General features: G+C 34.8%; 100 protein-coding genes and 1 pseudogene (2 of these 101 cut by a window edge). 61 read left to right on the top strand and 40 right to left on the bottom strand.

Translation table 11 applies throughout. The annotated features are described in order from the left end of the window. Both CXF59_RS08690 and CXF59_RS08685 read right to left on the bottom strand, forming a co-directional pair. On the bottom strand, window positions 1-1,315 hold part of the coding region annotated (locus CXF59_RS08690) for a hypothetical protein (protein ID WP_198554659.1) (this coding region is incomplete at its 3' end). The annotated region extends 65 nt beyond the left edge of the window; 1,315 of 1,380 annotated nt are visible. Window positions 1,316-1,733: 418 nt separating this feature from the next. Beyond that, window positions 1,734-2,777, bottom strand: a complete 1,044-nt coding sequence (locus CXF59_RS08685) for a sensor histidine kinase KdpD (RefSeq protein WP_101137421.1) — start codon at window positions 2,775-2,777, stop codon at window positions 1,734-1,736. A gap of 218 nt (window positions 2,778-2,995) precedes the next feature. Between CXF59_RS08685 and CXF59_RS08680 the strand changes: the two genes are divergently transcribed. From CXF59_RS08680 to CXF59_RS08670, 4 genes are all read left to right on the top strand, one after another. After that, window positions 2,996-3,628: an SGNH/GDSL hydrolase family protein gene (locus tag CXF59_RS08680; RefSeq protein WP_101137420.1), complete on the top strand. Its 633-nt coding sequence runs from the start codon at window positions 2,996-2,998 to the stop codon at window positions 3,626-3,628. Window positions 3,629-3,943: 315 nt separating this feature from the next. After that, window positions 3,944-4,081 carry a hypothetical protein gene (locus CXF59_RS14955; RefSeq protein WP_157824551.1) on the top strand — a complete coding sequence of 46 codons (138 nt, stop codon included), beginning with the start codon at window positions 3,944-3,946 and terminating at the stop codon, window positions 4,079-4,081. Window positions 4,082-4,781: 700 nt separating this feature from the next. Continuing rightward, window positions 4,782-6,380: a malate synthase A gene (gene aceB, locus CXF59_RS08675; protein ID WP_101137419.1), complete on the top strand. Its 1,599-nt coding sequence runs from the start codon at window positions 4,782-4,784 to the stop codon at window positions 6,378-6,380. Between the two features lie 84 nt (window positions 6,381-6,464). Further along, a complete protein-coding gene (locus CXF59_RS08670; RefSeq protein ID WP_101137418.1) occupies window positions 6,465-8,090 on the top strand; it encodes an isocitrate lyase in 1,626 nt (541 codons plus the stop codon). A 682-nt stretch (window positions 8,091-8,772) separates the two neighbouring features. On the opposite strand, the gene CXF59_RS08665 is transcribed toward CXF59_RS08670, so the two are convergent. After that, window positions 8,773-10,620 carry a CocE/NonD family hydrolase gene (locus CXF59_RS08665; RefSeq protein WP_101137417.1) on the bottom strand — a complete coding sequence of 616 codons (1,848 nt, stop codon included), beginning with the start codon at window positions 10,618-10,620 and terminating at the stop codon, window positions 8,773-8,775. 252 nt (window positions 10,621-10,872) lie between these two features. On the opposite strand from CXF59_RS08665, the gene CXF59_RS08660 reads away from it, so the two are divergent. The 8 genes from CXF59_RS08660 to CXF59_RS08625 all read left to right on the top strand — a co-directional run bounded on the left by CXF59_RS08660 (window position 10,873) and on the right by CXF59_RS08625 (window position 18,201). Next, window positions 10,873-12,402, top strand: a complete 1,530-nt coding sequence (locus tag CXF59_RS08660) for a carboxypeptidase-like regulatory domain-containing protein (protein ID WP_101137416.1) — start codon at window positions 10,873-10,875, stop codon at window positions 12,400-12,402. A gap of 158 nt (window positions 12,403-12,560) precedes the next feature. After that, the gene (locus tag CXF59_RS08655) at window positions 12,561-13,880 is read left to right on the top strand and encodes a mechanosensitive ion channel family protein (RefSeq protein ID WP_101137415.1); all 1,320 of its coding nucleotides are present in this window, start codon (window positions 12,561-12,563) and stop codon (window positions 13,878-13,880) included. A gap of 230 nt (window positions 13,881-14,110) precedes the next feature. Then, on the top strand, window positions 14,111-14,560 hold the full coding sequence (locus CXF59_RS08650) for a hypothetical protein (RefSeq protein ID WP_101137414.1): 450 nt from the start codon (window positions 14,111-14,113) through the stop codon (window positions 14,558-14,560). A gap of 106 nt (window positions 14,561-14,666) precedes the next feature. Then, a complete protein-coding gene (locus tag CXF59_RS08645) occupies window positions 14,667-14,927 on the top strand; it encodes a MepB family protein (protein ID WP_157824550.1) in 261 nt (86 codons plus the stop codon). A gap of 24 nt (window positions 14,928-14,951) precedes the next feature. After that, complete coding sequence (locus CXF59_RS15745; protein WP_369828550.1) at window positions 14,952-15,071, top strand: MepB family protein; 120 nt, start codon at window positions 14,952-14,954, stop codon at window positions 15,069-15,071. A gap of 317 nt (window positions 15,072-15,388) precedes the next feature. After that, window positions 15,389-16,801, top strand: coding sequence for a 23S rRNA (uracil(1939)-C(5))-methyltransferase RlmD (rlmD, locus tag CXF59_RS08635; protein WP_101137411.1), 1,413 nt, complete (start codon window positions 15,389-15,391; stop codon window positions 16,799-16,801). A 70-nt stretch (window positions 16,802-16,871) separates the two neighbouring features. Continuing rightward, window positions 16,872-17,393, top strand: coding sequence for a DUF6452 family protein (locus CXF59_RS08630; RefSeq protein WP_101137410.1), 522 nt, complete (start codon window positions 16,872-16,874; stop codon window positions 17,391-17,393). Then, window positions 17,365-18,201: a DUF6048 family protein gene (locus tag CXF59_RS08625; RefSeq protein ID WP_198554658.1), complete on the top strand. Its 837-nt coding sequence runs from the start codon at window positions 17,365-17,367 to the stop codon at window positions 18,199-18,201. Before CXF59_RS08630 ends, CXF59_RS08625 begins: the two co-directional genes overlap by 29 nt. Before the next feature lie 448 nt (window positions 18,202-18,649). Here the strand turns inward: CXF59_RS08625 and CXF59_RS08620 are convergent, their stop codons facing one another. Both CXF59_RS08620 and CXF59_RS08615 read right to left on the bottom strand, forming a co-directional pair. Beyond that, window positions 18,650-18,886 (bottom strand): hypothetical protein, encoded by a 237-nt coding sequence (locus CXF59_RS08620; RefSeq protein WP_101137409.1) that lies wholly within the window; start codon window positions 18,884-18,886, stop codon window positions 18,650-18,652. Between the two features lie 54 nt (window positions 18,887-18,940). Beyond that, on the bottom strand, window positions 18,941-20,164 hold the full coding sequence (locus CXF59_RS08615; RefSeq protein ID WP_101137408.1) for a class I SAM-dependent RNA methyltransferase: 1,224 nt from the start codon (window positions 20,162-20,164) through the stop codon (window positions 18,941-18,943). A 162-nt stretch (window positions 20,165-20,326) separates the two neighbouring features. On the opposite strand from CXF59_RS08615, the gene CXF59_RS08610 reads away from it, so the two are divergent. The 7 genes from CXF59_RS08610 (at window position 20,327) to CXF59_RS08580 (ending at window position 25,006) form a co-directional block, all read left to right on the top strand. After that, window positions 20,327-21,091, top strand: coding sequence for a bifunctional 2-polyprenyl-6-hydroxyphenol methylase/3-demethylubiquinol 3-O-methyltransferase UbiG (locus CXF59_RS08610; protein ID WP_101137407.1), 765 nt, complete (start codon window positions 20,327-20,329; stop codon window positions 21,089-21,091). 88 nt (window positions 21,092-21,179) lie between these two features. Then, window positions 21,180-21,848, top strand: a complete 669-nt coding sequence (locus CXF59_RS08605; RefSeq protein WP_101137406.1) for a ZIP family metal transporter — start codon at window positions 21,180-21,182, stop codon at window positions 21,846-21,848. Between the two features lie 136 nt (window positions 21,849-21,984). Then, complete coding sequence (gene murQ / locus CXF59_RS08600) at window positions 21,985-22,800, top strand: N-acetylmuramic acid 6-phosphate etherase (RefSeq protein ID WP_101137405.1); 816 nt, start codon at window positions 21,985-21,987, stop codon at window positions 22,798-22,800. 63 nt (window positions 22,801-22,863) lie between these two features. Further along, window positions 22,864-23,085, top strand: coding sequence for a DUF6095 family protein (locus CXF59_RS08595; RefSeq protein WP_101137404.1), 222 nt, complete (start codon window positions 22,864-22,866; stop codon window positions 23,083-23,085). Further along, a complete protein-coding gene (locus CXF59_RS08590) occupies window positions 23,085-23,657 on the top strand; it encodes a pentapeptide repeat-containing protein (RefSeq protein ID WP_101137403.1) in 573 nt (190 codons plus the stop codon). The genes CXF59_RS08595 and CXF59_RS08590 overlap by 1 nt, the downstream gene beginning before the upstream one ends. Window positions 23,658-23,810: 153 nt before the next feature. Further along, window positions 23,811-24,185 carry a DNA topoisomerase IV gene (locus CXF59_RS08585; protein WP_101137402.1) on the top strand — a complete coding sequence of 125 codons (375 nt, stop codon included), beginning with the start codon at window positions 23,811-23,813 and terminating at the stop codon, window positions 24,183-24,185. Between the two features lie 47 nt (window positions 24,186-24,232). Beyond that, window positions 24,233-25,006: a TerC family protein gene (locus tag CXF59_RS08580; RefSeq protein ID WP_101137401.1), complete on the top strand. Its 774-nt coding sequence runs from the start codon at window positions 24,233-24,235 to the stop codon at window positions 25,004-25,006. A 61-nt stretch (window positions 25,007-25,067) separates the two neighbouring features. Here CXF59_RS08580 and CXF59_RS08575 read toward each other — a convergent pair whose 3' ends face one another. The 4 genes from CXF59_RS08575 to ychF all read right to left on the bottom strand — a co-directional run bounded on the left by CXF59_RS08575 (window position 25,068) and on the right by ychF (window position 31,927). Continuing rightward, window positions 25,068-27,755, bottom strand: a complete 2,688-nt coding sequence (locus CXF59_RS08575) for a DNA gyrase/topoisomerase IV subunit A (RefSeq protein WP_101137400.1) — start codon at window positions 27,753-27,755, stop codon at window positions 25,068-25,070. 255 nt (window positions 27,756-28,010) lie between these two features. Continuing rightward, entirely contained in the window at window positions 28,011-29,873 is a 1,863-nt protein-coding gene (locus CXF59_RS08565) for a DNA topoisomerase IV subunit B (protein WP_101137398.1), read from the bottom strand. Window positions 29,874-30,015: 142 nt separating this feature from the next. Next, the gene (locus tag CXF59_RS08560) at window positions 30,016-30,537 is read right to left on the bottom strand and encodes an NADPH-dependent FMN reductase (RefSeq protein ID WP_101137397.1); all 522 of its coding nucleotides are present in this window, start codon (window positions 30,535-30,537) and stop codon (window positions 30,016-30,018) included. Between the two features lie 295 nt (window positions 30,538-30,832). Next, window positions 30,833-31,927, bottom strand: coding sequence for a redox-regulated ATPase YchF (gene ychF, locus CXF59_RS08555; RefSeq protein WP_101137432.1), 1,095 nt, complete (start codon window positions 31,925-31,927; stop codon window positions 30,833-30,835). A 222-nt stretch (window positions 31,928-32,149) separates the two neighbouring features. On the opposite strand from ychF, the gene CXF59_RS08550 reads away from it, so the two are divergent. From CXF59_RS08550 to CXF59_RS08540, 4 genes are all read left to right on the top strand, one after another. After that, window positions 32,150-34,933, top strand: a complete 2,784-nt coding sequence (locus tag CXF59_RS08550; protein WP_101137396.1) for a TonB-dependent receptor — start codon at window positions 32,150-32,152, stop codon at window positions 34,931-34,933. Window positions 34,934-35,091: 158 nt separating this feature from the next. Beyond that, window positions 35,092-35,397: a class I SAM-dependent methyltransferase gene (locus CXF59_RS15380; RefSeq protein ID WP_232758791.1), complete on the top strand. Its 306-nt coding sequence runs from the start codon at window positions 35,092-35,094 to the stop codon at window positions 35,395-35,397. Beyond that, entirely contained in the window at window positions 35,358-35,843 is a 486-nt protein-coding gene (locus CXF59_RS15375) for a hypothetical protein (protein ID WP_232758790.1), read from the top strand. Before CXF59_RS15380 ends, CXF59_RS15375 begins: the two co-directional genes overlap by 40 nt. A 119-nt stretch (window positions 35,844-35,962) precedes the next feature. Continuing rightward, a complete protein-coding gene (locus tag CXF59_RS08540; protein WP_101137395.1) occupies window positions 35,963-36,499 on the top strand; it encodes a hypothetical protein in 537 nt (178 codons plus the stop codon). 91 nt (window positions 36,500-36,590) lie between these two features. Here CXF59_RS08540 and CXF59_RS08535 read toward each other — a convergent pair whose 3' ends face one another. Next, complete coding sequence (locus CXF59_RS08535) at window positions 36,591-36,941, bottom strand: 4Fe-4S dicluster domain-containing protein (RefSeq protein WP_101137394.1); 351 nt, start codon at window positions 36,939-36,941, stop codon at window positions 36,591-36,593. Between the two features lie 135 nt (window positions 36,942-37,076). On the opposite strand from CXF59_RS08535, the gene CXF59_RS08530 reads away from it, so the two are divergent. The 5 genes from CXF59_RS08530 to CXF59_RS08510 all read left to right on the top strand — a co-directional run bounded on the left by CXF59_RS08530 (window position 37,077) and on the right by CXF59_RS08510 (window position 41,299). Beyond that, window positions 37,077-38,135 (top strand): acyl-CoA reductase, encoded by a 1,059-nt coding sequence (locus CXF59_RS08530; protein WP_101137393.1) that lies wholly within the window; start codon window positions 37,077-37,079, stop codon window positions 38,133-38,135. A gap of 93 nt (window positions 38,136-38,228) precedes the next feature. Beyond that, window positions 38,229-39,299, top strand: coding sequence for a 3-phosphoserine/phosphohydroxythreonine transaminase (gene serC, locus CXF59_RS08525; protein WP_101137431.1), 1,071 nt, complete (start codon window positions 38,229-38,231; stop codon window positions 39,297-39,299). Window positions 39,300-39,461: 162 nt separating this feature from the next. Further along, window positions 39,462-40,412 (top strand): D-2-hydroxyacid dehydrogenase, encoded by a 951-nt coding sequence (locus tag CXF59_RS08520; protein WP_101137392.1) that lies wholly within the window; start codon window positions 39,462-39,464, stop codon window positions 40,410-40,412. Window positions 40,413-40,529: 117 nt separating this feature from the next. Next, window positions 40,530-40,964, top strand: coding sequence for a DUF6146 family protein (locus tag CXF59_RS08515; RefSeq protein WP_101137391.1), 435 nt, complete (start codon window positions 40,530-40,532; stop codon window positions 40,962-40,964). A gap of 32 nt (window positions 40,965-40,996) precedes the next feature. Beyond that, complete coding sequence (locus CXF59_RS08510; protein ID WP_101137390.1) at window positions 40,997-41,299, top strand: DUF6787 family protein; 303 nt, start codon at window positions 40,997-40,999, stop codon at window positions 41,297-41,299. A gap of 6 nt (window positions 41,300-41,305) precedes the next feature. Here the strand turns inward: CXF59_RS08510 and CXF59_RS08505 are convergent, their stop codons facing one another. Both CXF59_RS08505 and msrA read right to left on the bottom strand, forming a co-directional pair. Continuing rightward, window positions 41,306-41,605, bottom strand: a complete 300-nt coding sequence (locus tag CXF59_RS08505) for a hypothetical protein (RefSeq protein ID WP_101137389.1) — start codon at window positions 41,603-41,605, stop codon at window positions 41,306-41,308. Next, the gene (msrA, locus tag CXF59_RS08500) at window positions 41,605-42,165 is read right to left on the bottom strand and encodes a peptide-methionine (S)-S-oxide reductase MsrA (protein WP_101137388.1); all 561 of its coding nucleotides are present in this window, start codon (window positions 42,163-42,165) and stop codon (window positions 41,605-41,607) included. The genes CXF59_RS08505 and msrA overlap by 1 nt, the downstream gene beginning before the upstream one ends. A gap of 249 nt (window positions 42,166-42,414) precedes the next feature. On the opposite strand from msrA, the gene CXF59_RS08495 reads away from it, so the two are divergent. The 8 genes from CXF59_RS08495 (at window position 42,415) to CXF59_RS08460 (ending at window position 52,449) form a co-directional block, all read left to right on the top strand. Beyond that, window positions 42,415-43,077 (top strand): ABC transporter ATP-binding protein, encoded by a 663-nt coding sequence (locus tag CXF59_RS08495; RefSeq protein WP_101137387.1) that lies wholly within the window; start codon window positions 42,415-42,417, stop codon window positions 43,075-43,077. A 159-nt stretch (window positions 43,078-43,236) separates the two neighbouring features. After that, on the top strand, window positions 43,237-44,001 hold the full coding sequence (locus CXF59_RS08490) for a TIGR02757 family protein (RefSeq protein WP_101137386.1): 765 nt from the start codon (window positions 43,237-43,239) through the stop codon (window positions 43,999-44,001). Between the two features lie 373 nt (window positions 44,002-44,374). After that, window positions 44,375-44,734 (top strand): response regulator transcription factor, encoded by a 360-nt coding sequence (locus CXF59_RS08485; RefSeq protein WP_101137385.1) that lies wholly within the window; start codon window positions 44,375-44,377, stop codon window positions 44,732-44,734. 5 nt (window positions 44,735-44,739) lie between these two features. After that, window positions 44,740-45,846, top strand: a complete 1,107-nt coding sequence (locus tag CXF59_RS08480; protein WP_101137384.1) for a hypothetical protein — start codon at window positions 44,740-44,742, stop codon at window positions 45,844-45,846. Window positions 45,847-45,966: 120 nt separating this feature from the next. After that, window positions 45,967-47,280, top strand: coding sequence for a glycosyltransferase family 2 protein (locus CXF59_RS08475; protein ID WP_101137383.1), 1,314 nt, complete (start codon window positions 45,967-45,969; stop codon window positions 47,278-47,280). A gap of 9 nt (window positions 47,281-47,289) precedes the next feature. Next, window positions 47,290-49,719, top strand: a complete 2,430-nt coding sequence (locus tag CXF59_RS08470) for an alkaline phosphatase family protein (protein WP_101137382.1) — start codon at window positions 47,290-47,292, stop codon at window positions 49,717-49,719. After that, window positions 49,716-50,981, top strand: a complete 1,266-nt coding sequence (locus tag CXF59_RS08465) for a YaiO family outer membrane beta-barrel protein (RefSeq protein WP_101137381.1) — start codon at window positions 49,716-49,718, stop codon at window positions 50,979-50,981. The genes CXF59_RS08470 and CXF59_RS08465 overlap by 4 nt, the downstream gene beginning before the upstream one ends. 115 nt (window positions 50,982-51,096) lie before the next feature. Continuing rightward, window positions 51,097-52,449 carry a DEAD/DEAH box helicase gene (locus CXF59_RS08460; protein WP_101137380.1) on the top strand — a complete coding sequence of 451 codons (1,353 nt, stop codon included), beginning with the start codon at window positions 51,097-51,099 and terminating at the stop codon, window positions 52,447-52,449. A 132-nt stretch (window positions 52,450-52,581) separates the two neighbouring features. Here CXF59_RS08460 and CXF59_RS08455 read toward each other — a convergent pair whose 3' ends face one another. Continuing rightward, window positions 52,582-53,697, bottom strand: coding sequence for a lactonase family protein (locus CXF59_RS08455; protein ID WP_101137379.1), 1,116 nt, complete (start codon window positions 53,695-53,697; stop codon window positions 52,582-52,584). 220 nt (window positions 53,698-53,917) lie between these two features. On the opposite strand from CXF59_RS08455, the gene CXF59_RS08450 reads away from it, so the two are divergent. Genes CXF59_RS08450 through CXF59_RS08435 form a run of 4 tightly spaced genes read left to right on the top strand, consistent with a single transcriptional unit; the run spans window position 53,918 to window position 58,128 of the window. Next, window positions 53,918-55,846, top strand: coding sequence for a BatA domain-containing protein (locus tag CXF59_RS08450; protein WP_101137378.1), 1,929 nt, complete (start codon window positions 53,918-53,920; stop codon window positions 55,844-55,846). 46 nt (window positions 55,847-55,892) lie between these two features. Continuing rightward, the gene (locus CXF59_RS08445) at window positions 55,893-57,146 is read left to right on the top strand and encodes a dihydroorotase family protein (RefSeq protein WP_101137377.1); all 1,254 of its coding nucleotides are present in this window, start codon (window positions 55,893-55,895) and stop codon (window positions 57,144-57,146) included. 9 nt (window positions 57,147-57,155) lie between these two features. After that, a complete protein-coding gene (locus tag CXF59_RS08440; RefSeq protein WP_101137376.1) occupies window positions 57,156-57,482 on the top strand; it encodes a hypothetical protein in 327 nt (108 codons plus the stop codon). Window positions 57,483-57,486: 4 nt separating this feature from the next. After that, window positions 57,487-58,128, top strand: a complete 642-nt coding sequence (locus CXF59_RS08435) for an alpha/beta hydrolase (protein ID WP_101137375.1) — start codon at window positions 57,487-57,489, stop codon at window positions 58,126-58,128. Window positions 58,129-58,169: 41 nt separating this feature from the next. On the opposite strand, the gene CXF59_RS08430 is transcribed toward CXF59_RS08435, so the two are convergent. Continuing rightward, entirely contained in the window at window positions 58,170-58,670 is a 501-nt protein-coding gene (locus CXF59_RS08430; protein ID WP_101137374.1) for a hypothetical protein, read from the bottom strand. Between the two features lie 13 nt (window positions 58,671-58,683). Beyond that, the gene (locus CXF59_RS08425) at window positions 58,684-59,448 is read right to left on the bottom strand and encodes an MBL fold metallo-hydrolase (protein WP_101137373.1); all 765 of its coding nucleotides are present in this window, start codon (window positions 59,446-59,448) and stop codon (window positions 58,684-58,686) included. Window positions 59,449-59,544: 96 nt separating this feature from the next. Between CXF59_RS08425 and CXF59_RS08420 the strand changes: the two genes are divergently transcribed. Continuing rightward, window positions 59,545-61,020 carry a TonB-dependent receptor gene (locus CXF59_RS08420; RefSeq protein WP_101137372.1) on the top strand — a complete coding sequence of 492 codons (1,476 nt, stop codon included), beginning with the start codon at window positions 59,545-59,547 and terminating at the stop codon, window positions 61,018-61,020. A gap of 96 nt (window positions 61,021-61,116) precedes the next feature. Here the strand turns inward: CXF59_RS08420 and bcp are convergent, their stop codons facing one another. Beyond that, window positions 61,117-61,575, bottom strand: coding sequence for a thioredoxin-dependent thiol peroxidase (gene bcp / locus CXF59_RS08415; RefSeq protein ID WP_101137371.1), 459 nt, complete (start codon window positions 61,573-61,575; stop codon window positions 61,117-61,119). 211 nt (window positions 61,576-61,786) lie between these two features. Here bcp and nth point away from each other — a divergent pair, with 211 nt between their 5' ends. Further along, a complete protein-coding gene (nth, locus tag CXF59_RS08410; RefSeq protein WP_101137370.1) occupies window positions 61,787-62,437 on the top strand; it encodes an endonuclease III in 651 nt (216 codons plus the stop codon). A gap of 92 nt (window positions 62,438-62,529) precedes the next feature. Here the strand turns inward: nth and CXF59_RS15100 are convergent, their stop codons facing one another. From CXF59_RS15100 to CXF59_RS08365, 10 genes are all read right to left on the bottom strand, one after another. Beyond that, complete coding sequence (locus CXF59_RS15100) at window positions 62,530-62,673, bottom strand: hypothetical protein (RefSeq protein ID WP_198554657.1); 144 nt, start codon at window positions 62,671-62,673, stop codon at window positions 62,530-62,532. Window positions 62,674-62,723: 50 nt separating this feature from the next. Beyond that, a complete protein-coding gene (locus CXF59_RS08405) occupies window positions 62,724-63,308 on the bottom strand; it encodes an RNA polymerase sigma factor (RefSeq protein WP_101137369.1) in 585 nt (194 codons plus the stop codon). Window positions 63,309-63,680: 372 nt separating this feature from the next. Beyond that, window positions 63,681-64,436: a family 16 glycosylhydrolase gene (locus CXF59_RS08400; RefSeq protein ID WP_101137368.1), complete on the bottom strand. Its 756-nt coding sequence runs from the start codon at window positions 64,434-64,436 to the stop codon at window positions 63,681-63,683. A 6-nt stretch (window positions 64,437-64,442) separates the two neighbouring features. Continuing rightward, window positions 64,443-66,743, bottom strand: a complete 2,301-nt coding sequence (bglX, locus tag CXF59_RS08395; protein ID WP_101137367.1) for a beta-glucosidase BglX — start codon at window positions 66,741-66,743, stop codon at window positions 64,443-64,445. Window positions 66,744-66,817: 74 nt separating this feature from the next. Beyond that, the gene (locus CXF59_RS08390; RefSeq protein WP_101137366.1) at window positions 66,818-67,891 is read right to left on the bottom strand and encodes a glycoside hydrolase family 16 protein; all 1,074 of its coding nucleotides are present in this window, start codon (window positions 67,889-67,891) and stop codon (window positions 66,818-66,820) included. A gap of 94 nt (window positions 67,892-67,985) precedes the next feature. After that, on the bottom strand, window positions 67,986-68,873 hold the full coding sequence (locus CXF59_RS08385) for a glucan endo-1,3-beta-D-glucosidase (RefSeq protein WP_101137365.1): 888 nt from the start codon (window positions 68,871-68,873) through the stop codon (window positions 67,986-67,988). Between the two features lie 9 nt (window positions 68,874-68,882). Beyond that, window positions 68,883-70,502, bottom strand: a complete 1,620-nt coding sequence (locus CXF59_RS08380) for a hypothetical protein (RefSeq protein ID WP_101137364.1) — start codon at window positions 70,500-70,502, stop codon at window positions 68,883-68,885. 12 nt (window positions 70,503-70,514) lie between these two features. Continuing rightward, the gene (locus CXF59_RS08375) at window positions 70,515-72,029 is read right to left on the bottom strand and encodes a RagB/SusD family nutrient uptake outer membrane protein (protein ID WP_101137363.1); all 1,515 of its coding nucleotides are present in this window, start codon (window positions 72,027-72,029) and stop codon (window positions 70,515-70,517) included. Between the two features lie 10 nt (window positions 72,030-72,039). After that, a complete protein-coding gene (locus tag CXF59_RS08370) occupies window positions 72,040-75,090 on the bottom strand; it encodes a TonB-dependent receptor (protein WP_101137362.1) in 3,051 nt (1,016 codons plus the stop codon). 239 nt (window positions 75,091-75,329) lie between these two features. Continuing rightward, entirely contained in the window at window positions 75,330-78,131 is a 2,802-nt protein-coding gene (locus CXF59_RS08365; protein WP_101137361.1) for a triple tyrosine motif-containing protein, read from the bottom strand. Window positions 78,132-78,338: 207 nt separating this feature from the next. Here CXF59_RS08365 and uvrA point away from each other — a divergent pair, with 207 nt between their 5' ends. Further along, a complete protein-coding gene (gene uvrA, locus CXF59_RS08360; RefSeq protein WP_101137360.1) occupies window positions 78,339-81,125 on the top strand; it encodes an excinuclease ABC subunit UvrA in 2,787 nt (928 codons plus the stop codon). A gap of 69 nt (window positions 81,126-81,194) precedes the next feature. Here the strand turns inward: uvrA and CXF59_RS08355 are convergent, their stop codons facing one another. The 5 genes from CXF59_RS08355 to CXF59_RS08335 all read right to left on the bottom strand — a co-directional run bounded on the left by CXF59_RS08355 (window position 81,195) and on the right by CXF59_RS08335 (window position 87,613). Further along, window positions 81,195-81,491, bottom strand: coding sequence for a hypothetical protein (locus CXF59_RS08355; protein WP_101137430.1), 297 nt, complete (start codon window positions 81,489-81,491; stop codon window positions 81,195-81,197). Window positions 81,492-81,969: 478 nt separating this feature from the next. Next, window positions 81,970-83,439, bottom strand: coding sequence for an oligosaccharide flippase family protein (locus CXF59_RS08350; protein WP_101137359.1), 1,470 nt, complete (start codon window positions 83,437-83,439; stop codon window positions 81,970-81,972). Window positions 83,440-83,475: 36 nt separating this feature from the next. After that, on the bottom strand, window positions 83,476-84,759 hold the full coding sequence (locus CXF59_RS08345) for a glycosyltransferase family 4 protein (RefSeq protein ID WP_101137358.1): 1,284 nt from the start codon (window positions 84,757-84,759) through the stop codon (window positions 83,476-83,478). A gap of 84 nt (window positions 84,760-84,843) precedes the next feature. After that, entirely contained in the window at window positions 84,844-87,276 is a 2,433-nt protein-coding gene (locus CXF59_RS08340) for a YfhO family protein (RefSeq protein WP_101137357.1), read from the bottom strand. Between the two features lie 55 nt (window positions 87,277-87,331). Further along, on the bottom strand, window positions 87,332-87,613 hold the full coding sequence (locus CXF59_RS08335) for a DUF4834 family protein (protein ID WP_101137356.1): 282 nt from the start codon (window positions 87,611-87,613) through the stop codon (window positions 87,332-87,334). A gap of 132 nt (window positions 87,614-87,745) precedes the next feature. On the opposite strand from CXF59_RS08335, the gene CXF59_RS08330 reads away from it, so the two are divergent. Both CXF59_RS08330 and CXF59_RS08325 read left to right on the top strand, forming a co-directional pair. Beyond that, complete coding sequence (locus tag CXF59_RS08330) at window positions 87,746-88,711, top strand: transporter (RefSeq protein WP_198554656.1); 966 nt, start codon at window positions 87,746-87,748, stop codon at window positions 88,709-88,711. Between the two features lie 9 nt (window positions 88,712-88,720). Further along, a complete protein-coding gene (locus tag CXF59_RS08325; RefSeq protein ID WP_101137355.1) occupies window positions 88,721-89,839 on the top strand; it encodes a GTP cyclohydrolase in 1,119 nt (372 codons plus the stop codon). Window positions 89,840-90,034: 195 nt separating this feature from the next. Here CXF59_RS08325 and CXF59_RS08320 read toward each other — a convergent pair whose 3' ends face one another. Continuing rightward, window positions 90,035-91,297, bottom strand: coding sequence for an aminotransferase class I/II-fold pyridoxal phosphate-dependent enzyme (locus CXF59_RS08320; RefSeq protein ID WP_101137354.1), 1,263 nt, complete (start codon window positions 91,295-91,297; stop codon window positions 90,035-90,037). Window positions 91,298-91,512: 215 nt separating this feature from the next. Between CXF59_RS08320 and CXF59_RS08315 the strand changes: the two genes are divergently transcribed. After that, window positions 91,513-92,316 carry an NYN domain-containing protein gene (locus CXF59_RS08315; protein WP_101137353.1) on the top strand — a complete coding sequence of 268 codons (804 nt, stop codon included), beginning with the start codon at window positions 91,513-91,515 and terminating at the stop codon, window positions 92,314-92,316. Here CXF59_RS08315 and CXF59_RS08310 read toward each other — a convergent pair. Then, window positions 92,313-94,688, bottom strand: coding sequence for a hybrid sensor histidine kinase/response regulator (locus tag CXF59_RS08310; RefSeq protein WP_101137352.1), 2,376 nt, complete (start codon window positions 94,686-94,688; stop codon window positions 92,313-92,315). The genes CXF59_RS08315 and CXF59_RS08310 overlap by 4 nt on opposite strands. 284 nt (window positions 94,689-94,972) lie before the next feature. Between CXF59_RS08310 and CXF59_RS15370 the strand changes: the two genes are divergently transcribed. The 9 genes from CXF59_RS15370 (at window position 94,973) to CXF59_RS08280 (ending at window position 100,614) form a co-directional block, all read left to right on the top strand. Then, window positions 94,973-95,203, top strand: a complete 231-nt coding sequence (locus tag CXF59_RS15370) for a hypothetical protein (protein ID WP_101137351.1) — start codon at window positions 94,973-94,975, stop codon at window positions 95,201-95,203. 140 nt (window positions 95,204-95,343) lie between these two features. Then, window positions 95,344-95,550 carry a hypothetical protein gene (locus CXF59_RS15365; protein ID WP_101137350.1) on the top strand — a complete coding sequence of 69 codons (207 nt, stop codon included), beginning with the start codon at window positions 95,344-95,346 and terminating at the stop codon, window positions 95,548-95,550. Between the two features lie 2 nt (window positions 95,551-95,552). Beyond that, on the top strand, window positions 95,553-95,771 hold the full coding sequence (locus CXF59_RS15360; protein WP_232758786.1) for a glutamate synthase-related protein: 219 nt from the start codon (window positions 95,553-95,555) through the stop codon (window positions 95,769-95,771). After that, complete coding sequence (locus CXF59_RS15355; protein WP_232758784.1) at window positions 95,749-96,063, top strand: glutamate synthase-related protein; 315 nt, start codon at window positions 95,749-95,751, stop codon at window positions 96,061-96,063. The genes CXF59_RS15360 and CXF59_RS15355 overlap by 23 nt, the downstream gene beginning before the upstream one ends. Continuing rightward, the gene (locus CXF59_RS15350; protein WP_369828549.1) at window positions 95,966-96,184 is read left to right on the top strand and encodes a glutamate synthase-related protein; all 219 of its coding nucleotides are present in this window, start codon (window positions 95,966-95,968) and stop codon (window positions 96,182-96,184) included. The genes CXF59_RS15355 and CXF59_RS15350 overlap by 98 nt, the downstream gene beginning before the upstream one ends. Beyond that, window positions 96,168-96,365, top strand: a complete 198-nt coding sequence (locus CXF59_RS15345) for a hypothetical protein (protein ID WP_232758782.1) — start codon at window positions 96,168-96,170, stop codon at window positions 96,363-96,365. The genes CXF59_RS15350 and CXF59_RS15345 overlap by 17 nt, the downstream gene beginning before the upstream one ends. Window positions 96,366-97,087: 722 nt before the next feature. Beyond that, window positions 97,088-97,666, top strand: coding sequence for a non-canonical purine NTP diphosphatase (locus CXF59_RS08290; protein ID WP_101137349.1), 579 nt, complete (start codon window positions 97,088-97,090; stop codon window positions 97,664-97,666). A 202-nt stretch (window positions 97,667-97,868) separates the two neighbouring features. Continuing rightward, on the top strand, window positions 97,869-99,758 hold the full coding sequence (locus CXF59_RS08285; protein WP_101137348.1) for a DEAD/DEAH box helicase: 1,890 nt from the start codon (window positions 97,869-97,871) through the stop codon (window positions 99,756-99,758). A gap of 88 nt (window positions 99,759-99,846) precedes the next feature. Beyond that, a complete protein-coding gene (locus CXF59_RS08280) occupies window positions 99,847-100,614 on the top strand; it encodes a carboxypeptidase-like regulatory domain-containing protein (RefSeq protein ID WP_101137347.1) in 768 nt (255 codons plus the stop codon). A 505-nt stretch (window positions 100,615-101,119) separates the two neighbouring features. On the opposite strand, the gene CXF59_RS08270 is transcribed toward CXF59_RS08280, so the two are convergent. Next, window positions 101,120-102,583, bottom strand: a complete 1,464-nt coding sequence (locus CXF59_RS08270; RefSeq protein ID WP_101137346.1) for an aminoacyl-histidine dipeptidase — start codon at window positions 102,581-102,583, stop codon at window positions 101,120-101,122. A gap of 347 nt (window positions 102,584-102,930) precedes the next feature. Between CXF59_RS08270 and CXF59_RS08265 the strand changes: the two genes are divergently transcribed. The 3 genes from CXF59_RS08265 (at window position 102,931) to CXF59_RS08255 (ending at window position 105,900) form a co-directional block, all read left to right on the top strand. Beyond that, a complete protein-coding gene (locus tag CXF59_RS08265; protein ID WP_101137345.1) occupies window positions 102,931-103,431 on the top strand; it encodes a hypothetical protein in 501 nt (166 codons plus the stop codon). 222 nt (window positions 103,432-103,653) lie between these two features. Continuing rightward, window positions 103,654-104,283, top strand: coding sequence for an NmrA family NAD(P)-binding protein (locus tag CXF59_RS08260; protein ID WP_198554655.1), 630 nt, complete (start codon window positions 103,654-103,656; stop codon window positions 104,281-104,283). A gap of 549 nt (window positions 104,284-104,832) precedes the next feature. Beyond that, the gene (locus CXF59_RS08255) at window positions 104,833-105,900 is read left to right on the top strand and encodes a DUF3810 domain-containing protein (protein WP_101137344.1); all 1,068 of its coding nucleotides are present in this window, start codon (window positions 104,833-104,835) and stop codon (window positions 105,898-105,900) included. 116 nt (window positions 105,901-106,016) lie between these two features. Here the strand turns inward: CXF59_RS08255 and CXF59_RS08250 are convergent, their stop codons facing one another. After that, window positions 106,017-107,237: a 3-oxoacyl-[acyl-carrier-protein] synthase III C-terminal domain-containing protein gene (locus tag CXF59_RS08250; RefSeq protein ID WP_101137343.1), complete on the bottom strand. Its 1,221-nt coding sequence runs from the start codon at window positions 107,235-107,237 to the stop codon at window positions 106,017-106,019. A gap of 310 nt (window positions 107,238-107,547) precedes the next feature. Then, window positions 107,548-108,831, bottom strand: a pseudogene (locus CXF59_RS08245) (NAD(P)/FAD-dependent oxidoreductase). Between the two features lie 521 nt (window positions 108,832-109,352). Between CXF59_RS08245 and CXF59_RS08240 the strand changes: the two are divergent. Together CXF59_RS08240 and CXF59_RS08235 are read left to right on the top strand one after the other, a co-directional pair. Further along, complete coding sequence (locus CXF59_RS08240) at window positions 109,353-109,847, top strand: RNA polymerase sigma factor (RefSeq protein ID WP_101137342.1); 495 nt, start codon at window positions 109,353-109,355, stop codon at window positions 109,845-109,847. A gap of 5 nt (window positions 109,848-109,852) precedes the next feature. Further along, window positions 109,853-110,485 (top strand): hypothetical protein, encoded by a 633-nt coding sequence (locus CXF59_RS08235; RefSeq protein WP_101137341.1) that lies wholly within the window; start codon window positions 109,853-109,855, stop codon window positions 110,483-110,485. A 92-nt stretch (window positions 110,486-110,577) separates the two neighbouring features. Here the strand turns inward: CXF59_RS08235 and CXF59_RS08230 are convergent, their stop codons facing one another. Then, entirely contained in the window at window positions 110,578-111,387 is an 810-nt protein-coding gene (locus tag CXF59_RS08230; RefSeq protein ID WP_101137340.1) for a 1-acyl-sn-glycerol-3-phosphate acyltransferase, read from the bottom strand. Between the two features lie 131 nt (window positions 111,388-111,518). Then, a complete protein-coding gene (locus CXF59_RS08225; protein ID WP_101137339.1) occupies window positions 111,519-112,169 on the bottom strand; it encodes a CoA pyrophosphatase in 651 nt (216 codons plus the stop codon). Between the two features lie 84 nt (window positions 112,170-112,253). Between CXF59_RS08225 and CXF59_RS08220 the strand changes: the two genes are divergently transcribed. Continuing rightward, complete coding sequence (locus CXF59_RS08220; RefSeq protein WP_101137428.1) at window positions 112,254-112,688, top strand: DUF4268 domain-containing protein; 435 nt, start codon at window positions 112,254-112,256, stop codon at window positions 112,686-112,688. 280 nt (window positions 112,689-112,968) lie between these two features. Here the strand turns inward: CXF59_RS08220 and CXF59_RS08215 are convergent, their stop codons facing one another. Next, window positions 112,969-114,510 carry an acyl-CoA carboxylase subunit beta gene (locus tag CXF59_RS08215; protein ID WP_101137338.1) on the bottom strand — a complete coding sequence of 514 codons (1,542 nt, stop codon included), beginning with the start codon at window positions 114,508-114,510 and terminating at the stop codon, window positions 112,969-112,971. A 98-nt stretch (window positions 114,511-114,608) separates the two neighbouring features. After that, window positions 114,609-115,343, bottom strand: the 3' portion of a protein-coding gene (locus CXF59_RS08210; RefSeq protein WP_101137337.1) for an acetyl/propionyl/methylcrotonyl-CoA carboxylase subunit alpha. It continues 705 nt past the right edge of the window; the window shows 735 of its 1,440 coding nt (coding positions 706-1,440); its start codon lies beyond the right edge, outside the window; its stop codon occupies window positions 114,609-114,611.

The raw sequence follows: 115,343 nt of genomic DNA, 5'->3' as shown, positions 1-115,343 counted from the left end.
AACGGTATTGATTAGTGCTCATTGCAACTGTTGGAGTAACTAAAGAAAGTGTAGAAGAAGTGGCTCCCCCTATATCACTCCATGTACTTCCATTATTTGTATTAACTTGCCATTGATATCCAGTAGCACTTGATGCTGCAACTGTAAATGTTGCATTGGCCCCATAAGTAATAACTGTCGGACTTGTCGGTTGTGTTGTAATACTAGGAACAACACAAGTACCAGTAGCCACTGTCAATACCCCTACTGTTGAGGAATCAAAATAAGTATCATTTTTATATTTTGCCGTTGAAGTAGAACTTCCATAAGTACCTGCAGGCATATTTACTCCCCCTAAAGTTAAGGAATTTGCAGTCGATCCAAACCCGTTTAATTTGGCTTTTACACCACTATTAATAGTAAGATTGCCATCTATAGCAAGATCAGCTGCAAATGTTTTAACACCCGAACCGCTTAAAACTACATTAGCATATTTAGAATTGAATTTAACCACACTTTGATCAGCTCCATTATATTCTACTATACTAGTTAATGAAAAAGTATTGGTATTATTACTACCAGTTATAGTAATTGCACCAGATACAGTAAGTCTGCTAACGCCACTTAAAATTAAATCGGTAGTACCATTTGATCCTGTAGTTAAATTTAAATTATTTGTTATTATTGAACCGCTATCACTTACTGATATTTTTGCAACTTTATTATCTGCACCACTAGAAGTCAAATTTAAATTATTACCAGTCGTCAATGAATAAGTTTCAACCAATAAGTTTGAAGTACCAGCTCCACTTTGCACTGCAGCAATATTTAAAGTATTAGCACTAGCATTAGAACTTAATGTTACTGTTTTCTTCTCATTAATAGTTACTGCATCTCCAGCAATAGGAAAACCAGAACTTACCCCCCAAGTATCTGAGGCACTCCAAGGTCCATTTTTACTTACGGTATAAGTTGCATCGGTAAAATGGTTTTCGGCTATAAGGCCTGAAGACCCGCCAGTCGCCCTCATTAAAAATGCTTTACCTAAATGACGTTGTTCTGTCATAAATTGATTGTAAACCACGACTCCATTTGCATCTGCCTGAACAGTAAAATTCAAAAACACTTCATCAATAGAAGGAATTTCTTTTATTTTAAATGAAACAATTTCATTAGGATACCATCCTTCACCTGAAATAGTTACCGTTTCACCAGGCAAATAATCTGCTTTATCGGTTATAACAGTCGCCTGCGAAAAAGCCGCATTGGCAAAAACCAGATTGGCTAGTAGAAATACAAAAGCCAAAAATCTAAACTTAAGTAGAAATGTTTTCATAGTAAATAATTAATTAAAAAAATAATGAATGCGATAGACTAACGATTAAAAAGACAATTTCAACAACAATTGAGATCGCCATTGCTGCTAAATTACACCAATCAATTACTCTAAATAAGTCGAAAAAAATTGTTCGTAGGTTAAACAAATCTTCGTCATTAATTGTATGATTTTTAGCAAATAAAAATCGAATTTATATTATTTTTAAATTACAATTAACATTTTTTTAATATTTCCGATAAAAGTGTGAAAAAAAACTACGAACGGCACAAAAAACTGTTTTTTAGTGAGTTAATAACAGTAAAAATCTTAAAACAAGAGTATTATTCCTTTAAATTTAACTAAGTGACACATATGTAAAAACCGCAATAAAAATAAATTTTATTGCGGTTTTTAAAAATAAAACACCTTTTTCTACTTAGAAAACAATGGTAAAAGTGGCGCCTTTGTCTTGACCTGCACTTATACCAGTGAGTTTACCTTGGTTTTTTTCGATTATCTTCCTACACAAATACAAACCAATTCCGCTAGAAGCTTCATTTGAAGTACCCAGTTTGCTCATTTTTGTGAATTTTCTAAATAAATCTTGAACATTACTTTGGTTAAATCCAATTCCATTATCCAAGACACTGATCACCAGCTTTGTATTTTTTTCCTGGATTTTCAAATATATTTCACTATCGGGATATGAAAATTTTATAGCGTTGTTTATCAAGTTTACAAGCACTCGAATTAATAATTCCTCCTCAATGAAGAGCTGTTCTTCTTTAACTTGGATTGATACAATTAGTTTTATTTTTTTTATTTCCAATAACTCTTTTACCTGCTTTTCAACAGTTTCGATAATAGAATCAAAATGGATCAATTTTAAATCGGGACTTGTTTTCAATACCTCATCCTGTTCTTTAAGCAACTTTAAAAGCTTGTCAATATACAGAAACTGTTGGTTGGAAGACTGGTAAATCAATTCCGCTAACTCTTTGATTTCATTTGATGGGTTTGCCTCTAATATTAAAGTTGCCAATAATTGGGGTTGTCCTGCAAAATTTTTCAAATCATGGGATAGCAAATAGACTAAGTCTTGTTTTTCACTAATGAATTTTTCGTGTTCCAGTACTGTTTCTTGAATGTTACGCATTAAAAAACCAGCCTCATCATGAAAATCTAAAGGCAAGCTTGGTACTTGTCTCTCTTTCTTATAACTTCTCAATGCCCTAGAAGCGATTTCTATAGGTTTAATCAATTGTTTAAGGATGGTTAAAGTAACCACCGAAGCCAGCAAGGTCATTAGCAATGCAAAAATCAAAATCGTATTGGGAGAAATTGAAAAATTCCCATAAAGCACAAAAAACAACAAACCAATTAGAGGAATGTGGATTCCTATGAAAGCTACGAATAAAAATTTAAAGGCATAACTTCTACTTAGAAAACTGATTTGGGATAATTTTTTATAAAAAAACATAGTGGTATTTATTTCAATGGTATACGTTAACAAACTATTTTGAGTTCCAATTTAGCTTAAAAAGAGTACATTATTGCTATATATTTTATTTTAACATATTCTAATCCAATAAAAAAAAACCATTAAAAACTATGAATTTATCTTAATACCTCTTAATAGTAGCAGTAGTGAAAAAATAAAACTAATTTTATTTTCTTTTAATACAACAATTGGTGAAAATGGAAACACAAAGTCAAGATTGGCCTTATTTAAACAAATACAAAAAAGAAAATGCTGCCATAGAAGGCGCGGAAACTGGGGAAAAAAGGATTGTTTTTATGGGTGATTCCATAACTGAATTTTGGAGCAACGTACATCCAGAATTCTTTCAGGGAAAATCCTATATCAATAGAGGAATTAGCGGACAAACCTCTCCACAAATGCTCCTACGATTTAGAGCCGACGTTATTGACCTAAAGCCAGCCGCAGTTGTAATTCTTGCCGGCGGAAATGACATTGCAGGCAACACCGGGCCTTCAACACTGGAGATGATCCAAAACAATATTTTTTCGATGGTTGAACTCGCTCAGATCCATCACATCAAGGTCATTCTGTGTTCGGTTTTGCCAGCCAATTATTTTTATTGGAGTCCCAAAGAAAAACCCGCTGATACCATCGTGGAGTTGAATAAAAACATTAAAAGTTATGCCGAGAGAAATAGTATCCCCTATGTTGATTATTACTCGGCGATGACTGATGATCAAAAAGGACTGCCTTTCTGCTATTCAACTGACGGAGTACATCCGAACAAAGGAGGCTATCAGGTAATGGAACCACTTGTTGAGAAGGCTATTTCTTTGATTTGTATTTGAAATAAAAAAGCTATCGATACATTAATACCAACCAATCGACTCCAATCAAATTACATAATACTATTATTTATGAAAAACTTAAAATTATTAATCTTGGCAATTGGACTAACTTTTATTGGTTGCAGTAATGATAACGACAGTACACAAGAGCAAGAAGCACAAAATCTCAAGAAAATACATGTTTAAATTCTGTCACTTTCAACTAGAAAGCAATGTGAGAATCCAGCAGGCTGGGCTTTTACCTCAATTGGTTCTAAAGCCTGTAGTGGATCTAGCGGACTTATTACCTATTCATTGAAATTAAATACAACGTAATTGCTTGAAAAAGTTGAAAAATACACAAATTATCAAAAAGAATTCAATACGAAATGGGGGATTATTTCAACTCGTGACGTTCCTCCTTCCCCAACAAGTATAGAATGTGTGAATGGTAAAGTGCGACTAGTCTATTAGAAATCCGATGATACAGTTAACCCAAAAATTAAGAGCTTTTTTCGCCCCCCTTTTTAATAGCTAAAAAACTCAATTAAAAAAAACTATTATCCCTGAATGATTAAACTATAGGCAGGCAAAGTTTGTCAATATGCGATCTACTAGTATTTCCCAATAGCACCCCCGACTTTTTAGTAAATAATTTACCAACAAAAACTTTATAGTTTTGTAGCAATTTCTATAATCGTACTTATGAATGCATTTACTTTAGCAGGAGCATTCGCAACTAAACCTATTAAGTCGCTTTCTTTTTTTCCAAAGAGCCCTGATAGGATTTCGTTTTATAGTTAGAGTAAATCATCATCTGGTGCCGAATTTCAATCCAATTTTAAATGCGCCACCTGACCCTAAAAGACATCTAATTTCTCCGCAAGGATTGTAATTTTATCTAGTTTTAGATATTTTTTTTCCTTTTAAATTTCATTTAAATAAGACTTAGATAAACCCGATAGCTAGACAAAACAAACAACGCCAGATTCTCTTCACTCCTTATCTGTCTTGGCTTTCAACCAAATATAACTTTACTATAATATTCTTCTATAAAAGCAAACACAACTATTTTTGCGAACATATTTTTTTTTTAGAAATTCAATTTTTAACGAACGTTCGCTTGTTTTATAAAAAACTTTGTTATAGTATTGCATTATAAATATATAACAACATGGAAAGCAATTATTTAAAACAATCAAAAATTAACTTTTCTAAAGAGGTTAATAATTACTACCCAGAAATTTTAACTGATGAAGCATTAATTTTTATTACTGCTCTTCATGAAAAATTTAACGAAGAAAGATTATCTCTCTTAAAAAGTCGCGTAAATCAACAAAAGGTTTTTGACGAAGGTAAATTTCCAGCGTTTCCAACAGAGACAGCAGCTATTAGAGATAATGCATGGACTGCTGGTAACATTCCGCATGACTTACAAAATAGACGTGTAGAGATTACAGGCCCAGTAGATAAAAAAATGATTATCAATGCTTTAAATTCTGGAGCCAAAACATTTATGGCAGATTTAGAAGATAGCAATTCTCCTACTTGGAAAAACACTATTGAAGGGCAACAAAATTTAATAGAGGCCAATAAAAAAACAATTTCCTTAGTTGATATAAAACGCAATAAAACGTATGCATTAAACCAAGAAACGGCCGTTTTACTTGTTAGACCAAGAGGTCTTCATTTAAACGAAAGACATGTCATAATTAACAATCAACGAACTTCTGGAAGTTTGGTCGACTTTGGCTTGTATGTATTTCACAACACGCAAACAATGATGCAAAATGGAACTGCACCGTATTTCTACTTACCAAAATTAGAGCATTATTTAGAAGCGCGTTGGTGGAACAAAGTTTTTGAATTTGCGCAAGAATACTTAGAAGTGCCAAATGGAACTTTTAAAGCAACTGTTTTAGTGGAAACCATTACAGCAAGTTTTCAACTAGACGAAATAATTTTCGAACTTAAAAATCATATTGTTGGTTTAAACTGTGGACGTTGGGACTATATTTTCTCTTACATCAAAAAATTTAGAAATCATCCCAATTTTGTAGTTCCTAATCGGGATCAAGTAACCATGACTACACCGTTTATGGATGCGTATTCAAAGTTGGTTATACAACGTTGTCATAAAAGAGGAATACTTGCAATAGGCGGAATGGCTGCTCAAATTCCTATTAAAAATGATGAAAAAGCGAATAATACTGCTTTAGAAAAAGTAAGAAAAGACAAAGAGCGTGAAGTGAAAAATGGACATGATGGTACTTGGGTTGCACATCCTGCATTAGTTGCAGTTGCTATGGCAGAATTTAATAAGCACATGCCAACACCTAACCAATTACATGTGACACGTGACGATATAAACATAACAGAACAAGATTTAGTTGAAATACCTAATGGTACGGTAACTGAAGATGGGATTAGAAAAAACATTAATGTTGGTATTTTATATACGGAAGCTTGGCTAAGAGGTCATGGCGCTGTGGCTCTTTATAATTTAATGGAAGATGCTGCAACAGCCGAAATTTCAAGAACACAAGTTTGGCAATGGCTACATAATGAAGTTATTATAGAAGGTGGAAGAACTTTTAATATGACTTTGTACCAAGATATTTTTGATGATGAAGTAGAAAAAATCATCACCGAATTTGGCGAGGAGAACATAAAAAACAGCAAGTTTGAATTAGCTATTGAACTTTTTAATAAGCTAGTGATTTCCGAAGAATTTGAAGAATTTTTAACACTATCAGCATACCAATATATTTAAAAAAAATGTCTCGCAACTACTGCAATAGTTTACGAGACTTAATTATCAAAATCTAGAACAACCTTAATAATTAAAAACAAAATTATGAAAAATTTAGCACAAAGCAATTACAATTCCGCATTAGAGACTGTAAGAGACCTTAAAAAAAAGTATGGAGCAGCTTGGAATGCAATAAATCCTGAAAGTGCAGCTAGAATGGCAACTCAGAATCGTTTTAAAACAGGTTTAGAGATCGCTAAATATACAGCAGCCATTATGAGAAAAGATATGGCAGAGTACGATGCAGATTCATCTCAATATACACAATCATTAGGTTCTTGGCATGGTTTTGTTGCGCAACAAAATATGATCGCTGTTAAAAAACATCATAAAACGACTAGTAAAAAATACATCTATCTTTCCGGTTGGATGGTTGCTGCATTACGTTCAGAATTTGGACCATTACCAGATCAATCAATGCACGAAAAAACTGCTGTTCCAGCATTAATCAAAGAAATTTATGATTTCTTACGTCAAGCAGATGCTATTGAGCTAAATGATTTATTTAGAAGACTTGAAAACGGGGAAGAGGTGCAAAATCAAATTGATAATTTTGAAACACATATAGTTCCCATTATTGCTGATATTGATGCGGGTTTTGGGAATGAAGAAGCTACCTATTTGTTAACAAAGAAAATGATTGAAGCTGGAGCTTGTGCTATTCAAATTGAAAATCAAGTTTCGGATGCGAAACAATGTGGACATCAAGATGGAAAGGTTACTGTACCTCATGAAGATTTTATTGACAAATTAAATGCTATTAGATACGCGTTCTTAGAATTAGGTATAGAAGACGGAATTATTGTTGCTAGAACAGATTCTGAAGGTGCTGGTTTAACTCAAAAGCTTCCAGTTAGTAAAGAGTCTGGAGATTTAGCTTCTAAATATTTAGCGTTTATAGAAGCAGATGAAGTAGCTCTCAATGATGCAAAAGAAGATGATGTGCTTCTTAAAAGGGATGGTAAATTAGTACGTCCAGTGCGATTAGCAAATGGTTTATATAAATTTAAAGAGGGTTCGAATATTGATAGAGTTGTATTAGATTGTATTACTAGTTTACAAAACGGAGCAGATTTGTTATGGATCGAAACGGATACACCAAATGTTAAGCAAATTGCTCAAATGGTAAATCGAGTTAAGGCAGTTGTGCCTAATGCTAAATTGGTTTATAATAACTCCCCATCTTTTAACTGGACCTTAAACTTCCGTAATCAAGTGTATGAAGAAATGCTTGTAGAAGAAGATAATATGACAGGCTATGATAGAAATAATTTAATGGATGCGCACTATGATGATTCGGAATTGTGTCATCGTGCAGACGATAAAATCAGGACTTTTCAAGCAGATGGATCAAGAGAAGCTGGAATTTTCCATCACTTAATTACCTTACCTACGTACCATACTACAGCACTTCATATGAATGATTTAACCCAAGGTTATTTTGGAGAAGAAGGAATGTTGGCTTATGTTAAAGGGGTTCAAAGACAAGAAATTCGCAAAGGTGTTGCATGTGTAAAACATCAAAGAATGGCAGGATCAAATCTTGGTGATGACCATAAAACATTCTTTGCTGGAGACAAAGCTTTAAAAGCTGATGGAGCGAAAAACACAAGTAGTCAGTTTGATAGTAAAAAAAATGTTACAGAACGAGAACTAGTATTAGAAAAATAATATTTATTCTATTTAAATGTAAAGGCAACATGTACGCATGTTGCCTTTTTAAATTTGGTTAATTAAAACAACCTCCTTAAATCACTACTTGCAAATATGTTTACAACAGCAGACATTTCGGAATTAGTACGTAACATTCCTGATTACTTTAGACTAAAACATAAATTCGTTTGCTATTAGTAGTGTAGATATTATTTAATTATTGCAGTGCAAAAAAGTGTTTTCTGGCAAAACAACGATGATAAAGATATTAAAATACAAGACGTACATCTAAAAATCAATTGGAATCTGATCTAAGAGATACAGTTTTGTAATTGATAGGTATACCCCTTTACGCCGTGCATTACTACAGAATCGACTAACTGCTTTAGCAAAAAAAAACAACTTAAAAGGAATTAGTACTAACGAAATATGATAGCTAGTCGAATCATAAATTCGATGGACATCATTATCTAATAATCAAACATTAATCATGTTAAAATCCTGATATACTATCTATTAAACAGCTGTATCTCAGTGTAATTTGTAGGTTTTACTTTACTATCAGACTAGGTTCAACACTATACAGTGCAAATAATACAAAATTATTAAAATAACTCAAAGTAAGTATAGACACCTACTAAAACAAAACCCCAGCCCCTACTGAATAGGATTGGGGTTTTATTTTGAAAGTAGTATACTTTTATTTCACAACAGAAAATATGATTTTAGAATCACCATACACGCGGTGTGTTTGCTTTTTAAAATCTGCCGGTTTTGCATAAAAGATATTGTTTACAAAAGTTTGCGGATTCAAGTCAATCAAAGGAAACCAAGTACTTTGAATTTGGATTTGGATTTTGTGTCCTTTCTTGAACGTATGCATCACATCTTGCAGTTTGATATTTACCGCGGTCTTCTCGTTAGCCACAAAAGGCTCTGGTTTAGAAAAACTATTTCTAAAACGACCTCGCATAACTTCGCTTCGTACCATCATGTGGTAATTACTCATTTTTAAATAGGGCGCTACCTCAGCAGTTTCCGGTTCATCATTAGGAAAAACATCAATTACTTTTACAATCCAATCAGCATCCGTTCCTGAAGTGGAAACCTGCAATTGTGCCAAAATATCGCCGGCCAAAGTCATATTATCTTTTAAAATCTCGGTTTCATACACCAACACATCAGGACGTCGTGCCGCAAAACGCTGGTCATCGGTCATGTATTTCCTTGGTGTAATCCCTTTTTGATTGATATCTTCCGTAAAAGGAACCGGCTTTTTAGGGTCACTGATGAACTCCTGAAACCCGCCATCGTTTGCTGCCCCTGTCATTATTTTATCCTGTGCCAAATAAAAGCTTTCTTTCGCCATATTTTTAGGTGGCCAAACGTCATAGGTTTTCCAATCTTTCGATCCTGTATCAAAAACATAGGCCTCAGGTAGTTTGTTCTCGCCTTTTCCATTATCTTTTAAGAAATGGCGGAAAAAGTTAGCTTCAATGTTTTTTTGAAAGAAACCTGAAATACTATCGCCAAAGTTTATATTTCCAATAACAGCTTTGGCTCCATTTCTTGCCCAGTCTCCGTGACTCCAAGGTCCCATCACAATAGTATTGTAGTTTTTACTTGTTTTCTCTATTGTCTGGTAAGTGTTCAAAGGACCGTATAAATCCTCGGCGTCAAACCAACCTCCTACAGTCATTACTGCAGGCTTAATATCCTTTAGGTGTTGTAGGATGCCTCTTTTTTGCCAGAAATCATCGTAACTGGAATGGTCTTTTAGCTGTTGCCAAAATTCATTATCTTTTCCATAAAACGCATCCAAGTTAGACAAAGGTCCCGCATTCATAAAAAACTGATAATCATCTTTGGTTCCCAAATCGGGAAATTTATACCAATCAGTGGTCGTGCGCTCGGTCTTTTGAATGCCAAAAAGCGGCGTCGCTTTCCAGTAGCTCAATAAATACGCTCCGTTGTGGTGGAAATCATCAAAGAAAAAATCGCTAATGCATGCTTGAGGCGAAACGGCTTTCAATGCAGGATGCCTGCTCAGTAAAGAGTAGGTCGCATAAAACCCAGGGTATGAAATCCCCCAGATTCCCACATTTCCATTGTTGTTCTCGGTATTTTTAACCAACCAGTCAATGGTGTCATACGTATCTGAAGCTTCATCAACATCTGTTTTTGATTTTTTATTAGGAATGAAGGCCCGCATGTTGTCATACAAACCATCACTCATCCAGCGCCCACGTACATCTTGATACACGACAATGTATCCTTCTTTCATCATGGTTTCGCTGGGACCAATGCTTTTCTTGAACTGATCCGGTCCATAAGGCGCACAGCTGTAAGGTGTACGTTGCATGATCATTGGGTATTTCTTAGAATGGTCTTTGGGTGTGTAAATCGCGGTATAAAGTGATACTCCATCACGCATTTTAATGTGCACTTCTTTCTTAGTGTAATTCTCGCCAACGGTACTAAGACCCTTGTCTTGCGCAAATAGGCTGGTCGAAATAACCAAAAGCGCAACAAATAGTAGTTTTTTCATTTAAGTAATTTCTAATTATAGAACGGTAAATATATTTAGAATAATATCAATTTTAAAATTTAGTTTGAAAGTATTTTCAGATATCACTAAAAGCAGGTGTTGTAGTTGTAGTTTTTTATACTATTTATTTGCGGTTAATTAAATAACACAAAAAGTTGTTATTAATTAAACGATCCATTGTTAGCGAGCGAACTGAAAACTTGTAACAAAACAGAACTGACTTCGTCTTATTTATAAAAGCAAATACTACAGATGAAAACAAACTTAATTAATTCTTTTTTTATCCTGTTTTTCTTCCAGCTAGGTATAGCCCAGAACATCAAAGGAAAAATCATTGATTCCGCAACTGGAGAAAGTATTCCATATGCCAATATCAAGGTAAACGATTCTGAAAATTTGGTTTCTAATGGCGAAGGCTATTTTTTACTCTCGAAGAGCAACAGTCAGGACGAAACATTACTTATGGTTTCCTATATGGGTTTTGTAAATCAACAATTAACTGTGGGCGAATTGAGAAAGCTCGATTTTACAATTAAACTCCTGCCTGGCGTTTACGAGCTTGATGATGTTGAAGTATCTAACCTAAAACCAAATCCCTACGAGATTATGGCAAATGTAAAAGCCAACTTGAGCCGCAATTATACAACTGGCGAAAAAGGGTCTAAAGAAATGTTCTTTTATAGAACCTCTAGTTATTTTAATCCTTCTATAATTGATGTCGAAATTGATAAATCAACCGGTTTTAACAAGCAGGCATTATCAAAAATCAACAATGACTTGCAGTCTTTTTCTTCTAAATTAATTTCGCATCCACCAGTCTCATTTACTGATATCCTTTGTAATTATTATTCGGTTAAAACAAAAAAAGCAGAAAAGTTTGTGTTTACCTCTAAACTAGATGTTTTAAAAGCCACTCTTTTAAAAAATGAAGGAGAATCTACTTCCTTAGACGATTTAGAAAAAAAAGGAAAAAACCTAATGCTCCAGCACCTCGATACTACTAAATTTTACCGCATAAAAAGCGGACTTATAGGATCAAGAGACACTATTTCGCTACGTAAAGACTTCAATAGAAAGAAAAAAACAGGTGTTAATATAGCTGTAAACGGCCAGTTAACTGCTACTAAAAGTAACCTTAACAGCTTTATGTATCAAAACAATTTGTTAAACAACAAGAAGTTTGATTTTATACAAAAACCGGAGCTGTATGACTATACTTTTGAAGGTACGACTTACACTAATGAAAATGAATTTGCTTACGTTCTAACTTTTAAACCTCGAAAAAGCAAAGCCATGTATGTGGGTAAACTCTATATTTCTGAAACGGATTACGCCGTCCTACGAACGGATTATGTCCTCGACGAAGGAGAAAAGGTGCATAACTTTAATATGAAGTTTCTTTTGGGCATTAAAGTATCTGAGAATGTTAGTAAAGGAACGATTATTTACAAGAAAAGAGCCGAAGACGACAACTACTACATGCAGTATGCCGTTACAGAAACTGGAAATTACTTTTATCTTAATCGCCCATTGAAGCTCATAGAGTTAACAAGCGGCGAAAAAGATGTATTGGCAATTAATTTTAAAATAGAAGCCAATACTCACAATAAAACTGAGTTCCTAAATATGTCCCGTACTGAAACAACTGTTGCTGCCATTGAAAAAATTAAGGAGCAGGACTTCAAGTTTATAACCATTAAATCGTATGACCCAAAGATTTGGAAAGATTACAATGCTATCGAACCTTTGCAAGAAATGAAACAGTTTAAAGCGATTAATTAACGTCATAAAAATAGCCCAGACTAGCAATCCCTTCCTATTTATTTTGTAATGAAAACAATAGTCTGAAACACTTAATACTGTTAAGAAAAACCCAATCATCAGGTTCTATTCTTGTCTTCAATTGTGAATGTTACCTTTGCATCAAACAAATTAAAGCAATGATTCTACCTGACGGAAAATACCCCTCTATACAACTTGACCCCAGCTGGTTAACTAACGTTTTTAATATAGACCCTCAAGTTGCCTATTACATTAATCTTCCAATATTGATTTTTGGTTTAATTATTATTTGTTTTATCGCTTGGCTTTTAACCAAAAAACTAATTGTTGATACGATACACAAGCTATTTTTAAAAACTAAGATTACTTGGGACGACATCTTAATCGAGAAAAAAATATTTGAAAAACTCGCTTATATCATTCCAGCACTTCTTGTCATTTTTACAGTGCCTTCCATTTTGCGAGAGTATCCCATACTATCAAATTACATCGTTACACTGGCTATGATCGTAATTCTATTGGTCATCATCTGGACGATTATTGCTTTGCTGGCGGTCTTTGATGATATTCTGTCGAAGTCTCCTGTTTTCAAGGGTAAACCTATTACGAGTTACATTCAAGTACTGAATATTCTGGTGTATTTCGTTGGCGGAATTCTCATTTTGTCTTTACTTTTAGGAAAGAGTCCTTTTTACTTTCTAGGAGCCATGGGAGCGATGACCGCTATTTTACTATTAATTTTCAAAGACACTATTTTAGGTTTTGTGGCAAGCATTCAAATGTCCGTATATGACATGGTGCGCGTAGGCGATTGGATTGCCATGCCAAAATATGATGCCGATGGAGATGTAATGTCCATCAATTTAAGCACCGTTAAAGTCCAGAACTGGGATAAAACAATCACCACGATTCCTACCTATGCTTTTATCACTGACTCCTTTAAAAACTGGCGCGGAATGAGTAATTCCGGAGGACGAAGAATAAAAAGAGCCATATATCTTAAGGTGAGTAGTTTCTGTTTTTGTGATGATCAAATGCTGGAACAGTTTAAAAAATATGCGCTTATAAGAGACTACATCCTTCAGAAAGAAAAAGAAATTAAAAAATCCAATTCTTCATTAATTGATAATGAATCTAATCCGGTTAATATCAAAAGCCTAACTAACATTGGCGTTTTTAGGGTTTATGCCGAGAACTATATTCTTTCAAATCCTAATATCAATAATAAAATGACGCATATGGTTCGTCAATTAGACCCAACTTCTAAAGGAATGCCATTAGAAATATATTGTTTCACTTATGAAAAAGAATGGGAAAAATATGAAGTAATCAAATCTGATATTTTCGATCATTTACTAACAATTATGTCTCAATTTCAACTGGAGATTTTTGAAGAACCTACGGGAAGAGATTTTAGAAATTTAGTTGATACTCCCCATCAGAAAGCTGATGTTCCCCATTTGTACTCCCAATCCTAATTTATCAACAGACCTAGCTTTAATCAGCTATTTTGACCGTTTTTCATTAATCCTACAATAGAAAATAAAGATACAGCAATCGTTTATTTTTCGAAATATGTCTCATTGTTGACTATCAGTTCCTAGGTACAGAAACACGGCTAACAACTCAGGTAAAGAAAATAATTTTGCTGTTTCCGAACCGTAATTTTGTCTAGTTTTGTATTTCACTAAAGAAGGAACACACAATTATGCTTTCTAAAACACAGTTTAAAGAATGGTTTGACCGCTATAAGTATGCCGAGTTGGCAGCAACCAGTGCTGCTTTATTAGGGTCACAGTTCAGTCGGATTTTTAGTGGTTTGACAACGGCTTACCTAATTACATTTGCCGAGTATTTTGCCTTTTACAGCGTGATTATAGGCATGGCCTACTGGCAATGCACCAAAAAGAACAAAGCAATACAACAAAAGACCACTTTCAGGGGAGTGCTGATGATTATCAAAAACGTATTGCTAGAGTTTGGCTATCCTGCGGTATTGGATATTTTATTTATCCGTCCGTTTTGTATGTATTGGTTGCCTATCTTCACTGGTAACGCATTAACTGGTATTATGGCAGGGAAAGTATGTGCTGATGTAGTTTTTTATTTTCTGACTATTGTAAATTACGAATGGATGAAAAGTAAAAATCATTTTTAAGGTAAAAGAAACGGTGGTTATAATTGTTTTCTAAATAGTAAAAACAACTCATGCTATAATATTCTTAAAAAATACTTATCCAATACAACTACTCGTAATTAAAAAATTGCTTGATGATGCCTACAATTTAGTCAGTACTCGATTGACTTTTAATCATGAAAGCAAAGAATATGCTGCTAGTTCGTTTTTACTGAGTGACAAAAAAAATATTTACCGTCAAGCGAAAATTACTCCTACTAAGCCAGGACAATCTGGAAACGGAATCCCGCTGGAATCACTGAACCGTTTACTAGCGAATATGCATTTGATTTTTTTTTATAATTACAGTGAAAAACAAAGAGCTGTTACGATAATTTATATTTCCTAAAAAGTACTTAGCGTCAAAAAAAATATCACACACGACAACAAATCAGGTATGCGAGTTTATGCACCTTGGGACAGTGTCACAAGCAAAAAAGCCTTGCAAACACAAAAATGGCAAAGGGATTTTTTTTTATGTATTGCATCCTGAAAACAAAACTGAAATGGCACGCATCACAGAATTGTTTTGATGGCGGAAGCATTCCGTATTTTCTAATGAAGAAAAAAACTGATTATCATCAACTCCCCTGCCCCTGATTCTAGCGAAAAACCCGCAGTATTGCAGGCATTTGTAACCCTTGCTTTTACAGAGCGACCGCAGGAAGCTCCTTCACAAGCGTAAGGTTACTGCCTGCAATGCGAGGATTTGTAGCGGAAAGCAGGATGGGGCCCAAATAAAAATCACTTCTTTTTGAAAATAGTTCCTAATTTGAATTTATAAAAGTATAAAACGCTTATTTTTGCGCTATGGCAAAGAAAAATACAGATAAGGTGGTGTTTCACCAGATAAAAGTCATCGATGCAGGTGCAAAAGGGGTATCAGTAGCAAAGGCTCCTGATGGGAAAGTAGTGTTTATCCCGAATGTGGTTCCGGGTGATGTGGTTGATGTGCAAACTTTTAAGAAGCGCAAGGCCTATTACGAAGGAAAAGCAATTCATTTTCATGAATATTCAGAACATCGTATAGAACCTATTTGCGAGCACTTTGGTGTTTGTGGTGGTTGTAAATGGCAAAATATGAAATACAGCCAACAGTTGTATTACAAACAAAACGAAGTGTTGAACCACTTGCAACGCATTGGGAAAGTAGAACTTCCTGAATTTGAACCAATCTTAGGTTCAGAAAAACAGTTTTTCTACAGAAACAAAATGGAGTTTTCGTTTTCTAACAGCCGTTGGTTGACTGAAGCAGAAATAGCAAGTACAGAAGATTTAGGAAACAGAAACGCATTAGGATTTCATATCCCAAAAATGTGGGATAAGATCTTAGACATTAACAAATGTCATTTACAGGAAGATCCATCAAACGCAATCAGAAACGAAGTAAGGGATTTTGCTAATGCAAATGGTCTGACATTCTTTAATCCACGAGCTCATGAAGGTTTGCTACGTACTTTAATGCTACGTACTTCTTCTACCGGAGAAATCATGGTGTTGATTCAGTTTTTTGAAAACGACAAAGCAAACAGAGAGTTAATCTTGGATCATCTTTATGAGAAGTTCCCACAGATTACTTCTTTGCAATATGTGGTCAATAATAAAGCAAACGATACGCTGTACGATACCGATGTTAAACTATATAAAGGGCGTGATTATATCCTTGAAGAAATGGAAGGTTTGAAATTTAGCATTAATGCCAAATCATTCTACCAAACCAATTCAGATCAAGCATATGAATTATACAAAATAACGAGAGATTTCGCTGGTTTAACAGGAAATGAAGTCGTGTATGACTTATATACCGGAACGGGTACTATTGCTCAGTTTGTTTCTAAAAAAGCAAAAAAAGTAATAGGTGTCGAAAGCGTTCCTGATGCTATCAAGGATGCTAAAGCAAACGCAGTACGTAACAATATTGATAATTGTGAGTTTTATGTAGGAGACATGAAAGTCGTATTTAATGATTCTTTTATTGCACAACACGGACAACCTGATGTTATCATTACTGACCCACCTAGAGACGGAATGCACAAAGACGTGATCGAACAAATCATGAAAATTGCTCCAGAAAAAATCGTTTATGTAAGTTGCAACTCAGCTACTCAAGCACGTGATTTAGCCTTGATGGACGAGAAATACAAAGTAACTCGCGTACGTCCTGTGGATATGTTTCCGCAAACGCATCACGTAGAGAATGTAGTACTTTTAGAAAGAAGATAGATAGTCTTTAGTGAAAAGTAATTAGTCTCAATGTTGTGCTAATTACTTTTCACTATCACTAAAAATAGATATGAAAAAAATAATACTGTTACTGTTTGTGCTCGCCTTCTCTTTCTCCGGTTGCGAGAAAGATGATATCTGTGATGCCAATACGGTTACCACTGCCCGGTTAGTGATTTCGTTTTATGATGTCACGAATTCGTCAGTCTTAAAAAATGTAACGAATCTAAAAATAACTGGCGAAGGAATGACGGATGGAGTTGTTTTTAATGGTAGTAGTTTGATTAACGGGAGTACCGTTTCTATTCCACTGAAAACAAATGCAGATGCAACTACCTTTAGTTTTATCTTAAACTCTGGCAGTACTAACCCTGCTTTAGTAAACGAAGATATTCTTAAATTTAATTACGCGCGAGAAGAACTTTTTGTATCTCGAGCGTGCGGTTTTAAAACAGAATATACTCTCGATCCTCTAACTCCGTATGTCCTTACTGATGCTGCAATAGGAGATCAAAAATGGATTCAATACATCGCAGTTAAAAACAGTACTATAGCCAACGAAAATGAAACACATCTTGAAATATATTTTTAGTATTTGCCTCGTTTTATCTTTGTTTTTAGCTCAAGCGCAGGAAACGACTACCGTAAAAAAAATAGCTGATAGTACTAGTACTGAAGCTATACTTCCTGACAACACAAATTTAAAGACAATAAATACAACTGATGAAACAAAAAATACAATCGTTCCCGTAAAAACAGATCGCTACGGGTTGCGTCTGGGTGTTGATTTGTATAAATTAACCCGTGGGTTGTATGACAAGGATTATAAAGGAATCGAATTTGTGGGTGACTATAGGTTGACAAAAAAATATTTTTTGGCTGCCGAAATTGGAAATGAAAACAAAACTACCGATGATTCCCGATTAAATTTTACAACAAAAGGATCGTATCTAAAAGTAGGTTTTGATTACAACGCCTACGAAAACTGGTTAGACATGGAGAATATTATCTCTATTGGGTTGCGCTATGGTTTCAGTACTTTTAACCAGGAATTGAACAGTTATAAAATTTACAATTCCACTCCTTATTTTGGAGAGGTTCCTGCCATTACTTCAGGAGAAAAATTCAACGGACTAACAGCCAGTTGGATCGAAGTCGTTGCCGGAATAAAAGCAAAAGTATTTGATAATGTTTTTGTGGGATTCAGCCTTCGCTTGAACCGATTGGTTTCCAATAAAGAGCCGGGGAATTTTGAGAACCTTTACATTCCGGGTTTTAATAGAACCTATAATGGTGATTTTGGCGTAGGTTTCAATTATACCGTTTCCTATTTCATTCCAATATATAAGAAGAAAGTAATGCCAGTTATAGTCGCTAAAAAGGGAGATAAGAAAAAATAAAATTTCTTGGTTTAATTTTTTTAAAACACATAGAAACATAGTTCTTATTGCGTTAAAAAGATGTTTCATTTGAGATAGATTACATAGCATTACTCTATTGTTACTATTTGTTATGGTGTTGTAAAACTATCGACCAAGTTAACGTCAGTTCGAGTGATTTTTAAAGCTATATAGAATACTGTTTTATAAAAATAATATTCTACTTTAAAAATTATATCGAGAACAATTGATTGTACAAAAGTTCCCGACACATTTTGTCTATCGAATTCCCCTAATTATTCTAATACTATCTAGTCAATCCCAGAGCGTCGGGACAGACTGATGAGTTGTGGATTACAGCTGAATAGCGACAAGCTATTTTATTCAAAAATAATAAACCGCATCTTCACGATTATAATAATCAGTGAAGTTGCGGTTCTTTTTTTTATTAGATTTTTCGGATAAACAGTTACCCTATTTCTTTTACTTCTTTGGCAAAAATCCATTTCATATACAACTTCTCGCCGTCTTCAGTTTTAACAGCTTTGAATTTTGGAGATAAAAGAGTTCCTATAAAAAAGGCTGTCAAAGGAATCCAAAAATCGGTTAACCCAGTATAACGTTCCACAAGGTAACGCGCTGAGATGAAAAGTATGGCAAAACAGCCCAATTGGTATAAAAATGCTCTTACTTGTAATTTACTCATTATTTTTAAATCTTAAAAAGTTATAAAGTCGTTTGCGATAGTCACCGCAACTACTTATTCAACACTGCTGTCGGCTATCGGAGCATCGCTGTCTGAAACAGGCGCAACACTGTCTGGTTCCTGCGTTTGAAATTTTGTTCTCTTACTTCCTTCGTACATTTCGTATTTAACCAATCGGGCTTCAATACTGGCGTTGAAAAGTTTGATTTTTCTTGAAGGTTTTAATCCTACAAACTTCAATGCGTCCAGGTTTCCTGTGATAAACCACGCATTAGTTCCAGGATAGTTTTTCTTTAAAGTATCACCAATGTTTTTGTAGAACTCTTCCATATGGATATCCAATCGCTCATCATAAGGAGGATTAAACACCATGTGTAATTTACCCTGTGTCGTTTTCTCTGTATCAAAGAAATTTTTCTCTTCAATCGAAATATACTCTTCTAAATTGGCGTTCTTAATATTGTCTTTGGCTTTGCTGACTGCAGAGGGTGCTTTATCGAAACCTTTTATGGTGTAATGAAATTCTCGAACTCTTTTCAATAAACTGTCGGTGATATTGTCGAACAAGTCATTGTCCCAATCATGCCATTTTTCGAATGCGAATTCTTTACGGTTAATGTTTGCTGGAATATTACAGGCAATCATAGCTGCTTCAGCCAAGAATGTACCTGAACCACACATTGGATCCAAGAAATCGCCTTGTCCGTCCCAACCCGAAAGCAATAAAACACCTGCTGCCAAGACTTCATTTATAGGAGCAATATTAGTTGCTGTTCTATACCCACGTTGATGCAATGAGTTTCCTGAAGTATCTAATGCAACAGAAACTTGATCTTTATCGATATGGATGTTGATTCTTAAGTCTGGGTGTACTTTATCGATGCTTGGACGTTGTCCTGTTCGTTCTCTGAATTGATCTACAATCGCATCCTTACATTTTTGCGAAACAAATTCAGAGTGATTGAAATTATCCGAATGTACCGTAGCATCAATTACAAAAGTTTGATTGGCATTGATATATCTTGACCAGTTTACACCAGAAATTCCCTTATATAAAGCTTGTTCATTGTTTGCCTTAAAAAAATAAATAGGTTTCAAAATTTTTAAAGCGGTACGTAATGACAAATTTGCTTTGTACATAAATCCTTTATCCCCTTTAAAACTTACCATTCTTACCCCCTGTTCCACATCTTGTGCGCCCAACATTTGTAATTCCTTTGCTAATATTTCCTCAAAACCAAAAAAGGTTTTGGCAACCATCTTAAAATTATTTTCCATTTGTGTGTATCAATTAAAACAGACCTTTTTCTGCTTTATGTTTAACCCGTGATAAAAATTAAAAGTTTCTCAACGAGAATCTCTGCGTATCTGCACGGTTTCTTTATTTTTCAGCAAAAATACACTAAATTTGCCGGACTTGAATTAATTGAAAAAGAATAAATGTCTGAAGAACAAAATCCAACGAATATAAATCCAGAACAACCAACAGCAACCTGGTTCAGTTCTTGGTTCGATACGCCATATTATCACATCCTTTACAAAGAGCGAAACTATACCGAGGCGCAGCTTTTTATGGACAACATAACGAATTACCTCAATCTTCCGGAAAATGCCAAAGTGCTTGACCTGGCTTGTGGTAAGGGTCGTCATTCCATCTATTTGAACCAATTGGGCTTTGATGTCTTGGGCGCTGATTTATCTGAAAACAGTATTGCCGAAGCAAGTAAAGACACAAATGACACTTTGCATTTTAAAGTGCATGACATGAGAGTACCTTTTGAAGAAAAGTACGATGCCATTTTTAATTTGTTTACCAGTTTTGGTTATTTCGAAAAAGACGAGGATAATCTTATAACTCTAAAAGCGATCAAAGAAAGTTTGTCTGAATATGGTTTTGCCGTAATTGATTTCTTGAATGTAAGCCAAGTGCTAAAAACCCTTGTTCCAGAAGAAACAAAAACTGTCGAAGGAATTGATTTTCACTTGAAGCGTTATTTAAAAGACGGCCATATTTATAAAGAAATTGACTTTGAAGACAAAGGACAAAAATTTCATTTCACTGAAAAAGTAAAAGCGTTAACACTGCAAGACTTTGAAGTGTTAATGGAAGAGGCAGGAATCTATCTTTTAGATATTTTTGGAGACTATAAGTTGAAAAAGTTCTACAAGAATGAAAGTGAAAGATTAATTATGATTTTTAAATAGTCTATTCGGCAAGTCGTTAATTTGTATAATCACCCTCTAAAAAGGGACGATTCAGCAGTTCAGCAAAACAACAATTCAACAAATAAGAATGAATTACCTTTTACCTTTACTCTCAGTACTATTAGGATATGGGATAGCCTTATTTTTAAAACCAAAAAACAAAACCAACCTAAAGTTACTATTGGCTTTTAGTGGTGCTTTTCTATTGTCTCTGACCGTAATGCACTTGTTGCCGGATGTTTACGAAAGTAAAAATCCAAACATAGGAATCTGTATTATGTTGGGGATTCTATTCCAGATTATACTAGAATTTTTCTCAAAAGGTGCAGAACATGGACATACGCATGGACACGTAAACATGTCCCACATCCCGTGGTTGCTATTCGTCAGTCTTTGCATACATGCCTTTTTAGAAGGTTTTCCGGTAGGCCATCACCACGATTTAGCTGTTGGTATTGCCATCCACCATTTACCGATAGCGATTATCCTCACCACTTTTTTCATTAATTCACATCTGAACAAAAAAGCAATTTTTGGCTTCATGCTCACATTTGCATTAATGACTCCGATGGGAACGTTGGCTTCAGATTATTTACCGATACTAAATGATTATTACACTGAAATCACAGCCGTTGTCATCGGGATATTATTTCACATATCATCCACCATCATTTTTGAAAGCAGCGAAGGACATAAATTCAATATTGCCAAAGTTTCTATGATTGTTTTAGGAATCACATTGGCCTATTTTTTGTAGAAAAAAAATGTCGAAAAGTTAATAAGAAACAATGTTTTGTCAATTCTATTTGTTTCTGAACAAGTATTATTTTTTAAATTTACATCTATATAATTAACCTTAGTGCCGTAGGGCATTTGTGGTAAAAGATAACAAAATGAATTTCACTAAAACCACCGAACAATCCTCAAAATACGAACATCTCGAAAAAATGTCCGTACAAGAACTGCTTGCTAATATCAATCAGGAGGACAAAACTGTTCCTCATGCTGTTGAAAAAGCACTTCCTCAAATTGAAACTTTAGTGACCCAAATTGTGGCTAAAATGAAATTAGGCGGAAGATTGTTCTACATTGGCGCCGGAACTTCCGGACGATTAGGGATTGTGGATGCGTCAGAATGCCCACCAACTTTTGGTGTACCTTTCGACTTAGTAAACGGAATAATCGCTGGCGGCGATATGGCAATTCGCAGGGCCGTAGAAAATGCGGAGGACAATGCCACTCAAGCTTGGAAAGATTTACAGGAACACCATATAAATGAGAATGACGTCGTGATCGGTATCGCCGCGTCAGGAACAACGCCTTATGTTATTGGTGGATTAGAAATGTGCAACAAAAATAATATTATCACAGGAAGCATTTCCTGCAATGCAGAAAGTCCGCTTTCTAATACAGCACAATTTCCTATTGACGTTGTCGTGGGACCAGAGTTTGTAACGGGAAGTTCTAGAATGAAAGCAGGTACAGCACAGAAATTAGTGTTAAACATGATTTCGACTGCCTCCATGATCCAACTCGGAAAAGTGAAAGGCAACAAAATGGTTGACATGCAACTGAGCAACACCAAACTCGTTGATCGCGGGGTAAAAATGATTATGGGAGAAATTCCGGTAAATTATGAAGAAGCAGCTGCATTATTAAAAGAACACGGAAGCGTTAGGAAAGCGGTTGAGTCTTATAATATGCAGTAAATATTGAAATTTAAGCTTAGCGTGCATAGCGAAACCTTTGTGGTTAAATTAAAACTTAAAAAAATGGCAACCAATAAAGAACTTTTATCTAAAGGAATTAAATATTTAGCAGGAGCTTTGCCCATGCTGTTTATAGGTCCATCAATTATATACAATGCATTCATCAACAAGGAAAATGTGTGGCATTATCTGGTTTTGGCCATAGGCATCGCAACCTGTCTGGGAGCAATGTATTTAATGTTTATGGGATTGAATACAATTATGAAATCTTTATTTAACGACTAATGGAAGACTTGATTCACATTCAGAAAACATTTGAAAAAATCGTTTTTATCGATAAGAAAGTCAGCAATCGGGAATTTGAAGATTGTGTCTTTAAAAACTGTGACTTATCTAATAGTGATTTCTCAAACAATACCTTCATGGATTGTGAGTTTATCGACTGCAATCTTTCGATGACTAGTTTAATGGGAACCAGTTTAAAAACAGTACATTTTACCAATTGCAAATTATTGGGAATTCAGTTTAACAGCTGTACTGATTTCTTATTTGCAGTGAGTTTCCACGATTGTGTTTTAGATTACTCTTCTTTTGCCAATAAGAAAATGCCAAAGACAAATTTCAATTCTTGTTCGATGAAAGAAGTCAGTTTTATAGGAAGCACACTTTCCAATTCGGTTTTTGAGAATTGTAATTTAGACAATGCTATTTTTAATGACACGCAATTGAAGGAGGTTAATTTCCTGACGGCTTATAATTATAAAATTGACCCCGAATTCAATCCTATGAAAAAAGCCAAATTTTCCACACAGGGAATCCCTGGTCTTTTAGAAAAATATGATATTAAAATCCAATAAGAATTAAAACGACATTAGTCTGGCCCTGATAGCAATGAAAATCCTTTTTGAGAAATAGCAATCTCGCAAGAAGATTGCTTCGTTCCGATAGCTATCGGAACTGCAAATGACAGATTAAAACAAATAGCAAAAAAGCTCCAAAAAAATATTTAAATGAAAAAATTACTTCTAATTCCATTACTACTTCTGATTGTTTCATGCTATAATGTAGAACGCAACTGCAAAGATTTTAAAACCGGAAAATTTCGTTTTGATTACGAAGTGGATGGTGTGACAAAAACCACCCTTTTTGAACGTAATGACAGCCTAGAAATTGAAACTTACGATGGAAAGACAGATACGGCCTCCATACGATGGGTTAACGATTGCGAGTATATTTTGAAAAAATTGCACCCAAAAAACATGGCGGAAAAAAAGTCAATAGACATGAGAATTTTGAGCACTTCAGGCGATACATATACTTTTGAATTTGGAATGGTAGGAGTACCTCAAAAACAAAAAGGAACTGTAACAAAATTAGCAGACTAAACAGTACTGATTGAACCGATAGTATTCACTAATTCACAATAAAAAAAATGGAAGTATTTTTAAATCCTGATGCTTGGATTGCCTTAGTAACATTGACCTTCCTCGAAATTGTCCTGGGAATAGATAACATCATTTTTATTTCAATTGCAACGGGTAAATTACCGATTGAAAGTCGCAAAAAAGCAACTAAAATAGGGATGTTTCTTGCTATGTTCATGAGAATAGCCCTTTTATTCGGTATCAACTTATTGATTCAAATGAAAGAACCCTGGTTCAGCATCGATTTACGATGGCTGAAAGCCGGAATTACGGGACAAAGTATCATATTACTTCTAGGCGGTTTATTCCTTATTTATAAAAGCACCAGTGAAATTAGAGAAAAAGTAGATGAAAAAGGCCATGAAGAAAAGGAATTGGGTAAAGCCGCTACAAAATCATTTCAAAGTGTACTTTTACAAATCATTATGATTGACTTGGTTTTTTCTTTTGACAGTATTCTTACCGCAGTTGGAATGACTAATGGTGTTCCGGGGGCTTTATACATCATGATTACAGCAGTAGTGATTTCAGTTCTCATCATGATGCAGTTTGCTGTTCCGGTAGGTAGTTTCGTGAATAAAAACCCTTCGATACAAATTCTGGGTTTGTCCTTTTTAATTCTTATTGGTTTTATGCTACTTACGGAAAGCGCTCATTTATCAAATGCGCTTATTTTTGGAAGCCATGTAACACCGGTGCCAAAAGGATATTTATATTTTGCGATCTCTTTCTCCTTGATGGTAGAAGTAATCAATATGAAAGCCTCTAATAAGAAAAAGTAAAACGCTTTTAAATATAAAAAAAAGCTTCCGCCTGGCGGAAGCTTTTTTTTATGTCTGATAATTAAAACAATATGATTTGTCCGTCTTCATCACGTTGAAAATCTGTACCATCATCATTTGTGCTTCTGCGTTCAAGAATAATTTCTTCAGGAACTTCATAAGGCAATGGAGCTAACATATTCACCTGCTTGATCTTGTCAGTAGTCAACTGGTTTCCTAAAGCCTTAAATCCTTTCACCGCAATAAACGCTTCAATGTCCACTGTTATCGCTTCTTTTTGAACTCCTTTTATCTTAGGAAAAACCAACTCAACCACCGGACGGTAATCGGTTGATACAATTTCCAATTGTGAATTTGAATGCTCCGTTATAATAAGCTCTTCTTTATTTTCGGTTTCTACCAAGAAGCGTTTGATGTAATACCGTTCTTTTTCACCATCATAATAAATAGCAGAAATTGGTTTTTTAGGAACCCATTTTTCTAACACTACCATATCCGAATCAAAATGAGTGGACAATTCCGGCGTAATTACTTTTAGTTTCCCTGATTGCTGAATGATCAAAATTTTATCATTGGGTCTGAATTCCCCTAATAATTCTCCTCTTGCATCCACATTCAATCTTTGGACAGTATCATCGTACCACACTTTTCTTGGCAGTAAAGTAGATATTCCCTTTTCTTTAATTTCAATTTTCTTAATTGGATATTTAGATGCCAAATTCCCTTTTGAGGCGCGCCCTTTAATCGCCAAACTTGCAAAATCAATATCAAATTTCAATTTCTTTATACTTCCTACCTGGCGCAATAAAACCGTTATCACTTCAGCTTCTCCATTTGGATTACAGGTGAAATATAGAATTTGTGATCCTTTTGTTCCATTTGTCAAATCATACAGTTTGTCTCTGGTAACACCCGAAACGTTAAACCTCTTTATATAAGAAGGTCCCGACTTACCGTCACGATAAATCACGTTATAAATGGTCCGCTTATCTCCCTTGTCAAAAATGGCGATATGAATAATATCTTTCCCAACGAAGGTTTTGGAATCCACTTTGGTCACCATCATATTTCCGTCTCGAAGAAAAACAATTACATCGTCAATATCTGAACAATCCGTAACGTATTCGTCTTTTTTCAAACTCGTCCCTAAAAACCCTTCTTCTCTGTTAACGTATAATTTAGTATTTCTTAAAACTACTTTTGTAGCTTCGATATCATCAAAAACACGAAGTTCAGTTTGGCGTTCGCGCCCTTTTCCGTACTTCTCTTTCAGTTTAGCAAAATAAGCAATTGCAAAATCAATTAAATGCTCTAAATCATGTTTTACTTGCTCTATATTTCCTTCTAAAGCTTCAATTTTATCTTGCGCCTTATTGCTATCAAATTTAGAGATACGCATGATTCGGATATCTAACAAACGTAGAATATCTTCTTCTGTAATAGCACGTTTTAAATGTTTAATGTGTGGTTTTAAACCATCGTCAACTGCTTGTATAACATCTTCTCTAGTCGTTTTTTCCTCAATGTCACGGTAAATTTTATTTTCGATAAAGATTCGCTCCAAAGACAAGAAATGCCATTGTTCTTCCAGTTCACTCAGTTGAATTTCCAGTTCGCTCTTTAATAAACCAACCGTTCTGTTAGTCGAAATTTTCAACATATCAGAAACACCGATAAACAAAGGCTTATTATCTTCAATCACGCAGCCCAATGGCGCTACGGATGTTTCGCATCCCGTGAAAGCGAATAATGCATCAATCGTTTTATCTGGAGAAACTCCTGGAAAAAGATGAATTAAAATTTCAACATCGGCAGCAGTATTGTCCTCAATTTTTTTGATTTTGATTTTCCCTTTATCATTGGCTTTCAAAATACTGTCAATCAAAGTAGTCGTATTGGTCGAAAACGGAATTTGGGTAATCACTAAGGTATTTTTGTCCAATTGTGCAATTTTTGCACGAACACGGACCCGACCGCCTCGCAATCCATTATTATAGTTCGAGATATCGGCGATACCTTGGGTCATAAAATCCGGATAAATCGTAAAAGGTTTCCCCTTCAGTATTTTTATCGAAGCATCTATTAACTCATTAAAATTATGCGGTAATACTTTTGTCGAAAGTCCTACTGCAATACCTTCTGCACCTTGTGCCAGAAGCAATGGAAATTTAACGGGAAGATTATTCGGTTCTGCTCTTCTACCATCATAAGACATCCCCCAATCAGTAATTTTTGGACTATAAATAACTTCCAAAGCAAATTTAGACAAACGGGCTTCAATGTAACGTGAAGCTGCCGCACTGTCTCCGGTAAGGATGTTCCCCCAGTTTCCCTGGCAGTCAATTAATAATTCTTTTTGACCTATTTGTACCATGGCGTCGCCGATACTTGCATCTCCGTGTGGGTGATACTGCATAGTGTGACCCACAACGTTAGCTACTTTATTATAACGGCCATCATCCAGCTCTTTAAGAGAGTGCATTATTCTGCGTTGAACCGGTTTAAAACCATCTTCAATTGCAGGAACCGCACGTTCTAGAATTACATAAGAAGCGTAATCCAGAAACCAGTCCTTGTACATTCCTGTAACTTTAGTAATGGTATCATTTTCACCTTCGTGATTATCATAGAAATGCTTTCCTTCAGAAGTTACTATATCTTCAAATCCTTCATCATTTGATTCGTTTGATTCGTCTTGGGATTCACCTTCGTTTTGCGGAATGATATTATCGTCTTCTTCGTCTTTCATTTAATAAATCCTATTGAATAGTAACTAATTATATTTTAAATTTGTAATCCTTAAAAAGAATATTTTTCTTGACAAACATGCTCTGTAGTTGCTACTTCCTTTCCATTTTTATCTATCACCTTTTTTATCACAGTTCCGCATTCTTTATGATCATTACTTTTTATCATAAAAAAGGTAGCCGAAAAAGCAATACTAAAAGTCAAAATAATATAGATAAGATGTCTTTTTTTAATCATGGTACTACTATCTTTAATTTTATACCGCTTCAATCACGTCCAACTCCACTTTCAAGTTCTTGATAATAAATTCTTGTCGGTCTGGCGTATTTTTTCCCATGTAGAAAGACAATAATTGCTCAATGGATGTGTTCTTATCCATCATAACGGGGTCAAGGCGAATCGTGTCTCCAATAAAGTTTTTAAACTCATCTGGTGATATCTCTCCCAAACCTTTAAATCGCGTGATTTCGGGTTTTGGCTTCAGTTTTTCAATGGCTGCTTTTCGTTCTTCATCAGAATAACAATAAATTGTTTCTTTCTTGTTTCGTACCCTGAAAAGCGGTGTTTGCAAAATATACAAATGCCCTTCTTTTATCAATTCAGGGAAAAATTGCAGGAAAAAAGTAATCAATAACAAGCGAATGTGCATTCCATCAACATCTGCATCCGTTGCAATAACAATATTATTGTAACGCAGGTTCTCCATGTCATCTTCAATGTCCAATGCAGCCTGCAATAAATTGAACTCCTCATTTTCATAAACAATTTTTTTGTTCATGCCGTAGGAGTTCAAAGGTTTTCCACGCAAACTAAAAACGGCTTGTGTATTCACATCCCGAGATTTCGTGATGGAACCCGATGCAGAATCCCCCTCAGTAATAAAAAGCGTACTTTCCAGATTCCTTGGGTTTTTTGTATCGGTAAGATGTGCGCGACAATCCCTTAATTTTTTGTTGTGCAAATTCGATTTTTTAGCCCTGTCTTTGGCTAATTTTCGAATGCCGGATAATTCTTTTCGTTCCCGTTCCGCCTGAAGAATTTTGCGCAGTAAAGCGTCTGCAGTGGCCGTATTTCTATGCAGGTAGTTGTCAAGTTTCGTTTTTACAAAATCATTGATAAAAGTACGCACTGATGGCATCCCCGGTTCTGATCCCATGTCAGCAGAACCCAACTTAGTTTTAGTTTGTGATTCAAATACCGGCTCCATAACTTTGATACTGATAGCGCTTACAATCGATTTCCGTACATCTGACGCTTCAAAACTTTTATTGTAAAACTCACGGATGGTTTTTACAATGGCTTCACGATAAGCCGCGAGATGCGTTCCTCCGTGTGTGGTATTCTGTCCGTTTACAAACGAATGATACTCTTCGCTATATTGTGTTTTACTGTGTGTTAATGCGATTTCAATATCCTCTCCTTTCAAGTGAATGATTGGATATTCTAAATCATCGGCATGAATTGTTTCTTCCAATAAATCTTTCAGACCATTTTCAGAAAAATATTTTTCTCCGTTGAATATTATTGTCAGTCCATTATTTAGGTAACAATAATTCTTCACCATCTTGATTACATACTCATAGCGGTATTTGTAATTTTTAAAAATGGCTTCATCCGGAATGAAAGTAACCTTAGTTCCTTTTCTTTTTGTAGTATCAATAATATCCTCTTCCAGCATCAAATTACCTGCTGAAAACTCAGCGGCTTTTTGTTTCTCATCACGAACAGATTCCACACGAAAGTAGTTGGATAAAGCATTTACTGCCTTTGTTCCCACTCCGTTCAAACCAACTGACTTCTTAAAAGCCAAAGAATCATATTTCCCTCCCGTATTCATCTTAGAAACTACGTCAATCACTTTCCCAAGAGGAATTCCACGACCGTAATCCCTAACGTTAACCGTTTTATCCTTAATGGTAACTTCGATTGTTTTACCGGCACCCATAACGAATTCATCGATACAGTTGTCTAGCACCTCCTTTAAAAGAATATAAATCCCATCATCAGGAGAAGAACCATCACCCAATTTCCCAATATACATACCAGGACGCATACGGATGTGCTCTTTCCAATCGAGCGATCGAATATTATCTTCGGTATATTGATTTTGATCTGACATTTTAAATTTTGTGGATTTTGTGCTAATATAGGATATCTCAATATATTTTAAAAGGGTAAGCCCTCAAAGTTATTAAGAATGATATTGACAACCGTCTTTGCACGCAATTTAATCCTTAAGGAGAACCATTACAATTTTACATTTAAAAATTCCTCACAATTTCTTTCAATTGTTTATCGAATTCGGGATTGGAAATTTTACCGTTTTCAATATCGAAATTAACATCAAAGCTGGGCAGTAAGAACGTTGCTTTGATATTTCCACCATAATAAGGGAAAGCGTCTTTAGCTATTCCCAATACATTTACTCCTCCTTTTGCCCCAGTTGAAGTCGCCATAAGCAGCATAGGTTTTTCTTGAAAAACTTTGGCGTTTATTCTGGTACACCAATCAAAAACATTTTTAAAAGCCACAGAATAATTACCGTTATTTTCCGCCATCGAAACCACCAGAATATTGGCACCGGCAATTTTATCCAAAAACTTTTGCGCTAAAGGATGCTCCCCCATTTCTTCTTCAATATCCACACTGAATACTGGCATACGGTACGAATTTAAATCAAGCACTTCCACTTCCCCATTTTCAAATAAACCAGCAGCATAAGTCGCTAATTTTTTATTGATAGAGTTTTTACTAGGGCTTGCACCAAAGGCTATAATTTTCATGGTTCTTTTATTTCCCTAAATATACTAAAAAAAAACGAGTTTTCAAATTTCGACACGCTAGACTCATCCTTCAAAATTTAAAAATAAGGTTGAATATTCAACTCGGAATTTCGAATCTTGAAGTGTTTTGAAAATTTATCAAAAATGATGTTGTTTCTTTTATTTGCCCCAGATGGAAACGGAAAGCTGGAAATAGGTACTAAAGAAAGTGTTCTATATTAAATAGGCACAAAAAAAAACCGTAAAATTACTTCTACGGTTTTCTATATTCTTTGTTTTATTTTCTCTTTTATTCTTACACGTTAAATCTAAAATGCATTACATCTCCATCCTTAACGATATATTCTTTTCCTTCTACTTTAAATTTTCCTGCTTCTTTACATTTTGCTTCTGAACCGTAATGAACGAAATCTTCATAAGCAATCACTTCAGCACGGATAAATCCTTTTTCGAAATCTGTATGAATCACTCCTGCTGCTTGTGGCGCAGTTGACCCAACATCTATTGTCCACGCTCTAACCTCTTTTACACCTGCTGTAAAATAAGTCTGTTGCTTTAATAATTTATAAGCTGCTCTAATTAAAACTGACGCACCTGGCTCAGTTAACCCCATATCTTCCAGAAAAACTTGACGCTCTTCGTAACTTTCCAATTCGGTGATATCAGCCTCTGCTCCTACAGAAAGAATAATAACCTCTGCATCTTCATCTTTTACCAATTCACGAACCTGATCTACATATTTATTTCCGCTCACAGCAGAATTTTCGTCTACATTACAAACATATAAGACCGGCTTTGCTGTAATCAATTGAAAAGCTTCCATTAACAACTCTTCATCGTTATTTTGAGGAATGACTATTCTTGCCGACTTAGCTTGCAACAGCGTTTCTCTAATTCGATCTAACAGCGCTTTTTCAGTTTGCGCTTCTTTATTACCAGTTTTGGCAGCACGGTTTACTTTCTCCAAACGTTTTTCAACGTTTTCAAGATCTTTCAACTGCAACTCAATATCAATAGTTTCTTTATCCCTGATTGGGTTAACATTCCCATCAACGTGAACGATATTATCATTATCAAAACAACGTAGCACATGAATAATAGCATTACATTCTCTAATGTTACCTAGAAATTGATTTCCTAAGCCTTCCCCTTTACTAGCTCCTTTTACCAAGCCTGCGATATCCACAATATCAACAGTTGCCATTTGTACACGTTCCGGTTTAACCAATTCTTCTAACTTTTCAATTCTTGAGTCTGGTACATTTACTACACCTATGTTAGGCTCAATGGTACAAAAAGGAAAATTTGCACTTTGAGCTTTTGCATTCGACAAACAATTAAATAAAGTTGATTTTCCCACATTTGGTAATCCTACAATTCCTGCTTTCATGATATTTATGTTTACATATAGTCTTTTACCCCTATAAGCTTTAATGTTTACTTTAAAATTTTGCAAATATAATATTTAATAAATGCTTCGTAAGAAAAAACAATAGATTAACAGTAATTAAATAACATTATTCATAAAAACACCGTTTTTACTAATGTTTTGTTAAAAAAATTTTATATTTGCCGTAGAAATAAAACTAAACAAAAACCAAATTAACTTATTATGAAAAAAATTACATTATTATTTTTACTGCTAAACGTCAGTTTTCTTTTTGCCCAAAAAGAAATTTCTGGTGTAGTAAAAGATGCTTCTGGAGCAGCGCTTCCCGGTGTTAACATCGTCGAGAAAGGAACACAAAACGGAGTATCTACCAATATTGATGGTGCTTACAAAATTAAAGTTCAAGAAGGCGCCACAATCATTTTTAGCTACATTGGTTTTACCAACGTAGAAAAGGCCGCAACAGGTTCTACAATTAATGTTGTTTTATCAGAAGAAGGCGGACAGGCACTGCAAGAAATTATAGTAACAGGGTCGAGAACTGCTCCTAGGAGTAATACCACAACCGCTCTACCTATTGACGTAATTTCTGCAAAAGACTTAGCTTCAACTGGACAAGCTTCATTTGACAAAGCTTTACAATACAAAATCCCATCCTTTAATACGGTACAAACACCGGTAAATGATGCGACTTCTTTATTAGATCCTTATGAGATTAGAAACATGGGACCAAGTAGAACGTTAATCCTTATTAATGGTAAGCGTAAAAACTTAAGTTCTTTACTTTATGTTCAAACGTCTCCAGGACGTGGTGAAACAGGTGCTGATATCTCGGCTATACCTACTGACGCTATCGAAAGAGTAGAGATTCTTCGTGATGGTGCATCTGCACAATACGGTTCTGATGCGATTGCTGGGGTAATGAATATTATCTTAAAGAAAAGCACAAACGGTGGATCAGTAACTGTAAGAAGTGGTATAACTGCTGAAGGTGATGGAGAAATGTATGGAGTAAGTCTTAATAATGGTTCTGAAGTAGGTAATGGTAAAGGCTTCGTTAACTATACAGTAGATTTCTCTAAAGTTAGTCAAGCAAACCGACCTGGTAAAGTTGATGGAGGAACAAAAAATCTTGGACCAGATAACAAGCCGCTTTCAGGTGGAGAATATGCTGACTTTATTTACGTTGACCCAAATGATCCAATTTACTGGGATGGTGGAGAAAAAGAAGTTTACCCTGGTGCTAATTCAGCCTCTATTAAAACTGACAACTCGAACGGAATAACACAAATAAATGATTTTCTAGCTAAGACTCCGGACGCTGGAAATATTAATGGTTCTCCTGAAACTGCTGCCGCTAAATTCTTAGTAAATGGTGGATTTGATTTATCGGAAAATACTCAATTGTACTATAACGCAGCCTATGTTTACAAAAAAGTAAACTCATTCGCTAATTACAGAACTCCATACTGGAGAACTTTATCTGACTTTCCTTACCTAAAAGATTTCTTTGGAGACGGAACTCCAGCATCTTACCAAGGATACGTACCGACTTTTACAGGTGACTTGAATGACTATAATGGTACTTTAGGATACAAAGCAGTTCAAAACGGTTGGAATACTGATGCCAGTATTACTGTTGGTGGTAACACTCAAACGTATAACGTAGATAATTCTCACAACAGATCAGACATCAAAGACGAGAATGGAGCTAATGTATATAGAGAAAACAGTCCTATCTTCTTCAAACCTGGTGGAACATCTTTCAATCATGTTGTAGGTAACTTAGATATCTCTAAAATTTTATCTGATAAAATCAGTATTGGTTTTGGATCTGAGATCAGAACGGAAACATTTGAAGTTATCGAAGGTGAACAATCTTCATGGGAAGGAATTGGAGCAGATTCATTTGCTGGAAACAGACCTGAAAACTCAGGAAAATGGAACCGTTACAACTTAGGTGGATATTTTGATGTTGCGTTTGACGTAACTGAAGATTTCTTGATCAACGGAACGGTTCGTTATGAAGATTATAGCGATTTTGGTGGAGCTACTGTTTGGAAGTTAAGTTCTAGATATAAATTTGCAGAGGATAAAGTAACATTAAGAGGATCTTTATCTACTGGATTTAGAGCACCTACATTACACCAAATTTACACTCAAAAATCACAATATTCTTTCGTTGCTGGAGAAGGAATTCAAGTAAGTGGTATTATTAATAATGTTTCTCCTCAGGCTCGTTTAATTGGTGTTCCAAAATTAGATGCCGAAAAATCAACTAACGTAACTGTTGGAATAGGTGTTAAGCCTTCTAGGGACTTTAATTTCACAATAGATTATTATAACATCAAAGTAGAAGACAGAATTATTCTAGGTGATATAAAATCTACTCCATATGGTGAGGTAGCCTGGTTTGAAAACTCTTTTGATTCTAGAACTTCTGGATTAGATGTAGTTGCCAATTACAGTAATATTTTATTAGGTGAAGGTAAATTAGGATTCAATTTATCAGGAAATATCACTTTCCAAAACGAAAGAATTTCTCCAGTAAAAAGTGATAACTTCGGTCAAACACTTGAGTCTTTAATGTTTACTTCCAGACCCGTAACAAAGTGGATCTTAGGATCTAACTACGAAATTGGAAAATTTGGTTTTTCTCTTAACAATACTTATTTTGGAAAGACCACATTTAACCAAGCTGGTCTTAGTTCTGACTTAAGAACTGAGTTTATCCCTAAAATGGTTACTGATTTAGGAGTTACATTTTCTGCTACAGAAAAACTTACTTTATCATTAAATGTAAACAACTTATTAAATGTTTTACCAGAATGGGAATTCAAAGCTGAAAATGCAGCTGGTACTACACTCTTAAGTGATCCTTTACAGGTACAAAACCAATCTAATCTGATTACTTTTAACCAACGTTATTCTCAAATGACGTATGATGGGTATCACTTTAGCCAATTAGGAACAATGTTTAACTTATCGTTGAACTATAAATTCTAATTCTTAAGCATACTTTTAAAAAAGGGCTATCCAGTGGATAGCCCTTTTTTTTATATCATAATTTCCCCTAAATTTAAGAGTTATTAAACTGACCCACGATAAGTAACACACTTTAACAACAAAGACCTTTGATAGTAAATCACACAAATTAGCGCTATATGGCTACCTTATATGATGGAAAAAAGGCCGCTATCTATGATGCCATCTACCAAACTTTTATTGATTATGATGATGAATATAAATTCTACAATCAATTAATTCAAGAATACAACTGTAAAACTGTACTTGAAATAGGAAGTGGCAAAGGGAATTTAGCTAAACGATTTAAAGAAAACAATCAAGATTATACCGGATTGGACTATAGCCGCAGCATGATCGCAATTGCAGAAAAAGAACCAAAGATTGTCGTTTTATTCTGGGGGACATGCGAAATTTTAATCTCGAAAAAAAGGTTGACTCCATAATTATAACAGGACGCTCCACCAGTTATTTGATCTCTAACGATGATGTAAACGAAACTTTTACTTCCCGCTATAACAATATTACTGATGACGGGATTATTATTTTTGATTTCATAGATGCCAATCGATTCGTTCCCTATGCAATTGACAATCTACTTATTACTCATAAGGCAGAATACGAAGGCGTTCACTATCTAAGGGAGATTAGTTGGGAGACCACTTCAATGGAAAATTTCATGCTGGATTGGATAGCAAGATATTATATTATTAATGACCTGGGAAAAGAGTTGATTGCCACTGATTATTCGACTGTTCGCGTATTCACGTTAAATGAAATACAATTGTTTTTGTATTTGAATGGTTTTGAAATCATACAAACGATAGATAGAAAAACTTATGCATACGACACCTATGTCATTGTAGCAAAAAAGAGAGTCAAAACGATATAATAGTGTACAATTAATTTATTTTTGGAGTGAATAATACAACCATTTACAGCAATTCTGTAACATTTAAGAAGTCAAAAACTTGTAAATTAGTACTATACAAATCATTAAAATTAAATATCATGAAAATTATAATATTAGGAATGGCCGCTTTTTTATTTTCTATAAATATTCAAGCCCAGAAAAAAAATATAAAGTCAGAAGTTAAAACTAATATCACTACGATAAAAGACTCTGACGGTAATAAACAAGTAATCCAAACTAAGGAAATAGAAGAAACTCAAAGTGTTGAATTGAAAGATGCTAATTCCAAAATTTTAAATAAAGACATCAAAGAAAGTCCTGTAGAAGTTACTGCTACCACAAAAATTACAGAAAACGGAATAACCAAATTAATTAACGTTGACCGCTCTGCTTATTATGAATTAGACGGAATGAAATACCAGGTTGCAAGTGACAAAAGTAGCTACACTATGTTCTCTACTGACGGCCAGAAATCAGCAATTTTGAGAAAAACTTCAAACAACAATTATATCTACAAAGCTAAGGATAATACATCTTACGGTTATTTTACTGCAAATGGAAATTTAGTTTTAGAAAATTATGATGAAGCTACTGATACGGTAAGCATCACAACTTATACTATTGCTAAACAATAATACTCTTTTTCTATAGGTCTAGTCCTAAAATAAAAAATCCTGTTCGCTACGGCGAACAGGATTTTTTATTTTATTCTTACAACTTCGGTATTTATTCGTTATGCAAAAATGCTTGTCTACTCAATAATGTCTCTTCTGTTTCCACATGTTCATCATCTGGAATACAACAATCCACAGGACATACGGCGGCACATTGCGGTTCATCATGAAAACCCTTGCATTCTGTACATTTTCCTGGAACAATGTAGTAAACTTCGTCAGAAATTGGAGTTTGTGCATCTTCAGCATCAACTTCAGTCCCATCCTGCAAAATTACTTTACCTTTTAACTTAGTTCCATCTTTATATCTCCAATCATCTGCACCTTCATATATTGCAGTATTCGGGCACTCCGGTTCACAAGCCCCACAATTGATACATTCGTCAGTTATTATTATTGCCATTTTACTATAGTATTTGTTATTCGAACTAAAAAAAAGCATACTAAGTCACTTTTGACTTTAAGACTTTTGCCTTTCGAATTATTAAAGCTTATTTTTGTGCAAAATTACAATCAAAACTATTCATAAGCAAACATTATGACATTAGAAACAAAAAAAAGTGTTTTTGTTGAATTAGGAAAATTCTTAAGCCAATTTTCTGAAGATAATACGATTAAAAAAGCTGACGTTTTAAACAACGATCTGTTTTTTGACGCCTTTATTGATTTGATAAAATTATCGCAATCTCATAATGGCTGGTATACGCCGGAACAAGTTTATTTTTCAATTCAATCTTGGGCGAAAGCGCTTTCGGAAGAAAATTTGGATCAATGGCTTTCCGCCTATACCATTGACACGAGAGAATCTAAAAAGATCGCTTTAATTTTAGCTGGAAACATCCCTTTAGTTGGATTTCATGACTTCCTTTCCGTTTTAATTTCCGGTCATAACGTATTGGTAAAAACATCTTCTAACGACCAACACTTGCTGCCATTTTTAGCAAAATATATCATAGCGACAGAACCCAGATTTGCAGATAAAATTAATTTCGTCGAAGGGAAATTAGAAAACTTTGATGCCGTTATAGCCACCGGAAGCAACAACACAGCCCGTTATTTTGAATATTATTTTAAAGATAAACCATCAATTATTAGAAAAAGTAGGAACTCGGTTGCTGTCTTAAGCGGAAAAGAAACTGCAGCACAACTGGCCGCCTTAGGGGAAGATATTTTCCGTTATTTTGGCTTGGGATGTCGCAATGTATCTAAACTTTTTGTACCAAAAGGATATACTTTTGACGCCTTTTTTGAAGCTATTTTTGAATATCAAGATGTCATTCATTATGAAAAATATGCCAATAATTACGATTATAACAAGGCCGTTTTTCTAATGAGTAATTTCAAACTATTAGACAATGGATTTTTGACCTTAAAAGAAGATAAAAGTCCTGCCTCCCCTATTTCGAGCGTCTTTTATGAATTCTACGATGATATCAATGTATTGCAAAAGCGGTTAGAGAAAGAAGCCGACCAAATTCAATGTATAGTGAGCGATAATCTGATGGAAAACAGTATTGATTTCGGACAAACGCAACATCCTGAATTATGGAATTATGCAGATAACGTCGATACTATTTCGTTTTTGTTAACAACATAGTGGAAATATGTTTAATAATTCCGAAATAATTAACGCTTTTTAATGTCCTATTCCCGAGATTTGCCTTTTAATTTTTTGGACATAAACTACACCATGAAAAAACACAACTACAGCGCAGGACCATGCATATTACCGCAAGAAGTTTTTGAAAAATCAGCACAAGCCATTTTAAACTTTAATGATTCCGGGTTATCTATTTTGGAAATTTCGCACCGAAGCAAAGACTTTGTGGCCGTAATGGATGAAGCTAGGGCGCTTGCTCTTGAATTATTAGATTTAGAAGGTAAAGGATACCAAGCGCTTTTCCTAGTGGGTGGTGCTAGTTTAGAGTTTTTAATGGTTCCTTATAACTTGATGAAAGAAAACGGTAAGGCAGCTTATCTTGATACAGGAACATGGTCTGCTGGTGCGATAAAAGAAGCTAAACCATTTGGAGAAACCGTTGTTGTTGCTTCTTCAAAAGAAGAAAATTATAATCACATTCCAAAAGGATATACAGTACCGGATGATGCAAATTATTTTCACTGTACTAGTAATAACACCATTTTTGGAACTCAAATAAAAGAATTTCCGTCATTAGACATGCCAATTGTATGTGATATGAGTTCTGATATTTTTTCAAGAGTATTGGATTTTTCAAAGTTTGACATTATATATGCCGGAGCTCAAAAAAATATGGGTCCAGCAGGAACTACTTTAGTTGTCGTAAAAGAAGAAATTCTGGGTAAGTCAGGTAGAGCAATTCCAAGTATTTTGGATTATGAAAAGCATATTAAAGCTGAAAGCATGTACAATACACCTGCTGTATTTCCAGTCTATGCTTCTTTATTAACCTTACAATGGTTGAAGAATCTTGGAGGAGTTGCTGTTATTGAAAAATTAAATAATGCAAAAGCGGCATTACTATATGCGGAGATTGATAGAAATCCATTATTCAAAGGAGCTGCAGCAGTTGAAGATCGTAGTAATATGAACGCTACTTTCCTATTAAATGATGAATCACATGCGGCAACTTTTGATGTAATGTGGAAAGAAGCGGGAATATCTGGAATACCAGGACATCGTTCAGTGGGGGGGTACAGAGCTTCAATGTACAATGCATTACCAATAGAAAGCGTTCAAATTCTAGTTGACGTCATGAAAGCATTGGAAACTAAAGTATAATATATAATTACTGGGATTACTAGCCCCGATAGTAGTGAAAATCCTATCTCGTTTTTTAACTTTTAACGAGGTGTATTGTAACGAATAGCGGGAATAGCTCCAGAAAAACAACACAAAAATAGAAGGACGATAATATTTCGTTCCTCGAAATGAAATAAAATAATGAAAGTATTAGCAAATGACGGAATTTCAAAAAGTGGAATTATCGCTTTAGAAAAAGGTGGATTTGAAGTAATCACAACGAAAGTAGCCCAAGAACAGGTAGCTAACTTTATAAACGAAAACAACGTAGATGTAGTTTTAGTAAGAAGTGCCACTAAAGTCCGTAAAGATATTATTGATGCTTGCCCAGGGTTGAAAATTATTGGTCGTGGCGGTGTAGGGATGGATAATATTGATGTGAATTATGCTAAAAGCAAGGGGATTCACGTTATCAACACTCCTGCTTCATCATCAGAATCAGTGGCAGAATTAGTATTTGCTCATTTATTTTCTGGCGTACGTTTCTTGCATGATTCTAACAGAACTATGCCTCTCGAAGGAGATTCAAACTTTGACGGTTTGAAAAAAGCATATGCTAACGGAATTGAGTTAAGAGGAAAAACACTTGGAATAGTTGGTATTGGCCGTATTGGTCAGGCGACTGCAAAAATGGCTCTTGGATTAGGTATGAAAGTTATTGCCGCTGACAGTTATATTGGTCAAGTTGACGTTAAAGTAGAATTTTTTGACGGACAATCCATCTCAACGACAATCGTCTCTCAACCATTAGAATCTTTATTTAAAGAAGCTCATTTTATTACTTTACACGTTCCCGCTCAAGATGGTTACATCATTGGAGAGAAAGAACTAGCTATCATGAGAGATGGTGTAGGTATTGTAAACTGCGCTCGCGGAGGTGTTATTGATGAAGTAGCTCTAGTAAAAGCGTTAGACAGCGGAAAAGTATTGTTCGCAGGCTTAGACGTTTTTGAAAGCGAACCAAAACCAGAAATGACAATCTTAATGAACCCTAAAGTTTCCTTGACTCCACATATTGGCGCCGCAACCGAAGAAGCACAAGATAGAATCGGTACTGAATTAGCATCACAAATAATTGGTTTATTGAGCTAATCATTTTAAATCATACAGCCAAAATGGATTCATTAACATCGTTTAATGAATCCATTTTTTTTTAATACCCTAGTCTTTAACTAATTAATACGTAACTTTATAAATCAAAATTTCACCATGAAAAACAAGATTTACATAGTACTGATTATGCTGGCTATCATAATTGGCTGCACTACTTCAAAATCAGTTGTTTCGAAAGCAGAAAATCCAAATCCCACCACTAACGATACGATACGAATTGCCAATGAAGGATTGGAATACGAAGTAATCATAATTGACCCTGGTTTCAATACCTGGTTAGCATCAAGGTCTTTCCCGCGTTTTTATCACTCTCAATCTTATTTAGAAAACAAAAACATATTGTGGATTAGCGAATGGAACAGCAGGGTATTACAACCTTTCCGTTACAATACGAGTCTGTACGAGATGACTATTAACTATAATCAAAATGTTGATTATGGATATGAGGTCAATTATTTAATTTACAACTATATGGTCTATTTTCAAAATACCTATAAACAAAAACTTTTTGGTTATGTTCCTCCAAGATAATGTTACTATATTTGTAATCATTATAAATAAAAATGAAGGAATTAAAAAAACGTTGGAAAATTACATCCAATTTTCAACTTGTAATTATATTTATCGTCTTTGCAATAACTGGTTCTACTTCAGCATGGTTATCAAAACCCGTTTGTTTTTGGTTGGGAATTATGAAAGAAGACTTCGGATATTGGTATACACCGGTTCGTTTGCTTATAATTTTTCCTTTGTACCAAGTACTTTTGGTGTTAATAGGATTCCTTTTGGGTCAATTTAAATTCTTTTGGGCATTTGAGAAGAAAATGCTAAAAAGTATGGGGTTGGGTTTTCTTTTTAAAGAATAGACCAACTTAACTCATTCGCTCTTTTTTTATAATATAATTATAAATCCACATTAAGGTAAAAGACGGTATAAAATCAGTGAAAGGAAATATTTCTTCAATAAACGCTACAACTCCACCCACTTTTCCTACCGTTCCTTTATACATTCTGGTCATCAAATAAGCTGCCACCGGTGCCCAAATAACATCTGAAAACTCACCAAGCATGGGCACCGTAAAGGACAACATTCCCACGGCATCAAACAAAATACCTAAAAATAAATTTCTTTTTTTAGTACTTCCGCTAATGACCATGACCTCTTTCTCCATTATTTTTTAAGTTTATCTTTATACATTTTTTTTAATTTATCTATTTTGGGAGTAATCACGTAAGAACAATAGCCTTGCGATTTATTATCATTGTAATAATTTTGATGCACTTCCTCCGCCTGGTAAAATTTTGACACCGGCGAAATCTTAGTAACAATGCGCTTGCCAAAGGTATCCTCAGTGGTCATTAAAGAAATGTAGTCCTCTGCTATCTTTTTCTGCAACTCGTTGTGATAAAATATTTCACTGCGGTATTGTGTACCCACATCATTACCTTGACGATTCAACGTAGTCGGATCGTGTGTGGCAAAAAATATTTCTAAAAGTTCTCCAAATCCGATTTTTTCAGGATCAAAACTGATCTCGATCGCTTCCGCATGACCAGTGTCTCCATTGCATATTTCCCTATAGGTTGGATCAATTGTCTTACCGCCAATATAACCTGATATGACAGCATGTACGCCCTCTAATTCTAAAAAAACGGCTTCTGTACACCAAAAACAACCTCCTGCAAACGTAGCTACTTCTATTCCTTCTTTTATTCCTTCTTGATTTTCCATTGTATTAGATTCTTTAATTTGAGGTAAAACAACCTCTTTTTATTTCGATTAATATGAAATTAGCGCCAGTACCGATAAAAGTTCTGAATTTCCTCTGCACGTAATAACCAATAATAATTCAAATTTAGGTTATTAAACAGACTCCCCTATTTCTTATTAACTAATTTTTATAGTTTTTGTCATGAAAATTATTTTGTCTGCCATTTAATATTCATATAAATCTTTGTTTCTTTGCAGAAATACCTTCTTATGATATATGCCAAAAATTTGCACAAATATTACGACCAACTCCATGTTTTAAAAGGAGTGGATTTACATATTAAAAAAGGAGAAATTGTTTCTATTGTTGGCGCTTCCGGAGCCGGTAAAACAACGCTTTTACAAATCCTTGGAACTTTGGACAAGCCTTCGATCGAAAATGGAATAGAACTTCGTATCAACAATGAAGATATTCTAACGATGAATGATAAAAGCCTATCCAAATTTAGAAATGTAAATCTTGGTTTTATCTTCCAATTTCATCAATTACTACCTGAGTTTACAGCGTTAGAAAACGTGTGTATTCCAGCCTTCATTGCTAATAAACCCAAACAAGAAACTGAAACTGAAGCAAAAAAATTGTTAGATTTTCTTGGGTTATCGCACAGGCTGAGCCATAAACCCAATGAACTTTCCGGAGGGGAACAACAACGAGTAGCAGTGGCACGGGCATTAATAAACAAACCCGCCATAATATTTGCAGATGAGCCTTCCGGCAATCTTGACACCGCATCAGCAGAAAACCTGCACCAATTATTTTTCAAATTACGTGACGAATTTGGTCAAACTTTTGTTATTGTAACACATAATGAGGAATTAGCAAATATGGCCGACAGAAAACTGGTGATGGTTGATGGCCAAATTAGCAATTAGGAGCTCTTTCCAGCTATGCGCTACAATCTTTTTATCTCGTCCAAAAAACGAAATAAAAAGGATTTTCACTTCTATCTGGGCTAAGCTTATTTGCTAGTATTAGTAATTCGTCCACAATTTGAGTAAATCTCTTTTAATCCCTGTTATCCAGTTCCAATAATGAAGAAATCAGAACTTAAAGTTTTTCTCGACGAAAAAGTACTTCAATACAACACACTCGATTTCATTGAAAGTGATCCGGTACAAATACCGCATCTCTTTACTCGAAAAGAAGATATTGAAATCGCGGGTTTTCTTAGTGCAACAATTGCTTGGGGAAATCGTACCATGATTATCAAAAATTCCCATCGCATGATTGATTTGATGGGAAATGCCCCTTTTGACTTTGTGATGTCACATTCTGAAGATGATTTACAAAGATTAGAAACTTTTGTGCATCGTACATTTAACGGACAAGATTTCAGTAGTTTTATAAAAAGTCTCCAGAACATCTACCAAAATCACGACGGCCTCGAAGCTGTTTTCTCTAAAAATCAAGAACCTGCATCGATGCAAAAAAGTATCTCTGAGTTCAAGAAGACATTCTTTGAAATCCCACACCAATACCGTACCCAAAAACACGTTTCAGACCCCATGAACGGCTCTGCTGCAAAACGTATCAATATGTTTTTAAGATGGATGTGTCGCCAGGATAATAAAGGAGTTGATTTAGGAATATGGAAAAGCATTCCCCCTTCAGTCTTATCTTGCCCCTTGGATGTACATTCCGGTAATGTCGCCAGAAAACTGGGGTTGTTAACGCGGAAACAAAATGACGGCAAAGCAGTGGCTGAATTAGACTCTAAACTTCGGAAAATCGACCCAAATGACCCTGTAAAATATGATTTTGCACTCTTTGGCCTTGGTGTTTTTGAAGGTTTTTAAGGTACATGTTACCGCTATTCTTTAGCATTCATTTTCACCACTTCTCCAGCTTTTTTTTGATTTAAAAGTGCCTGAAAAATGTGTGATTAATTTATTTAATAGTTTTATTCCTAATAAAATATCTTTAAAATGTCATTCACCGATATATTTAACACTTAATCGTACTTTCTAAAGGAAATTACACTAATTTCGCTTTAAATAAAGATCAAAATCTTGACGCCTTTTTAAGATCAAACTCTTTTTATCGAACTAAATATTTTATAAAAGAAATAAAAACTTATTTAAAATAATAAAAACCATTACGAAAACCATTACGTATACAATAGTAGAATAATTAATCAATATTGAGCTAAAGTTATTATACTAAATTGACATGAAAAAAATTTTACTGGCCGAAGACAACTCAATGCTATCGTTACTACTTAAGTTTCGGTTAGAAAAAGAAGGATACGAGCTTTTAATAGCAGAAAACGGAAAAGAAACGATAGCGTTAATTGAAGAACACAATCCCCAATTGATCCTAACCGATATCATGATGCCGTTTATCAGTGGTTTAGAGGTAATCAGTCATGTTCGTAATAAATTAAACGATAAAACCCCCATCATTGTTTTTTCAGCGTCAGGGCAGGAAGAAATAGTGCTTAAAGCCTTCAAATTAGGAGCTAATGATTTTATGAGTAAACCTTTTAGCCCCAATGAATTGGTGAACCGGGTAAAACGAATTTTAGTTTAAATTATATGGTTAGCAGTAATTATTTTATTGAACTTTTTAAAAAATCTGCTTTAATCGTCGAATTGGTTTGGGTTTTCATAGCTGTCCTGGTCGTATTGGTTATTGCAATCACACTGTACCTGAAATATTTAAGAAGTACTTTACGCAGAAACGAAAAGTCAAAACATAAAGTAGAAAAAGAATTTGAAACTTCTGTTATAACCTATTTATATGCAGGCGAAGCCGATATTGCTGAAATCAGTTCAGATCAACTAACCATTATTGATGACCTAAAAAAAGCAACTTACAAAGCCTATAGAAAAGATATTTTAATTTCAACAATGTTGAAACTAAGCTATGAGATTTCTGGAGAGATGGCTGAATCCATTAATAAACTTTATATCCAAACCGGTTTATTAGACTATACCCTATCCAAAATAAAAAGTAAAAAATGGAATTTAATTGCCAAAGGAATTAGAGAACTTACCCTTTTTGAAGTAAAGGAAGTTCAACATTTAGTTAAAGAGCACATAAACCACCCAAAAAGCGAAGTCCGCAGTGAAATGCAACTGTACCTTGTTAATTTATTTCATTTTAAAGGCTTAGACTATTTGAATGAAATCAAAACCCCAATATCAGAATGGGATCAAATTCAATTGCTGGAAGTACTGCAGTCATTTAAAAACCAGGAAATTACTGATATAAATTCTTGGTTAAAGTCATCGAACGAATCTGTAGTCCTCTTTTCATTAAAACTGGCTAAAATCTACAACCAATATGGTGCAAAAGACGAACTTATCGCTCTTTTACAGCATCCTAATTTAAATGTAAGGGTTGAAGTAATCCATGTTATCAGCCATCTGAATATTATGGAGGCAAAACTTAATTTAAAAGCAAATTTTAGCACACTCGATTTAGAAGAACAAATCGCTTTTTTCACAATGATGGAGGAAACATACGAATCGACAGACAAACCATTTATTCTTGATAATATCCTAAACCAAAATTTCGAAATTAAATTCTCAGCACTTAAAATCCTAAAAGAATTAAATCTTGAGGAATTCAATAGTTTTAAAGATCTATCATCTGATCCTGAATTTGTTAAAATTATTAATTATGTAGAATCCAATTAATTACTTTTAATAGAAAACACGATCCTTATTCTTCGCTTTTTATTTTTCCTATATAGTTTTACTATTATAAGCTCTTATGTTGTTCTGGGGATTATATCTATCGTTGAGAGTATCGGTTACATGAAAAAGAACAGTTTTGTTAACTATAACAAAATATTGTCATCAAACATTTCACCTTCTATTTCCGTTATTGCTCCTGCTTACAATGAGAGCTTAAATATTATCGAAAACGTTAGGTCTTTGCTTTCATGCCATTACGCCAATTACGATGTAATTATAGTAAATGACGGAAGTAAAGATGATAGTCTGGAGAAACTTATTGAAGCCTACAACCTGGTTAAAGTAGACTTCCTAATTAATGAACAAATACCTACGCAACCGCTACGGAACGGAATATACAAATCAACTAATCCGGCATTTGAAAAATTGATCATTGTTGACAAAGAGAATGGTGGAAAAGCTGATGCTTTAAATATGGGATTGAACATAAGTACCAACAAATATGTTGCTTGTATAGATGTAGACTGTCTGCTGATTGAAGATGCACTCCTTAAATTAATCAAACCTTTTTTAGAAACGACCGATACAAAAGTTATCGCTGCCGGAGGAGTAATCCGAATTGCAAATTCTTGTATTATTAAAGAGGGTAAATTACTTCACGTCAACTTTCCTAAAAAGATGATGTTACAAGGGCAAATTCTGGAATATTTAAGAGCTTTTTTATTAGGTAGAATGGCATGGAGCAGGTTAAATGGCTTACTAGTTATTTCAGGTGCTTTTGGATTATTTGATAAAAAGATAGCAATTAAAGTTGGAGGCTATGACATCAATACTGTGGGAGAAGACATGGAAATCATTGTTCGTATGAGGCGGTATATGGAAGAGCTGGAAAACAAACCGAAGTATAAAGTGGCCTACATTCCCGATCCGCTCTGCTGGACTGAAGCTCCTGACAATTACAAAACATTTACATCCCAGAGAAACCGATGGACTCGCGGCACTATAGAAACGCTACGCAAACATAGAAAAATTGGTTTTAATCGGAAATACGGCGCCATGGGAGTCTTAAGCTACCCATATTGGTTTTTATTTGAAAGAATGGCTCCGATAATAGAGCTGCTGGGTCTGCTCTATTTTACTCTTCTTATTTCTTATGGTAAAGTCAGATGGGATTACACTATCGCTTTTATACTTTTAGCTTATTTGTTCACTGTATTATTTTCAATAATAGCCATAATTTCTGAAGAACTTACTTATCATCAATACAAAAAAAAGGGAACAGGATTCAAAATGGTAAAGATGGCTTTCTTAGAGCCTTTTGTCATTCACCCCTTTATATTGTATTCTGCTGTAATGGGAAATATTGATTACTATTTCAATAAAAAAAAGAAATGGGGAGCGATGACCAGAAAAGGAATCTCAAATACTAATTAAACCTATTACATGAAATTTACGCTTAACTTAAAAAACAGCTACAGCTATATCTATTTAACCTTATCACTGATAGTCTCTTTTTGGATCATCAGTATATTTGAAATAGTTGCCAGATCATCAAATGCTGTTAGCTTCTTTTCTACGGCTGTCAGTTTATGTTACAAATTACTTAACGATTTTTGGACTGGTTCTATTATCGGGTTACTTTTTTTGCCTCTTTATTTAGGAAGCGTATACATAAAGGAACCTGTTGGAGAAGTTGTAATCAAAATCCTGTTCTCGCTATTGATTTTGGTTCAATTTTCATTAGTAAAATACAGCCTTACTACTTTAATAAATCTTGGAGCAGATATTTTAGGTTATTCAATGGAAGACATGTACATAACAGTTACGGCTTCTGAATCGCTTTCCTTTTTATATTTCGTCCCTTATTTCATGCTTCCCATGCTGTATTTGGGCATTAACAAAGTTTCAGTAAAATACATCGGTAATCGTCAAATCTATATTGCTTCGGCGGCATTGCTAATTATCTTCGGAAGTATAAAACTATTTACTCCCGAGATGTCTGAAGCATTGCATCAAAACAAAATTTACTTTTTCACTAAAGATATTATCCGTTTTGAGAATGAAAAAAAAGTCACTAACGCTACCAATTTATTTTATCAGAAGGAGTATCCATTGGTACAGCCTTTTAAATCCTCAAAAGATGTGTTATCTCCTTTCTTTGAGATTCAGGAAGAAAAACCAAATATTGTACTCATTATTGTTGAAGGGTTGGGGGCTGAATTTATTGGGAATAATGCTTTAAGAGGATTTACGCCTTTCCTGGATTCCTTAATTCCAAAATCGCTGTATTGGGAAAATTTTGTAAGCAATACAGGAAGAACATTTGGGGTAATCCCTTCCTTATTGGGATCATTGCCTTACGGTGAAAAAGGTTTCTTGGAAATAAACCCATTGCCTTCGCATGTTTCTCTCATCAGTATTTTAAAAGCTAATGGCTATACCACATCCTATTTCAGCGGAGAAGAATCGAGTTTTGACCGAAAAATTAATTTCCTAGAATACAATAAAATTGACAATGTAGTCGATATTAATAAATTTGGAAAAGGTTACGTTAAAACGAAAGAAAACTCCGGTGGTTTTTCTTGGGGTTATCCTGATGCAGAAATATTCAGAAAAACATTAGCTGATGTAGACGAAAAAAAACTACCCCGATTAGATATCATCATGACGTTAACTAATCACGAACCTTTTGATTTCCCTTCAAAAAATGTGTATTTGAAAAAAGTGGACCGTATTGTCGATTCAAATAAAAATTTAGGTGTTTCCGCAGATCAAATCAGAATGAACAAGGATATTTATTCCTGTCTTCTTTATACGGATAATTCTATAAAAGATTTTATGGAAGCGTACTCCAAAAGACCCGAATATAAAAACACTATTTTTATTATTACCGGAGATCACAGACTGATTCCAATAAGTCAAAAAGATAAATTAGCGCGTTTCCATGTCCCTTTATTCATCTTTAGTCCGATGTTAAAAAAAGCGGAACGATTTAAATCCATTTCTTCCCATTGGGACATAACCCCTAGTTTAGTCTCTTTTTTAATGAATAACTATACATTCGATAAAATCAAAAAGACAACCTGGATGAGTCAGGGATTAGATACTGCGAGACAATTTAGAAACATACATCAGATTCCTTTAATGAGATCGAAAGGGAGTGTCAATGATTTTATTTACAAAGAGTATTTATATTCTGATGGAGAGGTTTTTAAAATAGATGAAAATTTTGAACTAAATGAAATTGATGATGAAAGCATACTTCAAACAATAACGGATTCGCTAAGGGAGTCCAAAAGGCTTAGTGCTTACTTAACCAAGAAAAACAAAATTATTCCAAACGCTCTAAATGTTTATACTCGACCTGCTTTTAAATTTTCAAAAGAAGAGCTTTTAACAATTAACAAACTAACCAAGGGATTAATTCTTGATGATTGTTTCCTTGTAGCCAGACAACTAGCATTTAATAAAGAGCGTGAAAAAGCCAGGCTACTATGTAACTATATTCTAAACGAACTTCCTAATTACGGAGATGTTCGCACTTTAAAAGCAAGAACATTAGCATGGGACGGCGATTATGCAAAAGCAGAAACTGAATTATTGGATGTGGTAAAAAGAACGCCATATTATGAGGACAGCTACGTAGCATTAATGGATGTTTACTGGTGGTCTGACCAAAATAGTAAAGCAATTGCAATTGCGAAATTAGCTTTAAAAAACGAAATAAAAAACCCCGAATTGAGGGTTAAACTTGCTCAGGCTTACAAACGAATGAATGCAATCCTAAAGGCTGAAAAAATAATGGATAGCATTATAAAGAAATACCCAAAAAATAAGGAATACCCTAAAATCAAAAAATCCTTTAAAGAATGATTACTAAAATAACGACTAAACTGTCTTTTATCCTTTGTTTTTGTTTTGCACTACATATTCAAGCACAAGAAAAAAGCTATAACGGCAATCCAGATACCTCTTTTGAAACTGCCCGAAATCTTGCTTTTAATGAGCAACGAGAACAGGCTCAGGATACACTTAGGCATATTTTAACAAAGTATCCTGATTATCACGATATCCGATCTTTTCTGGGAACCACCTATTCCTGGGACGGAAACTATAAAAAAGCAAGGAATGAGTTTGCTTATGTTTTAGATAAAGACCCTGGAAATAAATCCAACTGGCTAGCGGCTATAAAAAATGAATCCTGGAGTGAATCTCCTTTTATTTCCTTAGAAATGTCAAAAAAAGCATTGAAAATTTTCCCGGAAGATTCTGAACTCATTTACCTCAAAGCAGCTGCCGAAAAAAGCACCAACAATCCCCTTGAGGCCTTAAATACCATTGAGTCTCTATTGGATAAAAATCCTCAGGATGAAAATGCAATAAACTTTAAAGCAAATTTAAATCAAACTCTTAGAAAAAACACTATTGGAGTAATTGCGGCCGTAGACTTGTACTCGGGAGTTTTTGATCCGATGCAATATTATACGTTAAACTATAGCCGACAAACAAAGTACGGGGTTATCATCAGTAAATTTAATTTCAATAGACGTTTTAATGAAAACGGAACACAAATAGAATTTGATTTGTACCCTAAAATAGCAAAAGGACTTTATGCCTATCTAAATATTGGCTTTGCCAATACTTTTCTTTTTCCAGATTTAAGGTATGGAGCTGAATTGTACAAATCGTTACCATATAGCCTGGAAGCCTCGTTAGGATTCCGTTCTTTAAAATACAGTACTAGCACTACCATTTATACAGCCTCTATAGGCTGGTATACCGGAAATAGTTATTTATCGTTTCGCCCTTATATTACTCCCGGTGATAATGGAACCAGTACTTCTGGAACATTTACCTATAGAAAATATAGAAGTGATGCAGATAATTATATCGGAGCTACTTTTGGCATGGGTTATTCGCCAGAAATCAATCAGTTTAATTCTAGCTTAAATCAAGAAGCCATTGTGAATCTTAAATCGCAAAAATTAAATATTGGATATTATTTTACTTCGGCGAATAAAAAAAATGCCTGGGGAGCACAATTTGGAATTACCCACCAGGAAATAACTTTTGATCAGGGCAATTACTTTTGGATTTATAACATTGCTTTGTCTTGGGATATTCGATTTAAATAGAAAAACGATACTATTGAATAAAATTAGTCCAGACTCATTTACAAATGCAGGAGTTTGAACCCCAATTAGTATCTTTACTTTCAAAAACCGTATATTTGCAAAAAATATACGTTTTATGACCACTTTCGAGCAATTTAATCTTCCCAAATCAGTCCAAAAAGCAATAGACGATTTAGGTTTTACTACCCCTACTCCTATTCAGGAAAAAACTTTTTCTGTGATAATGTCTGGTCGTGATATGATGGGAATTGCACAAACAGGAACTGGTAAAACATTTGCCTACTTATTACCCTTACTAAAATTATATAAATTTATTCCAGGACATACTCCAAAAATAGTAATCCTAGTTCCTACTCGTGAACTTGTAGTTCAAGTAGTAGAGGAAGTGGAAAAATTAACCAAATACATGTCGGTTCGTACTGTTGGTATTTTTGGTGGTGTTAACATCAATACCCAAAAAACAACTATTTATCAAGGTTGCGACATACTGGTAGGAACCCCAGGAAGAATCATGGATTTGACATTAGACAATGTGATTCGTTTTGAAGAAATGCAAAAACTGGTTATCGATGAGTTTGACGAAATGCTGAATTTAGGGTTTCGTACTCAGTTGACTGCCATTTTAGCAATGATGCCAAAAAAACGTCAGAATATCCTGTTTTCTGCGACCATGACAGATGAAGTGGATGCTATTTTAAATGACTACTTTGATTACCCGCAAGAAGTTACTCTTTCGGCCTCTGGGACTCCATTGGAAAACATTAAACAGATTGCTTACAACGCAGCTAATTTTAATACGAAAGTAAATCTATTAAAACACTTGTTACAAGAAAATGAAGACATGAGTCGTGTTTTAATTTTCGTAAACAACAAGAAAATATCAGATATGCTTCACGGTCGTATTGACGAAGATTTTGAAGATCAATTTGGAGTAATTCACTCTAACAAATCTCAAAATTACCGTTTGAGTACGATGGCTTCCTTCCAGGAAGGAAATCTACGAGGACTTATTACTACAGACATTATGGCTAGGGGTTTAGATATTTCTAATATTACCCATGTCATTAATTTTGAAATGCCAGCGATGCCAGAATTATACATGCACCGTATCGGTAGAACGGGGCGTGCTGATAAAACTGGAAAAGCAATTAGTTTTATTGCTCCTAGAGAAGAAGAAGCAAAAGTGGAAATTGAAGTCTTAATGAACATGGAATTACCTATTGAAGTGTTCCCTGAAGAGGTAGAAATTTCAGCAAAGTTAATTGAACCAGAAAAAGAAAGACAAGTCGTTAAGTTCTTAATGAAAAAGAAAACACTTGAGGGAGATGGGGCTTTTCAAGAAAAAAGTAAAAAGAATAAGAAAGTCAATTTAGGAGGACCAGGTGTCACCAAGAAAAAAACCCATGGATCTGTCAATCGTAATATGTTAAAAACGAGAGACAAGAAAAGGAAAGACAAGAATAAATAGGACTTTTGAGAGTCCATAAGTCGAAAGACTAAAAACAAAAAAGGCTAGAAATGAAAATCATTTTTAGCCTTTTTTTTATAAGCAAAAAAAAGTAAACACATATTTTCACAAATTAATAGTGAAAACTGGCTTCTAATTATTTTCAGTAAAAACCAAGCATACCGGAGCACACAACTCTATTCTTTTTCCGGAATCTGTTAGCACACCAGTCGATTTATTCCTTTTAAATATCACAATTTCATTCGTATATTGATGTGCCACCAAAAGAAAACTTCCAGTTGGATCGATTGCAAAATTTCGTGGCCCTTTACCCAGAGAACTAGTTTGTCCTTGCGATTCTAATTTTCCGTTTTTTAGAATTCTAAAGATTGAAATCGTATTCGCGTCACCACGGTTTGACGCATATAGAAATTTTTCATCGGGAGAAATATGTATATCGGCTCCTGTAAAGCCTCCTTTAAAATCTTTCGCTAAAATAGTCGTTTGATCCACTTTTTTCAACTTCCCTTTCGAATAACAAAAGACCGTCAAACCTCCAGTAAGTTCCTGCAATAGATAAACATACTTCCCATTTTTACTAAATGTCAAATGCCTTGGACCACTTCCTGCTTCAACAGCGAAACTGTCTTTTACTTTTAAAACTGCGGTAACCGAGTTTGGATTGTATTCATAAGAGTACACCTTGTCATTCCCTAAATCATTAGACAAAACAAACTTTCTGTCTGGAGAGAAATGAACCATATGAACGTGCGGACCTTCTTGTCTTTTAACGTTACTTCCCCTCCCGTAATGCTGTACCACCTGTTTGGCTTCCCCAATACTTCCATCATTATTTTTTCCAAAAACAGCGATATTTCCACCTGAATAATTAGCAACAATTACATTTTTTTCATCATTGATAATATAACAGGGATCTGCCCCCATCGAATTCTGAGAATTTAGAAAGTCTAATTTACCATTGGAAGGGGTATAGCTGAAAGCGCTTATTTTACTTTCCTTACCATTTTCATTTACGGAATACACAAAACTGTTATCATCAGAAACAGTCAAATAACTTGGATTTACAGTATTTTCGGAAGTGTTTTTAAAATTAAAATCACCTGTCTTAGAATCAAAATCATAAACATAAATTCCTTTGCTATCGCATCCATTAGTATACGTCCCAACAACCAAATTAATTTTATTGTCTTGGGCTTGAGTACTACTGCAAATTAAGACTAAAAGAAGGGAGACAAATTGCTTTTTCATTTTCGTGAATTATATTTAAAAGCTAAAATACATAATATATCGAACTCTGTTTTAAACCAATTGAAAAATATAAAACCATTTAAAATTTCATTTGTTATAAATAAATGAGCGACTTCGTCAAATAATTTGAACAATAGCGTCTTGCAAATGTCAACAAATTCGTATTTTTGATGATAAATTCATTGCGAATATAATCCAATACAGTAAACTCAACTTAAGAATGCAATTTAAACATCCCGAAATTTTATACTTTCTCTTCCTATTGATTGTACCGATTTTGGTTCATTTATTTCAATTTCGACGTTTTAAAAAAGAATACTTCACTAACGTTCAGTTCCTATCAGCACTGTCTGTACAGACGAGAAAGAGCTCCAAAATAAAAAAATGGTTGCTTCTTAGCTGCCGATTATTATTGCTATCCTGTATCGTTATCGCTTTTGCCCAACCTTATTTTGCAGCGAAATACAAAGAAAATGCAACAAATGAAATTTATATCATCTTAGATAATTCATTTAGTATGCAGGCTAAAGGAAAAAAAGGAGAGCTAATGAAGCGGGCTATACAGGAACTACTTGAAGACACTCCGGAAAACACTAACTTTTCTTTGCTGACAAATTCTGAAAGTTTTTGGGATACCAATATTAAATCAATTCGCAGCACCCTTCAAAACCTAAAGTACAGCGCTTCGCCATTTGAATTAGATCCTATCATGGCACAAATAAAAGCACATAAATCCGCTTTCAAAAAAGACATTGTCATTATTACAGACGCTTTAGGGCTTAATGCGAAACAACTTAAAAACGGTGACAAAAATGACGTTCCCTATTTTGTAATCCCAAAAGCAGAACAAAAGAACAATACCGCTGTCGACAGCGTTTACATTAATGAAGTATCTGATGATTTCTATGAAATAACAGTTGATTTATCGCATTACGGTGTTGGTTCTAAACCTGTACCGATAGCCGTTTATAATCAAAATAAGCTTGTTGCAAAAACGGCAGTTAACTTTGAAACCAAAAAAAAGAGCATCAATTTTACTATTCCAAAACAGCCTTTCCATGGTTATGTTTCCATTACTGATAATGGTCTATCGTACGACAACACTTTATATTTCACTATTTCGAAAATAAAAAAGACCAATGTCACTAGCATTGGCAAGCTCGAAAAAAGCAACTTCCTAAGTCGGATTTATACAGATAATGAATTCAACTTTATCAACTCCCCTATTAGCTCATTAGATTACAATAGCATTGAAAAACAAGATGTAATCATTTTAAATGAACTTGATGATATTCCGCAAGCATTGCAGACTACTTTAAAGTCTTTTGTGGGAAAGGGCGGCAGTCTTATCATAATCCCTTCAGAAAAAGACACGGCAGCAAACCTGAACCAGTTTCTCGGTAATTTTGGAGCCATCCAGCTCAAATCTTTTGAACAGGTGGAGAAACTGATCACTAAAATCAATTTCAGTCATCCGCTGTTTAAAGCTGTTTTTGAAAACCGAATTACTAATTTCCAATATCCGAAAACAAATGGTTCATTCACAATATCACATACAAACGCAGGAGCCCTCTACAATGACGATCAAAGTATCTTCTTAACCGCATTACCAAATGCACTTTCTATCGTCTATGTTTTTTCGGCGCCAATCAACACCGCAAATTCAAATTTTCAACAGTCTCCGCTTATCGTTCCCACTTTCTATAAAATGGCAATGAACAATCAGCCAAAAAGTATAAATACATTTACAATCGGAAATACAGATCCCTATTTGGTCGATGTGGCACTATCAAAAGATGCGGTCTTAACCGTTACTAATTCATCTGAAAGTTTTATACCCATTCAACGAATCATAAATGATAAGGTGAAATTAACGTTTAATGATTATCCAGAAGAAGCAGGGAGTTATGGAATCTACAACCAAAAAGATTTTGTTGAAAACATTAGTTTTAACTACGACAGAACCGAAAGTGATCTTAGCGCAATCAATGAGAACGAACTTTCCGAGTACAAAATAATTGATTCCGTGGCTAAAGTATTTGATACTTTACAAACCAACCGATTGGATAATCAAATTTGGAAATGGTTTGTTATCTTTGCATTACTCTTTCTGGTAATTGAAATGGCAATCATACGATTTATGAAATAAATTATATGATTTTGGAATCCAGAATTAAAAAAAACAGTCTCTATATATGAAATTTATCCTCCGAGAAGCAAAAATCATCGATTCGCAAAGTCCTTTTCACAATAAGATATTGGATATTTTAGTTGTAGATGGTTTTATAGAAAAAATAGCCGCTTCCCTTCCCAATTCAGATAAAACCGAAGAAATAAAATTAGACAACCTCCATGTATCACAAGGCTGGTTTGACAGTAGTGTTTCGCTTGGCGAACCGGGTTTTGAAGAAAGGGAAACTATTTCGAATGGATTGAATGTTGCCGCAAAAAGTGGTTTTACCGCTATCGCTTTGCAACCCAACTCCTTCCCTGTTATTGACAATCAATCACAAGTTAACTTTGTTCAGAATAAAGCGGCTGGAAGTGCTACACAACTTTTTCCGATAGGAGCTTTGACAAAAGGAAGTGAAGGAAAAGATATGGCTGAATTATTCGACATGACAAATTGTGGAGCGGTTGCCTTTGGAGATTATAATAAAAGCCAAGACAATGCTAATTTACTTAAAATCACTCTGCAATATGTACAGGATTTTGACGGATTAGTGATTGCATTTCCCCAAGACGAAAAAATAAAAGGACAAGGCGTAGTTAATGAAGGGGTGATTTCAACTCGATTAGGGCTTAAAGGAATTCCTAATTTAGCCGAAGAGTTACAAATTGCGAGAAACTTATTTTTATTGGAGTACACTGGAGGGAAGTTGCACATTCCAACAATATCTACTGCAAAATCAGTTCAATTAATCAAAGAAGCAAAAGCAAAAGGATTGCAGGTCAGCTGTAGCGCAGCAGTGCATCATTTAGTGTTGACCGATGAAAAACTGGAAGGTTTTGATACCCGATTTAAAGTTTCTCCTCCACTACGTACGGAAAAAGATCGAAAAGCATTACTCGCAGGAGTATTGGACAATACCATTGATATGATTACATCAGACCATAACCCTATGGATATTGAACATAAAAAAATGGAGTTTGATATGGCTAAAAATGGAACTATAGGATTAGAAAGCGCTTATGGTGCTTTAATGACCATTTTACCATTAGAAAAAGTAATTGAAAAACTGACTTCAGGAAAAATCGTTTTTGGCATCGAAAATCATCCTATCGTAGAGGGAGCCAAAGCGAATATTAGTTTATTCACCCCCGAGGGAAAAGCGGTTTTTAACAAAGCGGCGATCTTATCAAAATCTAAAAACTCAGCATTTCTGGGAACAGAAACAAAAGGAAAAGTTTACGGAATCGTAAACCAAGGAAAATTAATATTAGCATAATAATACAACATGAATAATACTATTGAAAAAGGAAAAACGGCAGCGATCACCAGTTATATTTTAGGTATAGGAGTTTTTATCGCCATGTCCATGAACTCCGAAGATAAGAATACATTTGCATCGTTTCACATCCGACAAGGACTGGGAATAACCCTTACCTTTATATCGTTAGGCTTAATTATCAGTAATTTTGATAGCCTGCTGATTTCGGTTCCAATGTGGGTTTTCGTCTCTGTACTATGGTCTTACGGCATGTTCAGCGCAATAAAAGGGGAAACAAAACCAATGCCGCTATTAGGCAACCTCTTCCAAAAATGGTTAGTAAACATATCTTAAAAAAATGAATAAATTATCACTTGACTATCTCATTAGAGAGCCCAAAATAAAATTAGACAAAAACCCCCTCTTACTTTTACTACACGGATACGGCAGCAATGCGGAAGATTTGTTTTCCTTTGCAAATGAACTTCCCGATACCTATTACGTTATATCCGCGAAAGCACCTTATGACATACAGTACGGTAGCTATGCCTGGTATGCCATCAATTTTGATGCAGATCAAAATAAATTTTCCGATAATGAACAGGCAAAATCTTCGAGAGATTTAATTGCTGGTTTCATCGATGAATTAATCCTTAATTATTTTATTGACGCAAAAGCGGTTTCTTTACTTGGCTTCAGCCAAGGTGCCATATTGAGTTATGCCATTGCTTTGTCACATCCTGAAAAAATTAACAAAGTGATTGCTTTGAGTGGCTATATAAATGAAGAAATTCTAGAAGAAAATTACCGAAATAACGATTTCTCAAAACTAAGTATATTTGCTTCTCATGGGGTCGTTGACCAAGTAATTCCAGTAACTTGGGCCAGAAAAACAACGCCATTTTTAGATACATTAGGGATAGAATCTATCTATAAAGAATACCCTATTGGTCATGGAATATCACCACAAATTTTTACCGATTTCCAAAATTGGCTCTAAAACAAATCAAAAAAGGGTTCCAAAATTTGGAACCCTTTTTTTTATTTCTGATATAATAAACTTTGATTTACTTCAAAAGAAATGCTTTGATCACTATTAACGAAATACTTGAGCAATACTTCGCCCCATATTTCACCATCGCTATAGTCAGCGATAATCCATCGGTGATTTAGAATTTTTACTTTGTTGATAATGAATTTATTGATCCCAATTTGATCTTGACCTACATAAGGATTTCCTTTTGGATTTGAATTGAAATCTAACAATTTCTCCGTTACATGAGGAATTAATTCTTCATACTTAATCATTTTTTCTGAATCCCCGGAGTCAAAATAGTTTTGGGCATTTTCATTTTTTTCCAAAGAAAAATAATTAGCGTCATTCAATTTAACCGTAGCTGAATTCAAACTTTCTCTTAATTTTTTAGTTGTTTTTTCATACCTATTTTGCTCATATTCAACCTCTTTACTATAAAAGCTGTAGGTAAAAACATTCATGAGAACCAGTAATATAACTGCATATAGCATAAAAGATCTTTTCATTTTAATTTTTTTATTATAGTGTAATTTCTAAATTATCATAAGCAAGGTAAACATTTTCAGGCAATTTCTTTTGCACTTCTTCATGAAAGCCGAAAAGATGACTTACATGAGTTAAATATGTTTTTTCAGGTTTTAGTAGCGCAATTAAATCCAAGGCTTCTTCCAGATTTAAATGCGAGAAATGAGGCTCTTCCCTTAATGTATTTATCACTAATACTTTTAAATTTTTTAGTTTTGGGATTTCACTTTCATCGATTGTTTTGACATCAGTAAGATAGGCAAAGTCGTCAATTCTATATCCGAATACCTGCAGGTTACCGTGCATTACATTTACTGGAATCGCAACTTTATTTCCTATTTGAAACGGTTCATTATTAACAACAGGAATAGTTTTTACGGACGGTGCACCAGGATAACGATTTACAGTTGTAAAAATGTAGTTAAAGCGTTCCTTAAGATTATTAATCACACGATCATGCGCATAAATGGGAATCTCTCCTTGTTTAAAATTAAACGGACGTATGTCATCTATACCCGAAGTATGATCCGCATGTTCATGAGTAAAAAGAATCCCATCTACTTTCTCACAATTAGACGCAAGCATTTGCTGCCTAAAATCAGGACCGCAATCAATTACATAAGAATGATCGTCCCAAGTAACCCAGACAGAAACACGGAGCCTTTTGTCTTTGAAATCAGTGCTTTTGCATACGGGATGATTACTTCCAATAACGGGAATCCCTTGCGATGTTCCAGTGCCTAAAAAATATACCTTCAATTTCTCTTTTATTTTTTTACAAAAATAGGATTAATTATCTTTCATAAGAAACCTATTTAACTAACTTTGTATCATATTAGCCATATTTAAAATATAATGGATACAGAAATAAAATTAAAAGGTGACAAAGTCATCGCTCAAATACCATCAATAAAAGACAAAGCCCTTCGTATAAATTTAAACGAAAATATATATGGGACCTTTGCTGAAATTGGTGCTGGACAAGAAACTGTAAGACATTTTTTTAGATCTGGTGGTTCATCTGGAACTATAGCGAAAGCGATGTCTGCCTATGATAAAGATTTTAGTGATGCTATATATGGTATAGAGCAGGACGGACGTTATGTGACGGAAAGCAGGCTCAAAAGAATGATTACCATGGAAGGCCAGCTAATTGAAGAGCGTTTGAGCAGAGAAAAACATCCGCATAAGATGTTTTTTAGCTATGCTAATACTGTAGCTACCATTGATTTTGCAAAACAATTTAAAGGCCACGGATGGGTCGGTATTCGTTATCAAATTGAGCCAGATGAAGATTATAATGAAATTATACTTCATATCCGTTTTAAAGAAACTGATGCTCGATTGCAACAGGAAACTCTTGGTATCTTAGGGGTAAATTTAATTTATGGTGCTTACTATAAATACAATGATCCCAAAAGATTATTGCGTTACTTATACGATCATTTAGACAAAGACCAACTGGAAATAGATACTATAAATTTTTCAGGCCCTCGTTTTGCAGATGTAGACAATCGTTTGATGAGTTTGCAATTAGTAAAAAACGGCATGACTGATGCTGTTATGTTCGATCCTCAAGGCCGAAACATACTTCCAGCAGCAATATTATATAAAAAGAATATCCTTGCTCTAAGAGGCAGCTTCCGTCCTGTTACGAAAGTAAACATGGATATGTATGAGAAATCATTAAAGATGTTTCTTGAGGAAAATAAAGTGGAGAAAGAAAACACACTGGTTGTTTTTGAAATTACCCTATCAAACTTACGTTCCGATGGTGAAATTGACGAACGTGATTTTATGGACAGAGCCGAATTGCTTTGCTCACTGGGTCAAACGGTAATGATTTCAAACTTCCAGGAATATTATAAGGTGGTTGAGTATTTTGCCAATTATACCAAAGCAAGAATGGGATTGGCCATGGGAGTAAATAACCTGGTTGATATTTTTGACGAAAAGTACTACCGCCATTTAAGTGGTGGAATATTGGAGGCTTTCGGGAAATTATTCTTTCGCGATATGAAGGTGTTTTTATATCCAATGCTTGATGAGAATGGGGATATTACTACCTCAGAGAATCTAAAAGTACATCCTAGAATGAAGGAATTGTACAAATTCTTCAAATTCAATGGAAAAGTGGTGGATATCGATGATTATGATCCTGAAATTTTAGAAGTATTCTCACGAGAGGTATTAAAAAAGATTAGCGACGGAAAACCAGGCTGGGAACCAATGCTTCCTCCCGGTATTGCTGAAATAATCAAAGAGCATAGCCTTTTTGGGTACAATCCCACTAAAGTTTTGAAAGAAAATAATTTGAACCCCGATTGTTAATAGAAGCACTTCGGTTCTGAAAATTAAAAAGCTACGGAAAGTGAAATTTCACTTTCCGTAGCTTTTTTTTTATAATAAAAACAGCTCATATGGCCACTACATCTCTTTTAAAATCTGGTCTGCATGGGCTTTAGTTTTGACCTTGTCGATTACTTCATCGACAATTCCATTTTCATCGATGACAAAAGTAGTTCTGTGAATTCCGTCGTACTCTTTTCCCATAAATTTTTTAGGTCCCCAAACACCAAAAGCTTCAATTACTGATTTGTCCTCATCTGCCAATAACGGAAACGGGAAATCAAATTTTTCTTTGAATTTAGCTTGTTTTGCTTGTGCATCGGCGCTTACTCCCAGTAGTTCATAGTTATTGGCTTTAAAGCGTTCAAAATTATCTCTAAGATCACAGGCTTCGGCCGTGCAACCTGGTGTACTTGCTTTTGGATAAAAGAAAACAACTAATTTTTTCCCCTTGTAATCAGCTAATTTGTGAGCATTACCGTCTTGATCTAGTCCTGAAAAATCAGGTGCTTTATCCCCTTTTTTTAATGTTGTCATATTTTTTTGTTTATAATCTATGAAATGCCCCAGATGGTAGTGGAAAGTCCAGACTGAAAAAACTATTTGTCCTTGATTATAAAGAGCGACCGGCAGGAAGCTCCTTTATAAACTTAGAAAAAAGGTTTTTTGAAGGAGGACTTGTAATAAACAGCTGGATTAGGCACATCCTAAAATTTATATTATTTTTACATCATATAAAAATACAAAAATGACTAAACAAGAACGGGTAAGCTTTGTTATAAATACGTTAAAAGAATTATACCCGACAATTCCCATTCCTTTAGATCATACAGATCCGTATACCTTATTAATTGCAGTGCTGCTCTCCGCACAATGCACTGATGTGCGTGTAAACAAAATTACGCCATTGCTTTTTGCTAAAGCGGATAATCCCTACGACATGATAAAAATGTCAGTGGAGGAGATTAAAGAGATTATACGTCCCTGTGGTTTATCTCCAATGAAATCCAAGGGGATACATGGATTATCGCATATTTTAATTGACAAGCACGGCGGAAAGGTTCCGCAGAGCTTTGAGTTTCTGGAAGAATTACCTGCCGTAGGACATAAAACAGCCAGTGTCGTAATGTCTCAGGCCTTTGGAGTTGCCGCTTTCCCAGTAGACACCCATATTCACCGCTTAATGTACCGCTGGAATTTGACCAATGGTAAAAATGTGGTCCAAACAGAGAAAGATGCCAAACGTGTTTTTCCAGAAGAAATATGGAACGATCTGCACTTGCAAATTATCTGGTATGGAAGAGAATATTCCCCCGCTCGAGGCTGGGATTTAGAGAAAGACATTATCACTAAAACCATAGGGAGAAAAACGGTTTTAAATACGTACTATAAAAAATAAATTTCACTATTTTGATATACAAAATAGTGAAATTTATCAATTCAAGTTCCATAATAGAACTTGACCTTTAAGCATTTGAACTAACAATAGTACTAATTAGAAATAATTTCGAAACTATAATCGTCAATTTCTATCATGCTTAGCGCCTTTGAATAATTTAATAAAAAAGAAACGACTTCTTTTCTTGGTTTCATTGTCTTCGAGACTAATGATTTTTTAGAGTAAATTTTTGCCATGCTGTGATTAATTTCTTTTTATTAATAACGCAGCATATTTCTATATATTGTTAATTCGTTAAAACAATTTGATGTTTGTCAATAACTTTTCTCAAGTTCATTAAAGCATAACGCATTCTGCCCAAAGAAGTATTAATACTTACTCCTGTAATTTCCGAGATCTCTTTAAAACTCATATCTTGGTACATTCGCATCACCAAAACTTCCTTTTGATCAGCAGGAAGCTCTTCGATTAACTTCTTTATATCCATTTCTACTTGATCAGCAATAATTTTATTTTCTATTGTAGGGGAATCATCTGACATTATCGAGAAAATTGAAAACTCTTCTGTTTCTCTAAATAGAGGCATTTTCTTGTTTCTTCTAAAATGGTCAATAATAAGGTTATGGGAAATTCGCATAACCCAAGGTAAAAATTTCCCCTCCTCGTTGTATGAATTAGACTTTAACGTTTTGATTACTTTAATAAAAGTGTCTTGAAAGATATCATTTGAAATGTCTTTATCTGAAATTTTAGAATAGATAAAGCCGTAAATTCTTGATTCATGTCTTTTGATTAATGTTGAAAGGGCTTCTTCATTCCCTGCTACATAATCCTGAACCAATAACGCGTCTGGAGATTGTATATTAGCCATAGTTATACCTTTTAGTTCTTGTTTAAAATTTGTAGTAATTTTTCCTAAAAGTAGTTTTGTGGTATAGGCTAATTGTTGTTTAATATTAATTTGTTACTCAAATTTAACAAATATTTACGCTAACAAACAAATAAAATTAAGAAAAATTAACATCCTAAACTTTAAAGTGTTAAAAACAAGGCCTTAAACTTTCCATTTAATTTTTTTTGTTAAACAGCAAAATACTTTAAGAACATTGACCCATGTAATTCTAACGCAGGAAAGAGTAGCGGATAAATATAAAAAAAACATCAAAATTAAGTACTTGTCTGAAAATAAAAAAGTAGCAAGTTAAATTTAACTTGCTACTTTTCTTACCATATAGACCTCTATTTATTGGTATACTCTGATGTAATCTACAGAAAAATCTTGCGGAAAAATCGAATCATCAACATCTGGGCCTCCAAAACTTCCCCCAATTGCTAGATTAACAATAAAATAAAAGGGCTGATTATAAGGCCAAATAGCTTCCGTTTTATTCTCTGGATTAAAAGTATACACTAAATTATTATCAACAAAAAAATCTATTTTATCTTTAGACCAATCCATAGCATAAATATGATATCCTTCTTCAATATCTTCAAGCCTTGTTTTTTTTGTGTTAATCGTATTTCCATGACTGTCCTGTGTGTGTAAAGAAGTAAAAATAATATCCGGTTCTCTTCCTACGTATTCAAGGATATCAATCTCCCCACATTGTGGCCAACCTACTTTATCAATATTAGACCCCAACATCCAAAAAGCGGGCCAGATGCCATGCCCAAGAGGCAATTTTGCTCTAGCTTCAAAATAACCATATTGAAATTCTTTTTTAGCTTTAGTCGTGATCCGTGTTGAAGTGTATTTCTCTACTTCTTTTTTTGCTGTAATTACTAGGTTTCCATTCACAATTTTATGATTTTCATCAGTGTAAAGTTGCCTCTCATTATTACCCCAACCACAATTAGGGCAACCATCTCCTAATTCAATATTCCACACTTCTTCGTTTAGGTATTTTCCATTAAAGTTTTCTTCCCAAACTAGTTTTTTTTTAGTCGCTTGTCCAAAACAAGAACTTCCGATAAGTAATAGTATTATAAATTTTTTCATTTTTATCTAGTTAGAATATTGAAAATCCATCTGTAAAGTTTTTGCTGAACTACCGCCGACAAAAACATTAAAATCTCCTGGTTCCGCTTCCCACCTATTATTAGCAGTATAAAATTCAATTGTTTTATTATCAATACTAAAAGTGATTTCCTTTGTTTCGTTTGCTTTCAATTCTATCATTTCGAATCCTTTTAATTCTTTAACCGGTCTTGTTACACTACCAATCAAATCTCTTATATACAACTGAACTACTTCTTTCCCAGTAACTTTTCCAGTGTTCTTAACTTTAACTGAAACAACTATTTTTCCGTTTTTAGAAAAAGAAGCATCACTTAATTTTAAATCAGAATATTCAAATTTAGAATAACTCAAACCGTAACCAAATGGATACAACGGAGTATTTTCTACATCAATGTAATGTGACCAAAAAACACTTTCCGGCTCATTCATAATCGGCCTTCCTGTATTTTTATAATTGTAATAAATAGGTACTTGACCCACATTCCTTGGAAATGTCATTGGTAATTTTCCACTAGGATTATAGTCACCATACAATACTTGAGCAATAGCATTACCACTTTGAGTACCTAAATGCCACCCTTCTACAATTGCCGGAATATTTTCATCAGCCCATGGAATGGCAAGTGGACGTCCATTATTTAAAACTAAAACAACATTAGGGTTGGCTTTGAAAATTGTTTCCAACAATTCCTGTTGTACTCCAGGCAATCCTAAATCTGATCTACTTCTTCCTTCTCCAGATTGCAAGCCGTGCTCTCCTAATACCATTATCACAACATCAGCCTGCTTTGCAGCATCAATTGCTTCCGGAAAACCACTTTTGTCTGTCATATTAATATTAGTCTCCCATACGAACTGAGTTCTTCCAACACTTACATCAGCTCCTTTGACATAGTTAAGTTTATTTCCTTCATACTTTTGAAGTCCTTCCAATACTGAAACAGCACTTTCGTCATCAGCAGCGATTCTCCAACTACCCAATGGGCTCGTTTTATCATTTGCCAATGCCCCTATAAGCGCAATTTTCAACCCTGATTTTTTAAGAGGCAACAGTTCCTTTTCATTTTTTAATAAGACAATCGACTTTTTTGCCATATCCAAAACTTCTTCTTGGAACTTAGCACTTCCTACCGTTGCTTTTTCGCGAGTTTCGTCACAATATTTGTATGGGTTATCGAACAACCCCAATTCAAATTTCACTTTAAGGATTCTTCTAGCAGCATCATCAATTAGATTTTCGCTTACTTTCCCTTCCTGTACTAATTCAACCAAATGTCCTACGTAAGCATTAGACTCCATATCCATATCAGAACCGGCCTTAATTGCAATTTCCGCAGCGTGTTTACTATCTTTTGCATAACCGTGAGCAACCATCTCGTTGATAGAACCCCAGTCTGACACAACAAAACCATCAAAATTCCAATCCCCCTTTAATATTTGTCGTTGTAAGTATCTATTTCCTGTTGCAGGAATTCCGTTCAATTCGTTGAAGGAATTCATAAAAGTTCGCACTCCGGCATCAACAGCTGCTTTAAAAGGAGGAAATATAGTATTCTGTAAAGTAGTTTCACTTACATCAACTGTGTTGTAATCCCTTCCCGATTCTGCAAAGCCATACCCTGCAAAATGTTTAGCACAAGCCAAAATAGTATTTGTGGCAGCTAAATCTGTTCCCTGAAAACCTTGAACTCTTGCAACCGCAATTTTACTCCCTAAAAAAGCATCCTCACCTGCACCTTCCATAACTCTACCCCATCTCGCATCACGAGCAACATCAACCATAGGTGCAAAAGTCCAGTTTAGTCCAACAGCAGAAGCTTCCTCTGCAGCCATCGCTGCTGATCTTTTGATTGCTTCCATATCCCAGCTTGCGGACTCAGCCAATGGTATAGGACTTATAGTTTTATAACCATGAATTACGTCAAACCCAAAAATCAAAGGAATACCTAATCTTGTTTCTTCAACTGCAATTTTTTGTAATGCCCGTACATCTTTAACTCCTTTTACGTTAAGCATAGAACCTACTAAACCCTTTTTTAAATCGTCATACTTTTTTGCAGCCTGTCCCTCTTTAGGAGAAGGTCCGGTTATTTCCCAAAACCCATTATATTGATTGAGCTGCCCCACTTTTTCCTCTAATGTCATTAGATTCAAAATCGAATCGACTCTGGCATCTATAGGATTTATTTTAGAATACGCGACAGATGTATTAGTCATTTTGCTACTGCAAGCTGCAAGTGCAACAAGCGCTAGAACGGATGATGCAAGTAAAAATAAATTCTTCATTTGTTTCTTTTATTATTAAATTTGAGGCCGATAAAAAAATACCCCCCTTCTATATCTTAAATTTTCGAACGTTATTATTTATAAACCCTCACATAATCAATTTCAAAAGTGGAAGAAATGAAATTTGGATCGATTGCTCCTCCATAACTTCCTCCCATTGCACAGTTAAAAATCAAAAAGAAATTATGATTAAAAGGTACATTACTGCTATTATTAAATGATAACATCAAGTCACCATCAACATACATTTTTATCTGCCCCTCTCTCCAATCTACTGAATAGACATGAAACTCTGTTTCAGCGTTTGTAATTGTGGTACTCCCGACTACAGGATTTCCTCCAGAACGCCCGGGGTAATGTAATGCCGCAGTAATTTTATTAACTCGATTTCCTGCATATTCCATAATATCAATCTCCCCACAGAAGGGCCAACCAACACTAGAAATATTATCTCCGAGCATCCATAGTGCTGGCCAGGTTCCGCCTCCTGACGGCAGTTTTGCTCTGATTTCCACTCTCCCATATTTGAACGAAAACTTGCCCTTAGTAAGAAGTCTTGCCGAGGTATAGGAACTGCCCTGATAATTTTCTTTTTTTGCGATGATTTTTAATGAGCCATTTGAAACGATAACATTATCCGCCCTGTTGGTATAATATTGAGATTCATTATTTCCCCAACCACCGGCTCCTAAATCATACCCCCATTTTGAACTATTTGGAGCTCCATCAGTGTTAAACTCATCTGACCAAATAGAAGCAGGAGAAACATTTACAGTTACACTAAAAGAAGTACTAACTAAATTGGATCCATTATATGCAGATACATAAACAACATAAGTGTATTTTCCCAATGCTGTATAAGTATAAGTGTTAGACCCATTTGTTGCGTCTTTTGTATTACCGTCACCTAACCTTATTTTATAAGAAGTCGCATTTACTGCACTGATATTAAAATTTACCACTCCGCTACCATCACCATTTGGATTTTGGGTACTTGCACCAACAACAACAGCAGAAACTACAAGATTAGAAGGTATTGTATTAGTTGTTACTATATCACTGCCACTATCCGAACTACAGGAAAACAGTAGCATAACAGACAGTAGACCAACAATATTTTTTTTATGTAAAAAGAAAGAAAGAAACATCAATTATGTTTGTTTTTAAAATTATTAAACATTGTGTTTTACAATAAAAAAAGGAGCTAAATTGTTTAGCTCCTTTATCTTTACAGTATCGATTTTATTCAGGAACTAGAACAAACCACCATTCAAGTTCACCATTACCATCACCAGTAGTTAAAATTAATTCGTTAGCTGAACGGCTAAGTATTCTGTATTGATGATTACCTCCAACATAATACCCAATAAAACCGAGTCCAGACAGACTTATAGTTTCAACATTATTAGGAGCTGATAATATATATTGCCCAGCTTGATCAGGATAAGGATATTGAATAAAGTCCTGTCCAACTTTAATTCCACCTGGTCCATTTAACTCTTCGATTAATACTTCACGTCCAAAAACAAATCCATCAATTCCTGTATCGTGCAAAAAAGTACCATCAACATTAAAGGTAAAACGGTCATCGTACATACCTGAATCAGCTTTATCATTGGGCTCGGCACTAAAATATAAATCAGCAATTTCAGTACCACCCAAAGGGCCTAATCCAAAATGGGGCTTCGCCTCTGCTTTTATTCTCCACCTTCTAGAACTATTAGATGTCAATGTAGTTACTAATTCCGCTGGTGGTAAATACACTACCGAAACCTCCAATTCTATAGTAGTACTGGTACTTACCCCTGCAGTTCCGTTGGCTACTACAGTTATAGTATATTTACGAACACCTGTGTTTCCAAAGTTATACGTTAGCTTTCCAGAAGGCGCCACTGTTTCTTGACCGTTATAAATAAATTTATAGCTAATGGCATTATTTGCAGTAGCATTAATGTTCACTACCCCACTTCCGTCTCCGTAGGGATTATCCGCATTTGCTCCAACAATTTCAGGAGTAATAGTCAAACCAGTTGGGGTAACGATGTCTCCAAATTCATAGTTCTCTTCTGTACAGCTACTAAAAACAAGCGCTATAAAAAGAAAAGTCACAATATGTTTTATGTTTTTCATTTTATTATTTTATTTAAATTGTTCGATATCATCAAAATAGTAATCCGTTCCAGTACCAGCTGTCCCATTATCATTATAGAAAATAATTCTATCATAAGGAATCGTTGTGCTAAAACCAGCATAATCCGTTAGATCAAAAGTTAGTACTTGCCAAGAATTAGCAACAGTGGTCTGCGCTTCCACTTGCACAAAAACTGCTGGATTTCCATTCCCATCTTTTGCACCCGTAGAATTTTCCATTTTGAACAATATTTTGGCTCCCACCCTTGGAGACCAAATGTTGATAGAAACTTTGGAACCGTTAGCAAAATTGACCGGACTATCTAGATTTATGCTAGCACCAGCCCAAACTTCAGATCCAGATTGTTTGTTAAATCTAACTACCTTATTAGACAAATTAGATCCTGACTTTTGCGGATTATCAACAAGAGTAGCTGTAGCACGCCCAAAACCATTCCAAGTATAAGTTAATTGAGTAGATTCAAAATCAAGTGGCATTTGAATTGACACTGGAACCCCTTTGTAAAAATATAGATTATCAATAAAAACAGTTCTTTCTCTTTCAGGACTTCCTACAAACATAAATTGCCCTACATTGTCTAATGGTAAGCCTTGACTTGTAAATTCAGATAGAGGAATGTCAAAACTATTCCACTGATTGGCTACTAATGTTTTAGTAACAGACTTTTGGTCAACACCTCCTTGAAGTGGAAAGATCTTGATAGACATATCATCAGCAGACCAAATATCAACATGAAGGTACTCCATACTACTGGCATCCTGAGCAGAGCCCAACTGAATTCCCTGATAAGTTAAATTAATATAGTTTAGCATTTCATCCCCCTTTAATTGGAATAGAGCAGTAGACCAATATTGCTGATCCTGACTCCAATATGGAAAATACTCTGAACCTGTAACAACATCGTAAACACTGCTGCTAAAAATAGAAATAACATCATCCCCTTTTCTAAAAGGTTGTGTAGGAGCTGAAGCAGTTGGCTGCTCAATGGCAGTCACCACAAAATCCAGCGATTTCTCAGTAGTCTGTATGGCAGCGCTTTTTGATACAACTCGTATCTTGTAAGTACCAGCTGTTTTGTACGTATAAGACGCGACTTCACCATTATTTGCAGATACAGGTACATCATTACCCGTTTCTCCAAAATAAACATCATACATAGTAGCATAATCCGCATTCGCCATAACGTTTACTTTTTTTGAAATAGCTAAATCATTTGTAATGATTACTTCTAAATTTTCTGGAGCTTTAAACGAAACTACTAAGCTTTGGCTCATTTCCATTTTTAACCCTGTAATACCAACAGCCACTATTTTAACATCGTAAGTGCCTTCTTTATAAATGTGAGTTGTGCTTTTACCCTGTAATACATTAACAGCTGCAGCAGTGTCATCACCATAATAAATATCATAAGAGACTGCTCCTTCACCATTTGGAGTAATGGTTACTGAGCCCGTATTGTCCTGAGTGATATTATAAAAAGCAAGGACTTCACTAGGTGCAGTAACTGAATCTAACATCGAAGTTTCTCCATCAATACCATCAACCGTACAACTGATAGCAATTGCTAGCAAGAATACGAAACCAAAAATTAATTTTATTTTTTTCATAACTATACTTTTTTAGTAATTAGGGTTTTGTGCCCAATTCCCACCAGAGAACTGAATTTCTTCAGCCGGAATAGGAAATAATTCATTTTTTCCAGCAACAAATCCATCAATCTCCTGCGCCGCTTTACCCGTTCGCACTAAATCAAAGAAGCGGAATCCTTCACCTGCTAATTCTACTCGCCTTTCATCCCATATTACTTGAGTTGAAACACCTATACGATGTGTAGCATCACCAAAAGCTCTATCACGAACAATATTTAAATAATTCTGCGCTTTTGCTACATTGACAGCGCTTTTTCTGATGTTTGCCTCAGCGGCCATCAAAAGGACATCGGCATAACGAATCGCCCTATAATTATTTGGACTCGTTAATTTGACATCGGCTCCGGCAAGGGGACTTCTTTTTCTTGGTATGTACTTTCTATTAAAATAACCTGTATCTTCATTTTGTTTGTTGTAGCTAGTTCCTGGATTTGCAGCAATCCAAGATATCATATCCAAAATAGTTACCTCTTTTCTAGTGTCTCCATTTTCAAAAGCGCTAACTATTTTTGGCGTAGGAAGATTAAAATTGTTACCATCAGCAAAGAAAGGCCCTACATAACCATTAGGACCGGCGAATCCTACTGCGACATTACCTTCTACGAACTGTAATTGACCATAATTCCCACCTTCAACATCGGTATACTGAACTTCAAAAACAGATTCTGGACCGTTTTCACCATCAGCTTCAAAAATACTTCCAAATGGGGTAAGACCTTGACCAATTTGATCCACAGTTAAATCTGCTGTTTGTACTAAACGATAATTTCCAGTATTAATTAATAATTCAAAAGTACTGGCAGCTTCAGTAAATTTTTCCTGATACAAATAAGCTTTCCCTAACAATGCCAATGCAGCTCCACTGGTTGCTCTTCCTTTTTCTGATGCTACAACACTCAAATTTTGTGATGCATAAATCAAATCTGCTTCGATTGTAGCATATACTTCACTAACTGAAGAACGTGGTATGGATTTTTCGTCACCTGGAGCAAATCGTTTATCTCCATTCATTGGAATTCCTCCAAACCATTTTACCAATTCAAAATGATAATAGGCTCTTAAAAAACGTGCTTGACCGATAATTTGATTCTTTCCTTCAAAATTTATTTTGTCCTTGAATTCTAAAATGTAATTAGCTCTCTGAACTCCAGCAAACATCCAATCCCATAATTGCTTAATTTGAACGTTGTTTTTAGTATGAATCATATCGTCTACTGATTGATATCCTGGAACATCATTTGGACCATTACCTCCGGCAAACGTATTATCAGAGGCAATCTCTCCCATCAAAACATTGATGAAAGTGGAATGCAATAAATCATAAGCACCTATTAGAGCGGCTTCATAATCCCCTTTAGAATTGAAATAATTCTCGGAATCAATTGAGTATTGAACGGGACGATCAACAAAATCATCACTACAAGAAATAGCTGCCGTAGAGAAGACTACTAAACTTGCTATCGCAAAATATATATTTTTTTTCATTTTATTTTAATTAAAAATTAATATTTAATCCTAACAAATAGGTCCTTGGTATAGGGTAAAAACCATCATCGATTCCTCCTCCAATTGGATTTCCATTAGAAGCACCTGGATCATAGCCTTTGTACTTTGTAAAGGTATAAAGGTTATTTACACCCATATATAATCTCAATTTAGAGACTCCTGCTTTCTTTACAAATCTAGAATTTAACGTATAGCCTAGCTGTGCACTCTGGATTCTGAAGTAAGAAGCATCTTCAACAAAATAATCTGATAAAACTCTATTACTTGTTCCTGCAGTTGTTACTCTAGGCACAAAATTACTAGTTCCTTCACCTGTCCATCGGTCTAATGCATACGTCAAACGATTCGCGTCGTCAGCAATGCTTTCGTAATTACGAATCATATCATTCCCAACAGATGCAAAACTGTACACAGAAAAATCAAGTGCTTTGTAATTCAACTGCATGTTGAAACCCATAGTTGCCGCTGGAATAGGGTCGCCAATATCCGTTCTGTCATCAAAACTAATTTCTCCATCCCCATTTACATCTACATAACGAATATCTCCCGGAGAAGCTTTCGCTCCAACTCCTGCTTGCGAGGGTGCCGCATCAACTTCCGCTTGATTTTGAAAAACTCCGTTGGTTTTCAACCCATAGAAATATCCTATGGAATGCCCTACTTCCATTCTAGAAGGCGCTGGTTGACCAATACCAAATACCCCACCTTCAAGGAAGTCAGCTCCATTTATTTCCACAACATTATTTCTAAGAAAGGTAACATTGTATCCTAGACTAATATTAAAATCATCCGAAAAATCTTTTTTATAATTGATCGCGAATTCCAAGCCTTCATTTCTTACCGTACCTGCATTTATAGTCGGTGAGGATGCTCCAGGTGCTTGAGCTCCAAGAATTCCCGAAACAGGAATACCTGGAATTAATAAATCAACTCTAGTATCAACAAAATAATCAGCTACGATATTTACTTTATTATTGAACAAATTCAAATCTAAGCCTATATCCAATTTCTTAGCTTGTTCCCATTTTAGATTTGGATTCGGGATCTGTCCTGTTGCACGTCCGTTTACTATTCCTCCGTCAAACACATAAGTTGCTTCACCATTTAACTGAGAGATATAACCATTATTAGGAATTCTATCATTCCCTACAATACCATAACTTCCTCTTAATTTCAAAAAGTCTACTACCTTAGATTCTCCAAAGAAGCCTTCGTCTGACACAATCCAACCTGCAGTGACAGAAGGGAAGTAACCCACTTTATTTCCCGGTCCAAATCTAGTCGATGAATCACGACGAAGCATCCCTGACAAAAGGTATTTCCCTTTAAAGTCATATTGTACTCTACTAAAATACGATAGTCTTCTTTCGTCATAAATATATGACCCAGCTGGATTTGTTCCCTCAGGTGGTGCGCCGTTTGTCAAACTAATATCTGCAAAATCCCATGAATTATTCGGTACATCAAACCCTGTAGTATTTAACCCATTTCCGTATTCTTTATAGATAGTATTTCCAACCATAGCAATAATTTTATGATCATTGGCTATGGTTTTGTTGTACGTTGCAAAGATATCAAAAGAGTAACTATTGTCATTTATCGCATTTTGCGAAACAGAACTTCTGGGTTGATTAAATACCTTTCCGCCACCATAATCAACAATCTTAGCAAAAGATTTTGATTCACTATTGGCAGATTTGAATCCTAAGTTACTAGAAATAACAAAATCTTTAAAAACGGTATAATCTAACCCAAAATTACCGCTGATTTGTTTAAAATTGAAATTGTTATAAGTGTTGTCAATTTGCGCTAATGGATTGATCATTTCATTTCCTAGAGTTCCCCCAGGAAAAACCGTAAAATTACCATCACCATCATAAGGAGAAAGAACCGATGGAGCGTTAACAGCATTTAAAAGTACAGATGCATTTCCGTTTTCCAATAATGTTCTTCTATTGAAATACGTGTAAATAACATTCGATTTCAATTTTAATTTATCCGAAACATCAGCCCCTAATGCTACTCTTGCAGTATTCCTTAAGAAACCAGACTTATCACCCCCTACAATACCTTCTTGATCAAGATGCGATCCACTTACCGCATACGTGATTTTCTCAGACCCTCCAGAAAAAGTTAAATCATGACTAATAATAGGTACATTTCTACCTAAAACTTCTCTTTGCCAATCAGTACCTCTTCCAAGATTACCTACATTGGGATAAGGAAGCGCCTTCCCTCCATTGGCATAACTTTCATTGAGCAATAATGCATATTGAGTAGCATTCAAAGTCTGCAAAGTTTTACTAGTCTCTTGAAATCCTGTGTAAGTATTAAAAGAAATTTTTCCTTTACTATTCTTCTTTCCTGTTTTAGTCGTTACTAAAATAACTCCGTTAGCAGCAGCCGAACCGTAAATAGCGGCTTGTGCATCTTTTAAAACAGTCATAGTCGCCACGTCATTCGGATTTAATAATCCAAGCTCCCCAATATAACCATCTATAATAACAAGAGGTGCAGCATTTCCATTAGTTGCAATACCTCTAATACGAATATCTAACGCTGCTCCAGGTGAACCCGAAGTCGTGGTTACATTTACTCCTGACACAGTCCCTTGGAGGGCTTGCTCTATTCTAACAGGTTTCAAAATATCAAGCGTTTTGCTATCCACAACAGATACCGCTCCCGTTACTTCACGCTTTTTCTGGCTACCGTATCCAATAATAACAACTTCGTCCAAACTTTTTGCGTCCCCAACTAAAGAAATAGTAAGTGCAGAATTATTTGAAGTCACTTTATATTCAAAATTTTTATAACCTATGTAAGTGAATACAAGTGTCGAACCAGACGGAATTCCTTTTAACGAAAATTTACCATCAAAATCTGTTGCTGCTCCTTTTGTGGAATTTTTAATTTGAACATTTACTCCTGGTATGGGTAAACCAGAATCTTTTTCCTTTACAGTCCCTCCAATATCAAAACTTTGGGCGAAACCAAAAGTAGAGAGGAATAGAAAAATAATTACTAGATAATTCGACTTCATAATTTATGTTTTTTGTGAATGATAAAAGTAGAGTGAAAACTAAATAATTTGTTAAAAAAGACCTCTATATAAAATATACATCCTAAAAAAAAGTGCTTTTTTTTATCTATTTTAAATAAAACCCACGTATTTACTGAGGAATCACGAGTGCTTTATTTAGCTCTAACAACGGAATATATACCAGCGATAACGTTAATGTTGTGGTAATGTATAGTTATATTTCTTGTGTATCTATAAAACTATACACTTAAAATATACTCCACAAGACCCTGTTCGTGAGATAACTCCATTTTCTTTCTCAAACGATATCGCTTTATTTCAACACTACGTACAGAAATATTCAACAAAGGAGCAACTTCTTTGGAGGAAAGGTTCAACCTTAGGTACGCACAAAGTCTCAGGTCATTTGGTGTTAAGGAAGGATGAGCTGATTTTATTTTTTTCAAGAAATCTTTGTCAGCACTATCAAAAGCTTCTTTAAAAACATTCCAAGTATCATCCTTGGCAATATTTTTATTTATAGTTGATATAACCGATTTTATACTCCTATTTTCGTTTTCATCGTTCTTTTTCAAATCTTCTTTGATAAAGGCCAACAATTCATTCTTACTGTTTAAACTCATCGTCGACACAGCTAATTCCCTGCTTTTAGAATCCACGTCCTGAGAAAGTTGTTCATTTCTGATACGCATCAGTTGTTGCTCATTCTCCAACTCTTTTATCTCTAATAAAAGATTATTTTCCTCAATCAACTTTTCTTTCTGTGTGTAATAATAATTTTTGTAGGTCTTATTAATATAATACACTATTGCAAGAATAAAAATGAGGTAAATAAAAACGGCAATGTTATTTCTATACCAGGGTTTAAGAATTGTAAATGAGTATATGGCAGTATTGTCCAAAGTTGAATTTGCAAATTTGGCTTTAACTTTAAAGGTATAATCTCCTGGTGCTAAATTTTTAAAAATAACTGCGGACTTTGAACTCCATTCACTCCATTCCTCTTGAAATCCTTCCAATAAATATTGGTACTCAACATTTATATATTTGTTATACTCAGGTACGGTATAACTAAAACTTATGTTATTATCATTATGTTTAAAACCACCATTTTCACTGATAGGATGGCTCACCGCAGTTTCATTCAGTTTATTTGTAGCAATGTTAGCAATTGAGACAGTATAGCTTTTAAAACTCAGGTCATTAATATTCATAATATAATAACCATCTGTTGTGCCTATAAGATAGTCAGAGTTTGACAGCTGTGATATATTTTCATAGCCTAACATCGAATTGGTCAACGAAGAAGGAATCGAAATTATATTTTGTTTAAGCTGGTTACTTAACTTACTCAAAGAGAAATAATGAATATAATTCTTTGAAAACAACCAGATTTTATTAGAATTATCTACAATCAATTTTCCAGATGTATATTCGTCTTTTTCAAAAACAGAGCTTAATAATTTATCTTTTTCAAATTGCTTCGTTTTATCATTTAACTCGAAGACACCTTCTTTGTAGGCATAATAAATTTTGTTGTTAAATTTTATCAAACTCGCATTTTTTCCCTTTTTTGGAGCTTCATAGGACGTGAAAGAATTTACTTTTAACAATTTAGTGTCTAATTGCAATCTAAAAACTCCTTTATATTCATGACTCACATATATTTCATTATTATTTACAATTTCAAAATATTTTGATGAATAGTCAAAACCTGAGATTTTGTTTCTAAAAACCCATTCATTATTTATTTTTTCTAATACCGAAATACCATAATAATTTCCTTGAAGTAACACCTCTTTTTTATAGGGGATCTTTTCAAACTTCCATGTACCGGAAAAAGGAAATATATTTTTCGCAGTACCGTCTCCGATAATGAATGTTCCTGAATCATGCCCACAAAATAAAGTTCCGTCGTACTCAAATAAAGACCAAACCTGACCTTTAGTACCGGATATTAATTTAAAAGCCTCGTTGCTCTGATATTTTTTATAAAATAATCCTTGATTGGTTCCAATATATAATTTGTCATTATACAATTTAGAACTATAAATCGTTCCCAACACACCTGTATTGTCAACAAAATTATGGATAGGAGACTGAAGGTTAATACAATTTATACCGTTGTCCAGACCAACCCAAAGGTTTCTATCTGCATCTTCAAACAAGCATAGCGCCGTGTTATTACTCAATCCTCGATTCTGTGAAATATGATATTTCATTTTACCCTCATTATCTATAATGAAAACGCCATTAGATACCGTTCCAATCGCAATGTTACCATCCGAAAGCAATTGACTGCTATAAACACTACTTTCTAACAGTTGGGAATCCGCTTCGGTTGAAAATTTTGACAACGCACTTCCTATTAAGGTATAAAACCCATTTAATTGCGTCTGGATTAAAAGTCCCTCATTAATTGAGAAAACATTAATTATCCTATTGTTCTTCAAAACAGGGTTGTTAGACACTAATGCCCCCTTACCTCTTTCTATTTCAAAAAGCCCCCCAGTAATAGTTTGGAAATAAATAGAATTGTTTGTTCTAAAAGATTTATTTATCCCGGTATCAGGCGAAATAATTTTAAAATTACCTGCTTTAGTATCATATATATATATTCTGTTCAACGATTGAAAAACTACCCATTGATCAAAATTTAATATATTCCAAAATTGTTCATCATCGAGAATTTTATTTTTTATGGTTTGACTTAAGGATGTGTAATTAAGTTGTCCATCTGATTTTCTCGTCCAAAAACCAAATTCCATGTAACTACCCGTATATACTTTATTATCGATTACTTTTACAGAACGAATAATCGTTTCATTGGGAGACGGATATAACTTCCAATTAGAACCGTTATATTCCAGTAGCCCTTCATTGTTAGCAAAGAATACATAATGATTTTGATCCTGAGAAATCATCCAATTTTGATTTCCTGCTCCATAAATAGATGGCGCATATTTTACAATTGGAGGTAACTCTTGGGAAAAAGCAAAAGAAGAAAATAAAAAGAACAGGATATATAATTTTGTTTTCAATGAGTGGGGCTTTTATTACATTTCAAAAATAAAACTAAAAACAGTATTTATAGTCAGAAAGAAATTATTTATAGTTGAAAATAAGAAAAATTAAGATTCGAAAGCCAAATTTAATTCAAAATACTAGAATTAGCTAAAATTTGTGAACTGTTCACTCCCTTTTCTCTGTTGAAAATTGTTTACTTTTGTGAAAATACATTCTTTTTTATGCAAGTTGACTTTTCAAAAATAGATCCAAAGAAAAATATAATTATTAAAGGCGCAGAGGTACACAATTTAAAGAATGTGGATGTCGTGATTCCACGCAACAAATTGGTTGTAATTACAGGCCTTTCCGGTTCCGGAAAATCCAGTTTAGCCTTTGACACGCTGTATGCAGAGGGACAACGCCGTTATGTAGAGAGCTTATCTTCTTATGCCAGACAATTTCTTGGAAGATTAGACAAACCTAAAGTAGAATACATCAAAGGGATTGCGCCCGCTATTGCCATAGAGCAAAAAGTAAATACTACTAACGCCCGTTCTACAGTAGGAACTTCTACTGAGATCTATGATTATATGAAATTATTATTTGCTCGCATTGGAAGAACGTTTTCACCAATTTCAGGGCAGGAAGTAAAAAAAAACACTGTTACTGATGTGGTTGCTGATGTCAAAAGCTTTGATTTGGACAGCAAATGGTTGCTCCTGTCACCAATTCATCTCGAAGAAGGCAGAAAGCTGGAGGATAAACTAAAAGCACTACTGCAGCAAGGATTTGCTCGAATTTTAGTTGACAATCAAATGATTCGTTTAGACGAAATCGATCAGCATGCGCTTGACAAGAAAGATATAATGCTAATCATTGATCGAATTGTTGTAAAAGACGAAGAGGAGTTCTATAATCGTCTTGCAGATGCGGTGCAAACTGCCTTTTATGAAGGAAAAGGTATCTGCCATTTACAAGAATTAAGTTCTGATAAAAGATTTTCTTATTCCAATAATTTCGAACTAGATGGCATCACTTTTTTAGAGCCAAATGTCCACTTGTTTAGTTTCAACAACCCTTACGGTGCTTGTCCCGTATGTGAAGGGTATGGAAACATTATAGGTATTGACGCTGAACTGGTTGTTCCGAACACCACTTTATCCGTATATGAGAATGCCATATTCCCCTGGAGGGGTGAAAGCATGAGTTGGTTCCGTGATGAATTGGTAAACAACGCTTACAAATTTGATTTCCCAATTCATAAACCTTATTATCAATTGACCGAGAAGCAAAAAGATTTGATATGGAATGGAAATAAGTATTTTCAGGGTCTAAATGATTTTTTTAAAGAACTAGAAGCAAAAAATTATAAAATACAAAATAGGGTAATGCTTTCCCGTTACCGCGGTAAAACTAAATGCCATTCCTGCAAAGGAAAGCGTTTGCGCATTGAAGCTTCTTTTGTTAAAATCAATTCACAGACCGTTTCTGACATAGTCGACCTGCCTATTAAACATTTAGTCTTGTTTTTTGAAGGAATCGAATTGGATGTCTATGAAAAACAGATCGCGAGGCGTTTACTGTTAGAAATTAACAACAGATTGTCCTTTTTAACCGAGGTAGGTTTAGATTATCTAACATTAAACCGAAACTCATCGACACTTTCCGGTGGAGAGTCCCAACGTATTAACTTGGCCACTTCACTGGGAAGCAGCTTAGTGGGATCGATGTATATTTTGGATGAGCCAAGTATTGGTTTACACCCAAAAGATACGGAACGATTAATAAAAGTATTATTATCGCTGCGTGATTTAGGCAATACCGTAATAGTCGTTGAACACGATGAAGATATTATGAACGCCGCCGACATGATCATCGATATCGGTCCGGAAGCGGGTTCCTTCGGTGGAGAATTAGTTGCTCAAGGTACCTTTGACCAAATCTTAAAATCAACATCACTTACCGCGAAATATCTCAACGGGAATTTAGAAATTTCAGTTCCTAAAAAACGCAGAACATTCAAAAATTTCATTGAAATTAAAGGAGCAAGAGAAAATAACTTGCAAAATATTGATGTTACCTTTCCATTAGATGTGCTAACGGTAATTACAGGTGTTTCCGGAAGCGGGAAAAGTACGCTTATCAAGAAAATATTATTTCCTGCAATGCAAAAGAAACTAGATAATGCAGGTGAAAAAGCAGGACAGTTTAGTGAGATTACAGGCTCTTTTTCACAAATAAAGTATATTGAGTATGTAGATCAAAATCCTATCGGTAGGAGCTCCCGTTCTAACCCTGTGACCTATATCAAGGCTTATGATGACATTAGAGAATTATATGCGAAAGAGAAATTGTCTAAAATAAGAGGCTACCTGCCGAAACACTTTTCTTTCAATGTGGATGCTGGCCGATGCGAAACTTGTAAAGGAGAAGGTTCCATCAATGTAGAAATGGTTTTTATGGCCGATGTTCAATTGCCTTGCGAAACTTGTAATGGCAAACGATTTAAGAAGGAAGTACTCGAAGTTTCTTTTGTGGGGAAAAACATTCATGATATACTTACGATGACTATCGATGATGCTGTAGCATTTTTTGAAGTCAATGAACAACATAAAATCACACAGAAACTAAAACCACTACAAGATGTGGGACTGGGGTACGTTCAATTAGGCCAATCCTCTTCTACGCTTTCCGGTGGTGAAGCACAGAGAATAAAACTGGCTTCTTTTTTGGTAAAAGGAGCGACTAAAGAAAAAGCATTGTTTGTATTTGACGAACCAACAACGGGATTGCATTTCCATGACATTAAAAAACTTTTAGCCTCTTTTGATGCTTTAATAGAAAAAGGGCACTCGATATTGGTCATAGAGCATAATCTGGATCTTATAAAATGTGCGGACTGGATTATAGATTTAGGCCCTGAAGGCGGGGAAAATGGCGGACAGTTGCTGGCAGTGGGAACACCTGAGCAAATTGTGCAAGATAAAAAATCAATTACCGGACATTATTTAAAAGACAAACTGTAGCCTGAAAATTATAGATAAAAAAATAGCCTAGTATAAATACTAGGCTACTTTATAACTTACGACAGTAAATTAATTATAACATTTGTCTTCAAATGCATTTCCATCTTCATCAATGGCAACTAATATTCTTATGTCCCGAGAAGAAATAAAGCTGCGGTATATCCAAGGTATTGACCACAAACCTAATGTAGCGCAAGAAAAAACAAAATTAACATTGTGATTTACTTTTATTCCTTTTTTTAATAATACAGCAAATGGTAATTTATCGTTTCGCTCTTCTATTACAAACCCCTTACTAATTTTTTCCTTTAGGATTTTTGAGAATTTAATTATACCCTCTTCCTTAGTTAATGCTTGGTTATTCATAATAATTATATGATTTAATTTCAACATTGTTTTTACTCGAACAATACTGACCACAAAAATAAAAACTTACTACGAATCCCACAATACCCACTTTTAGTGATATTCAACAATATCTCGCTTTCTATATTTCTAGATTTCAGTATGGACTTACGAACCTGTTTTTTAAAAGCAATCTAATTATTACATAACGATTCTAATATTTTCTAAAATTAACAGCTCTACACCATACTACTGACAAAATAGCAATACTAAAAACAAACATTTAAAAACTCAATCAAGCGCAAAAAAAGAAAACTAAAAAAATTTAGGGCTACAAAAACAGCACAGACCAAGTTAAATTAATTAAATCTTGGACAAAAAAATTGCAGTTGACTATCTTCTTGAACTATTTAATTTAATTTAATTTGATAAGACAAAACAACAAATACAGCTATCTTCTAATAATTAAATCGGCCTCCTTCAATTTACAGATTTGATCCTACAATTTAATATTCAATTTCTTGAATACACTATCAATAACTTCATTTATCTCAATTGAAATAACAAACTTATAATTAATATAGACATAAGCCACTGTTAACAGTATCGATTTCAATCCAATGGCAATAACTGGAATAAAAGGAAATTCCCAAAAATAAAACAATAAAAACAAAACAAGCGTCAGACCCATAGAATATAACGTTTGTCTAGTAAAAGGATACAAATGCATCCGTTTTACAACGAATAGTAATTTCGCTAAACTGTATAAAGTAATAGACAATAAAGTGGCAAATGCAGAGCCTATAATTCCGAACATCGGAATAAAAACAAGATTCAACGTTATCGTCAAGAATACGAGCATAAGCCCTAAAAACAATACCATTCTGTAATATTTTGAATTAAAAATTATAGCATTATTATTACCTAATATCAAATCAAAATACTTGGATAATCCTATCATAAAAACAACGGTAATTCCACCAGCGTATACTGGAGGCATCATTTCATATACTTTATTAATATTTACAAATATACCCAGCATAACAAACCCACCAACTATTTGCAAATTGATAGATGTTTTTTTATAGAGATCATTCAATTTTTCCTGCTTGTTCTCGTGCATAAGTTTTGCCGTGATGGGATATACAATTTGGTGCATAGCACGGCTCGGTACAGATATTACCAATGCTATATAAGTTGCTACGGAGTAATAGGCAATGTTTTTAAATTCCATAAACTGCCCTAATATAATTTTATCTCCATCCAACAATAAATTCGCTACACTTCCAGATAAAATTATATAAAAACTATAAATTAATACCTCTTTTAAGTTGGCAGGCAAACTGAATTGAAAATGCGGTTTTTTAATCCTAAAAGCATAAAACATAGTGACTAAAAAAGCAAAGAAATATATTCCAGAAGTTACATAGATAAATTGTATAACTGTTAAAAAGTTAAAATAAACCGCTACAAGTGCAATTAGAGCAAACACCCTTAACCCAACTTCTTTTACAAAATTTCCAAAGATAGAATGCATATGAACCCTTGCCCAAGCATAAAATATTTCGAAATAAGCCATACAAAATCCTGTAAAAGGAATCAACCATAGATAACTAATAGCAAGCTCATTTTTCTTTGGTATTAGAGCTGCAATATCATCAAAGAAAACTAAACCCATAATTATCAAAGGAATACACAAAACTAAAGGAACTAAAACAGTAAATGACAAAAACCGATTTTCCTCCTCCTCGCTAGTACATTGCGAAAAGAATTTTACTAAGGTATTTTGCATACCAATAGCAAACAAAGGCATCATAAGGTTAGCTCCAGAAAGAATGTAATTAGTTAAACCATAATAAGTATCTCCTAAAATAATTGGAAAAAAGAAAATGGTATTTATCCCACCAATACCGAAACCGATATATGTTATTATTGTATTTTTTAACGACTGATTTAATACTATTCCCATTCGGAGATTAGAAGTTAGATGTTAGGTTTTGAGGGCTTACTTTATTAAATCAACTAATTCTTTAGTTAAATTTTTTCTTGAATACTGTTGTAACCCAACTCCTTTTGCCTGCAATTTGCCTTGCAAAAATTGATTATAAAAATCCAAAATTACACTTTTTAGCTTCACTTTCTCTGAATAGTTAAAAAACACCCCCGTATTAGTACTTGTTATTATTTCAGCAAAATCAGAATCTCTTGGTCCGATAGCAAGGATAGGTCGGTTGGATACCATATACTCAAATAATTTACCAGGAATAATACTTTTCGTATCCTCAGAATCGATTTCGATCAACAATAAAACTTGAGACTTGCGTTGATGAGAGATTGCTTTCCCATGCGCAAGATATCCCAGATTATTCAAATAAAGATCTAATCCAAATTGTGAAACAGTTTCCAGTACTTCCTGACTTACTGCCCCTATTAATTTTATCTCCAAATGCGTTTTAAAATCAGGAACTTCACTGATTAGCTCCACTAAGCTCTCCCATAAAATCATAGGATTTCGCTCAGAAAGAAAAGAACCAATGTGTGCCAAACTGAATTTTGTGTCCAATGACTGCTCTTCTATTTTTTCGACATCATACCCATTTGTTATCACGGTAATAGGTTTACTTGTGATGGCTTCAAACTCTCTTTTTGTGGTCTTGCTCGTGACAATTATAGTATCTGCTGTATTCAAAACTTTATGCTCTAACATCTTATGCTGTTTCGTGGCGTAATTTGATAATCGCAAAGCTTTATGATAGCCAATAGTAGTCCATGGATCCCTGAAGTCCGCAAACCATTTTAAATCTAACTTTCGTTTTAATTCCAAACCGATAAGATGTAAGCTGTGTGGCGGCCCTGAAGTAATTATAGTATCAATTTTATTTTCAACAATGTATTTTTCCAAGAAAGAAACAGAGGGATTCACCCATAAAAAACGGGCATCAGGAATAAACAAATTACCCCGTACCAAAAGGAAAAGTTTATCCATAAAAGACTGCTTTTTCTGACTTGGAATAATTCCAGAGCTTATTTTCTTAGTTTTGTTTTTCGAAAAAAAAGAAGCCAATTGATAGGGTTCAAAAATTTTCTGTTTCAAAACAATTGCCTTATCCGAAACTTCTTTTATTAAATTAGGATCAACAATGGGATAGGTAGGATTCTCTGGAACATACACAATAGGCTGAATACCAAAATCAGGCAAATATTTCACAAATTTTAGCCAACGTTGAACACCAGGTCCACCTGCGGGTGGCCAATAATAGGTTATAATTAAGACTTTTCTGTTTTCCAAAATTGCTGAATGTTAAATTATAAGATTAATGAATACTGAACACTATTTTTAAAATTATTAAACCAATCCCGAGGCTTCGAGACGTTAATCAACATTCTTAAATCTTTTCTTTTTTTCATAATAAACTCCTCCTACTAAAAGCAAAAGCATACCAACAGCACTAATCAAAGTAAGGATACTTCCCGTTTTTATCACTTGCGGCTCAAATTTGAATTCAATACTATGTTGCCCTCCGGGTACAATCATAGCTCGCAGTACATAATTAACAGGGAAATGTTCCGTTTTCTCACCGTCAACATAAGCATTCCATCCGTTTTCATAGTAGATTTCAGAGAAAACCGCTAATCCTTCATTTTCATTATTGGAAGTGTATTTTATATAATTCGGCTTGTAAATATCTATTTTAATCGTTCCTGATGTGTCTAAATTTCTTTTTAAACGGGCATTCTTAAATTTGTCGCCATAAAGATGAATATTAAAAATAGCTGCTTTCTTAGTATCCAGCTCGTCCAGCAATTTCATTTCATTATTAGACTTATTCACTAATTTGACATCATTTACAAACCAGGCATTCCCGTTAGCATTTGGGTTTATAGTTGGAAATTCTTTCCCCTCTTTATTAGTCTGAATAATGTATTTAACATTCAACATGTTCAGAATTTCCATGTTATTTTTAGCGATTTGATAATCAAACAACTGCTGTACTTTTCTCGGTTTTGCGGCATGATACCCCCCAATAGATTTATGGAAATAAGAGGCTCTCGCACTCGAAAAATTACCACTGACCTCAAAAACACGATAGTGCGATGTATCCTTTAGAATCTCAATATCTGAAGGTGTTTCCTGAAAAGGAACAGCAACTTCCCTTCCACTGACAAAATCTTTTGATGAGACATAGTTTTTATCAACAAAAAACAAATCGGAAACCATAAATAATCCCACAAGAATTATAGCGGTATTTTGAGCTATTTTATTTTTTATAAATAACCAAAGAACTCCGGCTACCAGTAGGATGAAAAATCCGGATCGCAGCAAATCAGCACTATATAAACTCATCCTGTCCCCTATAAGCGCATCCACAAACCCTGGTCCGTAACTTTCTCGATAATACTCGTCATTGACACCTGAAAAGCTAAACATACTTTTGCTTAAAAACAAAACGACAATTAGCCCTAAAGCTACCGCTAATGAACGCCATAGTGCTTTCCATTGCATTTCTTTATCCAATTTAAAAAACGACTGTAATCCCATAATTGCCAAAACCGGAAAACATAATTCTAAAATTACCTGTATCGAAGAGACGGCTCTAAACTTATTGTACATTGGCACATAGTCTATAAAGAAATCGGTCAGTGCAGGGAAGTTTTTACCCCAAGAAAGTAACAAAGCAGTAAAGGCTCCAGAAAGAAAAACGTATTTTATTTTTCGTTCATCAATAAATAAAGCGATAATTCCCAAAAAGAAAACTACAATCCCAATATAAGCTGGTGCTGCTACTATAGGCTGGTCTCCCCAATAAGTCGGCATTCCCTTTACATAATCAGCTGCTTGCCCTTCGGGAACACCCTGACCAAGCATGAACTCGTACATTTTACTATCTTTTCCGAGTGCCTCATGGTTTGACCCACCAAAAAGCCTTGGGGCGATCAAATTAAAACTTTCTGCTAGGCCATAACTATATTCGGTAATGTAATCCTTAGTCATAGCACTTGAAGAAGTGTTTTTTGAACCATCAGGATTGAAACTTAATTCACTTTTACCCCTTGTACTGAAACTGGCATATTCTGCAGTTGCTAATAAGTTTGTCGCATTGGCGCCAATGGCAAATATTCCGGCAATTGCGAGAACACCAAGAGCGTTTAAAAGTGGTTTATATGCTTTCTCTTTAATATCCAAATAGATAAAATAAGCCGATAATATCAATAAGAAGATTAATAAATAATAGGTCATTTGAAAGTGATTGGCATTAATTTCCAATGCTGTCGCAAACATGGTCAGTAAACCACCCAGAACATATTTTTTCCTAAAAACTAATATAAACCCTGCAATCACGAGTGGCATATAGGCAATAGCATGCGCTTTGGAATTATGTCCCACACCAAGTATAATGATCAAATAAGTAGAGAACCCAAACGCTAAAGCTCCAAAAAAGGCTTTTAGTGGATCTGTTTTTAAAACTAATAATAGTCCATAAAACCCCAAGAAGTATAAAAATAAATAATCAGCAGGACGAGGTAAAAATCGCAATGCGTCATCTATTGCCCCTATATAATCATAGGGATACTTGGCCCCTAATTGATAGGTAGGCATCCCGCCAAAAGCACTGTTTGTCCAATAGGGCTCAACATGTTCAGCAGCTCTAAAGTCATTTTGCTCTTTGGCCATACCAGTATATTGAGCAATATCAGATTGGTAGATTTGTTTTCCCTGTAAAACGGGAAAAAAATAGATTAAAGAAACGAGGACAAAACCAAGAACAACTAAAGCGTGTGGGTAAAATTTATTTATAATTTTCAAATTTACGGCGTTTTATTTTTTTTTTTAAATTAAGAGAATGTTAACCAAGACAAATCTAATCTATTTCTTCGTAATCGACATAATCTCCTACTTTTTTGGTCTCTCGTGGTTTTTTAGAATTTGAGTCGTTATATATTATTTCATCACTGGATTGCCCTTTTTTCCACGAAGTATCTTGTGACTTTTGTTGCTGCTGCTGATAATTCTCCCCTGCTTTCTTTACCACTTTTTTAACTAATAAAGGCAAAAGTAATTTTGCCAAAAACTTAAAAATATAATAGAAAGCTAGAATATAAAACAGTACTCTTATAAAACCCGTAAAGGATGCAGTTTGCATAATTAAATATTTTTTAGCAAAAATAATAAAACCAAGCTGAAATTTCGGGACAAAATTAAAATATCATTCTTAAATAAATGATAAAATATAGTACATTTGAACAGCGTTATTACTTTTAAACACGAAAACAATATGTCAAAACTTAAAATAATACTTGCTGCAGTTATTTTTATGTCTCCAATAATTAATTACGGGCAACATACTGATCAGATTAATTCAAACAGACCCGGCGAAACCATGTCTGCCTTTGCAGTCGGAAAGTCAGTTATACAAGTGGAAACAGGAGTTTACGGAATCAAAGAAAACCACCGTTTATTGGAATATGATGCTACCGGTTTCGGGTTAGACCTGACTTTACGATACGGAGCATTATTGGAGAAGTTGGAATTAATAGCCGATCTACAATACCAAAACGAAAATTTTACCACCCCATACAGCACTACCAAAAAGTCAGCTCTGAAGCAAACTGTTTTAGGTGCAAAATACCTCATCTACGACCCGTTTAAAAATTACGAGAAGAACATAAACATTTACAGTTGGAAAGCCAATCACTCTTTCAATTGGCATCAATTAATCCCGGCTGTCTCCGTATTTGCCGGTGCAAACTTTACCATGAAAGACAATCCGTATTATTTTTCTCCTTACGCCAGTATTTCCCCAAAGGCAATGCTAATCACTCAAAATCATCTGGGTGATGGAACATGGGTATTCGTCACAAACATAATAGCTGATTATATTGCTACTGATTATCCAAGTTACGGTTATGTGTTGACACTCACGAAAGGATTCAATGATAAATGGTCCGGATTTGTTGAAAACCAAGGCTTTAAAAGTGATTTTTACAGCGATGCTATTCTTCGAGGAGGCGCTGCCTACCTTTTAAACAAAGACATGCAAATAGACGCATCACTAAGCACAAATTTCAAAGACACACCAACGGTACTTTATGGAGGTATTGGATTTTCTTGGCGCTATGATGCGAACTATAAAGAAGTGCGAATCAGCATTGATAGCGGAGACAATTCTAAATCAAAGGCGGAGAAGAAAGTAGAAAAGAAGAATAAAAAACGAAAAGACGAAATTGAATCTACACAATAAACAACTATAATGATTACTATAAAAGAAGCGATTACAAAAAGTGAATTAACGGATTATATCAAATTTCCATTTTCCCTATATAAAGACAACGAATTCTGGGTCCCACCCATTATTGCAGATGAGCTAGAGTCCTTTGACAAAAAGAAAAATCCGGCTTTCGAGAATGCTGAAGCTTATTTTTTCCTTGCCTATAGGAACAATGAAATTGTGGGACGAGTTACGGCGATTGTCAATTGGAGCGAGGTGAATGATCAACAGAAAAAGAAAGTCCGTTTTGGCTGGTTTGATGTAATTGATGATATCGAAGTCACAAAAGCTCTTTTAGAAAAAGTCTATGAATTAGGAAGAAAAAACAGTCTCGAATATGTAGAAGGCCCCATGGGCTTTTCAAATTTGGATAAAGTAGGAGTCCTTACCGAAGGCTTTGACCAATTAGGAACAATGATTACCTGGTACAACCACCCTTACTACGCTACCCATTTTGAACAGTTGGGTTATAGAATGGAGAAAGAATATATCGAAAGTAAATTTCCTTTTACAAATGTAAAACCGGAGTTTTTCGAGAAGGCAAATGACTTGGTGAAAAGAAGATACCAACTAACTCCGCTAAATTTTAAGACAACTAAAGAGGTAATGCCATATGTGGATAAAATGTTTGATTTATTCAATGAATCTTATGCTTCATTATCATCTTTTGTAGCCATAACTGACATACAAAAAGAATATTTTAAGAAAAAATACATCAGCTTAATCAATCCTGAGTATATTAAATTTGTAGAAGACAAAGACCATAATATTGTTGCTTTCAGCATTGTTATGCCTTCCTTTTCCAAAGCGTTACAAAAAACAAAAGGAAAATTATTTCCTTTCGGTTTTATACATTTACTCAAAGCTAAAAGACAGAGTAAAGACGTGGTTTTCTATTTAATTGGTGTTCATCCTGATTATCAAAATAAGGCGGTCACAGCCATCATTTTCAACGAATACTACCATACTTTCAAAGAAAGAGGAGTAGTAAATTGTTTCCGTACACCTGAACTTGCGGATAACACAGCAGTTCATAACCTATGGAAACATTTTAACACAGAAATTAGCTGCAGAAGAAAAACTTTCAGGAAAGATCTTTAAAAAAAGTGATTGGCATTAAGTTTTAGCAATCCTTTTTTTTTAGAATACAACTATAAATAAAAAAAATCCATTCATAAAAATGAATGGATTTTTTCGTTTATCGATAAACACTATAGATTTCAATAATCTGTAGGGTTTGTATGTGTTAATTTGCGACTGATCAATAAAAATTAACCACTGCAAGCTAACTAAATATTATGCGTCTAAATCGACTTTCGTTTTTGATGCAATTTCTTTATAAGTACCGTTTTCTAATTTTTCGCGAATAGCTTCAAAAGCAACTAGAGTCTCGTCAATATCAGCCAATGTATGAGGAGCTGTTGGAATTACTCGTAATAAAATCATTCCTTTTGGAATCACAGGGTAAATCACAATCGACAAGAAAATACCATGATTTTCTCTCAAATCATTTACCATTACCATAGCTTCCGGAACACTTCCTTCAAGATAAACAGGTGTAACACAAGTATTTGTGTCCCCAATATTAAATCCTCTGCTTCTTAAACCGCTTTGTAAAGCATTAACATTCTCCCAAAGTTTATCTTTTAATTCTGGATGATTACGCAACAAATCTAAACGCTTCAATGAACCAATTACCTGAATCATCGGTAGTGCTTTGGCAAACATTTGAGAACGTAAGTTGTATTTTAGATAATCAATAATGTCTTTATCAGCTGCAATAAAAGCACCAATATTAGCCATTGATTTTGCAAAAGTCGAAAAATAAACATCAATATCACCTTGAACTCCTTGCTCCTCACCTGCCCCAGCACCTGTTTTTCCTAGTGTACCAAAACCATGTGCATCATCAACCAGTAAACGGAAATTGAACTTTTGCTTCATCGCAACAATCTCTTTCAATTTACCTTGTTGACCGCGCATTCCAAAAACACCTTCAGTAATAAAAAGAATTCCTCCTCCTGTTACTTCAGCTAATTTAGTAGCACGTTCTAAGTTCTTTTCCATACTCGCAAGATCATTGTGACGGTATGTAAAACGTTTCCCCATATGCAAACGAACACCATCAATAATACAGGCATGAGCATCAACATCATAAACAATTACATCATTTTTTGTAACCAATGCGTCAATTGTTGACATAATTCCCTGGTACCCAAAATTCAATAAATAAGCAGATTCTTTCATCACAAAAGCAGCCAATTCATTCTCTAATTGCTCATGGTATTTTGTATGACCACTCATCATTCTCGCTCCCATAGGGTACGCTGCACCATATTCACTCGCTGCATCGGCGTCTGCTTTTCTCACCTCTGGGTGATTCGCTAAACCTAAATAGTCATTCAAACTCCAGTTCAAAACCTCTTTTCCACCAAACTGCATTCTAGGACCTAATTCACCTTCTAACTTAGGAAAAACAAAATATCCCTCCGCTTGCGAAGCCCATTTCCCTAATGGTCCTTTATTGTTCTGAATCCTTTCGAATAAATCTTTTACCATAATATATTTAAGTAATAATTTTAATTTTAAGAAGTTGCAAAAATAAATATTTAAATCTTAAAAAAGGATTTTATGTCACTTTTTTTTAGTACCCGCCTCGCGCGCTACACTTTTCCCTCTCAAAAACGGCCGGTATACTACGGCGAGAACGGCAAAAATTCGTTTTCAATAATAAACTTTGTACCTTTGAACAAATATTTCAATTCGATTAAAATATGGCACAAGATACAAAAGAATTAAAACTTGCGGTCCTCATAGACGCAGACAATGTTCCTTATAGCAATGTAAAAGGAATGATGGAAGAAATTGCTAAATATGGAACACCTACAACCAAACGGATATATGCCGATTGGACTAAGCCAAATGCAGCAGGATGGAAAACCGTTTTGTTAGAACATGCAATCACACCCATTCAACAATACAGTTACACCGTTGGAAAAAATTCTTCAGATTCAGCGATGATTATTGACGCCATGGATTTATTGTATTCTGACAAAGTAGATGGATTTTGTATCGTTTCTAGTGATTCTGATTTTACTCGATTAGCCATACGATTAAGAGAATCTGGCATGAAAGTTATTGGAATTGGAGAGAAAAAAACACCTAATTCCTTTATTGTTGCTTGTGATCGATTTATTTATATCGAAGTTTTGGATGGCGCTATTCAGAAAAAAGCAAAAAAACGTTCTAGTTCTACAGATACTAAAAAACCAGCCGGAAAAACGGCTGGAAAACCTGTTGAAAAACCTGTTGAGAAATCATTAAACAAAATAGACACGCAGACCATAGAACTGATTGAATCTACAATAGAAGATATTTGTGATGATGACGGCTGGGCTTTTCTTGGTGATGTCGGAAATCTTATCGTAAAAAGAAAACCCGAGTTTGATCCACGAAATTATGGTTTTGCAAAATTGACTCCGATGTTAAAATCCCTGACAGATATTCTGGAAATTGACGAAAGGGAATCAGAAAAAAAAGGAATTAAACACGTTTTTGTGCGGTTACGCTTCAGTTAGGCTAATTCTTTAATGATATCATATAAAGCTTCTTTTTTAACTGGCTTAGATAAATAGTGGTTCATTCCTATTTCTGCTGTGCGTGATTTTGTGCTTTCCATGACATCAGCTGTTACCGCAATAATAGGAATGGTCGCATTTTCCGCTCCTACTTCACCATTTCTTATCGCGATTGTAGCTTCATAACCGTCCATAACCGGCATTTGGAGATCCATTAAAACAATATCAATTTTATTTGTTTTAAATACATCCAATCCTTCCTGGCCATTATTGGCATATAACACAGTTGTGTTCAACCATTTTTTTGTAATCATTTTAATTACCATCTGATTCATCGCATTATCTTCGACTACTAAAATAGTTTTCCCACCTAAGTCATAAATAGCGGGTTTCGAAGATTCTACTTCACTTCTTTGTGATTCGACAATATCAAAATCAATTGTGATTTCACAGCTAGTGCCTTTACCCACTCCACTTTCCATTTTTATTACTCCGCCCTGCATATCCACCAATGTCTTTACAATAAACAAACCTAAGCCAAGTCCTCCAAATTTTCTTTTATTATCAATATTATTTTGAGAAAAAGAATCAAAAATACTGTCTATTTTTTCTTTTGGTATCCCAACCCCCGAGTCCGAAATCTTCATTATTAAACTTACCTTATTGCCCTCCTTTACCAGAACACCGACATCAAAAATTAAAAAGCCCCTGGGTGTGAATTTAAGGGCATTACTTAGCACGTTATTCAAAACCTGCACTAATCTGTTTTCATCTCCGTTGAGAACTGCAGGAATATTCTTTGAGATCGAAAATTGAAAATCCAATCCTTTCTCTTTCGCTCGTATCTCCATATTATTTTTTAAACCCTGTAATACTTTCATTGGGCTAAATGGTCTTTTTACTAATTTCAATTCTCCTTTTTCAATTTTGGAAAAATCTAAAATATCATTTACGGAGCTTAGCAAACTATGGGACGAATATTTGATGACTTGGCATTTATTTTTGATACTTTCATCCTCTACTTCACTAGAAATAGAATCTGTTAAATTCATAATAGCATTTAAAGGGGTTCGCAACTCATGACTGATATTAGATAAAAAATAAGTCTTTAGATCATTCATTTCTTCTGAACGAACCAAAGCGATTCGATTCAGTTCATTTTTTTCATTTTTCAAATTTCTTATTAAATTAGACATTGAAAGTGATAGAAAAATAATTTCTATTCCAATACCTAATTTAGAACTGTTTTGAGTTAAAAAATTATTGGGTAGTAACCCAAAATTATGCAATATGAATACGCTAAACCCTAGAATCAGAAACAGAATACCAGCCGAGAAAAAAGAGTCTACTGGTTTCCTTTTGTAATACAGGTACATTATAGAGTACACAATCAACACCAGGAACACTAATGTCAGTATGTTTACCAAAAGGTAACATAGTAACAAAAGTGATGGAAAAAAAACCACACACATCAGTAACGAAAATAGCAGTACATATGCTACGTTAAACAAAATGTAAATCATTTTGCTGTGCTTTTTTATTTTCAAAAACACTTCGCTATATTTTCCAGATAAAAAAACTGCAATTATCGCAATTAAAAGCACTGAATGGTTGGAAAACCATCCTGCATCGGGAGTCACAAACTCATAGAAAAAACCATCTAAAGCGAATTGCAAGAGCCCCACAAAAATAACATAGAGACTGTAATATAAAAAGGTGAAATTCCGTAAGGCAAAAAAGAAAAAAAAGTAAATAATAGCTACAATTGCCAAAATGCCGTAAAAAAACCCGAAAATTAATTGCTCAAAAGAAACCATCTCTATAAAACTATCTGCAGAGTGCAAAATTACTGGAATTTTGAGTACTTCCCCATCACTTTTTAAATGCAAAAATAATTTTAAGTTCGCTTTAGGCTGAATGTTAATTTTAAAAATCGTCTTACGATTATCGTATGTTCGTTTAGAAAAAGGTAAGATATCTCCACTTACCGCTTTCAAAATTTTACCAGAAACTTCATCAATTATATACAACTCGGCAAGATCGGTTATCGGCAGTGCTGTTTCCAAATAATAATTTAACTCTGAATCGGTTGGGTTTTGAAGTGCCAATTTTGCCCAAAAATTATTTTGGGAAAAACCTAAATCATCATTTTCAGTTTTTAAAGCGGTAGGATTCAATGTGTCGTAATGTGTTATTACAAATTGAATATCCAAATCTTTCTGACCAACATCCGTGATGGAGGTATACGTATGCAACGATATTTTTTCAGGCAATGCATCACCCTGAAATACATATTGTGAATACGTGTTCGTCGAAATGAATATTACAAAGAAAATCATAAAAGCATTTCTAGTCGCGGTATATTTTTTCATTCTTATATTTTATTCTATTCACTGATACTATTATCTACGTAGAAAACAATTTTTTAGTTTTTTATCTATTCGTTTCCGAGTGTGCGAAATTTATAACATTTTTTTATAATAATTATATATATGAAAGAACTTATATTCTTATTAAAATAGTAGCGATAAAAACCTTTTATACGAGAATAAATTTTTTGCCTTTGGGCGCGCTGCCTTTTTTATATATATGGCAACCCATTTCTATCACTGCAACGGATTGGTCTTCCCCGCTATTTTAGCACTACTTTTAATTATTGGCTTTTTCAACAGCATCCAAACTAGGTTTACCATTCTTAGAAATTTTTCTGTTTTTGGGCTATTTTAGATATTCTTTTGAAACTATTGCCCCCGAGATACAGCAATATTTTATTGAAAGAAATACTAATGGAAAACCGTTTTTAAGAAATGAACATGCTCTTGCTTATCAAAGAGCTAAATATATTGATCCCACTACTCCCTTTGGAACAAAATTGGGAATTAACTAATCAAATTACTAAAGCATAAAATATTCTGTCTTTCCGGTTTATGTTACCCATGATTTCCCCACAGTTCTGTTGAGAGGGCAAGATTGTATACAATACTATTCGGCTTTTTTATTAAATATTTCTGCTATGAGTTTTGCTCCTTGAGAGAAAATGAAATTGTAGCACTCAATAAAGGAGCGCTAAAAGGAAGTTTCTACCATAACAAAGTGGAAGGCGGTGTAACTGAATTTCTCGCACAAGGCGATAACGTACCATTTCATACTGGTACCGGATATTTTAGTTGCCGCAGTGATAATGGAAATTTTAATGGTGAAAAATTTATCAAAAAAGCCAACCACCATTTGTAAAAATGATTGAAATAAAATTATTAAACGGGGCAAAACTAGGTTATGTAGGCCTCTTGTCTGCAGAAAAAAGCAGAGAGCAAATCGCAAAAATAAATGGAGTAAAACCAGATACAGCCATTCTTTCCTATCCTAGCCGCAGCGTATTTCATTATGCCAAGAACTTAATAAAGTTCGTCACTTTGTTACGCGAATTATCAAATGAAAAAAAACATTGGCTTTAAACTGTGCATCGTACAGACCAACGAGTTTGAATTGATTTACCAAGAAATGATTCTGCAGAATTGTTTTCCGGATTTTATAACTATTGATGGAGCTGAGGGCGTAACGGGAGCTGCATCATTGGAATTTTCGGATAGCGTGGGAATGCCTTTTGATCCCGCACTAATCTTCGTAAACAAAACATTGATCAAGTTGGATATTCGAGACAAAAATACGAGTAATCTGCAGCGGAAAAATAATCTCAGGCTACTCCATACTTACAGCAGTAGTAATAGGAGCAGATATCTGCAATAGCGCCAGAGGCTTCATGTTCTCCTTGGGTTGTATTAAGGCATTACGATGCAACAACAGTACTAGTCCTACAGGAATTGCTACTCAAGATAAAATGTTAAAGAAGATTGATTACGACAGATAAATCAGAACGGGTTTTCCATTTCTATAAAAATACTTTGCATGCAGCGAATGAACTTCTTGCCGCAGAGGAAAAATCAAGCTATAACGAAGTTGATAGTGGTATTTTTATGCGTGTTGATGAATTTACGTACCTGTCTAATTTATATATCCCAGATAACTTTGGACGTGTTACCCCATACTAAAAAACAGATATCCGTCACAAAAAAAGGAGGGCTATGAAAGCCCTCCAATTGTTAGTTTTGATTTACCATTGTCAACTCATACAATAAATGCGTATCGCTGAATATTGAATTGCCATTCTCATGTGAAGATTGACATAAACAAATAACTAATCAAAACCACATATCAAAGATACAAATAACTCAAGTAAAGAAAGTACGAATCAGGCTTTTAACTAATGATTAACTCCATGAATATAATGCTTTAAGCAATCGTCAATTTTATTTATCCTTGTTTAAATTATTACTACCAATTCAGTCCGTTTTTATTTTTTTTCGCGATACTCTTCAAGGAGCGATCATAAGGAAAGACCGAAGTCCTACGATGCGTAAAAAAAGAAAGTCTTGTTACAGACCTCCCCTTCAGACTTTGATTTATCAACATCAATTTATACCTTTCGATACAACTGACTGTTAAATAAGGTACTCTTTGCAGATGGGCAAAATCGATAACGAACCAAAATTCGACTCAAAGACAACACTACTAACAACATAAAAATCTCTAATACAATGTTTAAATATTGGCTTAACTCGTTTAAAATAGACTCTACGGAATACCATAGCTCCTACATTGACAGTCCAACTCCGATAGCTCTACTATGAGAATCATATAATAGCTAGGATTACTTACCCTTGTTAGGACTACTTAAAAAAACATACCTTTGATAGATCCAAAATAAAAACAAATGAAACTCGTCTTCGCTTCAAATAACAAAAACAAAATCAAGGAATTTCAGCAACAGCTTCCCGCTACAATAGAAATAGTTAGCTTGGAGGACATTGGTTGCTATGAGGAAATCCTGGAAACAGCAGATACTATTGAAGGAAATTCTATTTTAAAAGCCAATTACGTAACCGAAAAGTATGGCTACGATTGCTTTGCAGATGACACAGGACTGGAAGTGGAAGCGCTAAACGGTGCTCCAGGAGTATTTTCTGCCCGATATGCAGGCGAACAACGCAGTTCTGAAGACAATATGGATAAATTATTGCAAGCCTTATCTAATCAATCCAATCGAAATGCCCAGTTCAAAACGGTAGTTACTTTGAACCTAAATGGAAAGCAACATCTTTTTACCGGTATAGCTCAAGGTCAAATCACCTTAGCAAAAGCTGGAAGTGAAGGTTTTGGCTATGATCCAATCTTCCAACCTGAAGGCTATCAAGAAACTTTCGCTGAAATACCGTCTGAAATAAAAAATCAGATCAGTCATAGGGGTAAGGCCACACAACTATTAATCAGCTTTTTGAAAAATGAAATGTAAGTATTAAAACTCAACATTTTTAATTCAGTTTTCACTATTTGTGCCGTAATTTATTCCTCAAACACTAAATTCAAAGTCCTAAATCTAAAATTAAAAATCTAACTTTCTGATAATCACACATTAATAAAATAGCGAAACTTGAAACAGCATTAGTTTATCTCAACTATTAACAGTACTTTTGCACCCTATTTTAAAAACACATATGAATAAATTTGAACAATTAGGATTGAGTGAATCGTTACTGAAGGCGATTTTAGATCTAGGATTTGAGAATCCGACCGAAGTACAGGAGAAAGCGATTCCCCTATTATTGGAAAAAGACACAGATATGGTTGCGTTGGCTCAGACAGGGACAGGGAAAACGGCAGCATTTGGATTTCCAGTTATTCAGAAAATTGATGCCAACAACAGAAATACACAAGCATTAATTTTATCTCCAACACGCGAACTTTGTTTGCAGATTACCAACGAAATTAAAAACTACTCTAAATACGAAAAAGGTATTAATGTGGTAGCAATTTACGGAGGAGCTAGCATAACAGATCAAGCAAGAGAAATTAAGAGAGGCGCACAAATTATTGTGGCGACTCCAGGAAGAATGCAAGATATGATTAACAGAGGATTGGTAAACATTTCTCAAATCGATTATTGTATTCTAGATGAAGCTGACGAAATGTTGAACATGGGTTTCTACGAAGATATCGTAAACATCCTATCCACTACGCCAGACGAAAAAAATACATGGTTATTTTCGGCTACAATGCCTGCAGAAGTAGCTAGAATTGGAAAACAATTCATGAAAGATCCTATTGAAATTACAGTAGGAGCTAAGAATTCAGGTTCTGCAACAGTTTCACATGAGTTTTACCTTGTAAACGCACGTGACCGTTACGAAGCTTTGAAACGTTTAGCTGATGCTAATCCAGATATATTTTCAGTAGTTTTTTGTCGTACCAAAAGAGATACACAAGCTGTTGCTGAGAAATTAGTGGAAGATGGGTATAGCGCTGCTGCATTGCACGGAGATTTATCTCAAGCGCAACGTGATGGTGTAATGAAATCTTTTAGAGGAAGACAAATTCAGATGCTTGTAGCTACTGATGTTGCAGCACGTGGAATTGACGTTGATAACATTACTCACGTAGTGAACTATCAACTACCTGACGAAATAGAAACTTATACTCACCGTTCAGGTCGTACTGGTCGTGCTGGTAAATTAGGTACTTCTATTGTAATTGTAACTAAAAGCGAATTGCGTAAGATTTCTTCTATTGAAAGAATCATCAAGCAAAAATTCGAAGAAAAAACAGTTCCTTCAGGAATCGAAATCTGCGAAACACAGTTATTACACTTAGCTAATAAAATTAAAGATGTAGAAGTTGATCATGAAATTGACAACTATCTTCCTGCAATTAATAGCGTACTTGAAGACTTATCGAAAGAAGAGTTAATCAAGAAAATGGTTTCAGTTGAATTCAACCGTTTCATCAACTATTATAAAAAAACTAGAGATATCTCTAATCAATCTTCAGGTTCTGATAGACGTGATGATAGAGATGGTGCTCCAAGAGAAAATAACAATGGTGGTGCAACAAGGTATTTTGTGAACATAGGTTCTAGAGATAACTTCGATTGGATGTCATTGAAAGACTACTTGAAAGAGACATTGGACTTAGGTCGTGATGACGTTTTCAAAGTAGACGTAAAAGAAGGTTTCTCTTTCTTTAACACAGACCCTGAGCACACAGATAAAGTTATGGAAGTATTGAACAACGTACAATTAGAAGGACGTCGTATCAATGTTGAAATTTCTAAAAATGATGGTGGCGGAAGACGTGATCACAACGGAAGAAATTCTGGTGGTGGTGGTTTTGGAGGCGGAAGAAGTTCTGCTCCAAGAAGAGAAGGTAGTTTTGCACCAAGAAGAGAAGGTTCAGGCGGTGGTAGAAGCGACAGAAACTCAGCTCCAAGAGAAGGTGGCTTTGGCGGAAGAAGTTCAGCTCCTAGAGGTGAAGGTTCTTCAGACAGAGCTCCTAGACGTTCTGAAAGTTTTGGTGACTCACCTAGACCAAGAAGACCAAGAAGAGACTAACATTTACTGTTAATTTTCTTGTAATTATATAAGAGAACTATAAAATATTCAATCCTGTTTTACTACTTTTAAAGTTTTAAATCAGTTTATGAAATATTTTATAGTTTTCTTTTTTTTAGCACTATCCCTAAGCGCTTCAGCTCAAGAGATAGTTCCCTCCCAAAAAGTATCCGGTTTTATCTATAACGACAACACTAAGTCAGCGTTGATTAATGCAAATATCATTAATATCAATAAGGTTAGAGGAGCGCGAACAGATGCTAACGGTTATTTTGAAATTGATGTACAACCAACCGACACCTTGCATATTTCCCTATTAGGGTTTCAATCACTGAGAGTTAAGGTGACGAATGACTGGATAAAAAATAAAGTCGCCAAGATCTTTCTAACCGAACGAGCTATTGCGCTTGAAGAAATTGTCATCAGGCCCTTTAACTTAACAGGATATCTTGAGGTAGATTCAAAAACAATTCCCACAAGTGAAAATTACCGCTATAGTATTTCTGGATTAACCCATGGATATGAAGCAGGTGAATATTCACCAAATGCATTTGGAAGAGTACTTGGATCCATTTTCAACCCTACAGATCTACTTTATAATTTCTTTGGTAAAAACCCAAATGAGTTAAAAAAACTCAAGGAAATGAAGAAAGACGATACAGTGCGTAACCTGTTGGAATCTAAGTTTGACAGAGAAACTCTTGCTGTACTTCTTGGGATCGATAAAAAAGAAATACCCGAAATATTGCAACGTTGTAATTACTCAGAATCCTTTATCCAAACCGCAAATGACCTTCAAATCATGGACGCTATCAGTGGCTGTTATGAAGAATATAAGATCTTGAAGAAAAGATAATTGAAACTACATGATCTAAATGCGTAAATCGCAGCTATAAAAACTATTGATCCCCAATTACTAAAGTGATTGGGGATTTTTTTAAAATAATATTTAGAATAAATCAAAATATTACATACATTTACTTCCATTAAAAACGAAAATCCAAATACTAATAATCATGGCAAAAAGTCAAGACGCGAAGAAAACCGCCAAAAAAGAGCCTCTTAAAACGGCTAAAGAAAAGAAAGATGAAAAAAGAGAAAAGAAAAACAGTCCAAAAAGAGACTAGTTTTATTTTTCAGTGGCAGTTTTAGTAATCAGTATCGAAACACAAATTTCACTAAATTTTATCAATTAATTCTATCAATAGGATTTTTTTTAAATCTGTACAATTTGTGGCTAAAAATATCGCTAATAAAAAGAGGCTGTACGAAAAGTAATTTTCGTCCGGCCTCTTTTTATGAATTTAAAAATAGTAATCAGTGGCAAGTCTCAGTACTAAACTGCAACTGAACACGGACTACTATTTCACCGGAATATTTTTTAAAATCTCCAACAAAAATTTCCAGAATTTTTGAGACGATGAAATACTTGCTCTTTCATCCGGCGAGTGCGGTCCTTGAATAGTTGGCCCAAAAGAAATCATATCCATCTCCGGATAGTTTGTTCCAAGAATCCCACATTCTAATCCTGCATGACAAGCAACCACTCTTGGCTTCTCACCAGTTTGTTTCTCATAAATAGGGACTAAAACATCTAGAATTTCTGATTCTGCATTTGGAGTCCATCCAGGATAAGATCCTGAAAGTTCCACTTCACATCCCATTAACTCAAAAGCTGAAGTTAAAGCATTCGCTAAATCAAACTTCGCTGTCTCTACAGAAGAACGCGTTAAACATTGTACAGAAAGCTTCCCTTCGCCTAAAACTACTTTAGCTATGTTATTAGACGTCTCTACTAAATCAGCAAAGTCAGCACTCATTCTATACACTCCATTGTGTGCAGTGTACATCGCTCTTACGAAATAATACTGAGCGATAGATGGCATTACTTTTTTAGGAGCCACATCCAGTTTCTCAAAAACCACCTCTAAATTAGGTTCAGTCGTTTTTAATTCTGTTTTTATGTCATTAACTACTTGTTGCATATCATATACAAAAGCTTCGTCAAATACAGAAGCGATAATTACTTTAGCAACGCTTTCACGCGGGATAGCATTACGAAGGCTTCCCCCCTCAATTTCTGATATTTGCAATCCAAAATTATCAAAACCGTCAAATAACACGCGATTCATAATTTTATTGGCATTCCCCAGCCCTTTGTGAATATCCATTCCTGAATGACCACCTTTTAATCCTTTTACGGTAATTGAATACCCTACAGAACCTTCAGGAGTTTCTTCTTCATCATACTCAGCAGTAGCAGTAACATCAATTCCACCAGCGCAACCAATGTCAATTTCGTCGTCTTCTTCCGTATCTAAATTCAAAAGAATTTGTCCTTGAAGAATACCACCTTTTAAATTCAAAGCTCCTGTCATTCCAGTTTCTTCGTCAATGGTAAATAAAGCTTCGATTGCAGGATGTGCAATATCTTTACTTTCTAAAACTGCCATTATTGCGGCAACACCTAAACCGTTATCTGCTCCTAAGGTAGTTCCTTTGGCGCGAACCCAGTCCCCGTCTACATACATATCGATTCCCTGTGTATCGAAATCAAAAACAGTATCCGAATTTTTTTGGTGCACCATGTCTAAATGCCCTTGCATTACAATCGCTTTGCGATTTTCCATTCCTGGAGTCGCGGGCTTACGGATAATAACATTACGGATATCATCTTCAAAAGTCTCTAATCCAAGGTTTTTACCAAAGTTTTTCATGAACTCAATCACTCTTTCTTCTTTTTTTGAAGGGCGAGGAACAGCGTTTAAATCGGCAAACTTATTCCAAAGTACTTTTGGTTCTAAATTTCTTATCTCTTGACTCATCTATTGTTATAATTTGATATTTAATATTAAAATTCAAAGTTACGACGTTTAAATTCGTTTTCCGAGTTACCAGCCTATTTCTCATCCTAAAATTAGCACAATATTTTGGGCGTGCCCCCATTATAAAAAGGAGCTCACTTATGTTTGCGTTTAGAAAGCCCCTCTCTATACTGATGTCAGGTAATACGCACTACTTCGGTAGTTTGCTTCTCCCCTTCACGCAACCGCGTACAAACATTCAGCATCTCAAAAAGAAAGAAAATCCTTAATAAGCGATATAATTTATCAAGAAACTTGTATATATTTGATGTTATATACAAGTTGGCAGTAAAACTACAAAAGACAGAATGAAAACAAAAAATCAGAATATAATATTTCTCATAATTACAATATTATTCATTTCATGCTCAAATGATGAAAAATCTAAAAAAAATGATGAAGATACTCAAAATTGCAAGGAAATAAATATATCAATGGTGGTCAATGGAGAGAAGCAAACTTATTATGTAAATCAAAGCGGAATATCACTAAATAGTGACGGCGGATATACTTTAGAAATAAAAATGGACAGACAGGAAAATAGTAATTTGTGGGGAAAACAAGGAATAGATATAATTCTCCCTTATAAAAAAACAGGGGTAAATGTGATTAAAAACTTCATTTATCATCATTACACAGATAACTTTAGAATTGATGGAGATTTTGTTACTGGAGAATTTCAGAGTGTAGTTATAACAAATAAAAATACGTGTTTTTACGCTACTTTTTCTGGTAAATTAAAGAATGGGAATCAAGAAGTAATAGTAACGGATGGAAGTATTAGTTATCAATACTATCCTTCATTTTAATATTAAAAGCTAGGATCAATAAGTACTACTGCCAACCGCCGTTTGGCTATATGGCGAGTTTAGGCTAAATTTAGAGATGGTTTTGTACTTGTAAAATTAGTAATTAACCGAAAGTTTAGGCTTCCTTAATTCGCCACATCGCCAAGCGGCCAAACGTTACCGGTCATTGTAACGAACGACACCTAAACTAAATATAAAAGGCTAACAAACTAAAAGAGAAGAATGAGGAAAATAATAGTAATTGCTGGTGCCACAGGAAATTTAGGCGGCAAAATTGTAACTGCCTTATTAGCTAAAGGAGCCGAAGTCAGAGCAATTGTCCGTCTAAAAACTGACTTAAAAAAAATAAAAGACTTAGAGGAAAAAGGTGTCAAAGTTTTTCAGGTAGACACCAACAATAAATCCGAGATTTCAAAACATTGCACTGGTGCAGACTGCCTCGTATCTGCTTTAGCCCGCTTAGAGAAAACTATTATTGATGCTCAACGAGTTTTTTTAGACGCTGCCATTGAAGCAAATGTTCCGCGATTTACACCAAGCGACTATTCAAGCGATTTTACAAACTTAAAAGAAGGTCAAAATAGAAATTTAGATTTCAGAAGAGAGTTCCATAGATATCTTGAAACAACTCCTATCAAAGCAACAACTATATTTAACGGTCCTTTTATGGATTTATTAATTACAGATATGCCTTTGATTATGTTTAAGCAAAAACGCATTCTTTGTTGGGGCAATCCAAATCAATTAATAGAATTCACAACTACTTATAACGTTGCAGATTTCACAGCAGAAGCAGCATTTGACGACAACGTACCAAGATTTTTAAGAATTGCTGGCGAGACTTTCTTGTAACGACTTTGTGAAATTGCTTACCAAACTTACCAATGAAAAATATAAGTTATTTAGACCAGGAGGCATCCGCCTTCTAAATGTTGTCATCGCATTAACAAGATTTTTTTCACCGTCAAAAAAAGAACTTTATCCTGCTTGGGAAGGAATGCAATATATGAGAGATATGATGGAAGGTAGAATTATTTTTCAAAAATATGACAACGACAGATATTCAAACATAAAGTAGACATCTGTAAATGACTTTTTACTGAAAGAAAAAGTAAATATTAAGTCGATAAATGAAGACGCAAAAAAAACAACGAACCGCTAACAGCACCTACAAGAAATTGGCGGTTCACTGGTGAAAAAGCTTCGTGAATCTCTTTTCCCTTTTGCCATTCTCTGCGAAACAAAATTTATATGACTTATATGGTAAAAAGACTTAGCGCCTCTCTGTGTTTTACTTTTGCGATTCTCTGCGAAACAAAAAACGTAACGTCTTTCCGCGACATAAAAAGTTACTATATTTACCATTCACTAAAAATAGCCACGTAAATAAATTTCTGCTTCGTGAAACAAAAATTCATACTTCCCTTTTTCCTTATTATCCAAATAATTCTTCTGCAGATTATTTCGTTTTTCCCTGAAAGCGTGGAACGTTATTACAGTAACGGCATCTATTTGACTCTATCTCAATTTTCAAGAACTGTGTTGGGCAACGTTCCTTTTTCTTTAGGTGATTGCCTTTATTTTGTTTTAATTTTCTTTGTTTTTAAATGGTTTTGGGACAGGAGAAAATCGTGGAAAGAAAATTGGAAAGAAAATACCTTGCAGCTGTTCAGTTTTATCTCTGTTTTTTATTTTATGTTCCATATGCTATGGGCACTAAACTACTATCGTAAACCGCTTTTTGAAAAAATGGAAATTAAAAGAGAGTATACAAATGCTGATTTGGCTGTCTTTACTAAAAATTTGATTGCAAAAACGAACGAAATCCAACAACAAATCACAAAATCTGACAGCCTAAAAGTGGTGTTCCCCTACTCTCAAGAGCAGACGTTTACAATGAATTTAAATGGTTACAAAAACTTGTCGAAGCAACATCAGAACTTTCGTTTTATAAATTTAAGTACTAAAAAATCATTATTTAGCGTACCCTTAACCTATATGGGATTTAGTGGCTATTTAAACCCTTTTACTAATGAGGCTAACGTAAACTACTTAGGTCCGATGTATAGCTTCCCCATGACCACCAATCATGAAATGGCGCACCAGATGGGATTTGCGAGCGAAAGCGAATGCAATTTTATTGGCTTTCTTGCCTCTGTAAAAAATAACGATTTATACATTCAATATTCGGGCTACAGTTATGCCTTGCGGTATTGTTTAGGAATTTTGGAATTTAGCAACAAGAAATCATTTGACCAATTGATAACGACAGTTCATCCCGGAATAATAAAAAACTACCAGGAAAGTGTAAATTTTAGAAAGGACTATAAAACACCTATTGAAACCGGTTTCCATCTCTTTTATGATCAGTTCTTAAAATTGAATCAACAGAAAGATGGTATAGAGAGTTACAGTAAATTCGTGAATTTGATGGTGAATTATTATGGCAAGCAAAATAATGAGTTATAAAAAACAAGTCAGGAAACATCATTGACCAACTTACTTTTTACAACTCACTACGGTTTTATCATTCTAAATTATCTGTAGAAGAATGCTTTTTTATTGGTTTGTATTCTATACGATACTTATATTTTTTCCAGTAGTAATCCTGTGGCCGTAAGACCGGGTCCAAACGCCATTGCAACTATTTTTGTTCCTGCCGGTATATTTGAATCGTTGATGATTTCATTAAAAATATGAGGTACGGTAGCTGACGACATATTTCCATGACGATACAATACATCATAGGACCAGCTGGCTTGTTCTTTATTTATTCCAATTGCATCTACTACGTAGTCAATAATTTTTGGCCCACCTGGATGTATGGCAAAATGCATTTTAGATTTTTCCGCTTCAAGATCAACACCTACTTTAGCACAAAGTGTCGATAAAAAACCCTTGACGTTTTTACGGATAAAAACGGGAACTCTCTTAGAAAGGGTCATTAAGAAATTGTACTCCCCTATTTCCCAAGACATATCCTCCAATGAATCCGGAATGATAACTTCATGTGAAGCCAAAATTCGCAATCCTTTCTTCTCTAATATTGTCTCATCGTTCATGAAAGACTCTTCTTCATACAAAGAATACCCGATAAAACCATCGGCAAAAAGTGAGCAAATCATCGTATTCGCTATAGAAAATTCGGTTAAATTTAAATGAGCTGAAAGTAACTCCGTATGAACCACATCGGCCCTTCCATTAGTTGTACTGCCACTTATCAGGCTACTTGCCGTACGAATAGCCGGAAAAGCCCCATAACACCCCATTTGATAAGAATGTGTAACCTGAGTAGTTTGCCACTCTCTACTTATTGCCGCCTGTTGGGCAACGCTGGGCGAAGAATAACCGGAACACGTTACATGAACTAAGTTTTCAGGAGCTGCGTCAAGATTTGAGTAAAATTCGTCAAAAACAAAACCCATCTTATTTTTGAACCATTCCATTCGAACTCCTATTTTAGGTCCAAATGTATCTCCTGTCTTTGTATCTAAAGTTGAAGGGAAATCATAATCCAAAGGCGCTGTAGTGTCCATTTCATTTTCAAGAAAATCTTCGACCTCCTCAAAAATTAAAACCTGTCTTTTATTGATGCTTTCAGAAGGAATAGAATATTTATCAACCTGATTTGAAATCTCATCAAAACTACTCGGCTCCTTTCGAATCTCATCATTTAGATTTTTACCTAATCCACCTAGATTTTGAAAATGGTAATACAGAAATTTAGTGTATTGATTTAGCTTTTGTTGATCGATTAATTTCCCCACAAGAATGGGCTTGAAATTAGAAATAATAATGCTTTTCATTAATTTTAGGGCTTGGTTTAAAAGTCAAACTTAACTCAAAACTATTTAAAAAAAACAGCTATAAAAATGATTCTAAGGTCTTTTATGTAATTGACTGATTGTCAATGATTTAAAAATACTAAAATTAAGTTAAAACATTATCAATCAGCACATTGTAAGAATGGTATCACATCCCTTTAACTACTGATTAACAGCTATGTAAGAATGACTTTACAGACTTATTAGCATGATTTTATTTTAAAATTTATTCCATAATTGGTCTATTCAAACAAACATCCTACATTTATTCGGTTCCAAATAAACCACTCTTTTAGATCCTAAAGCAATCAACTTGATCACTTATAAATTCAGTAAAACTTTTCTTTTTGTGAGGTCTAACAATCAAACGACCTTCACTGTCAAAACGACTATAATTATAAAGCCAGTTAAGAAAGAATTCTGCTTTATTTTTAAATGCGATTAGCGAGAATAAATGCACAAACATATAAACCAAGCAAACTGCGCACTAAAATGGTAATTTGGTAAATCTACCACCGCTTTGCTACCGCCAATAGTTGCCATAGATCTTTTATCATTATATTCGAAAGGCTACATCCTTTTATTTTGAATTAAATTTACAATATTTCTACCAAGCAATTTTCCTTGCTATAAAGCAGGTGGTCCCATGATAGGATGTCCTTCTGGATATTCATCCGTTTCCATAGACGCAATATCCCCTACTACAAAGATTTCATCATAGGCTTTTACCTGGCTGAAGTGATTGATACGGATGCGTTCTACCCTTTCAAGCAAAGAATTTGCATCTAAACCCGCTACTACAGCTCCTTAAACACAGGCGGTCCAGATTACTGTCCCCGTTTTGAAAACCAACTCGGAGTTTGTTGTTATGGCACCACAGTCATAATTAGTCACCCGTACATTTTTCCAAATTTTAAACCCCAGCTCTACTAAGAATTTTTCGGCGGCCTTTGATGAATCTACGCTCATGGTATTCAGAATCCTGTCGCCGCTTTGAATGAGGTTAATTTCCATTTTTGCGATATCTAAATCAGGATAATCCTTTTGAAGAATTGCTTTTTTCATCTCGGCTAACGCTCCGGCAAGCTCTACTCCAGTAGGTCCGCCACCTACGATTAGAAACTTGATTAAACTATCCTTTTCAAGAGGATCAGTAGTCAAGACCGCTTGCTCAAAGTTCTCCAGAATAAGACTTCGTATGTTAAGAGATTGCGGAATGATTTTCATGGCCATACTATTGCGCTTAATATCTTTATTCCCAAAATAATTGGTTTTAGAACCGGTCGCGATTACCAGGTAATCATAACTTAGCTCCTATTTCGGCTATAACCCTCTTGTTCTTTGCGTCTATTTCCTGAACAGAGGTGAGTCGAAAATAAAAAATCATGATATTCCTAAATTACCTTACGAATCGGATAGGCAATTGAACCTGCCTCAAGACCTCCCAAAGCATCTGATACAATAGCGGTTGAAAAGTATGGTAATTATGCTTATCTCAAAGAACTACTTGTACTTTTTGATTCTTCAGTTCTTTGGCTAACGCAGTTCATGCAAAACCATCATCAATAATAATAATTCTTGGATTCTTGGATTCTTAGATTCTGGAATATTCATGTACTAAATCCTCATATCTGCAAACAAAATTACTGAAGATTAAATAAATTACTTTGCAGTAATCCCATATAAAAGCAAAATAAATTTTTCATAAAAAAGGACTATTAGATTCAATTTAGCACTCTTTAGCTAACGATTTTAGCTACTCTAGAACTATAAATAATAAACTTGATATGGCACTATCCCATAAATTTCCTGAAGTTTTTTTTATAGCTACAACCATACCCCTATTTCCCTACTTATAAGGACACACTTATAGTAAGTTTTTATTTTGCTATGCTACTCCATTGAAGCATTTGAAAAAAATGTCTTTATAAAAAATAAAAGCGCTGAAATAGCCCCGGTGGAAATAACATCGTCCGATTTTTTTTCGGGAGATTGTAATGTACATCGGGACGAGGCGTAAGTATTAAACTAACACTTTATGCTCCTAAAAAATGTATTACTTTGTAACAAATTTGACTTGAAGTACACTAATGAATTATGAGTGAAAATCTAGAACATTCTTTTGTCACGCAATTAAAGGAAAATCAGAATATAATCCACAAAATTTGTCGGTTATATACTAATTGCGAAGATTCACATAAAGACTTGTTTCAAGAGGTCACCATCCAGTTATGGAAGGCGTTTCCTAAATTTAGAGGAGATAGCAAATTTTCGACTTGGGCCTATCGTGTAGCACTGAATACGGCAATCACTTTATACCGGAAAAATAAACGCTCCATTGCTACCGTTGAATATGAAGGCCGACAGCACTTTATTAAAGACATCGATTATAATTATGAAGAGGAAGAGCAAATTAAGCTTATGTATACTGCCGTTTATCAATTAAACGACATTGAAAAAGCATTGGTTTTTATGTATCTTGAGGATAAGGATTACCGCGAGATAGCAGAGACGTTAGGGATTAGCGAAGTGAATGCCAGGGTGAAAATGAATAGAATAAAAGGGAAACTAAAAAAAATATTAAATCCTTAAGGAATATGAAAGAGCTGGATTTATTAAAAAAAGACTGGCAAAAGAACAAAGATTCTTTTGAGCAAGTATCGGAAATAGAAATTTACAAGATGATTCATAAAAAATCATCATCCATTGTGAAGTGGATTTTAATTATCAGTATTTTGGAGGTTTTGTTATGGACCTCTTTAAGCTTAATTTTTAATGCAGATGATTACCTTGAAAAAATAAACAGTGATGGAATCGTTTCCTATTTAAAGATATTTAACTACTTAAGTTATGGAGTCGTAGTGATTTTTATTTATTTATTTTATAAAAACTACCTCCAAATTTCAACAATAGCCTCTACAAAACAACTGATGAAAGATATTTTAAAAACCCGAAAAACGGTGCAATACTATGTGTGGTACAATCTGGCAGTGATTGGTCTTCTTCTAATTAGTGGATTTGTAATTGCTTTATTTTACAATCCCGAAACAGTTGTTTTAAGAGAAAAAATAGAAAGTGACCCAAAAATAATGGCAGTTACAGCTGGAATATTAACATTAATAACCATAGCGCTATTTGGACTGTTCTGGTTGTTTTACAGACTGATATATGGTATTTTACTGCGAAGGTTAAACGCTAACTATAAAGAACTGAAGAAAATAGACTTGTAGTAATGGTATTTATTTTTTTCAAATAGAAAACCCAGCAATTTTTAGTAATTACTGGGTTTGTATTTTTATAAAAAATGGTGTTTCGTACCGCATTAATATTCCCATTTACGGAATTTATTTAATTTTTCCTCTTCTTCGATTTCTTCGACTGGGATTACTTTTAGAAAAGAACAGTGTTGCTCGATTGCGTATTCTACTTTCTCTACGATTTCGTCAATAGAGTCATTGTCATAATCAATTTCAAGAGGCTCTTTGATTATAAACGATTGCAGGATTCCTTTCTTTTTCATGCGCAACCCTTTTTTGTCAAAGGAACGACGGAAACCGTCGATAACGATAGGAACCACTATAGGGCGGTGCTCTTTGATTATATGCGCTGTTCCCTTACGAACAGGCTTGAAAGATTTAGTCGTTCCTTGGGGGAAAGTAATCACCCAACCATCTTTAAGTGCTATCTTAATATTCTCCGTATCATTAGGGTTTACATCTTTTTTATCTACAACATCCTTGCCTTTTGCTCGCCATGTACGTTCCACCGTAATTGCACCCGCATAGGCCATTATCCTTGGTAACAAACCTGCCTGCATCGTTTCTTTGGCAGCCACATAATATATATTCAACTTTGGGTACCATAAATATAATACATTTTTTATATTGTCCTCTCTCCCCTTCAAACTGGCGTTAAATACATGAAACATCGCCACAACGTCAGCAAAGTAAGTCTGATGATTCGATATGAACAGCACATTGGTGTGTGGTAAATTTCTAATGATTTCTGAGCCTTCAATATTTAATTCATTGAAACCCCTATACCTTCTATGGGTAACTGCTCCGAAAATTCGGATTAACCATCTCTTTATAAAAAGGATGTGACCAAAAGGATTTCGCTTCAATAAACCCATAAAATTGTGTATTTACTTTCTAAATTTGTAATACAAACTTACAACATTTATTTTTGTACTATATTGTTATTGCTATCGTAAGACTGAAATAATAAACTCAAGTACAGTTGTGTCGATCACCGCTTATCCAATCATTTTTCTAACTCCAACACTGATTTTAAAACATCTTTTAACTCACTAAGCATCATCGCCGTTGCACCCCAAACAACATGACCTTCAATTTCAAAGGCAGGTACATTGATGTTTTTAGCATAAGAAGTAGACAGTGTTGCATCAATTATTATTTTGTCGCTCAGGAAAACTGATAATGGTAATTCAATTATGCTAGAAACTTCCGTTGGATCAGGTACGAAACAAACCTCATCTTTACAGATTCCAAAAAAAGGATGAACCATGAAGTTGCTCGGAGGAATATAGGTAGGCGTAAAAAATTTAATAATTTCCATCTGATCAGGGTGTATCCCTACCTCTTCGTGTGTTTCGCGCAAAGCTGTCACAGAAAAATTTTCATCTTCTGTTTCCCATTTTCCTCCCGGGAATGCTATTTGTCCGGAATGAACTCCTTCATACGAATTCCTAACAATTAAGACCAAATGCGTCATTCCGTTCTTTGGGTAAAACAACATCATAACAGCCGCCATCCTTGGAGTTTTATTTTCATCGAATGTGTTTTTCAAACTTTCAGTTCTTTCAAACGGTACCATTTTTATATGAGCCGCCATCGCTGGAAGTTTTGCTTCCGCCAAATAAGGAACATATTCTAAAAAATGTTGAAAATCCATAATCAAAGTCTATTTTTGCATATTAAAGTAAATATACTCTAGAAAATAATAGTGCGCAAATTTTCTAATAATCAAACAATCAAAATGTATAGCAAAGAAGAAACTCAAAAATTAAAAAGAGAGTTCTGGGTCACTTTCGCAGAAAAATTCCCCCGAAAATGGTTGTTATATGACACAAAAATCAAAGACTTCTCTTTTAAATTTTATGTGGATAATAAGAAAGCCCAAGTTTTAATTGATATTGAGCCCCGAAACAATGATACGCGAAATGCTTATTTTGATAAACTGGAAGCTTTAAAAAATATATTGGAAGAAGAATTCGTTGCGGATTTAGTATTTGAACGAGACTACGTTCTTGAAAACGGGAAAACAATTAGTCGTATTTGGGTTGAAAAACTGGGTGTGAGTGTCAGTAACCGACAATACTGGGACGAAATCTTTACTTTTTACAACGAAAAAATGAATGCTTTAGAGCTTTTCTATTCAGAATACGATGAGTTCCTAAAAGACATAGCTTAGTCACGGTATCCCACCCTTTAGAGCCTCTTGCAAAACTAACTGCACTATTTAAAGGAAATCCTTATCCTTTCGTCTTGGAATCGTTTGTTTTCGTACCCTATTATATCAAGGAAGCTCCTATTGGCAAAAAAAGCGATTGGGAATAGATTACCTCTATTCAACAATCGCTTATATTTTAATTCTTAAAAACAGAACACCTGTAATTATTCACAAGTGTATTACAACTGTTCGTATCCACATAGCTGGCAGTCTAGCCCGTTTTTATTACTTATATTAAAAACTACAACGGAATATTCCCGTGTTTTCTATTGGGAGTAACACTTACCTTATTTTCAAGCATACTATAGGCTTTAATCAATTTTCTGCGGGTGTCTTGCGGCAAGATCACCTCATCTACAAAACCTCTTTGAGCTGCAGTGTAAGGATTGGCAAACAACTTTGCATACTCTGCTTCTTTTTCTAAAAGTTTAGCTGCGGGATCTTCCGCTTTATTAATTTCGTTTTTAAAGATAATTTCCGAAGCCCCTTTGGCTCCCATCACCGCAATTTCGGCAGTTGGCCATGCATAATTCATGTCGGCACCAATGTGTTTCGAGTTCATCACGTCATAAGCACCACCATAAGCTTTACGTGTGATAACGGTAACTCTAGGTACGGTAGCTTCGCTTAACGCATACAGCAGTTTAGCACCGTGTACGATAATCCCTTGCCACTCTTGATCTGTTCCAGGTAAGAAACCCGGTACATCTACCAAGACCAACAAAGGGATGTTGAAACAATCACAAAAACGGGTAAATCGTGCCGCTTTTTTCGAGCTATTTACATCCAAAACTCCAGCTAGGTACAAAGGCTGATTTGCCACAATACCGATGCTTCTTCCGCCTAATCTGGCAAAGCCCACAATAATATTTTCGGCATAATTTTTATGTACTTCAAAAAAGGAATCCTCATCTATAATACCGGCAATAACACCATGCATGTCATACGGCTTGTTCGGGTTATCAGGAATAATAGTTGCGAGTTGTTCGCGTACCTCATCGTTTAGTTCATAAGGCAACTTTGCGGTCGTCTCTTTATTACTTTGCGGTAAATAACTCAATAATTTTTTTAAATCTTCCAGACATTCCACATCATTTGCAGAAGTACAATGTGCCACACCACTCTTAGTGGAATGTGTGCTTGCGCCTCCCAGTTCCTCTGATGTTACGGTTTCATTAGTAACCGTTTTTACTACACTAGGTCCAGTTACAAACATATAACTGGTATCTTCCACCATCATGGTAAAGTCAGTCATGGCAGGAGAATATACCGCTCCACCAGCGCAGGGGCCCATAATAGCAGATATTTGCGGAATCACTCCACTTGCCTGTACGTTTCTATAAAAAATATCGGCATAACCACCCAAAGAGCGCACCCCTTCTTGAATACGAGCGCCACCTGAATCGTTCAGTCCGATCATGGGTGCTCCCATTTTGACTGCCATATCCATCACTTTACAGATTTTTTCGGCATGTGTTTCAGACAGAGCCCCACCAAAAACGGTAAAATCCTGAGCAAAAACATAGACTAATCTTCCGTTAATAGTTCCGTAGCCAGTAATAACACCATCACCGTAATACAATTCTTTTTCCATTCCGAAATCTGTGGTACGGTGCGTTACCAATATACCTATTTCTTCAAAAGAACCTTCATCCATCAAATAGTCAACTCGCTCTCTGGCGGTTAATTTCTTCTTTTGGTGTTGCTTTGCAATTCTATTTTTACCTCCACCCAAATGGGCTTGAGCAATTTTATCGTTTAATTCTTCTATTTTGTCTTTCATACTACACTTTTTAAACCGCTACTATTTTTATTTTCTTTAAAACCATTCAGAAAAAGTAATCCTTACTATTCCCACTCTCCATGGTTAAAACAACTGTTTTAATTGGGTAATCGTACTATTTTTTGATCTTCAAAATATTGTTTCAAAGCGATCATAGCGGCAATTTCGCCTTCTTGCGCCAATTGGTTTTTCAATAGGTCAGCACTGTAGTATTTTTTCACGAAATGTGTGTCAAAATTCCCAGAGCGAAAAGCTTCATGCTCAAATACAAATTTACCGAAAGGCAAAGTAGTTTCCACACCTTTGACTAGGTAACCATCAATTGCCTTAAGCATAATCTGGATGGCCTCTTCTCTGGTCTCGCCATACGTTATCAACTTGGCAAGCATCGGGTCATAATAGATTGGAATATCCATCCCTTGCTCAAAACCGTTATCGACACGAATTCCATCGCCAACAGGCAATTGATACACATCCAAATATCCTACGCTTGGCAAAAATTCGTTCATGGAATCTTCGGCATACACACGCAATTCCAACGCATGTCCTTTTATTTTCAAATCTTGCTGTTTCATTCCTAAAGCTTCTCCCCTAGCTACCTTGATTTGCAATTCTACCAAATCCAGTCCGGTAATCCATTCCGTCACAGGATGCTCCACCTGCAAACGGGTATTCATTTCGAGAAAAAAGAAATTATTTTTTTCGTCCAATAAAAACTCAACTGTTCCTGCTCCAAGATAATCACAAGACTTGGCGACCAATACGGCGGCCTCCCCCATTTTTTTACGTAATTCCGGTGTTAAAACTGAGGAAGGAGCTTCCTCTATTACTTT

The organism is Flavobacterium sp. ALD4 (assembly GCF_002836475.1).
Classification (GTDB): Bacteria; Bacteroidota; Bacteroidia; order Flavobacteriales; family Flavobacteriaceae; genus Flavobacterium.
This window is presented reverse-complemented; position numbering and strand designations above follow the sequence as displayed.

Bases quoted from the DNA above. Each gene is read 5' to 3' on its own strand.
- CXF59_RS08685 (WP_101137421.1), bottom strand. From the start codon at position 2,777: ATGTTTTTTTATAAAAAATTATCCCAAATCAGTTTTCTAAGTAGAAGT.
- CXF59_RS08680 (WP_101137420.1), top strand. From the start codon at position 2,996: ATGGAAACACAAAGTCAAGATTGGCCTTATTTAAACAAATACAAAAAA.
- aceB (WP_101137419.1), top strand. From the start codon at position 4,782: ATGGAAAGCAATTATTTAAAACAATCAAAAATTAACTTTTCTAAAGAG.
- CXF59_RS08670 (WP_101137418.1), top strand. From the start codon at position 6,465: ATGAAAAATTTAGCACAAAGCAATTACAATTCCGCATTAGAGACTGTA.
- CXF59_RS08665 (WP_101137417.1), bottom strand. From the start codon at position 10,620: ATGAAAAAACTACTATTTGTTGCGCTTTTGGTTATTTCGACCAGCCTA.
- CXF59_RS08660 (WP_101137416.1), top strand. From the start codon at position 10,873: ATGAAAACAAACTTAATTAATTCTTTTTTTATCCTGTTTTTCTTCCAG.
- CXF59_RS08655 (WP_101137415.1), top strand. From the start codon at position 12,561: ATGATTCTACCTGACGGAAAATACCCCTCTATACAACTTGACCCCAGC.
- CXF59_RS08650 (WP_101137414.1), top strand. From the start codon at position 14,111: ATGCTTTCTAAAACACAGTTTAAAGAATGGTTTGACCGCTATAAGTAT.
- rlmD (WP_101137411.1), top strand. From the start codon at position 15,389: ATGGCAAAGAAAAATACAGATAAGGTGGTGTTTCACCAGATAAAAGTC.
- CXF59_RS08630 (WP_101137410.1), top strand. From the start codon at position 16,872: ATGAAAAAAATAATACTGTTACTGTTTGTGCTCGCCTTCTCTTTCTCC.
- CXF59_RS08625 (WP_198554658.1), top strand. From the start codon at position 17,365: ATGAAACACATCTTGAAATATATTTTTAGTATTTGCCTCGTTTTATCT.
- CXF59_RS08620 (WP_101137409.1), bottom strand. From the start codon at position 18,886: ATGAGTAAATTACAAGTAAGAGCATTTTTATACCAATTGGGCTGTTTT.
- CXF59_RS08615 (WP_101137408.1), bottom strand. From the start codon at position 20,164: ATGGAAAATAATTTTAAGATGGTTGCCAAAACCTTTTTTGGTTTTGAG.
- CXF59_RS08610 (WP_101137407.1), top strand. From the start codon at position 20,327: ATGTCTGAAGAACAAAATCCAACGAATATAAATCCAGAACAACCAACA.
- CXF59_RS08605 (WP_101137406.1), top strand. From the start codon at position 21,180: ATGAATTACCTTTTACCTTTACTCTCAGTACTATTAGGATATGGGATA.
- murQ (WP_101137405.1), top strand. From the start codon at position 21,985: ATGAATTTCACTAAAACCACCGAACAATCCTCAAAATACGAACATCTC.
- CXF59_RS08595 (WP_101137404.1), top strand. From the start codon at position 22,864: ATGGCAACCAATAAAGAACTTTTATCTAAAGGAATTAAATATTTAGCA.
- CXF59_RS08590 (WP_101137403.1), top strand. From the start codon at position 23,085: ATGGAAGACTTGATTCACATTCAGAAAACATTTGAAAAAATCGTTTTT.
- CXF59_RS08585 (WP_101137402.1), top strand. From the start codon at position 23,811: ATGAAAAAATTACTTCTAATTCCATTACTACTTCTGATTGTTTCATGC.
- CXF59_RS08580 (WP_101137401.1), top strand. From the start codon at position 24,233: ATGGAAGTATTTTTAAATCCTGATGCTTGGATTGCCTTAGTAACATTG.
- CXF59_RS08575 (WP_101137400.1), bottom strand. From the start codon at position 27,755: ATGAAAGACGAAGAAGACGATAATATCATTCCGCAAAACGAAGGTGAA.
- CXF59_RS08565 (WP_101137398.1), bottom strand. From the start codon at position 29,873: ATGTCAGATCAAAATCAATATACCGAAGATAATATTCGATCGCTCGAT.
- CXF59_RS08560 (WP_101137397.1), bottom strand. From the start codon at position 30,537: ATGAAAATTATAGCCTTTGGTGCAAGCCCTAGTAAAAACTCTATCAAT.
- ychF (WP_101137432.1), bottom strand. From the start codon at position 31,927: ATGAAAGCAGGAATTGTAGGATTACCAAATGTGGGAAAATCAACTTTA.
- CXF59_RS08550 (WP_101137396.1), top strand. From the start codon at position 32,150: ATGAAAAAAATTACATTATTATTTTTACTGCTAAACGTCAGTTTTCTT.
- CXF59_RS15380 (WP_232758791.1), top strand. From the start codon at position 35,092: ATGGCTACCTTATATGATGGAAAAAAGGCCGCTATCTATGATGCCATC.
- CXF59_RS15375 (WP_232758790.1), top strand. From the start codon at position 35,358: ATGCGAAATTTTAATCTCGAAAAAAAGGTTGACTCCATAATTATAACA.
- CXF59_RS08540 (WP_101137395.1), top strand. From the start codon at position 35,963: ATGAAAATTATAATATTAGGAATGGCCGCTTTTTTATTTTCTATAAAT.
- CXF59_RS08535 (WP_101137394.1), bottom strand. From the start codon at position 36,941: ATGGCAATAATAATAACTGACGAATGTATCAATTGTGGGGCTTGTGAA.
- CXF59_RS08530 (WP_101137393.1), top strand. From the start codon at position 37,077: ATGACATTAGAAACAAAAAAAAGTGTTTTTGTTGAATTAGGAAAATTC.
- serC (WP_101137431.1), top strand. From the start codon at position 38,229: ATGAAAAAACACAACTACAGCGCAGGACCATGCATATTACCGCAAGAA.
- CXF59_RS08520 (WP_101137392.1), top strand. From the start codon at position 39,462: ATGAAAGTATTAGCAAATGACGGAATTTCAAAAAGTGGAATTATCGCT.
- CXF59_RS08515 (WP_101137391.1), top strand. From the start codon at position 40,530: ATGAAAAACAAGATTTACATAGTACTGATTATGCTGGCTATCATAATT.
- CXF59_RS08510 (WP_101137390.1), top strand. From the start codon at position 40,997: ATGAAGGAATTAAAAAAACGTTGGAAAATTACATCCAATTTTCAACTT.
- CXF59_RS08505 (WP_101137389.1), bottom strand. From the start codon at position 41,605: ATGGAGAAAGAGGTCATGGTCATTAGCGGAAGTACTAAAAAAAGAAAT.
- msrA (WP_101137388.1), bottom strand. From the start codon at position 42,165: ATGGAAAATCAAGAAGGAATAAAAGAAGGAATAGAAGTAGCTACGTTT.
- CXF59_RS08495 (WP_101137387.1), top strand. From the start codon at position 42,415: ATGATATATGCCAAAAATTTGCACAAATATTACGACCAACTCCATGTT.
- CXF59_RS08490 (WP_101137386.1), top strand. From the start codon at position 43,237: ATGAAGAAATCAGAACTTAAAGTTTTTCTCGACGAAAAAGTACTTCAA.
- CXF59_RS08485 (WP_101137385.1), top strand. From the start codon at position 44,375: ATGAAAAAAATTTTACTGGCCGAAGACAACTCAATGCTATCGTTACTA.
- CXF59_RS08480 (WP_101137384.1), top strand. From the start codon at position 44,740: ATGGTTAGCAGTAATTATTTTATTGAACTTTTTAAAAAATCTGCTTTA.
- CXF59_RS08475 (WP_101137383.1), top strand. From the start codon at position 45,967: ATGAAAAAGAACAGTTTTGTTAACTATAACAAAATATTGTCATCAAAC.
- CXF59_RS08470 (WP_101137382.1), top strand. From the start codon at position 47,290: ATGAAATTTACGCTTAACTTAAAAAACAGCTACAGCTATATCTATTTA.
- CXF59_RS08465 (WP_101137381.1), top strand. From the start codon at position 49,716: ATGATTACTAAAATAACGACTAAACTGTCTTTTATCCTTTGTTTTTGT.
- CXF59_RS08460 (WP_101137380.1), top strand. From the start codon at position 51,097: ATGACCACTTTCGAGCAATTTAATCTTCCCAAATCAGTCCAAAAAGCA.
- CXF59_RS08455 (WP_101137379.1), bottom strand. From the start codon at position 53,697: ATGAAAAAGCAATTTGTCTCCCTTCTTTTAGTCTTAATTTGCAGTAGT.
- CXF59_RS08450 (WP_101137378.1), top strand. From the start codon at position 53,918: ATGCAATTTAAACATCCCGAAATTTTATACTTTCTCTTCCTATTGATT.
- CXF59_RS08445 (WP_101137377.1), top strand. From the start codon at position 55,893: ATGAAATTTATCCTCCGAGAAGCAAAAATCATCGATTCGCAAAGTCCT.
- CXF59_RS08440 (WP_101137376.1), top strand. From the start codon at position 57,156: ATGAATAATACTATTGAAAAAGGAAAAACGGCAGCGATCACCAGTTAT.
- CXF59_RS08435 (WP_101137375.1), top strand. From the start codon at position 57,487: ATGAATAAATTATCACTTGACTATCTCATTAGAGAGCCCAAAATAAAA.
- CXF59_RS08430 (WP_101137374.1), bottom strand. From the start codon at position 58,670: ATGAAAAGATCTTTTATGCTATATGCAGTTATATTACTGGTTCTCATG.
- CXF59_RS08420 (WP_101137372.1), top strand. From the start codon at position 59,545: ATGGATACAGAAATAAAATTAAAAGGTGACAAAGTCATCGCTCAAATA.
- bcp (WP_101137371.1), bottom strand. From the start codon at position 61,575: ATGACAACATTAAAAAAAGGGGATAAAGCACCTGATTTTTCAGGACTA.
- nth (WP_101137370.1), top strand. From the start codon at position 61,787: ATGACTAAACAAGAACGGGTAAGCTTTGTTATAAATACGTTAAAAGAA.
- CXF59_RS15100 (WP_198554657.1), bottom strand. From the start codon at position 62,673: ATGGCAAAAATTTACTCTAAAAAATCATTAGTCTCGAAGACAATGAAA.
- CXF59_RS08405 (WP_101137369.1), bottom strand. From the start codon at position 63,308: ATGGCTAATATACAATCTCCAGACGCGTTATTGGTTCAGGATTATGTA.
- CXF59_RS08400 (WP_101137368.1), bottom strand. From the start codon at position 64,436: ATGAAAAAATTTATAATACTATTACTTATCGGAAGTTCTTGTTTTGGA.
- bglX (WP_101137367.1), bottom strand. From the start codon at position 66,743: ATGAAGAATTTATTTTTACTTGCATCATCCGTTCTAGCGCTTGTTGCA.
- CXF59_RS08390 (WP_101137366.1), bottom strand. From the start codon at position 67,891: ATGTTTCTTTCTTTCTTTTTACATAAAAAAAATATTGTTGGTCTACTG.
- CXF59_RS08385 (WP_101137365.1), bottom strand. From the start codon at position 68,873: ATGAAAAACATAAAACATATTGTGACTTTTCTTTTTATAGCGCTTGTT.
- CXF59_RS08380 (WP_101137364.1), bottom strand. From the start codon at position 70,502: ATGAAAAAAATAAAATTAATTTTTGGTTTCGTATTCTTGCTAGCAATT.
- CXF59_RS08375 (WP_101137363.1), bottom strand. From the start codon at position 72,029: ATGAAAAAAAATATATATTTTGCGATAGCAAGTTTAGTAGTCTTCTCT.
- CXF59_RS08370 (WP_101137362.1), bottom strand. From the start codon at position 75,090: ATGAAGTCGAATTATCTAGTAATTATTTTTCTATTCCTCTCTACTTTT.
- uvrA (WP_101137360.1), top strand. From the start codon at position 78,339: ATGCAAGTTGACTTTTCAAAAATAGATCCAAAGAAAAATATAATTATT.
- CXF59_RS08355 (WP_101137430.1), bottom strand. From the start codon at position 81,491: ATGAATAACCAAGCATTAACTAAGGAAGAGGGTATAATTAAATTCTCA.
- CXF59_RS08350 (WP_101137359.1), bottom strand. From the start codon at position 83,439: ATGGGAATAGTATTAAATCAGTCGTTAAAAAATACAATAATAACATAT.
- CXF59_RS08335 (WP_101137356.1), bottom strand. From the start codon at position 87,613: ATGCAAACTGCATCCTTTACGGGTTTTATAAGAGTACTGTTTTATATT.
- CXF59_RS08330 (WP_198554656.1), top strand. From the start codon at position 87,746: ATGTCAAAACTTAAAATAATACTTGCTGCAGTTATTTTTATGTCTCCA.
- CXF59_RS08325 (WP_101137355.1), top strand. From the start codon at position 88,721: ATGATTACTATAAAAGAAGCGATTACAAAAAGTGAATTAACGGATTAT.
- CXF59_RS08320 (WP_101137354.1), bottom strand. From the start codon at position 91,297: ATGGTAAAAGATTTATTCGAAAGGATTCAGAACAATAAAGGACCATTA.
- CXF59_RS08315 (WP_101137353.1), top strand. From the start codon at position 91,513: ATGGCACAAGATACAAAAGAATTAAAACTTGCGGTCCTCATAGACGCA.
- CXF59_RS08310 (WP_101137352.1), bottom strand. From the start codon at position 94,688: ATGAAAAAATATACCGCGACTAGAAATGCTTTTATGATTTTCTTTGTA.
- CXF59_RS15360 (WP_232758786.1), top strand. From the start codon at position 95,553: ATGATTGAAATAAAATTATTAAACGGGGCAAAACTAGGTTATGTAGGC.
- CXF59_RS15355 (WP_232758784.1), top strand. From the start codon at position 95,749: ATGAAAAAAAACATTGGCTTTAAACTGTGCATCGTACAGACCAACGAG.
- CXF59_RS08290 (WP_101137349.1), top strand. From the start codon at position 97,088: ATGAAACTCGTCTTCGCTTCAAATAACAAAAACAAAATCAAGGAATTT.
- CXF59_RS08285 (WP_101137348.1), top strand. From the start codon at position 97,869: ATGAATAAATTTGAACAATTAGGATTGAGTGAATCGTTACTGAAGGCG.
- CXF59_RS08280 (WP_101137347.1), top strand. From the start codon at position 99,847: ATGAAATATTTTATAGTTTTCTTTTTTTTAGCACTATCCCTAAGCGCT.
- CXF59_RS08270 (WP_101137346.1), bottom strand. From the start codon at position 102,583: ATGAGTCAAGAGATAAGAAATTTAGAACCAAAAGTACTTTGGAATAAG.
- CXF59_RS08265 (WP_101137345.1), top strand. From the start codon at position 102,931: ATGAAAACAAAAAATCAGAATATAATATTTCTCATAATTACAATATTA.
- CXF59_RS08260 (WP_198554655.1), top strand. From the start codon at position 103,654: ATGAGGAAAATAATAGTAATTGCTGGTGCCACAGGAAATTTAGGCGGC.
- CXF59_RS08250 (WP_101137343.1), bottom strand. From the start codon at position 107,237: ATGAAAAGCATTATTATTTCTAATTTCAAGCCCATTCTTGTGGGGAAA.
- CXF59_RS08240 (WP_101137342.1), top strand. From the start codon at position 109,353: ATGAGTGAAAATCTAGAACATTCTTTTGTCACGCAATTAAAGGAAAAT.
- CXF59_RS08235 (WP_101137341.1), top strand. From the start codon at position 109,853: ATGAAAGAGCTGGATTTATTAAAAAAAGACTGGCAAAAGAACAAAGAT.
- CXF59_RS08230 (WP_101137340.1), bottom strand. From the start codon at position 111,387: ATGGGTTTATTGAAGCGAAATCCTTTTGGTCACATCCTTTTTATAAAG.
- CXF59_RS08225 (WP_101137339.1), bottom strand. From the start codon at position 112,169: ATGGATTTTCAACATTTTTTAGAATATGTTCCTTATTTGGCGGAAGCA.
- CXF59_RS08220 (WP_101137428.1), top strand. From the start codon at position 112,254: ATGTATAGCAAAGAAGAAACTCAAAAATTAAAAAGAGAGTTCTGGGTC.
- CXF59_RS08215 (WP_101137338.1), bottom strand. From the start codon at position 114,510: ATGAAAGACAAAATAGAAGAATTAAACGATAAAATTGCTCAAGCCCAT.